Origin of the sequence: Thiobacillus sp. (assembly GCA_024235835.1) — a bacterium.
GTDB lineage: Bacteria > Pseudomonadota > Gammaproteobacteria > Burkholderiales > Thiobacillaceae > PFJX01.
In genome coordinates this window covers 1-111975 of record JACKLQ010000001.1, presented here as the reverse complement: position 1 = coordinate 111975, position 111975 = coordinate 1, and the positions used below count along the sequence as shown (strand labels likewise).

Genomic DNA, 111975 nt, shown 5'->3' with positions numbered 1-111975 from the left:
GATGCCCGCCCCCAGCTCGTGGAAATACTCTCCCGCCAACCCCTGTTCCGGGGCCTCACGGAGGAAGAGTTACACTTCATCGCCCAGGGTTGCCGGGAAATAAGGGCTCAGAAGAACGAGATCCTGTTCCAGAAAGGTGATGTGGCTGAGGGCATGCACGTCCTGGTCATGGGGCAGGTGAAGCTTTCCCTGCCCTCGCCCCAGGGATCGGAGAAGGTAGTGCACATGTTCGAGTCCGCCTCCACCTTCGGCGAAGCGGTGGCGTTCCTGGACAAGCCCTACCCGGTGACAGCCCAGGCCACCCAGGATTCCCTGTTGTTGCTGGTTTCCAAGCGCACACTCCTGGAGACCCTGGATGCCAATCCCCTGCTCTGCCGCAAGATGCTGGCCAGCCTGTCCACGCGCCTGCATGAACTTCTGGACGACATGGAAACCTGCACCCTGCGCACCAGTTCCCAGCGGGTGATCTGCTTTCTTTCCAATCTGGCGCCCCCTACCCAGCCGGACCAGTATGAAATCTTGCTGCCCGCCAGCAAGCAGACCATCGCCTCCCAACTGAACCTGGCACCGGAAACCTTTTCCCGGGTGCTGGGCCACCTAGCGGGGGCCGGGCTGATTCAGGTAAAGGGACGCTCCATCACGGTGCTCGACGCCATCAAGCTGCGCAATTTCACCGGCTGAGGGCCAAGCCCCCGGCCAGGTCGGCCTGCAGATCTTCCACGGCTTCAAGGCCCACGGCGACGCGGATGAGTCCGTCGACTATGCCCGCCTCAGCCCGCTGTTGCGCCGTCATGCGGCTGTGGGTGGTGCTGGCGGGGTGGGTGATGGTGGTGCGGGTATCCCCCAGGTTGGCGGTGATGGACATGAGCCGGCAGGCATCGATGACCCGCCAGGCCGCCTCCCTGCCCCCCGCCACCTCAAAGGCCACTATGCCGCCACCGGTCTTCTGCTGGGCCATGGCCAGGGCGTGCTGGGGGTGTGAGGGCAAGCCGGGGTATAACACCTTGACGACCTGGGGTTGTTGCTCCAGCCATCGCGCCAGGGCCAGGGCGTGGTCGGAATGGGCCCCCATGCGCAAACTCAGGGTTTCCAGCCCCTTCAGCAGCACCCAGGCATTGAAGGCAGACAAAGTAGGCCCCGCCGTGCGCAGGAAGGTGTAGACGCCTTCCATCAGGTCCTTCCTGCCCAGCACTGCCCCTCCCAGCACCCTCCCCTGCCCGTCCAGATACTTGGTGGCGGAATGGATGACGATATCCGCACCCAGTTTCAGGGGCTGCTGCAGGGCGGGGGAGCAAAAGCAGTTGTCCACCGCCAGCCAGGCGCCGTGGCCGTGGGCGATGTCCGCCAGGGCGCGAAGGTCGGACACCTCCGTGAGGGGGTTGGAGGGGGACTCCACGAAGAACAGTCGGGTATTCGGTCGCAGAGCGGCCCGCCAGGCCTCCGGATCCGTGGGCGAGACGAAGGTGGTCTCCACGCCGAACCGGGCCAGGATGTTCTGGAACAACTGCACCGTGGAGCCGAAGATGGAGCGGGAGGCCACGATGTGTTCCCCTGCGCGCATCAGGCCCATGACCGCAGCCAGGATGGCCGCCATGCCGGAGGCGAAGGCCACGCAGCGCTCGGCGCCCTCCAGGGCCGCCAGTCGCTCCTCGAACATGGTGACGGAGGGGTTGGTGAAACGGGCATAGATGGGCCCGGCCTCTGCTCCGGAAAAACGGGCCGCAGCCTCGGCGGCGTTCTTGAACACGAAGCTGGAGGTAAGGAACAAAGCCTCGGAGTGCTCGTTCAGCTCGCTGCGGAAGGTACCCGCACGCACAGCCAGGGTGTCTGGATGCAATGACTTCATGCTCACTGGGCAGCCAGGTTGAGGCCCATCTGCCGGGTAGGCGGCGCGGGGACGATGGGGATGGTGCCGCTGCGCTGGCCTTCCAGGCGGGTGAGATACTCCTCGGAAACATCTCCGGTGATGTAGTCGCCATCGAAGCAGGAGGCATCAAAGCGCGAGATGCCGGGGTTCACCATCTGCACCGCGGCGATGAGGTCGGACAGGTCCTGGTAGATCACCGCATCGGCCCCGATCTCCCGGGCGATCTCCTCATCCGTGCGCCCGTTGGCCAGCAGTTCCGCCCGGGTGGGCATGTCGATGCCGTAGACGTTGGGAAAGCGCACCGGCGGACTGGCCGAGGCGAAATACACCGACGTGGCCCCAGCGTCCCGGGCCATCTGGATGATTTCCCTGCTGGTGGTGCCTCGCACGATGGAATCGTCCACCAGCAGCACCGACTTACCCTTGAATTCCAGGGGCATGGCGTTGAGCTTCTGGCGCACGGACTTCTTGCGCGTGGACTGGCCAGGCATGATGAAGGTGCGGCCGATGTAGCGGTTCTTGATGAAGCCCTCCCGGTAAGGCAAACCCAGCTGGTGGGCCAGCTGCAGGGCGGAGGGCCGGCTGGTGTCGGGAATGGGGACCACCACGTCGATCTTCAGGTGGCTGAATTGGCGCTTGACCTTCTCGGCCAGGAATTCCCCCATCTTGAGGCGGGTTTCATAGATGGAGGTGCCATCCATGACGGAGTCGGGGCGGGCGAAATACACGTACTCGAAGATGCAGGGGGCGAATTCCTGGGGGTTGGCCATGGGGTGGCTGATGAACTGCCCCCCGGCGGTGACCAGCACTGCCTCGCCAGGGGCCAGGTCCCGTACCACCTGGAAACCCAGGGCTTCAACCGCCACGCTTTCCGATGCCACCATCCACTCCACGCCACCACCGTCCGTGTTCTTGCCGATGACCAGGGGACGGATGCCGTGGGGATCCCGGAAGGCCAGCAAGCCGAAACCTGCGACCATGGCCACCACCGCGTAGGCCCCCTTGCAGCGCCGGTGCACACCCGTAACGGCCGTGAACACATCCTCGGGTGTGAGCCAGTGGCCCTCCACCGCCCGCTGCAGTTCGTGGGCCAGGACATTGAGCAGCACCTCAGAATCGGAGCTGGTGTTGATGTGGCGCAGGTCATCCTTGAACAACTGGTCCTGCAGGGCCTCGGTATTGGTCAGGTTGCCGTTGTGGCCCAGGACGATGCCGAAAGGCGAATTCACGTAAAAAGGCTGGGCCTCCGCAGGACTGGCGGCGGAACCGGCGGTGGGATAGCGCACGTGGGCGATGCCCGCGTTGCCCACCAGGTTGCGCATGTCCCGGGTACGGAACACGTCCCGCACCATGCCCAGGCTCTTGTGCATGTGGAACATGCTGCCGTCCATGGTGACGATGCCGGCCGCATCCTGGCCCCGGTGCTGCAGCAGTTGCAGCCCGTCATAGAGCATCTGGTTGACGGGCTGGTGGGAAATGATGCCGAGAATGCCGCACATGGGAATGACCTTTTGCCTTCAGTGCTTTCAGGAATACTTGATGAGGACGGAGACGTCCCTGGGCAACCAGGGCGCCACCTTCTGGGCAGCCACCTCCAGTGGCTTGCGGCTCATGGCCGTCTGCCAAGTGTGGGTCTTGGGCAGGGCCGTCATGCCGGCCAGCAGGGCCAGGGCCACCACTGCCGCCACACCGCGCAGCAAGCCGAACATGACACCAAGCAAGCGGTCATAGCCCCCCAATCCGGCCAGCTTCACCAGCCCGGCCAGGAGGCTGCCAGCCAAACCCGCGCCAAACAGGACGACGATGAATACCAGGACCAGGGCCAGGCCGTGCTGCAGGGCCGGGTTCTCTACCCCGGGCAGCAAGGGCGCCAGGGGAGGGCCGAACAGGCGGGCGCCGATGAAGGCCAGAATCCACGCGGCCAGGGAGAACACCTCCTTCACCAAGCCCCGCATCAGGCCCAGCAGCGTGGACCCCGCGAGGATGGCCAGCACCACCATATCCAGGCTGCTCACCGGACTGACCTCGGGGGTGAAAGATCGCCCTCTTTGGGCTGCCTGGCGTAAGCGCTCATGGCCCGATCATGACGGGGCTGAACCCCTTGCTCTTCAGCTTGGCCAGGGTATCCATGGCCTTGTCCCGATCGGGAATGGGGCCCACCCGCACGCGATATTGGCCATTGCTGTCCGCCATGCCCACCTTGAAGCCCGCCGCCTGCACCTTGGCCAGCAGGGCCTTGGCGTTGGCCTCGCCGCTGAAAGCGCCCAGCTGAAGATAATAGCCCCGGCTGGCAAAGGCCGCGTCCGACTTGGGTTGGGCCGGCTCACCCTTCCGGACATCCCGGGTGGGTTTGGCAGCGGGCTTCTTCGCTTCCTTGGGTGGTTCCGGCGCCACGGCCTTGGGGGGTGGCGGACTGACCGGAGTAGGCTCCGCCGGCTCTGGATTCACCTCGGGGGGGGATGACGGATCCATCCTGGAAGGGCCCGCGTCCACCGGGGACACGGACGTCGGTGACGCTTGCGGCACCACGGCAGGCTTGGGTTCGAAGGGACTTTCCTGGGCGGGGATGCGAATATCCACGTCCGACCCCAGGGGCTTGGGGTCCGGGTCGAACAGCATGGGCACCACCACGATGGCCACCAGGGCGATGGCAATGGCCCCCACCAGCCGGCGCCTGGCCCTGCGGCGAAGCGCCGCCGGATCTTCGTTCATCGCATCCTGGGTACGGAGGGTGTCAGCCATGGGTAGGAGGAATTTCCGTCATCAACTCGGCCACGGTGTAAAAGGAACCGAAGGCAATGATTGTATCAGCGGCAGCAGCCTCCCTGCATGCCGCGAGCCAAGCTTCCGCGGGGCAGCCATGGACCTGGTACCGGGTATCCAGACGCGCCAGCTCCCCGCCCAGGGCCTCGCCGGCCAATCCCCTGGGCCCGGACAGGCCCGCCACATGCCAGCTTTCCACCAGGGGCAGCAAAGGTTCGATGACGCCGCCGACATCCTTGTCCGACAGCATGGCCAGCACAGCGATGATCCGGCCCCCTTCGCCCGTCCGCGCCCCCAGGGTTGCCAGGTTGGCGGCCAGGGCCCGGGCAGCGTGGGGATTGTGGGCCACGTCCAGGATGCGCAAGGGCTGTCGCCCCACCACCTGGAACCGCCCCGGTTGCCGCGCCTGGACCAGCCCATGTCGCAGGGCCTGGCGCGGCACGGGCAGGCGATGCCGCAGGGTTTCCAGGGTGGCAATGGCGCAGGCGGCATTGGCCAGTTGGTGGGCACCGGCCATGGCCGGCCGGGGCAGGGCCGGAAAGACGGCTTCGTTCACCCGCAGGCTCCAGGTTTCGCCCTGCTCCTCGATGCGCATGTCCCGATCCAGTCGCAGCAGGCGCGCACCCAGGTCGCTGGCGTGTTCCAGCAGGCTGGCGGGCGGGACAGGATCGCCGCAGACGGCGGGACGTCCCGGACGGAAAATGCCCGCCTTCTCGAAGCCGATGGCTTCCCGGGTGTCCCCCAGGAAGGCCTGGTGGTCCAGGTCCACGCTGGTGACCACGGCGCAGTCCGGGTCCCAGATGTTCACTGCGTCCAGCCTGCCCCCCAAGCCCACTTCCAGGATGACGGCTTCCGCGTTGGCTTGGCGGAAAAGCCACAAGGCCGCCAGGGTGCCCTGCTCGAAATAGGTCAGGGCTATGTCGCCCCGGACGGATTCCACCGCCGCGAAGGCCCTGCACAAGGCTTCGTCCGTGGCCTCCTGGCCGGCGATGCGCACGCGCTCGTTGTAGCGCAGCAGGTGGGGCGAGGTGTAACAGCCCACCCGGACGCCCGCAGCCAGCAGCATGGCCTCCAGGTAGGCGCACACGGATCCCTTGCCGTTGGTGCCCCCCACGGTGATGACGGGAAAGTCGGGCTCAAGACCCAGGCGGTCCGCCACCGCCCGCACCCGTTCCAGGCCCAGGACGATGGCATCCCGGCTGCGGGACTCCAGGTGGGCCAGCCAGCCCGCGAGGTCGGTGGGTTGGCTCAAGACGGAAAGATCGCGCCGCCTAGATGGGGGCAGGCTTGTGCAGGAACTGGGCGCAGAGGCGAGCCAGAGTTTGCTGCATCTCGCGGCGGTCCACGATCATGTCCACGGCGCCGTGTTCCTGCAGGAACTCCGCCCGCTGAAAGCCCTCCGGCAGCTTCTCCCGCACGGTCTGCTCGATCACCCGGGGGCCGGCAAAACCGATGAGCGCCTTGGGCTCCGCCACGATCACGTCCCCCAGCATGGCGAAACTGGCGGACACGCCGCCCATGGTGGGATCGGTCAACACGGATATGAACGGCAGGCGGTTGGCGGCCAGCTGGGTCAGGGCCGCGCTGGTCTTGGCCATCTGCATCAGGGACATCAGGCCCTCCTGCATGCGGGCGCCGCCACTGGCGGACACGCAGATGAAGGGCTTCTTGCCCTTGATGGCAGCCTCCACGCCGCGCACGAAACGCTCCCCCACCACGGAGCCCATGGAACCCCCCATGAAACGGAACTCGAAGGCGGCTATCACCACGGGCAGGCCCAGCATGCGGCCTTCCATGACCACCAGGGCATCCTCCTCCTGGGTGGCCTTGCAGGCTTCCGCCAGGCGGTCGGTGTACTTCTTGCTGTCCTTGAACTTGAGGGTGTCCATGGGCTTGACGTTGGCGCCCACCTCCTTGCGGCCCTCATCGTCCAGCATGAGGTCAAGGCGCTGGCGCGCACCCACGCGGTGGTGATGGCCACATTGGGGGCACACGTGCTGGTTGTTCTCCAGGTCGGCAGCGTAGAGCACCGCATCGCAGGACGGGCACTTGCTCCACAACCCTTCGGGCACCACCTTCTTGGCCGCGGTGCGCCGCTGGATCTTGGGCGGGATGATCTTCTGGAACCAACTCATCGCAGCTTCCTCACTTGTCCAGGGCAGCGCGCACGCCAGCCACGAAATTCTTCACGTTATCCAGCATGGCCTCGGGGACGGAGTTCTCGATCTCCTGCACGATGCGGGAGCCGATCACCACGGCATCCGCCACCTGGGCCACCTGGCGAGCGGTTTCCGCATCCCGGATGCCGAAACCCACACCCACGGGCAGCCCCGTAGCGGCGTGAATGGCCGGCAGGCGCGCGGCCACTTCACTCATATCCAGAGTCGCCGCCCCGGTGACGCCCTTCAGGGAGACGTAGTAGATGAAGCCCCGGGCTTGCTTGGCCACTGCCTCCACCCGTGCGGCCGGGGTGGTTGGCGCCAGCAGATAGATGTTGTCCAGACCTGCCGCCGCGCACTTGGCGGCGAACTCGGTGGATTCTTCCGGCGGATAGTCCACAGTCAGCACCCCGTCCACCCCGGCCTGGGCGGCGGCGGCACAAAATCCGTCCCAGGACATGGCCTCGATGGGGTTGGCGTAGCCCATGAGCACCACTGGCGTATTGGCATTGGTCTTGCGGAACTCGGCCACCATGGCCAGCACGTCCCGCAAACCAACGCCGTGCTTCAAGGCCCGCTCGGAACTGCGCTGGATGGTGGGGCCGTCCGCCATGGGGTCGGAGAACGGCACGCCCAATTCCAGGATGTCGGCTCCGCCGGACACCAGGGCATGCATGAGGGGCACGGTCCTGTCCGGGGCTGGGTCGCCGGCGGTGACGAAGGGGATGAGGGCCTTGCGGCCCTGGGCTTTCAGGGAGGCGAAAACAGCGGGTATACGTGACATGATCAGAGCTCGATGCCGGCCAGGCGGGCCACGGTGTTGATGTCCTTGTCGCCTCGGCCGGACAGGTTCACCAGCAGCACCTGGTCCTTGTCCATGGAGGGGGCCATCTTGGCGGCGTGGGCCAGGGCGTGGCTGGATTCCAGGGCGGGGATGATGCCCTCGAAGCGGCACAGGTCGTGGAAGGCGCGCAGGGCCTCGTCATCGTTGATGGCCACGTACTCTGCCCGGCCGATGTCCTTGAGCCAGCTGTGTTCCGGACCTACCCCGGGGTAGTCCAGGCCGGCCGAGACGGAATGGGTCTCGATGATCTGGCCGTTGGCATCCTGCATCAGGTAGCTGCGGAATCCGTGCAGCACGCCCGGCGTGCCGGCGGACAGGGGTGCGGCATGGCGACCGGTGGCCACACCATCGCCCCCCGCTTCCACGCCGATGAGGCGCACGCCATCCACGGGGATGTAGGGATGGAAGATGCCGATGGCGTTGGAGCCGCCACCCACGCAGGCGATGACGGCATCCGGCTGGCGGCCCAGCATCTCGCCCATCTGTACCTTGCACTCCTCGCCGATGACGCACTGGAAATCCCGCACAAGCATGGGATAGGGATGGGGGCCGGCGGCGGTGCCCAGGATGTAGAAGGTGGACTCCACGTTGGTGACCCAGTCCCGCATGGCCTCGTTGAGGGCGTCCTTCAGGGTCTTGGAGCCGGACTCCACGCCCACCACGGTGGCGCCCAGCAGCTTCATGCGGAAGACGTTGGGGGACTGGCGCTTGATGTCCTCGGCCCCCATGTACACCACGCATTCCATGCCGTAGCGGGCGGCCACGGTGGCGGAGGCCACGCCGTGCTGGCCGGCGCCGGTCTCGGCGATGACCCGCTTCTTGCCCATGCGGCGGGCCAGCAGGGCCTGGCCGATGGTGTTGTTGATCTTGTGGGCGCCGGTGTGGTTCAGGTCTTCCCGCTTCAGGTAGATCTGGGCGCCCCCCAGTTTTTCCGACCAGCGCCGGGCATGGTAGATGGGACTGGGCCGCCCCACGTAATGGCGCAGTTCATGGCGGAATTCATCCAGGAAATCGGGGTCCTGGCGGGCCGCCTCATATTCCTGGCGCAACTCGTCCAGGGCGGCCATGAGGGTCTCGGCGACAAACACGCCACCATAGGGGCCGAAATGCCCCTTGGCATCCGGTAGGTTAGTAGCCAAATTCGGCATCTGCATCTTTGACTTCCTTCACGAAAGCAGCAATCTTCGCGGCATCCTTGATGCCGGGCGCGGCCTCTACGCCGCTGGACACATCCACCGCCCAGGGTCTGGCGACATGCACGGCCTCGCCCACATTGGCCGGGACCAGCCCCCCCGCCAGCACCACCGGCCTGGGCATGACCGCTGGGATGAGACCCCAGTCGAAACGCTCGCCAGTGCCACCGTGGGCGGCGGGACTGTATGCATCCAGCAACAGGCCCTGGGCCCCCTCGAAGCGGGCCGCGAATTGTAACAAATCCAACCCCGGCCTGACCCTGGCAGCCTTGAGCCAGGGCAGGCCGAAGGCGGAGCAATACTCCGGGGACTCCTCGCCGTGAAATTGCAGGCAATCCGGCCTCACCCGGTGGATTATCCGTTCCACTTCCTCGGGGCCGGCGTTCACGAACAGGGCCACGGTGGAGACGAAGGGGGGCAACGCCACGGCAATGGCCCGGGCCTGGTCCGGGGTGACCCGGCGGGAGCTTTTCTCGGCGAACACCAGGCCGATGGCGTCGGCGCCGGCCCGGGCGGCGGCCAGGCCATCTTCCATGCGGGTGATGCCGCAGATCTTGATGCGGGTGGACATGATGCTCAGGAATCCGGGGGCAGAAAGGGGATGATGCCACCACCGGCCGGCAAGCCCCAGGCCTGGTCGTATTTCACCTCGGCCAGGTAAAGGCCGTCGGGGGCGAAGGTGGCCGCGCCCAAGGTGCGGTCCCCTGAAGCCAGCAGTTCGCCTATCCAGTCCGGGAGGCGGCGTTTCAGGCCCACCCAGACCAGTGCCGCCACCATGTTGCGTACCTGGTGGTGGAGAAATGCGTTGGCCCTGAATTCGAACACCAGGAATGTCCCCCGGCAGTCCACGTTGGCCACGCGCAGTTCCCGCACCGGGCTCCTTGCCTGGCATTCGGCGGCGCGGAAGGCGGAAAAATCGTGGGTTCCCAGAAGATGCTTGGCGCCCTGCGCCATGGCGTCCAGGTCCAGGGCGCCGTGAATCCAGCCCACCTTCCCCGCCAGCAGGGCCGGGCGTACGTCTCGATTCATCAGGATGTAGCGATAGCAGCGCTCCAGGGCCCCGCGCCGGGCGTCGAAGCCCGGGCCCACCGCCTGTGCCCACAACACCGATATGCCCGCCGGCAGGTGGGCATTCACCCCCCGCACCCAGGCGCTCACGGGGCGATGGTTGCGGGCATCGAAATGCACCACCTGGCCCAGGGCGTGGACCCCCGCATCCGTCCGGCCCGCGGTAATGGTGCGCACCGGTCCGCCATGGATGACGGACAAGGCCGCCTCCAGGTAGTCCTGCACGGCGCAGCCCCCAGGCTGGGTCTGCCAGCCACAGAATGTGGCTCCGTCGTACTCCAGCCCCAGGGCAAGGCGTTGTGGATCAGTCATGGGTCACCGCCATGCGCCGGACCACGCCAGCAGGCCGAATCCAGCCAGGAGCAGAAGGGGGATCGCCACATCGCCCACACCCAGCGGTTGGTGGGTGAGCACCACATGCTCGGGCAGCTTCGCGCTGGGCACGGGATCGAACAGGTGACGCAGATTGCCTCGCCCCTTGCCTGCCCCGGCGCCAGTCGCCTGGTCACGCCCCTGCTCCAGGCGCTCGATGGCCTTCAGGGTAAGGGCCAGGCGCAGGGCGATCCGGCCCGCGTTCACCCCCAGGTGGGCCAGGGGAGACATCAAGGCATGGAGTCCTGATAGCAGTTGCTGACTGCTTAGGCTCAACACCAGCACGTCCAGCCAAAGCAACAACACCATTAGATGGAACGCCCGTTCTCCCCCCAGGGCAAGTCCGGGCCACGTAGGCGTCCATGGGCCCAGCAGCGCCAAAACCCCCTCCCCCGGCACACTGAAGCCGTACCCAAGAGCCAGTACCAGCATCAGCCAGCGGGTGCGCCAGATCAGATGCAAAGGTTGGCGTCCCATCAGGACGATGGCTGGCAGGGCGGCGAACATCAGGATCGCCAAGGGGAAAAAAGACAGCCCTGGGATCACCAGGGCTGCTATGACGTAGTTCAGGATTCTGCTGCCGGGGTGCAATCAACCCGCCTCGGAAAGGAGCTTCTCTGCCTCGGACTTCTGGTTGGCATCGCCCTCCTGCGTGACTTCCTGCAGGATTTCCCTGGCGCCTTCCCGGTCCCCCATTTCCAGGTAAGCCCGGGCCAGGTCCAGCTTGGTGTTCACTTCTTCCCACAACGTGGGATCCATTCCAGGCGCGGGGGCGGCCTCGGTCTCTACGGGGGGCTCTTCCTCGACAACGGCCGGCGCTTCCATCACGGATTCGAAATCCAGGCCGACCGCCGCCACTGGCTCCTCCACTGCAGGAGCCGTTTCTGCGGGTGCGGCTTCCATTTCCAGGTCGATGCTGCTGAAGTCCAGATCGGGCATGGCCGGGGCTTGCTCAGCCGTATCCAGATCCATGGCGCCCAGATCTTCCATGGACTCACTGACCAGTTCCTCGGGGGCCTCGGTTTCAATGTGGAACTCCGGCACGGATTCCTCCGCCGCTTCCGCCATGACGGCCTCGGGCTCCAGCTCGCCCAGGTCGACGGCAAATTCCTCGGGCTCTTCCGGAGATACAGGATGCAGATCGATCGCGACTTCTTCCAACTCCGCGGGAACCTCGGCTTCGGGTTCCTGGGCCAGCAGGTCCTCGGGTTCCAGAGCCATTTCCTGGACGGGCACTTCAGACGCGGGCAGATCGAAGGAAGAAGTGAAGTCCAGTCCCTGGTCCTGCGACTCAGCCACGACTTCCGGTTCCGGGGCTTCCTGGGCAGGCGTCTCCAGGGCAGGGGCAGCCTCGGAGGTGACGAACTCCATGCCCATGTCCTCGTCGGCTTGTGCCGCGGCAGCGACGGTGTCCTCGGCAACCGGGGCGGGCATTTCCGGCGCGGAGGCAAAGGACTGCCCCTGGGCCATGCGATACAGGGGGTTCTCCGGGTCGATTGAACGGCCCATATCTGCCGCGCGCTGCCAGATGGGCGTGTCCTGGCCACCCAGGCCGGCATACAACTCGCTGGCGGTGGTTTCGAAGGCCAGGGGGTCCTTGCGGGCGGCGTAGATCTCCAGCAGTTTCAGCGCCACCTCGTGGCGGCTTGAATCCTTCTCCAGGGCTTCCTTGAGGATTTCCTCAGCCTGGGCATCCCGGCCATAGGCCATGTAGACCTCGGCTTCGGCAATGGGATCCACCTCATGGGTATCGATGGCGCCCAACCCCAGGCGGCTGAAATCCGTGAGCAGCATGCTGCCTTCCGTATTGGCCGCCCCAGCAGTGGCTCCCCCGGCCGTGCCACCGGTATTGAACACGGCACCGCTCTTGAACTCGCCGCCGGTCATGATGCTGTCTTCGAACTTGTTCAGTCCCTGGCGACGGCGACTGCCCACCATCATCATCCAAAGCAGGCCGGACAGCAGGCCCGCCGCGACCACGCCACCAATATAGATGGGGTTGTTGATGAACGTTGAAAGCCAACTGCTCTCCTCTTCCTTGGCAGCGGGCGGCAGGGCGGGGACAGGCGCGGGTTTGGCCGGGGAAGCCTCCGTGGCGGCAGGCTCGGCGGCAGGGGCGACCTCGGGCGGCGCCGCCTGCTCCGGAGCCGGCGTCTGGGGTGCGGCCCCAGCCTTTGCGGCCTCCTGGGACTTGAGCTCCAGCAGCTGCTGCATGTCGCGCACGGCCCGTTCCAACTGGCTCACGCGATCCTGGGATTCCTGCAGGGCCCGGGACTTGGCCGCCAGTTCCTCTTCAACGGCCTGGAGGCGCTCCTGGGTCTTGGCATCAGGCCTGCCTGCTGCAGCAGGCTCGCCCTTGGACAGCTTGAGCACATCCTTGGGCGCCGCAGATGGGGGCGTCCTGTCTTCCACCTTGGGCATGATCTTGCCGGCTGCGGCCTGGCTGTCCGCCTTGGCCTCCGGCATCTCGCCAGCCACCTCGGCCACCTTGCTGCGGTAGGCGTGCCACTCCTCCACATGGTTTTGGAGCATGCGCAAGGCCTGTGAAGGAGAAGATTGGAGGAGAACAGCCTCGGAGGCGGGCACATTCAACACGGCCCCCTTCTTCAGCAGGTTCATGTTATTGCTGATGAAGGCACCCTTGTTGGTCAAGTACAGGCCCGCCATCATCTGCTCCAGCGTGACGTCGGGGGCCTTGACCCGGCCGGCGATGGACCTGAGGGTCTCTCCTGGTTTAACCGGTCCGTAGCGGGGCGGCGCCTTGGGAACAGGCTTGGATACGGGTTTTGCTGCATCCGGGGCTGGCTTGGTCGTGTCTGCGGACGTGGATTCCCGGGCGGCGCCCACCGGTGCGACCGGCTTGACGGTGGCGACCTGTACCGGGGCACGGCCATCCGTGGGAGGATCCAGCAGGACCGTGTATTCGCGGATGATGCGGCCGGTACTCCAGTTCAACTCGATCAGCATGTCCAGAAAAGGGTCGGCCATGGGGACCGCGGAACTGATGCGGATCACGGGCTGGCCGTTGGCGCGCTGAGCCACTTCGAACTCGAGGACTGAAAGGGCCCCTGAGCGTTCGATGCGGGCCTGGCGGAACAATTCCATGCTGGCGAGCCTCGCGGACACACCTGGCAGCTCGTCCTTGTTGACCGAAAGCAATTCGATTTCTGCCTTGAGGGGCTGACCCAAGGCGGACTGCACGGAGAGCTTTCCTAGGCCGGCCGCATGGGCACCTCCACATGCGAGCAGCAGCGACAACAACAACCCACTGATTTTGGTGGTTTTATTCATCTCTCCGCCTTTTCCCTCAACCTTGAATCATGATGGTGTGACGCCTCGCCGCGACTACGGAATTTACTAAATATGTCATGGAGTTAGGCGCGCAACCTTAAGCGCGTTTTACGTTAGCATCGAATTTGCGGGTATTTCAATCCAATTTTCCACGGCTGACACCACCTGTTCGGCTTCCATTCGCAACGGGTCGAATACCAGCCACAACCGAACATTGCTCCCTTCGACCCGAACCTGGCCGAGAAATATATCGGCACTTTCGGCGGAATCTGTAGCCGGAGTAGGGTTGCCTGCCGCCAGGGTCGATTCCATAAGGCACAAATTCTCCTGGCGCTTGAGGGCCTGCCTCAATTCTGCCGGGTCCACCGCACGCTCAAGGCGCACATGCAGGGCGGTCATGGCGCCGAAGAACAAGGGTGCCCAGGCCACGGTAAACCCGGCCTCCCCCGCAACACCCTGGTTCTTCACAGCCGCCGCCAGGCTGGCAGGCCCGTAGCGCCCAGGACCCTCGTTCGTCTCGGGCACGATGTTGAAAGCAATCTGCAGGGGAAATATCTCCGGGTCCGGGGATTCCATGTTGAATAGCCCCCGGGTCTGGTTCACCAGTTCGTCCATTCCCGCCTTGCCCGCCAGCGCCACCGGCAGGGTCACGAAGGCTTCCGCCTGCGCCACCCCCCCCAATGCTTCAAGTATCTTCAGCAGCCGGGCCACCGCCAGGGCGGGGGCCGGCAATACATCGTCCCCGGTCAGCACGGGCATGACCGGGTATAGGGCACGCACTTGTTCCGCCCGTCGACGTGCCGCTGGATGGGGGCTGGCCACCACCAGGGCCTGGGCCTGGCCGAAATTGAAGCCTTCGGCCACCAGGCAGGGCCACTCCTCGCCCCGGAAAGCCACAATGCCGTCAGACTCGCCCAGGGTAAGGGGATAGATACGCCCCACCTGGACATCGCTCTCCTCCAGGACCTTGAGAAAGGATTGACCGAGGGGGTCATCCGCTCCCAGCACGGCCAGGTCAAACTGGGAGATCAGATTTTCGGCGGCCAACTCAGCTTTCCAGGAGGATGCGCAGCATGCGGCGCAGGGGCTCGGCCGCACCCCACAGGAGCTGGTCGCCCACGGTGAAGGCGGAGAGGTACTCCTTGCCCATGTTGAGCTTGCGCATGCGGCCCACGGGCACGGTCAGGGTGCCGGTAACGGCGGCGGGGGTGAGCTGCTCCATGGTGATCTGGCGGTCGTTGGGCACCACTTTCACCCACTGGTTGTGCTCGGCGATGATGCCGTGGATCTCGTCCAGGGGCGCGTCCTTGGTCATCTTGATGGTGAGAGCCTGGGAGTGGCAGCGCATGGCCCCCACCCGCACGCAGAGGCCGTCGATGGGGACCGGATTGTCGGAGCGGCCCAGAATTTTGTTGCATTCCACCTGGGCCTTCCACTCCTCCTTGGACTGGCCGGAGGGCAGTTGCACATCGATCCACGGGATGAGGCTGGCGGCCAGGGGAACGGGCCAGGCCTCCAGGGGGTAGACGTCGGAGCGAATGAAGTCGGTGACCTTGCGGTCGATCTCCAGGATGGCGGAGGCGGGGTCGCCGAGCAGGTGGTGCACCTCGCCGTGGACCGCGCCCATCTGCTGGATCAGCTCGCGCATGTTGCGGGCGCCGGCGCCAGAGGCGGCCTGGTAGGTCATGGGGGAGATCCACTCCACCAGGCCCTTGTCGAACAGGCCGCCGATGGCCATGAGCATGAGGGACACGGTGCAGTTGCCGCCCACGTAGGTCTTCACACCCCGGGAGATACCGTCCTGGATGACGGACTTGTTGACCGGGTCCAGGATGATGATGGCCTCGTCGTTCATGCGCAGGGTGGAGGCGGCATCGATCCAGTACCCCTTCCAGCCGCTGGCCATGAGCCGGGGATACACCTCCTTGGTGTAGTCTCCACCCTGGCAGGTGATGATCACGTCCATGGCCTTCAGCTCGTCGACGCTGTTGGCGTCCTTGAGCGGAGGAACATCCTTGCCGATGTCGGGGCCTTTGCCGCCCACGTTGGAGGTGGTGAAGAACACGGGCTCGATGTGGTCGAAATCCCTCTCGTCCCGCATCCGGCCCATGAGGACCGAACCCACCATGCCGCGCCAACCGATCAGACCTACCTTTTTCATTTCACTCACCCAATTAAAGAATGCTTCACATCGCGGCGACGACCGCGTCGCCCATGCCCGAGCAGGATACCTTGGTACAGCCTTCCGTCCAGATGTCCGCCGTGCGCAGGCCCTGGGCGATGACCTTCTTCACGGCGTTATCGATACGGTTATAGGTCGCTTCATCATTGAAGCTGTACTTGAACATCATGGCCACGGACAGGATGGTGGCCAGGGGGTTGGCGATGTCCTTGCCGGCGATGTCCGGAGCAGAACCATGGCTGGGCTCGTACATGCCCTTGTTGTGCTCGTCCAGGGAGGCCGAGGGCAGCATGCCGATGGAACCCGTGAGCATGGAGGCCTCGTCGGACAGGATGTCGCCGAAGATGTTGCCGGTGACCATCACGTCGAACTGCTTGGGGGCCCGCACCAGCTGCATGGCGGCGTTGTCCACGTACATGTGGGACAGCTCCACTTCCGGGTAGTCCCTGGCGATCTCGATCATCACCTGGCGCCACAGCTCTGTGGTTTCCAACACGTTGGCCTTGTCCACGGAGCAGACCTTCCTGCTGCGCTTCATGGCGATGTCGAAGGCGATGCGGCCGATGCGGCGGATTTCCGATTCGCTGTAACGCATGGTGTTGATGCCTTCCCGCTCGCCGTTTTCCAGGGTGGAAATGCCCCGGGGCTGGCCGAAGTAGATGTCACCGGTGAGTTCCCGCACGATCATCAGGTCCAGGCCGGATACCACCTCGGGCTTCAGGGTGGAGGCGGACGCCAGCTCGGCATACAGCAGGGCCGGACGCAGGTTGGCGAACAGGCCCAGGCCCTTGCGGATGCGCAGCAGGCCCCGCTCCGGGCGGGAATCCCGGGGCAGGCTGTCGTATTTCCAGTCGCCCACGGCCCCCAGCAATACCGCATCGGCCTCCTGGGCCAGCTTGAAGGTGGCCTCGGGGAGGGGGTCTCCCGCCGCGTCGTAGCCGGCACCGCCGATGGGCGCCTCTTCCATCTCGAGCTTCAAGCCATCCGACTTCAAAACGTTCAAGACCTTGACCGCCTGGGCGACGATCTCCGGGCCAATGCCGTCACCCGGCAAAACTGCGAGCTTCATTGTTTTCCTTTCGGGCTTGTATTCAGGCGAACAACCAGGGCGCCTGTTCCTTGCGGCGCGCCTCGTAGGCCTTGATCTTGTCGGTGAGTTGCAGGGTCAGACCGATGTCGTCCAGGCCGTTGAGCAGGCGGTGCTTGCGCTCCGGGTCCACATCGAAGGAGATCGTGTCCCCCGTGGGCGTGGTGATGGTCTGGGCCGCCAGGTCCACGGTCAGGGCATAGCCCTCGTTGGCTTCCGTTTCCTTGAACAGACGCTCCACGGTTTCCGCCGGCAAAACGATGGGCAGCAGACCGTTCTTGAAGCAGTTGTTGAAGAAGATGTCGGCGTAGGACGGCGCGATGATGACGCGAAAACCGTAATCCTCCAGGGCCCAGGGGGCGTGTTCCCGGGAAGAGCCACAGCCGAAGTTCTCCCGGGCCAGGAGCACGGAGGCGCCCTGGTAGCGGGGCTTGTTCAGCACGAAATCCGGGTTCAGGGGCCGGTCGTGGTTGGACTGGCCCGGCTCGCCCCGATCCAGGTAGCGCCATTCGTCGAAGGCGTTGGGGCCGAAGCCGGTGCGCTTGATGGACTTGAGGAACTGCTTGGGGATGATGGCGTCCGTGTCCACGTTGGCACGGTCCAGGGGCGCCACCAGGCCTTCAAGCCGGTTGAAAGGCTTCATTTCGTGGACCTCTGGATAGCGTCCCCCGCCTTCTCGATGTCCTGGCCGATGCCTCGCACGGTGTTGCAGCCATAGATGCTGAACACCACGCCCACGGCCACCAGCAGCAGGACCACCTTCACCACGCCAAGGAGGATCCATTTGCGGGGGATGCCGGAGGATTCACGGCTCGCGTCGTTGGTCATGTCGCTCATCATTGCACCTCGCGAATATCCACAAAATGTCCGAATACGGCAGCGGCGGCGGCCATGGCCGGGCTGACCAGATGGGTCCGACCACCCTGCCCCTGGCGGCCCTCGAAATTACGGTTGGAGGTGGAGGCGCAGCGCTCCCCTGGCTCCAGCCGGTCCGCGTTCATGGCCAGGCACATGGAGCAGCCGGGTTCCCGCCACTCGAAGCCCGCCTCGGTGAACACCTTGTCCAGCCCTTCCGCCTCCGCCTGGGCCTTCACCAGGCCGGAACCGGGCACCACCAGGGCCTGCTTCACGTTGCCGGCCACCTTGCGCCCCTTTGCCACGGCTGCCGCCTCGCGCAGGTCCTCGATACGGGAGTTGGTGCAGGAGCCAATGAACACCTTGTCCACGGCGATCTGGCTGATGGGAGTATGGGCCTCCAGCCCCATGTACCGCAGGGCCCGCTCCCAGTCTGATTTCTTCACGGCGTTGGCAGCCTCGGCTGGATCCGGCACCCGGCCGTCCACGGGCACCACCATTTCCGGGGATGTGCCCCAGGTGACCTGGGGACGGATCTGGGCGGCATCGAGTTCCACCACGGCATCGAACCTGGCACCCTCGTCGGACACCAGGGTGCGCCACCAGGCCACGGCCTGGTCCCATTGCTCGCCCTTCGGGGCCTGGGGCTTGCCGCGCAGGTAGTCGATGGTGGTGTCATCCACCGCCACCAGGCCGGCCCGGGCACCCGCCTCGATGGCCATGTTGCACAGGGTCATGCGGCCCTCCATGGACAGGCCGCGGATGGCGGAGCCGCCGAACTCCATGGCGTAGCCCGTGCCACCGGCAGTGCCGATGCGACCGATCACCGCCAGGGCGATATCCTTGGCGGTGACGCCCGGGGGCAGCCGGCCCTCCACTTTGACCAGCATGGCCCTGGATTTCTTCTGCCACAGACACTGGGTGGCCAGCACGTGCTCCACCTCGGAGGTGCCGATGCCGAAGGCCAGGGCGCCGAAGGCACCGTGGGTGCTGGTATGGGAATCGCCGCACACCAGGGTCACCCCGGGCTGGGTGAAGCCCTGCTCCGGGCCGATGACGTGGACGATGCCCTGGCGCGCATCGTTCATGCCGAACTCGTTGAGGCCGAAGTCGCGGCAATTGGCGTCCAGGGTCTCCACCTGGGTGCGGGAAATGGGATCGGTGATGCCGGCCTGGCGGTCGGTGGTGGGCACGTTGTGGTCCGGCGTGGCCAGCACGGAATGGATGCGCCACAGCTTGCGGCCGTGCATGCGCAGGCCCTCGAAGGCCTGGGGGCTGGTCACTTCGTGCACCAGGTGCCGGTCGATGTAGATCAGGGCCGTGCCGTCGGGCTCCACGTGGACCACGTGGTCGTCCCACAATTTGTCGTAAAGGGTTCTTGCGCTCATGGCGAACTGCCAAATACAGGCCGATGGAAAAGGGTTGAATTATTGCATTTTCAAGGGCCTAGCGGCCAGGCTCCGCGACGGAACGATGGCCCTTCAGGGCGAAGACGAAGGCCGCCATCAAGGCGAAGCCGGAGGCCAGGGCGAAGGTGCCGGCGCTGCCCAGGCTGTCCCAGGCCCCCCCGGCATAGAGGCTGCCAAAGGTGCCCCCCACGCCGAAGGCAAGACTGTTGTAGAGGGCCTGCCCCCGGGCCTGGTTCTTGCCGGTGAAGAAGCGGTGCACCAGGGCCATGGCGGAAGCATGGTAGGCGCCGAAGGTCAGGGCGTGGAGCAACTGGGCAAACAGCAACACGGGAAGGTTGCCTGCCAGATAGCCAATGAGCACGAAGCGCAGCGCCGCCGCCAGAAGGGTGACCAGCAGCACCGTTTCCGGGCGCACCCGTGCAAATACCCGGGGCATCACCAGGAACACGCCGATCTCGCACACCACCCCCAGGGCCCAGAGCCAGCCCGCCAGGCTCTTGCTGTAGCCCGTCTCCACCAGGTGGATGGTGAAGAAGGTGTAGTAGGGGCCATGGGAGGCGGCCATGAGCATGGCGGCGACGATGAGGGCCCACACCTCGGGCCGGCGCGCCACCCGCCCCAGGGGGGTGTGCTCCTGCTCGTGGCGCACCATCTCCGCCTCGGGCATGACCCGGGAGGTGAAAACGATGCCGATGAGCAGGCCGAACACCACCCACAGCACCAGGCTTACGGGGAAATGGTCCAGGGCCGCCCCCAGGCCCACCACCACCAGGATGAAGCCCACTGACCCCCACAGCCGGACGCGGCCGTAGCGTTCAGTGCGATCCTTCAGGTGTGACAGGGTGGTGGCCTCCACCAGGGGCAGGGACGCGCTCCAGAAAAAGCTGATGAGGCTCATCACCAGGAACAGGGACCAGAAGGACTTTGCCCAGAACACGCCGACGAAGGCCACCAGGCAGACCAGGGCTGCGACCTGGACGATCGGGACGCGCTTGCCGGTCCGGTCGGCGATGTGCCCCCAGACGTTGGGGGCAAAGATGCGCATGACCTGAAGCAGGGACATGAGTACCCCGATCTGCCAGGCATTGAAATCCAGGGAACGAAGGTAGAGGCCCCAGTAGGGGGCCATGGCGCCGACGAAGGCGAAGTAGAAAAAGTAGAACCCGGACAGCCGCCAGTAGGGAAAGGCGCTCCGAGGGTCGCGGAGGCTGGGCATGGCCGCGAAGGATATTCTAGAAAATGAAATCGGCCCGGGGCCGTGACGCCGGGCCGATGGTCATGGCTGTCGCAGTCAGGCGGCGGCGCCGACAAGCATGTTGTAAAGGCGGTCCTTAAGACGCACGCGCAGGTACTTCAATTCCTCGAAGTAGAGGTCGGTGGCGGGCTCCACCCGCTGTTCGATGCGGGCGATCTTGTGATCGACGTCGTCGTAGTCCTTCACCAGGGCGACGAACTTGTCGTTGCTCAGCATCAGCTTGCGGATGTTTTCCTGATGCTCGGGGAATTCGTGGAACAGATCGTGGCTTTCAATCATGGGTCTCTCCTGGCTTTGAGAAGCGATGGATGGATTCAGGGTGTCTTTCCGGGCACGAGGGGCGTGGCACAAACCACATCCCCGTTCTGGGCCCGGTGCCGCAGGGCATGGTCCATGAGGACGATGGCCAGCATGGCCTCGGCGATGGGGGTGGCGCGGATACCCACGCAGGGGTCGTGGCGGCCATGGGTTACCACCTCTATGGGTTCCCCGGCCAGGTTGATGGAGCGGCCGGGGAGCCGGATGCTGGAGGTGGGCTTGATGGCGATGGAGGCCAAGATGTCCTGGCCCGTGGTGATGCCGCCCAGGATGCCGCCGGCGTGGTTGGAGAGAAACCCCTCCGGTGTCAGTTCGTCCCGGTGCTCCGTGCCCTTCTGGGCCACGCAGGCAAAACCGGCGCCTATCTCCACGCCCTTCACGGCGTTGATGCTCATGAGGGCGTGGGCCAGATCCGCGTCCAGCCGGTCATATACGGGCTCCCCCAGCCCCACGGGCACGTTCTCCGCCACCACGTTGATGCGGGCCCCCACGGAGTTGCCCTCCTTGCGCAGCTCGTCCATGTAGGCCTCCAGGGTTGCCACGGCCTCCGGGTCGGGAGAAAAGAAGGGGTTCTCGTTCACCCCATCCCAGGACTTGAAGCCCACGACGATGGGGCCCAGCTGGGCCAGATAGCCGCGGATGACGGTGCCGTACTTCCCGTTGAGCCACTTCTTGGCGATGGCCCCCGCCGCCACCCGTACGGCCGTTTCCCGGGCCGAGGAACGCCCCCCGCCACGATGGTCGCGAAAACCGTACTTCTGAGTGTAGGTATAGTCCGCGTGGCCGGGGCGGAAGGTCTCGGCGATGTTGCCGTAGTCCTTGCTGCGCTGATCTTCGTTGCGGATCAGCAGGGCGATGGGAGTGCCCGTGGTCCTGCCCTCGAACACCCCGGAAAGGATTTCCACCGTATCCGACTCCCGCCGCTGGGTCACATGGCGGGAAGTGCCGGGCTTGCGCCGGTCCAGGTCCAGCTGGATGTCCGCCTCGCTCAGTTCCAGGCCCGGGGGGCAGCCGTCCACGATGCAACCGATGCCGGGTCCGTGGGATTCGCCGAAGGAGGTGACGGTGAACAGGTGGCCGATGGAGTTGCCTGACATGGTTGGAACGTGGGATGGATTGGCTAAATATTATTGCACGGCTGCCGATAAGCCTCCCTATAACCATTCCATTTGGGGGAGATCGCACATGCGCGCCGTCATTGCATGGTTTCTGCTCTGCATCTGCTGGCCTAGCGCAGCGGGTGCCCCCATGCCGGTCACCATCGCCCTGCCCGGCCCCGGCACACTTCCTTACCTGCCCATAGATCTTATGCCGAAGATTGGTGCGGACAAGTCTGAAGGGGTGCAGGTCACCTTGCGCCATTTCGGGGGCGGACCTCTGGTGATCAAGGACATGATGTCGGGCAACAGCGATTTCGCCGCCCTGGGATTCTCCGCCCTGGCGGAGACGGCGGGCATCGAGGGCAAAGCCTACGCCCTGGCAAGCCTGGTGCAGGTACCCGCCTACACACTCATGGTGAGTTCGCGCATGAAAAGCAAGGTCAAAAGCCCCGCCGACCTGAGAGGCCGCAGCATCGGTGTCCATTCCGGCAGCAAGGGAGGAAAATCCACGGGTCAGCACATCACTGAATTCCTGCTGGGGCGGGCGGGGGTATCCCCCCAGGACGTCAATTTCATTTCCGCGGGCCAGAACTACAAGGCCTACTCGGCCGCCCTCCTGAGCGGCGCCGCGGATGCCATCATCACCAACGAGCCTTCCGCCACCCGGCTGGAGGCTGCAGGCATCGCCTACCGCCTGGTGGACCTGCACGACCCCACTGCCACTCGCAAGTATTTCGGCAGCCTGTTCCAGTACACCCAGCTATGCGCCCGCACGGATGTGATCCAGCACCAGACCGACAAGGTCAACCGCGTGATGGCTGCCCTCATCAGCTCCCTGAAGTGGATACAGAAGCACAACGCCCGGGAAGTGGCGGAACGCATGGGCATCCAGGATCAGGAAGAGCGCGACACCTTCATCCGTGCCCTGGAAAAGCACAGGGCCATGTTCAGTCCGGACGGGGTATTCAGCGCCGAAGCCCTTGCAGGCACGGCCGCCCTCATCAAGGCCGTGCATGAGGGCGAGCACGAAGGCCCGGGGCTGGAGCGCCTCATCAACGACCAATGGGTAGGAAGCCGTCAGTGACCACGGGGATCCAGCAGAAGTCCCTGCGCCACCAGGCCTTCGCTCGCATCGCGGCAGTCTTCCTCATCATCGGCGGCATTTCCGCCGCCCTTTTCTGGGTTGGCTGGAGCCTGGTCAACGACCGGCTGCTGTACGAACAGGCTGAAAGCACGGCCAGGACCGTGGAGGCACGCATGAGCGCCCTGCAATCGGGCTGGCAACGCGAAACCGATGCCCTGGCGGCGCAAATCACCTTCAACCGGATGCTGGACGGTGCAAACGAGGACCGCTGGCTGAAACTGCGCGCCTACATCGTGGCCCTGGGCGAAACTCTGGACCATGGTGGCCTGGTGATCGTGGACAAGCAGGGCAGGCCGGTCTTCGAGTTCGGCAACGCCGGGCCGGAATTCGCCACCGTCATCAAGGCTTCAACCACCACTGCTCCTCACCACGAGTGGTATCTGAGCCAGGACAAGCGCCGCCTCTTCCGTGTACTGCATGCCCCGTTGTGGCTGGGCCTGAATGGTGGCCACGGCAGCCTCATCCTGCTCAAGCATCTCGATAATCTTCAACTGGCGGCCATCACCAGCTCCTCCACGCCCGTGCGCCTGGCCGTAAATAGCCTCATCCTGGCCAGTTCGGCCGGAATCAAGGATGTGGGCAACAGGGCCCACCCCCACCCTGGCCCCATGCATGTGGGCCCGGAAGGCGGCTTGTGCCGCGACATCCCCCTGGGCCTGGCGGACTCCTGGCTCCACGTGAATCACAACCTTCCCCAGACCGTATCCCCCACCCAGTTCGCCCTGGCGGCCGTGGTTCTGGCTGCGGCCCTGGGAATGGGTCTGTACGTGGCACTGGGCGATTGGATACGACGCAACGTCAGGCGGGTGGAAACCCTGTCAGAGATCGCCGACCGCTTCCGCCAGCACCATGCCCTGGACCAGGAGATCCATTCCCGCCTGGAAGACGACAAGCACAGCAATGATGAACTGGTGATCCTGAACCGGGCCCTGCTGGAACTCATGCAAACCAGCCAGGCCCGGGACGAGGAAAGCCGGGCTTACCTGCAAACCCTGGAAATCCTGGAAGAGGCGGTGGTGGAGGTGGACTGGGAAGGCCGGCTGCTGCGCAGTTCACCCGCCTGGGACAAACTCGTGGGTTCGGACATGCCCCGCAGCAACCTCTACGAATGCCTGGACCCGGAAGACCGGGAGAACCTGCGCTACCAACTTTCCGAGCTTTGTACAGGGGTAAAGGGCCAGGTCTCCGCCCGGCTGCGGGTAGCCTCGCCCCAGCGGTCCGGAACCTGGCTGGAATGCCGCTTCGTGCCCGTGGACCAGCCTGTCACCCGCATCCGCGGCGTACTGCGGGACGTGACCCAGACTTACCTGCAGGAAAAACACATCACCCACATGGCCCTGCACGACGCCCTGACCCGCCTGCCCAACCGCATCCTCCTGGAAGACCGCCTGAAGTTCGCCCTGCGCATGGCCACCCGGGAAAAGAACAAGGTGGGCATCGGTTTCATCGACCTGGACCATTTCAAGAACGTCAACGACGTCCTGGGCCACAAGTTCGGCGACAAACTGCTGGTGACCTTCGCCGAGAACCTGCGTGCCACTCTGCGCGGCGTGGACACCCTGGCCCGCTGGGGTGGGGACGAGTTCGTGGTGCTACTGCCCAGCCTGGACACGGTGGAAGACATCCGCCACGTAGCCGAGAAGCTGGTGAAGGCCAGCCGGGATTCGGTGCAGATCGAAGGCCAGTCCTTGCCGGTAACCTTCAGCCTGGGGTTTTCCATCTTTCCGGACGACGGGGAGAACATCGAGATACTGCTGTCCCAGGCCGACCGGGCCATGTTCTACGCCAAGGCCCAGGGCCGCAACATGGTGCAATTCTTCTGCGACATGACCCGCAAGGGCCTGGGCAAGAAGGAGCTCTACATCCAGAGCAGGCTGGGCGCCGCCATCGACCAGCGACAGATTCAGGCCTGGTTCCAACCCCTGGTGGACAGCAAGACCCACCGGGTCATCGGCCTGGAGGCCCTGGCCCGCTGGCAGGACCCGGAACTGGGCTGGATATCCCCTTCCACCTTCATCCCCATGGCCGAAAATCTGGGCCTCATCGCTGAACTGGGAGACCTGGTCCTGGCCCATGCTCTCACCATGGGCCGCCGGCTGCGGGATGCGGGCCACGACCTGCTCCTGTCGGTGAACATATCCAAGCGCCAGCTCTACATGCCCGACTGCGCCGAACGCCTGCTGCGGGACAGCCAGATCGCCGGCATCGATCCCGGCCGGATCATGCTGGAGATCACCGAAAGCGTGGCCATGAGCGAGGTTGATTTCGCCATGGAGCGTCTGCGCAGCCTGCACGAAGCAGGCTTCAAGATGGGGGTGGACGACTTTGGCGTGGGCTACAGCTCCCTCTCCCAACTCCACGAGATGCCCGTGGACGAGATCAAGATCGACATTTCCTTCACCCGCCGGGTGCTGGAGCCCCAGGGCGCCCGCCTCATCCAGGCCATCGTCGGCATGGCCCAGGCCCTGCACATCGAGACCGTGGCCGAGGGCGTGGAGGATGCCGACACCGCCCGCATCCTCACGGAACTGGGCGTGCATCAGCTGCAGGGCTACTACTTCGGAAAACCCATGCCGGAGCAGGAATTCGAGGTCTGGCTGGACGCGCAGCAGGACTGACCAGGGATGGGCCCAACCCGGTTGTTTGCCATCGGCGCGCCAAGCTTTTAGGCTTCTTGTCGTCCCAACAAAACCGGAATGCCCCCCTGGAATAGCCGTGAGAAACCACCTGCACCTTGCCTGGCCCCTGCTCTGCCTGGCCGCACTGCCCGCCCTTGCCGACGACCTTTCCGACCAGATCCGGGCCGGCCGGGAAAAGGCCCGCCCCTGCACCACCTGCCACGGCCTCGACGGCCAGCGCCAAGGCGGCGAGATGCCCGTCATCGGCGGGAGGGATTACTTCGAAGTGCTCTACCAGCTGGGCCGCTTCCGCAGCGCGGACCGCTTCCACCCCGCCATGACCCTTCTGCTGCAGACCTACGACGAGGCCGACATGGCCGACGTGGCCGCCTATTACGCCAGCATGTCCCCACCAAAACTTGCCAGGTCGCCCTATCGGTAGGCCAAGCCGGCCTGGTTGGCCAACCCCGCAATTTCTCCAGGCTTAGCGCGGCCTGGCCAGGCGGGCCAGCATCTCCACCCCCCAGGCCACGCCGAAGCCGGTGATGTCGGAGCCTACCGCCCCCAGGCCGCCCTTGCAGCGGCTGGCGGACAGATCCATGTGCAGCCAGGGGGCATCCCCCACGAAGCGGTTGAGGAAGCGGGCCGCCAGGATGTGGTCAGCCTCGGAATCCAGGGTGCACTGCTTCACGTCCGCCACGGGGCTGTCGAGGGCCTCGTCGTAGTCCTCCGGCATGGGGAAGGCCACCACCCGTTCCCCGCTGATCCGGGCCGCCTCGGCGGCCTTGGCCAGCAAGTCTTCCCGATTGCCGATGACGCCGCTCATGCGTTCCCCCAGGGCCACCGCCATGCTGCCGGTGAGGGTGGCGAAATCCAGGATGGCTGCAGGCTGCTGGCGGGAGGCCAGGGTCAGGGTATCCGCCAGCACCATGCGCCCTTCCGCGTCGGTGTGGACGATCTCGATGGTGGTGCCGTTAAGGGCCGTCACCACCTCGTTCTGGGTGTAGGCTTCGGGGGAGAGGTGGTTCTGGGCGATGGCCAGCCACACCTCCAGGTTCACCGGCAGCTTCATCCGGCTGGCCGCCAGGAGAATTCCCAGGGCCACGGCGGAGCCGTTCATGTCGTCGTGCATGTTGTTCATGTAGCGTGCCGGCTTCAGGTTATGGCCGCCGGTATCGAAGCAGATGCCCTTGCCCACCAGGGCGATTGCCTTCCCACCCTTCCCCTTTATGCCCTTCAGGGTGCTTATCCCTTCCCCCTTCACCGGCGCACGGTACGCGAGCCGCACGATGGCCGCATCCTCGTGGCTGCTGCCCCGGGCCACGGCCAGGAAGGCCCCGGCCTTCAACTTCTTCAGGCGCCGGGTGTCGTACTCCTCCAGGCCCCAGCCTTCGGCCTTGGCCAGGGCTCGCACCTGGGTGCGGTAGCTGGCCGGGGTGAGCAGGTTGGGCGGCAGCACGGTAAGCCGCCTGCACAGGGTGTTACCCTCGGCCAGGGCCCTCTCCCGCTCCAGATTCAGGCCGCTGACGCCATGCAATACCAATCGCTTCAGGGCCTTGGGGGCCTTGCCGGATTTCCAGGTGGGCATGGGAGTGCCGTTGAGCCAGGCCACATAGGCGGCCGCCCGCCCCGCCCGCCGGCAGAATTCCGGGCTGCCATACAGGGCGATCTCGATGCCATCCGGCTGCTCGTCCAGCAGGGCCTTGAGTGCCTGGCGCAGGCGAGTGTGCCAGTCAAAGGCGTCCCTGGCCTCGTCCAGCCGAACCCAGACGGACAGGCAGCCGCCCTCCAGTTCCATCGTCAGGGCCTGCCTGCCCAAATCCCCCGGCTCCTTTTCTCGCCGCTTCAGGGCGGCCTGGGCCGCATCGGCATGCGGCGCCCCGTACCATTCCGCTCCGGCAGGCAGCAGGACCAGCAGGTGGGTAAGCCTGGCACTCCGCACGGCCAAGGGCGCCTTGTGCTGGACCACCCGGGCCAGGTCAGTGGCCAACGCCTCCCTCCTTTCCATCGCCTGTTGCTTCATTAGCATTCCTTTCTATTGAATTACTCAATACTTATTATTGAAAAATTGACCCATCCCGGTCCCGCCTAGATAATTCGCCCGCCTTCAGAGACATTGTTCCACGAAACCCCTATCCATTAGCATCCGCTGATAGATGCCCGTTCCCGACCAATGCACTCGGGCATGACCGAACACCAACGGAGACTTCCATCAATGCCTAACTCCATCCCTGACATCGACCCTCAGGAAACCCGCGAATGGCTGGACGCCCTGGCCGCCGTCATTGAAGAGGAAGGGGTCGAACGCGCCCATTACCTGCTGGAGCGCCTTATCGACAAGGCCCGCCGCTCCGGCGCCTACCTGCCCTACAACGCCACCACCGCCTATGTGAACTCCATCCCGGTGCACCTGCAGGAGAAGCACCCGGGGGACGTGGCCATGGAAGGTCGCATCAAGGCCCTGATCCGCTGGAACGCGGTGGCCTGCGTCATGCGCGCCAACGAGAAGGCCCCTGGCGTGGGCGGCCACATCGCCAGCTTCCAGTCCTCGGCCACCCTGTACGACGTGGGCTTCAACCACTTCTTCCGCGCCCCCGATACCGATCATGAGGGGGACCTGGTGTATTTCCAGGGCCACTCCGCCCCCGGCATTTACGCCCGGGCCTTCCTGGAGGGCCGCATCAGCGAGGAACAGTTCTCGAATTTCCGCCAGGAGACCGGCGGCGACGGCCTGTCCTCCTATCCCCACCCCTGGCTGATGCCCAATTTCTGGCAGTTCCCCACGGTGTCCATGGGCCTGGGTCCCATCACCGCCATCTACCAGGCCCGCTTCCTCAAGTATCTGCATGACCGGGGCATCGCCGACACCTCCGGCCGCCACGTCTGGGCCTTCCTGGGGGACGGCGAGACCGATGAGCCGGAAACTCTGGGTGCCATCACTCTGGCCTCCAGGGAAAAGCTGGACAACCTGATCTTTGTAATCAACTGCAACCTGCAGCGCCTGGACGGCCCGGTGCGGGGCAACGGCAAGATCATCCAGGAACTGGAAGCCGCCTTCCGGGGCGCTGGCTGGAATGTCATCAAGGTGCTGTGGGGCTCCTACTGGGATCCCCTCCTGGCCATGGACAGCAAGGGTCTGCTGCGCCAGCGCATGGAAGAGTGCGTGGACGGCGAGTACCAGAACTTCAAGGCCAAGGGCGGCGCCTATACCCGGGAGCATTTCTTCGGCAAGTATCCCGAATTGAAGGAGATGGTGGCGGCCATGTCCGACGAGGACATCTGGCGCCTGAACCGGGGCGGCCACGACCCCCACAAGGTCTACGCGGCCTATGCGGCGGCGGTGAAGCACACCGGCCAGCCCACCGTGATCCTGGCCAAGACCGTGAAGGGGTATGGCATGGGCGCCTCCGGCGAGGCCCAGAACCCCACCCACCAGGCCAAGAAGATGGCCACGGAGGATCTGAAGGCCTTCCGCAACCGCTTCCAGATCCCCATCGCCGACGACCAGATCGAGGACCTGCCCTTCTACCGCCCGGCGGAGGACAGTCCGGAAATGAAGTACCTCCAGGCCCGCCGCGCCGCCCTGGGGGGCTACCTGCCCACCCGCCGCGAGAAGGCCGAGGCCCTGAAGGTGCCGGACCTGGCCGCTTTCCAGGCCATGTTGGAGGCCACCGGGGAGCGGGAGATCTCCACCACCATGGCCTTCGTGCGCATCCTCACCAGCCTGCTGCGGGACAAGGCCCTGGGCCGCCACGTGGTGCCCATCATCCCGGACGAGGCCCGCACCTTCGGCATGGAAGGCCTGTTCCGCACCGTGGGCATCTACTCCTCCGTGGGCCAGCTCTACGAGCCCGTGGACTCCGACCAGGTGATGTACTACCGGGAGGACAAGGGTGGCCAGATCCTGGAGGAAGGCATCAACGAGGCCGGCGCGTTCAGCTCCTGGCTGGCCGCCGCCACCTCCTACAGCACCAACGGCGTGCAGATGGTGCCCTTCTACATCTACTACTCCATGTTCGGCTTCCAGCGCATCGGCGACCTGGCCTGGGCCGCCGGCGACTCCCGCGCCCGGGGCTTCCTGCTGGGAGGTACCGCCGGCCGCACCACCCTGAACGGCGAGGGCCTGCAGCACGAGGACGGCCACAGCCACCTGCAGGCGGCCATGATCCCCAACTGCGTCTCCTACGATCCCACTTTCCACTACGAACTGGCGGTCATCATCCAGGACGGCCTGCGCCGCATGAACCAGGAGCAGGAGGACGTGTTCTATTACATCACCGTGATGAACGAGAACTACTGCCATCCCGCCCTGCCCAAGGGCGCCGAGAAGGGCATCCTCAAGGGGCTGTACCAACTGAGTGAAGGGGGAAGGGTAAAGGGTAAAGGTAAGAAAGCCCTGCCCCGCGTTCAGCTGCTGGGCTCCGGCACCATCCTGCGGGAGGTCATGGCCGCCGCCGAAATGCTGGAAGCCGACTGGGGCGTGGCCGCCGACGTGTGGAGCGCCACCAGCTTCAACGAGCTCCGGCGCGAGGCCCAGGAAGCCCATCGCTGGAACCTGCTGCATCCCGACAAGAAGGCCAGGAGCTCCTTCGTGGAGCAGTGCCTGGACGGCACCGAGGGCCCCGTCATCGCCTCCACGGACTACATGCGGGCCTTCGCCGACCAGATCCGGCCCTATGTGCACCGCCGCTATGTCACCCTGGGCACCGACGGCTTCGGCCGATCAGACTCCCGGGAGGCCCTGCGCAGCTTCTTCGAGGTGGACCGCCGCTACGTGGTGCTGGCCGCCCTCAAGGCCCTGGCCGACGACGGAGTGCTGCCCGCCAGCAAGGCGGCGGAAGCCATCCAGAAGTACGGCATCGACGCCGACCGGGCCAACCCGGTCAACGTGTAAGGAGACGAGATGAACCACCCCCTAGCTCTCTTTGTTTGCTTCCCCCCGAGGGGGAGCGAGACCTCCTTCGGGGCGGCCCTTCAGGAGATCCGCGCATGAGCATCAAAGAAGTCCTCGTCCCCGACATCGGCAACTTCGAGAACGTCGAGATCATCGAGATCATGGCCCAGGTTGGCGATACCCTGGCCGCCGACGATTCCATCATGACCGTGGAGTCCGACAAGGCCGCCATGGATATCCCCGCCCCCTTCGGCGGCACGGTGAAGGAACTGAAAATCAAGGTGGGTGACAAGGTCTCCGCCGGTTCCCTGGTCCTGCTGCTGGACGCCGCTGGCGCCAGCGAGGAAAAACCAGTTCCAACCGCCGCCGCGCCGGTGGTGAAGTCCTTCACCACGCCCGCCGCCGAGACCGTGGCGGCGGTGCCGGCCCCCACCCACCCCGTGGCCGAGGCCCCGGCCACCATCGCCCCCAGGCACCGCCCCGACCCGGTTGCCGCCCATGTGGAATTCGTGGCGGGCAAGCCGGCCCACGCCAGCCCGGCGGTACGCCGCTTTGCGCGGGAACTGGGTATCGAGGGGGATACCCTGGCACGGGTCAAGGGTAACGGCCCCCGGGGCCGCGTCACCAAGGAAGACGTGCAGGCCTGGGTCAAGGGCGAGCTGGCCAAACCCCGCAGCGAGGGCATGGGCGGCACCTCCGGCATCGCCATCCCGCCGGCCCCGGCCGTGGACTTCACCCAGTTCGGCGATGTGGACACCCAGCCCCTGTCCCGCATCAAGAAGCTGTCCGGCGCCAACCTCCACCGCAACTGGATCACCGCCCCCCACGTGACCCAGTTCGACGAGGCGGACATCACGGACCTGGAGGACTTCCGCAAGTCCATGCTGGACGAGGCCGCCAAGCGGGGCGTCAAGCTCACCCTGCTGGCCTTCCTCATGAAGGCCGTGGTCAACGCCCTGCGGGCCTATCCCAATTTCAACGCTTCCCTGGCCCCCGACGGCGAGAACCTGGTGCTGAAGAAGTATTTCCACGTGGGCTTCGCCTGCGACACGCCGGACGGCCTGGTGGTGCCGGTGATCCGGGACGTGAACAAGAAGGACGTGATGGACATCGCCAAGGAACTGGCGGAACTGTCCGAGCTGGCCCGGGAGCGCAAGCTCAAGGTGGACGCCATGCAGGGCGGCTGCTTCACCATCTCCAGCCTGGGGGGCATCGGCGGCACCGCCTTCACGCCCATCATCAACTGCCCGGAAGTGGCCATCCTGGGGGTATCCCGGGCCGACTACAAACCGGTGTGGAACAAGGCCGCCAAGACCTTCGAACCCCGGCTGATGCTGCCCCTGTCCCTGTCCTACGACCACCGGGTCATCGACGGGGCCGACGGCGCCCGCTTCACCAGCCACCTGCGCGCCATGCTGTCCGACGTGCGCCGGCTGCTGCTCTAGACTCGTGAAACGTGAAAAGTGACTCGGCTCGCAGCCTCAGGTGAAATGTAAAATCCTACTGAGCGTCCCCGCATTTCACGTTTCACTTTTCACATTTCACCATTCAGGCCTCAAACCATGAGCCAAAGCATAGAAATCCAGGTCCCGGACATCGGCAACTTCAAGGATGTGGAAGTCATCGACATCCTGGTGAACGTGGGCGACAGCGTGGCCAAGGACGCCTCCCTCATCACCGTGGAGTCCGACAAGGCCGCCATGGACATCCCATGTTCCCAGGCCGGCGTGGTGGAGAAACTGCTGGTGAAGGTGGGCGACAAGGTCTCCGAGGGGTCGCCCCTGCTGCTGCTGGCAGCAGAGGCGGTGAAGGGGGAAGGGGGAAGGGGGAAGGGTGAAACCAGTAGCCCCACCACCCCTTCTACCACCCCCCTGCCCAATTCCCAGGCCGGCGCAGCCGACCTCCACGCCCAGGTCCTGGTGCTGGGCGCCGGCCCCGGCGGCTACACCGCCGCCTTCCGCGCCGCCGACCTGGGCCAGCAGGTGGTGCTGGTGGAACGCTACCCCAGCCTGGGGGGCGTGTGCCTCAACGTGGGCTGCATCCCCTCCAAGGCCCTGCTGCACACCGCCCGGCTCATCACCGAGGCGGAGGAGATGGCGGAACACGGCGTCACCTTCGCCAAGCCCAAGGTGGATCTGGACAAGCTGCGGGCCTGGAAGGCCGACGATGTGGTGGCCAAGCTCACCGGCGGCCTGGCCCAGCTGGCCAGGCAGCGCAAGGTCACCGTGGTACATGGCCTCGCCAAATTCACCGGACCCAAAACCCTCATGGTGGAAGGCCCGGAGGGCACCAAGACCATCTCCTTCGACAGCGCCATCATCGCCGCCGGCTCCGAGGCCATCAAACTCCCCTTCCAGCCCGACGACCCCCGGGTCATGAGCTCCACCGGCGCCCTGGCCCTGGCGGATGTGCCCAAGCGCTTGCTGGTCATCGGCGGCGGCATCATCGGCCTGGAAATGGGCACGGTGTACGACGCCCTGGGCAGCCAGGTCACCGTGGTCGAGCGCGGCGGCCAGCTCATCCCCGGCTGCGACGCCGACCTGGTGAAGCCCCTGGCCAAGCGCATGGAAAAGCGCTTCGAGAAGATCCTGCTCAACACCGGCGTCACCGGCATGGAAGCCAGGAAGGACGGCATCCTCGTCAGCCTCCAGGCCGGTGACAAGACGGAGACCCAGGCGTTCGACAGGGTGCTGGTGGCCATCGGCCGCCGCCCCAACGGCAAGGCCATCAACGCGGAAGCCGCCGGCGTCGCCGTCAATGAATACGGCTTCATCGATGTGGACAAGCAGATGCGCACCAATGTGCCCCACATCTTCGCCATCGGTGACATCGTCGGCCAGCCCATGCTGGCCCACAAGGCGGTGCACGAAGGCAAGGTGGCGGCGGAAGTCATCGCTGGCCACAAGGTGGAATTCCAGGCCCTGGTGATCCCCTCCGTGGCCTACACGGACCCGGAAGTGGCCTGGGTGGGCGTCACGGAGGCGGAAGCCAAGGCCAAGGGCCTGGAGATCGAGAAAGGCGCCTTCCCCTGGGCCGCCAGCGGCCGGGCCCTGTCCATCGCCCGCACCGAGGGCATGACCAAGCTCATCCTGGACAAGGAAAGCGGCCGGGTCATCGGCGCCGGCCTGGTGGGCATCAACGCCGGCGAACTGCTCGCGGAAGCCGTACTGGCCATCGAGATGGGCGCCACGGCGGAAGATATCGGGCTGACCATCCACGCCCACCCTACCCTGTCAGAAACGATCTGCTTCGCCGCCGAAATGGCGGAGGGCACCATCACCGACCTGCTGCCACCCAGGAAGAAATGAGCACCTGGTAAAGCACGGCTGGGGAACAGTAGCGCAAGAGAAAAGGCCCGCATGAGCGGGCCTTTTTTCCGTTCCGGGCAGGCTTACTTGGCCGGCACGGGCATGGCCGGCATCAGCTTCATCAGCGTGGCCGGGTCCAGCATCTGGCCCCAGGTACCGTAGGTCTGGGGATTCATGCCGGCCCCCATCCATTGCATGTAGGTCTGGGGGTTCATGGGCGCCATCATGGTGTTGACCGCGGCGGGGCTGACAGGCGCCATCATCATGTTGGTGTACATGGAGGGGTTCAGCATCTGCATGGCCGGGGCCCACATCTGGGGATTCATGGGCGCCGCCATCATGTTGGTGTACATGGCCGGGTTCAGGCCCATGCCCATCATGCCGGTAAGGAAGCGGGGGTCCATGCCCGCACCCATCCAGCGCATGGCCACGGAGGGGTCGGCGAACTGCATGTAGTTCTGCAGGGTGGCGGGGTTCATCAGGCCGCTCATCATGCGGATGTAGGTGTTGGGGTCCATGCCCTGGCTGGCCATGGCGGCGCTGGTGGCAGGGTTCATCATGGCGTTGGACCAGGCCATGAAAGCCTGGGGGTCCTTGAACGCGGAGGCATTCTGGGTGGGATCCATCATCTTCTTCGCCCAGGCTTCGGGGGTGGCGGGGGCCTGGTCGGCGGCAAAGGCGGGGGCGGCGGCAAGCAACAACAGGGGCATCAAACGCTTCATGGTGTTTCCTCTCAGGTTTATTGGGCATCGGGGTACGTACGGCCGGGGCCGTGGGACGACAACCACCGCCATGAACTGCCATGGGCGAAGTGATAGCCATCACAGCATAGCAGCCATTACCCCAGGCCGCTTCAGACGAGCCGCCAGGATATCGGCTCGCTGGGAGTCAGCCCCATTCCAGCTGCCCACCCCCGGTGCTTTGGTAACGGATGCCTTCCACCTCATGCAAGTGTTCATGCCCGGCATTCGGGAAGGCTTGATAGGCCCGGCGACTAGGCATATTGTTTTTGGCTTTGGGTGTACCGGACGCTGGTTGCCGGTACGAATGTTCAGCACAGGAGAAGATCCATGCGCAATCAGGAAAAAAACCCCGTGAAATCCCCCTCGAAACCTGTGTCCAAGACCACGCCGCGCGCTCCAGCCAAGGCCGCGGTCAAGCCTCCCCTGAAACCGGCCACGAAATCCGCCGGTAAATCCGCCGCAAAATCCCGCGACAGTGTTGCCGCCCCTGCCCATCCCCGCCGCGCCAAGGCCGGTGATATTCCGCCCAGGCTGAACGCGGCCGGCGTGGAGAAATTCGTGGTGGACGAGTCGGTGAGCGCCGCCCAGGAAGCCAAGGTGGTGGCGATGAAGGACATTCTGGCCCACGCTGGCGGCGCCAGCCATGAACTGATCGAGTCCCTGGAAGCCATCATGAAGGGCGCCTCCCCCGAGGACGCGGAGGTGCTGCGCAATGCCCTGCTGCGCCCCGCCGCACCGGCCATCGTCAAGCAACTGAGCCCGGATGAGGAACTGGCCGAAGGCTGGCGCGATGGCGGCTATCCCTACAAGAACCTCATGTCCCGCAAGAACTACGAGAAGCAGAAGTACAAGCTTCAGGTGGAACTGCTCAAGCTCCAGGCCTGGGTGAAGGAAACCGGCCAGAAGGTGGTGATCCTGTTCGAGGGCCGGGACGCGGCGGGCAAGGGCGGCACCATCAAGCGCATGATGGAACACCTGAACCCCCGGGGCGCCCACGTGGTGGCCCTGGAGAAGCCCACCGAGACGGAGCGGGGCCAGTGGTACTTCCAGCGCTACGTGCAGAACCTGCCCACCTCCGGCGAGATCGCCTTGTTCGACCGTTCCTGGTACAACCGGGCCGGGGTGGAACGGGTGATGGGTTTCTGCACCGACGACGAGTACCTGGAATTCATGCGCCAGGCGCCGGAATTCGAACGCAACCTGGTGCGCAGCGGCGTGCACCTCATCAAATTCTGGTTCTCCGTGAGCCGGGAGGAACAGCGCCGCCGCTTCAAGGAGCGGGAAGTGCACCCCCTGAAACAGTGGAAGCTCTCCCCCATCGACCTGGCCTCCCTGGACAAGTGGGAGGACTACACCAAGGCCAAGGAGGCCATGTTCTTCTACACCGACACCGCCGACGCCCCCTGGACGGTGATCAAGTCCGACGACAAGAAGCGGGCCCGCCTCAACGCCCTGCGCTACGTGCTGCACAAGCTGCCCTACACCAACAAGGATCCGGAGCGCATCGGCCTGCTGGACCCCCTGCTGGTGGGCCGCGCCCACGTGGTGTACGAGCGGGGCGAGCACATGGGCGGCGCCCTGATTTGATCCGCCTCCAGGCCCTCACCCTCATCCGGGGCATCAAGCCCCTGCTGGAAAGCGCCGACCTCACCCTCAACCCGGGGGAGAAGGTGGGCCTCATCGGCGCCAACGGCTCGGGCAAGTCCAGCCTGTTCGCCCTGTTCCGGGGCGAGCTGCACCCGGACGGCGGCGACCTGGATTTCCCCGCCCGCTGGCGCATTGCCCACGTGGCCCAGGAAACCCCGGCCCTGGAGCGCTCCGCCCTGGACTACGCCATCGATGGCGACACCACCCTGCGGCGGCTGGAAAACGAACTGGCGGAAGCCGAGGCCGCCCATGACGGCCACAAAATAGGCGAACTCCATGCCGCCCTCCAGGATGCCGACGCCTACACGGTGAAGGCCCGGGGCGAACAGCTCCTCACCGGTCTGGGCTTCTCCCAGGCCCAGATGTCCATGCCCGTGTCCAGTTTCTCCGGCGGCTGGCGCATGCGCCTCAACCTGGCCCAGGCCCTCATGTGCCCCTCGGACCTGCTGCTGCTGGACGAGCCCACCAACCACCTGGACCTGGACGCCATCCTCTGGCTGGAGGACTGGCTCAAGCGCTACCCGGGCACCTTGATCATCATCTCCCACGACCGGGACTTCCTGGACGGGGTGGTGAACGTCATCGCCCACATCGATCAGAAGAAACTCACCCGCTACGGCGGCAACTACTCCCAATTCGAAAAGCAGCGGGCCATCAACCTGGCCCTGGGCCAAGCCGCCTTCGAGAAGCAGAGCCGGGAGCGGGCCCACCTGCAATCCTTCATCGACCGCTTCAAGGCCAAGGCCACCAAGGCCAAGCAGGCCCAGTCCCGCATGAAGATGCTGGCGAAGATGGAGGAACTGGCCCCCATCCACGCCGCCGCCGCCTTCAGCTTCGAGTTCCGGGAGCCGGAACGGGCGCCGAATCCCCTGCTGGTGCTGGAGGACGTGACGGCGGGCTACCTGATTCGTCATTCCGGCGGAAGCCGGAATCCAGAAACCGCCACAGACTCCTGGACCCCGGCTTCCGCCGGGGTGGCGGCAAAACCCATCCTCTCCCACCTCAACCTCACCCTCCAGGCCGGCCAGCGCATCGGCCTCCTGGGCGTCAACGGCGCCGGCAAATCCACCCTCATCAAGACCCTGGTGGGCGACCTGCCCCCCCTGTCCGGCACGGTGACCCAGGGCAAGGGCCTGGCCATCGGCTACTTCGCCCAACATCAGGTGGAGATGCTTCGGCACGACCAGTCGCCCATGTGGCACCTGGCCAGGATCGCCCCCACGGTGCGGGAGCAGGAACTGCGCAACTTCCTCGGCGGCTTCAACTTCGCCGGCGACATGGCCAGCGCGTCCATCGCCCCCTTCTCCGGCGGCGAGAAGGCGCGGCTGGCCCTGGCGTTGATCGTCTGGCAGCGCCCCAACCTGCTGCTCCTGGACGAACCCACCAACCACCTGGACCTGGAGACCCGGGAGGCCCTCACCGTGGCCCTGGCCCAGTTCGAGGGCACCCTGGTGCTGGTGTCCCACGACCGCCACCTGCTGCGGGCCACCACGGAGGAATTCCTCATCGTCGCCGACGGCGGCCTGAAACCCTTCGACGGCGACCTGGACGACTATCGGGACTGGCTGTTCAAGACGAAGTTGGCAAAACCGGTGGGCAAACCCGCCGGCAACGCCAATGAGCCGACGCCCGCTGCGACCCCGGCCGCACCCCTGCGGGAGGCGGTGGACCGCAAGGATCAGAAACGCCAGGAGGCCGAGGCCCGCCAGCGCCTGTCCAGCCAAAGGAAGCCCATCGAGAGCCGCATCAAGCGCCTGGAGGAACAGATGGACCGGCTAAACGCCCGCAAGACGGAACTGGACGGCGAACTGGCCGCCCCGGACATCTATGCGGAGGTCAACAAGGACCGCCTGAAAGCGTTCTTGTATGAGCAGGCCCAGGTGGCCAAGGAACTGGAACAACTGGAGGCGGAATGGATGGAACAGCAGGAAGCCCTGGAGAGTCTTGCATCGTAGGTTGGGCTGGCGCAGGAAGCCCAACGCAAGCGCACATGGTCGTGTTGGGCTGCGCTTCGCTCAGCCCAACCTACGAGAATCTCCACGCCAATCACGTATATTGAAAACACCTCAACAGGAGCCCGGGATCATGAAACACCTATTCAGCCTGATCATCGCCGCCTGCCTCTCCGTCACCCTGGCCATGCCCGCGTGGGCGGAGAATGCCGAGGCGGCCATGCAGCCTTCCACGATCACGACCACCCGGGCAGACACCGCCTTGCAGGCCTGCCCCGCCCCCGGCCAGGCCATCCACCTGAGCCAGGTCAGCCAGTCGGATTGCTGCAAGGGCCACAAGGGCGTGTGCGGCTGCCGCGCGGGCAAGATCGTGTGCTGTGACGGCACCACCAGCCCCAACTGCACCTGCCACGCCGATTCCGGCATTGAGAACTGACGCGCCAAATCCTACCCAATCCTACGGAGCCAGACGTAGCCTGGAGGAGGCCGACGGCCGAGTCCGGGAACGCAACCCTGGACTCGCCACGCTCCTCCAGGCTACCGGCTTCCGGAGCTTTATTTATTGAAGAGCCGGCCGAACTGCTGTTTCAGGCCTTCCGGCTGCCCGCTCTCCAGGCGCTTGCGTGCCGTCTCCCGCCAGCCCGGGGCCAGCACCTCCAACGCAGCCACTTCCGCCAGCGCCTCCCGGTCGACGGGCGACTGGTTCAGCACCCGCCACAGGCGCGACAAAGGCCAGTCCCGGCAAGGCCGTTCCACCAGGGTGAGGGGCTCCCCCGCCGCCACATCCCCCTCTTCAAGCACCCGGTAGTACCAGCCCGTGCGCCCGGTGTCCTGCACCCGCCGGGCCATGTCGGCCACGCCGAAACGCGTATTGAGCTTCCAGCAGGGCTTGCGCCCCTGGGACACCTGCACCACGGCGCTGCCCAGGGTGAAGATGTCCCCCAGGCACACCGTATCCTCGGTGAGGGCCTGGGTGGAGATGTTCTCGCCGAAACCGCCGGGCGCGAACAAAGCGGCCTGCTCCGGCAGTTCGCCGCGCCAGAGGGCATAGTGTTCCAGGGGATAGTGGTGCAGCGCCTTGTCCGGACCGCCGTGATGCTTGAGGTCCGCCTGGGCGTCCCCCTCCAGGCCGAACACGGTGACCTTCAACAGATCGGTGACCGCATGCTTGCGGATGGCGCTGGGCTCGCCTGCTGGGCCGAAGACCTGGACCTGGCCCACGTACAGGCCATGCAGTTGCACGGAGCAAGGTGAATCCATGATCAATGCCCTGGCCGCACCACCACCACTTCGGGATCCTGGGCATGCTCCACCAGGATGCGCCGTACCCGCTCCTGCCAGAGCTTGGCGAAGGACTCCCGCTCTTCTTCCCCGGCGGTTCCACCCACCACCCGGGCCATGAGGGGCGGCATGTCGGGAGAGGGAGGCACCTTTTCCGGGTGGTACTCAACCAGCACCGATGCGCCGGTATCCAGACGGGTAAAACGCACTTCGCCCGGCAGGTCCACGCCATAGGCCAGCAGGTCCCGGCGCACATGGCGCCCGCCCAGGCCCTTGAAGCCGCCCTCCCCCGCCGCGCCGGTTACCAGGCCCAGCACGCTGCCCACCACCCCGGTGGTACCCGCATCCAGGGCGCCGCGCAATTCCACGCGGATGCGCCCCCGCTCCGGCAACTCCTCCGGGTAAAGGGCGGCCAGGCCATGCCGGGCCATCAGCCAGGCCCCGGCCACGGTGGGGCAGGAATGCCCGGCCAGGCGCACCACATCCTCATAGCGATAAACCATGACACCGCCCAGGGCCGCGCCCAGGGTTTCCGCGAGAGGGTCCCGCAGGGTCATGGGCAGCAGTTGGGCAAAGAACTCCGGAAACAACATATTCACTCCAAATACATTTCGTCATTCGCTACTGGGCCAGCCGCAGGGAGAACCCTTCGACCATCCCCGCCAGGGCGCTTATCCCCGGCGTTTCCAGCTGGGCTGCGCGAATCCCGGACAAGGGACGGGCGCAGCCTTCGGCGCGGTATTCCTGCAAGACCAGGCGCTTGGCGCCCGCGGCCTCCAACTCCAGGCCCAGGCATTCCAGGTCAGCATCCGACAACAGGTCCGGGTGCCAGGTGCAGCGCAACTCGTAATCGACGCCGGCGGCCAGGATCATTTCCAGGCTCTGGAATACCGCCCCGCCGCTGCCGGGTACGCCGGTGATGCGGGGATAGGCGTCCCGGGGCGCTTTCACATCCAGGCCGATCCAGTCCAGCAGGGGCAGCACCCGGGCCAGCCGGTCCGGGTACATGCCGGCGCTATGTAAACCGATCTTGAAACCCATTTCCTTGACTTTGCGCATGGCTGGCGCGAGCCCGCCCTGCAAGGTGGGTTCGCCGCCGGAGAACACCACCGCGTCCAGCAGGCCCCGGCGTTTTTCCAGGAAGGCCAGGATGTCATTCCAGGCATGGCTTTCCGGCCCGTCGGCCGGCAGCAGGTGGGGGTTGTGGCAGTACTCGCAGCGCCAGGGACAGCCCTGGCAGAACACCACGGCGGACAACTGGCCGGGATAATCCGTGGTGGTGAAGGGGATGAAGCCGCCGACGCGGAGGCTGGACCTCTCCCCTAACCCTTTATGCCCTTCAGGGTGCTCCCCCGCTTGCGGGGAAGGGGAACTCAGCCGTTCAGGCCGCATGCCTGTTCGCTGTAGAAGCGCCTCTCGGCGTATTCCCCCTTCTTGCCGGTGTTGAAGCTGGCCACGGGGCGGTGGTAGCCCATCACCCGGGTCCAGACCTCGCAGGGCTGGCGTTCCTCGTCCTTCAGTTCAATCTCGATAACGGTCAGGTCGGTCATGTCGTTCATGGTGTCTCCTAGGTCAGGTGTCGGATGTCAGGGTTTGACGTGATACAACTCGCGCGCCCCGGACTCGGCCTTCGGCCTCCTCCAGGCTACAAGGCTGCCGTAGCCCGGAGGAGCGATAGCGAGTCCGGGGGCACGGGATTGTTCTGGTCTCATCTTTCGGCTTGGCAAGGGCCACAAGCGTCAGTTTCAGGCGACTCGCCGTTTCTTCTCGATCAGCTCCGCGTCGCACTTGGGGCAGAACTTGTGCTCGCCCGACAGGTAGCCGTGCGTTGGGCAGATGGAGAAGGTGGGCGTGATGGTGATGTAGGGCAGGCGGAAGTTGGTCAACGACCGTTTCACCAGGGTCTTGCAGGCCTCCACGCTGGATACCCGCTCGTTCATGTACAGGTGCAGCACGGTGCCGCCGGTGTACTTGGACTGGAGTTCCTCCTGCCGCGCCAGGGCCTCGAAGGGGTCGTCGGTGAAGCCCACGGGCAATTGCGACGAGTTGGTGTAGTAGGGCTGCTCGTCCGTGCCGGCCTGGAGGATGTCGGTCCAGCGCTTGCGGTCCTCCTTGGCGAAGCGGTAGGTGGTGCCTTCCGCCGGCGTGGCCTCCAGGTTGTAGAGGTGGCCCGTCTCCTCCTGGAAAGCGACGATGCGGGCGCGGATGTGGTCCAGCAGGCGGCAGGCGAACTCATGGCCCCAGACCGTGGTGATGTCATGCTCATCCTCGGTGAAGTTGCGCACCATCTCGTTGAGGCCGTTCACCCCCAGGGTGGAGAAGTGGTTGCGCAGGGTGCCGAGATACCGCTTGGTGTACGGGAACAGGCCCTGGTCCATGAGGCCCTGGATCACCTTGCGCTTCACCTCCAGGCTGTTCTTGCCCATTTCCATCAGTTCGTCCAGGCGGGCCAGCAATGCCGTTTCGTCGCCCTTGTACAGGTAGCCCAGGCGGGCGCAGTTGAGGGTCACCACCCCCAGGCTGCCGGTCTGCTCGGCGCTGCCGAACAGGCCATTGCCCCGCTTCAGCAGCTCACGCAGGTCCAGCTGCAGGCGGCAGCACATGGAGCGCACCATGTTGGGCTTCAGCTCGGAGTTCACGAAGTTCTGGAAGTAGGGCAGGCCGTACTTGGCGGTCATGTGAAACAGCCGCTCGGCATTCTCCGACTCCCAGGGGAAGTCCGGGGTGATGTTGTAGGTGGGGATGGGGAAGGTGAAGGCCCGGCCCTTGGCGTCACCCGTGGTCATCACCTCGATGTAGGCCCGGTTGATCATGTCCATCTCGGCCTGCAGGTCGCCGTAGCTGAAGGGCATCTCCTGGCCGCCGATGACGGGGATCTGCTCCCTCAAATCCTCCGGGCAGGTCCAGTCGAAGGTCAGGTTGGTGAAGGGGGTCTGGGTGCCCCAGCGGGAGGGCACGTTGAGGTTGTAGACCAGTTCCTGGATGGACTGACGCACCTCGTCATAGCTCAGGTTGTCCTTGCGGATGAAGGGCGCCATGTAGGTGTCGAAGGACGAGAAGGCCTGGGCGCCGGCCCACTCGTTCTGCAGGGTGCCCAGGAAGTTGACGATCTGGCCCACGGCGCTGGACATGTGCCTGGGCGGCGCCGCCTCCACCTTGCCCGGCACGCCGTTCAGGCCCTCGTGCAACAGGGTGCGCAGGGACCAGCCGGCGCAGTAGCCCGCCAGCATGTCCAGGTCGTGGATGTGCACGTCGCCGTTGCGGTGGGCCTCGCCGATCTCGGGCGCATACACGTGGGACAGCCAGTAGTTGGCCGTCACCTTGCCGGACACGTTGAGGATCAGCCCCCCCAGGCTGTAGCCCTGGTTGGCGTTGGCGTTCACCCGCCAATCCTGGCGGTTCAAGTATTCATTGATGGAGGACTCCACGTCCACCAAAGTCTTGCGGTCCGCCCGCAGCTTGGCGTGCTGCTCCCGATAGACGATGTAGGCCCGGGCCGTCTTCAGGTGGTTGGCGGCGATGAGGGTCTGCTCCACCACGTCCTGGATCTGCTCGATGGTGGGTGGATTGCCATGGAAGCGGTGGATCAGCACCTTGGTCACCTGGGCGGTGAGCAGGTCCGCTTCATCCGCGTCGAACTCGCCGCTGGCCTGGCCGGCCCGGGCGATGGCGGAACGGATTTTCTGGGCATCGAAGGGCACCCGGCGGCCATCGCGTTTCAGGGCTTCGGCGGGCAGTGACAACAACCCCTTCACGGGGGCAACGGGGATTTTCTGTTCCATCATGTCTCCTGTTGGTCTTCTGGTTGCGCGCTACATATAGTGATGCAGAGGCTAAAAAACAGCATAGATAGTGTATGCGCAACATGCCAGGAGAAATTCGACCCACTTGACAGATATCAATGGGTACCCCTTAGTAGGTAGTGGGTCCGCGTATCAGCCGCTCATTTGTGCAGAATGACGTACACTGTTTTGATCAGCACATATTCCACGGAGATCATCATGGGTTTTGCGACAAGGGACGTGATCCCCCTCTCCCAGGCCCGCTCCAACTTCTCGGAGCTGGCCGAGGAGGTCAGGGCGGGGGCCGAGAAAATCATCACCAAGAACGGCGAAAGCTACGTCGCCATGATCGACGCGGAACGGCTGGACTACTACCACCGACTGGAACGGGAGCGCATCCACCTGATCCTGATCGATGAAGCCGGCAAGGGCCTGGCGGACGTGGCTGCGGGCCAAGTCCAGGATGCCCGTGGGGCGCTCTCGAAGATCAAGCGCCACCGCGCCGCCTGACACGCCCGGGCGGACACAGTGCCCAGTAATACGTCAGTCAAGTTCACCAGGAACTTCGAGCGGACCCTCGAAGAGTTCGAACACTTCCTGCTGGAGGTGGAGGCTCCCCAGGCTATTGACCTACTGCTCGACGAACTCGGGGAAAGCGTGATCCCTAATCTGGAACGCTTCCCGGACATGAGCCGTCCATTCCTGGCGCGAAAGCCCCGCTCCGTGGAAGCCGGCAACGCCCTCGAACGGCTGCAAGCACAGCTGGCCGGGCAATTCACGCAACCAGTCACTCTGCGCGAATACCTCCTCGCCAGCTACCTGATCCTCCACGCCAGACTTGAGGACACCGTGTATCTCCTGGCCATCAAGCATCATCGCCAATTGTCTTTCGACTTCGAGTCCCATTGGGGCTCAACTTAACAAGAGCACCGGATCACATGAGCACCAACACCATCCGCGCCTGCCTGGAGGTTTCCTTCAAGGGTGAGACACTCACCTTGGAAACCCATGTCGATCTGGACAAATGCCCGGGAGAGCCGGGGCAGCCCCCTGACTTCCACCGCATGTTGGCAAGGGCGGCGGGCGTCGACCCCTACTCCTACCTGTACGAGGCGCTGGAATCCGAGGATATCGCCTTCTCGGAACCCACCGGCCTGGCGGTGCTGGCCTTCGAGGACGGGGTCTTCGACTGGACCCGCTTCGAGCATGCATCAAGGGCGGCGCAGGACTGGCAAGCTGTGCGGGCCATCGCCGCAAACCACCTGGGCAGCCTGGAGCTGGACGGAGATGCGGACCTCAGGGCCGCCCTGCTGGCGGTCTATCGGGCGGGTAGAGACAGCGCATAGAAAGCTGTGGCTGGGCTCGCACAACCAGACTTTGGGTGCACCAGATCTGCCCGACTTGAAGCCTCGAACGAATGGCCGTGTTGACGCCTCGCCGGAAATCCGGATCTTCCTGTTATCAAACGTCTACACCATCAGCAGCTTCAACCCGATGGCGATGGTAGTGATCTCGAAGGCCCGTTTGATCCAGGTGTTGCCCTTGGTGATGGCCACGTGGCTGCCCAGGTAACCACCGATGATGGAACCGGCCAGCAGGGCGGGCATCCAGCCCCAGGCAACGGTGCCCAGGATCCCCAGCACCACGGCGCCGGTGCCATTCCAGAAGAAGCCGCACAGGATCAGGGTGTAGGCCACGGCCCGCTTGTAGTCCAGGCCGAAGTGGCGGATGAGCCAGATGGTTAGGAACAGGCCCGTGCCGGAGGTGATGGAGCCGTTGAGGAAGCCCACGGTGAACAGGCCGGCCATGCCGACCCACAGGCCCCTGCCCTCCCGGTTGCGGGGTTCGAACTCCATGCCCAGCCTGGGCTTGAACACGGAGTAGAGGCCCAGGCCCATGGTGAGCAGCCCCAGGGCGATGGTGGCGGGGCGCTCCGGCACCTGCAGGATGGTGGAGGCCCCCAGCACCACGCCGGGCAGGCCTGCCCCCAGTATCACCAGGGAAAAGCGGAGCTCCAGGTGGCTTTCCTTCAGGTGCCGCATGGTGGCGCCGATGCCCAGGGCCACGCTGGCCACCTTGTGGGTGGCCAGGGCCACGCCGAAGGGCAGGCCCAGGAAAATGAGCATGGGGAACTGGATCAGCCCCGCGCCGCCGCCGGAAAGGGCGGAGAACCAGTTGGCGACGAAGGAAGCGACGAACAGGATGGCTTGGTCGGCGAGGTCCAGGGACTCAAGATACACCGGGAACCGTCCCATAGGCTGGTGGAAATGTGGGGCCGTCATTCCGGCGGACGCCGGAATCCAGACGGTTCAAAGGCCTGGACCCCGGCCTTCGCCGGGGTGACGAGCGATTGGGCGCAGCTGGGAATTCATGCCCCGGTCACGCCCGCATGGACCGGGTACGTGATGTACAGCAGCTTCAGGCCCGCCTGCCCCACCCGGCTGATCAGGGCGTCAGTGGTCGCGGGCGCGGCGAAGAACTCCACCGCCTCCGGCAGTTTGCCCGCCAGTTCGAAAAAGTGGTCCTCATGCAGGCCATGGCGGCCGAAGCCGGCGGCGGCGCGGAAGGCCGTGCCACCGGGAATACCCACCGCCTTGGCCTGGGCGAAGAGCCAGTCGCCGATGGGCTGATGCTCGTGGCGCATGCCCTCTTGCACGTAAAAACGGACGCACAGCATTTCCATGATCACCCCCGTATGACTGAATAGGTCCATACCCCCAGGCCGGTCATGGCCAGGGAGCCCAACAGATGCAGGCCGGCGGTTCCCAGGGCCCAGCCCATCTGGCCCCGGCTGATGAGGGTGAAGACCTCGGCGGAGAAGGTGGAGAAGGTGGTCAGGCCGCCCAGGAAGCCGGTGATGGCGATGAGGCGCCATTCCGGCGGCAGGCCCGGGTGCTGGGCGAAGAAGGCCACGGCCACGCCGATGAGGTAGCCACCGGACAGGTTGGCGGCCAAGGTGCCCAGGGGCACCGTGGAGAACAGGGGGTTGAGCCACAGGCCCAGGCCCCAGCGCAGCCAGGCGCCAAAGGCGGCGCCGATACCGATGGCGAAAAAAGCAGTCATATCCTGAGTAAAGGGTGAAGGGTGAAGGGGGAAGGGTATTCATCCATCCTACCCTTTACCCTTCTCCCTTCCCCCTTCACTGCTTTCATCACAGCCAGACCATCAGACCCGTTTCAAACGGATGGGTCAGCAGTTCATGGTGGGGATAGACCCGCACCCGGTACATTAGGCGGCCGCACAGCTCGGGCATGAGTTCCAGCTTGAACAGGCACTCCTTCTTGTCCCAACCGGCCGACGTCATGGGAATCGCCTCCAGTTCACTGTCCTGGCCCGCATGGGAGGCGCGGCCGATGAGGAGTTCCACGCACACGTCCTCCGGTGCCAGGCCGTTGAGGTTGACGGCCACCTGGACTTCCATGGCCTCGCCGAAGGTCATCTGCTTCAGGGGGTCGTCCACCCGCCGCACGGACACGCCGCCCCAGCCATGACGCACCTTGGACTTCCACGCCGCCAGGGACTGGGCGGCAGCGAATTCCCCCTCGGAATAACGACGCCACTGGCGGGAAGCCGGGCCGTAGAACTTGTTGGCGTACTCCATGACCATGCGGGTGGAGTTGAAGCGGGGCAACAGGGTGGCGATGGAACGCTTGGCCATCCTAACCCACTCGGGGGAAAAGCCCAGTTCGTTGCGACGATAGTACATGGGGATGACCTGGTCCTGCAGCAGTTCGTAAAGAGTCTGACTGTCTTCCCGGTTTCGGCGGGCGTCGTCGTAATACTCGGGAGCGGGCTTGATGTCCCAGCCATTGGTGCCGTCGTAGCCCTCGTCCCACCAGCCGTCGGTGACGGACAGGTTGATGACCCCGTTCAGGCCCGCCTTCATGCCCGAGGTGCCGGAAGCCTCCAGGGGATAGATGGGGTTGTTGAGCCACACGTCGCAGCCGGACACCAGCCTGCGGGAAAGGCCCAGGTCGTAGCCCTCCACCATCAACAACTTGCCCTCGAACTCGGGCCAGCGGGAGATCTCGTGCACACGGCGTATCAGTTCCTGGCCCGGCTTGTCCGCCGGGTGGGCCTTGCCGGCGAAGATGAACAGCACGGGCCGGTCCGCGTCGTTGATGATCTGGCGCAACCAGTCCATGTTCTCGAACATCAGGGTGGCCCGCTTGTAGGTGGCGAAGCGGCGGGCGAAGCCGATGGTGAGCACGTTGGGGTCCAGGGGATTGGCGTACTTGAGCATGCGCTCCAGGTGGGCTGGAGAGCCATGGTTGCGCAGGTGCTGCCGGGTCACGCGGTAGCGCACGGAATGCAGCATCTGGGTCTTGATGGCCTGGTGCACGGCCCAGAAATGATGATCCGGGATGCTCCCCACCCGTTCCCAGAAGTCCACGTCCGTGAGGCGACGGCGCCATTCGTAGCCCAGCTTGCCGTCGAACAGGTCCTGCCATTCCTGGGACAGGAAGGTGGCCACGTGGACGCCATTGGTGATGAAGTCCATGGGGGACTCGTGGGGCGATACCTGGGGCCACATGTCCGAAAGGATGTGGGAGGACACGCCACCGTGGATGCGGGACACGCCGTTGTGATGGCGGGAGCCGTTCAGGGCCAGCTTGGTCATGTTGAAGTCCTGGCCCTGGCCAGCGCCCCCCAGGTGCATGAATTCCTCCCGGCTGATGCCCAGGTCCGTGCAGCAGCGATGGAAGTAATCCCAGATCATGTCCTCGGCGAAGTGGTCGTGGCCCGCCGGCACCGGGGTGTGGGTGGTGAACACCGTGGAGGCGGCCACCGCCTCCAGGGCACCGTGGTAGGACAAGCCCTGCTTCACCTTGCGACGCACCCGCTCCAGCACCAGGAAGGCTGCGTGGCCCTCGTTGATGTGGTAGCAGGTGGGCTTGATGCCCATCTGCTCCAGGGCCCGCATGCCGCCGATACCCAGCACCATTTCCTGCTGGATGCGGGTGTGCTTGTCGCCGCCGTAGAGCTGGTGGGTGATGTAGCGGTCCTCCGGGCTGTTGCCGGGCAGATCCGTGTCCAGGAGGCACAGGCGCACGTGGCCGATGCGGGTCTCCCAAACCTTCACCTCCACCAGGCGGCCCGGCAGTTCCATCTGGATGTGGACCTCGCTGCCGTCCTCCCGCAGGGCCGGATGCATGGGCAGGTCGCCGAACTCGGAGTCGGTGTAGGTGGCGATCTGGTTGCCGTCGTTGTCGATGCGCTGGGAAAAGTAGCCCTGGCGGTAGAGCAGGCCCACGGCCACGAAGGGCAGGCGCATGTCCGAGGCGGCCTTGCAGTGGTCCCCCGCCAGGATGCCCAGGCCGCCGGAATAGACCGGGAAGCTCTCGTGGAAGCCGAACTCGGCGCAGAAATAGGCCACCAGGTCACCGGGTTTCAGGTCAATGGGCATGTCCCGGCGCAGGGGCTCGCTCATGTAGGTGTCGAAGGCGGACAGCACCCGGTTGTAGCTGCCCAGGAAGATGTGGTCTTCCGCCGCCTCGGTCAGACGCTCCTCGTCCACCCGCTTGAGGAAGGCCTTGGGGTTATGGTTCACCGCGTCCCACAGGCCCGGGTGCAGGCGGGCGAACAGGGTGCGGGTGGGCCGGTCCCAGGCGTACCAGAGGTTCTCGGCCAGTTCAGACAGGCGGGCTAGACGGCGGGGAATGCGGGGATTGACTTCAACGACGAAGGGCGTGCCGGGCTTCATGGGTTCTTCTTCCTTTTCGCGTTACCGGAGACGATGTACGTACCTGATCCAACATCGGCGAGCAAACATCAGGCCAGGCGCATGAAATGGTCCCGGTAGTACTTCAGTTCCTCTATGGATTCCTGTATGTCAGCCAGGGCGGTGTGGCTGTTGGCCTTCTTGAATCCGTCCTTCAGCTCGGGGCGCCAGCGGGCCGCCAGTTCCTTCAGGGTGGACACGTCCAGGTTGCGGTAGTGGAAATACGCCTCCAATTGGGGCATGTGGCGCGCCAAAAAGCGGCGGTCCTGGCATATGGAATTGCCGCACATGGGAGAGGTGCGCTTGGGCACGTGCTTCTCCATGAAGGCCAGTACCTGCAGTTCCACCTCTGCTTCGGATAGGGGGGAGGCCTTCACCTTGTCGATGAGGCCAGACTTGCCGTGGGTGCCCTTGTTCCAACTGTCCATGGCATCCAGCACGGCGTCTGGCTGATGCACCACCAGCACGGGCCCCTCCTCCACCAGGTTTAGGTCCTTGTCGGTGACGATGAGGGCGATTTCCAGCACTTTGTCGTTGTCCGGATCCAGGCCGGACATTTCCATATCCACCCAGACCAGGTGGGTATCCACTTGGGGCATAAATAACCTTCTTTGTGACCTGTAATTGCGGGCGGTTCATTGTGGCACAATCGTCCAGGCCTCGCGTCCGGCCGTACTAAGACCTTAATTTATGGAGGTTTTTTTACATTTCTGCGAATGCCAGCCGCCGGGCACAAAATCAAACATTCCACGTCGAACCGTCCATGCCTTCCTTTACCAACCTTTTCCTGGCCGCCGTGATCCTCACCTTCGGCCTCAAGCTGTGGCTGCTGCTGCGCCAGATGCGCCACGTCTGGACCCACCGGGATGCCACGCCGCCCGCCTTCGCTGAAGCCATCCCCCTGGAGGAACACCGCAAGGCCGCAGCCTATACCCTGGCCAAGACCCGCCTGGGACTGTTGCACCTGGCCGTGGAAGCGGGCCTGCTGCTGGCCTTTACCCTGGGTGGCGGCATCCAGGCCCTTTACGAAGGCTTGAGCGGCGCCATCGCGTCACCCCTGCTGGCGGGCACCGCCCTGCTGCTGGGCATGGCCTTCATCAGCGGCGCGGTGGAATTGCCCCTGGGGCTGTGGCGCCAGTTCCGCATCGAGGCCCGCTTCGGCTTCAACCGCCAGACCCTTGGCGGCTACGTGGGCGACCTCATCAAGCAGGTAATGATCAGCCTGGCCATCGGCGCCCCCCTGCTGCTGCTGGTGCTGTGGCTCATGGGCATCATGGGCGATGCCTGGTGGCTGTGGGTGTGGGGCGTGTGGATGGGATTCAACCTGCTGGTGCTGGCCCTGTATCCCAGCGTCATCGCGCCTCTGTTCAACAAGTTCACCCCCCTGCCGGACCAGACCCTGCGGGCCCGCATCGAGGCCCTCCTGCAACGGGCCGGTTTCAAGTCCAGCGGCGTATTCGTCATGGACGGCTCCAAGCGTTCCAGCCACGGCAACGCCTACTTCACCGGCCTGGGCCAGTCCAAGCGCATCGTCTTCTACGACACCTTGCTGAACCAGCTCTCCCACGACCAGATCGAGGCGGTGCTGGCCCACGAGCTGGGCCACTTCCACCACCGCCACATCGTCAAGCGCATCGCCCTCATGTTCGTGCTGTCCCTGGGCCTGCTGGCGGTGCTGGCCTGGCTCAAGGGCGCGCCCTGGTTCTACGCAGGCCTGGGGGTGGAGTACGCAACGGCCGCCACGGATGCCACCGCCCTGGCCCTGTTCTTCCTGGCCATGCCGGTGTTCCTCTTCCCCCTGACGCCGCTGATGAGCCTGTATTCCCGCAAGCACGAGTTCCAGGCTGACGCGTTTGCAGCCCGCCACAGCCTGCCAGCCCATCTCATCAGTGCCCTGGTGCGGCTTTACCGCGACAACGCCGCCACCCTGACGCCGGATCCGGTGTATTCGCTTTTCTACGACAGCCACCCCAAGGCCGTGGAGCGCATCGAGAAGCTGGAAAGCTATAACGAGGGTTCACTACAGCCGGCCTGACCGGCACTTGACGAGGAGAAACACATGAAGCGCTTGATGTTCGTTCTGGCATTTCTCTCCACCCCTGCCCTGGCCACCCCCTTCGCCAGTGGCAATGCCGCTACCGGCAAGGCCCTGCACGAAAAGAAATGCGCCGGTTGCCATGCGGGCCGTTTCGGCGGCGACGGCAGCAAGATCTACACCCGCGCCGACCGGCGCATCAAGAACGCTTCCGGACTGGCCCAGCAGATCACCACCTGCAATTCCATGCTGGGCAACGAGTTGTTCCCCGAGGACGAGGCCAACCTGGGGGCATTCCTCAACCAGACCTACTACAAGTTCCGATAGTGGGGAGTGGGATCGCCGTTCTCCCTCCCTCCTCCACTACCGACCACCCACTACCCACTACCCACTACCCACTACCCACTACCCACTACCCACTACCCACTACCCACTACCCACTACCCACTACCCCATCATGACCGACACCTTCTGCGACCTATCCAAAGGCAAGTGCAAACCCTGTGAGGGTGGCATTCCGCCCCTCACCGCCGACGAGATCGCCAGCCTGATGCCCAAGCTGGCCAAGGACTGGAGCGTGGCCGAAGGCAAGCTGCGGCGGGACTTCAAATTTCCCGATCACTACGTCACCATGACCTTCGTCAACGCCGTGGCCTGGGTGTCCCACCAGCAGGGCCATCACCCGGACCTGGCCGTGGGCTACAACACCTGCCGGGTGGAATACATCACCCACGCCATCAACGGCCTGTCCGAGTCCGACTTCATATGCGCGGCCAAGGTGGACGCCCTGTTCGAGCTTTGATCCGGCCTTGAACCGCCTCGTTGCCGGATGCCTGGATACTTCCCCCTTTGCAAAAGGGGGAATGAGGGGGATTCCTGGGGCAGTGGCACTCCCATCCGGGTGGGAATCCCCCCTGCCCCACTTTTCCAAAGGGGGGAAGCACAGTTTCCTCTCCACCCATGCCGGCTGAGCGGCTAAGCGGCCGGGTGGTCGCCGCCCACGGCCGCCACTTTCTGGTGGACGATGGAACGACCATCACCGAGTGCGTCATGCGCGGCAAGAAAGGCGGCGTGGCCTGTGGCGACCGGGTGCGCTTCAGCCTCACCCATCCCGGCAGCGGCGTCATCGAGGAGATCGAACCCCGGGACAACCTGCTTTACCGCTCCGACGAATTCCGATCGAAACTCATCGCCGCCAACGTGGGCCAGGCCCTGGTGGTGGTGGCCGCCGTGCCCCTGTTCCGCGAGGAATTGCTGATCCGCTGCCTGGTGGCCTGCGAATCGGCGGACATCCCTGCCCACATCGTCCTCAACAAGACCGACCTGCCGGAAACCGCTGCCCTGGCCGATTTTCTGAAGGCCTACGAGGCCCTGGGCTACAAGGTGGTCCCGGTCTCTGCCCTGGGCGACATCAGCAGCCTGGAAGCGGACCTGAAGGACAAGACCAGCGTGCTGGTTGGAGCCTCCGGCATGGGCAAGAGCAGCCTGCTGAATCGCCTGGTGCCCGGGGCCGATGCCACCGTGGGGGAGATCTCCCAGGCCCTGGATGCGGGGCGCCACACCACCACCCACGCCCGCCTCTATCTCCTGAGCGGGGGCAACGCCGCCAGTGGCGCCCTCATCGACTCCCCCGGCATGCAGGAATTCGGCCTCAAGCATTTGAACCAACAAGAGCTCATGGCCGCCTTCCCGGAGATCCGCCGCCGCCTGGGCCAGTGCCGATTTCACAACTGCCGGCATCTCAAGGAGCCCGGCTGTGCCGTGCTGGCGGCGGCGGCAGCGGGCGACATCCTGGCCAGCCGGTTGAAGGCCTACCACTCGCTGCTGAAGGGGCAGAAGGCGGACTACGCCACCTGAGTTGTGTAGCCCGGAGGAGTGCAGCGAGTCCGGGAGAAAGGACCATCCAAGAAATTACCTGGATTCGCTACGCTCCTCCTACTCCGAGGCGACGCTGGTTGACCTCCATCAATGCCCAGATGCACCAGAGCGCTAGCATGGTCCTCCGCCATCACCCACAACTCGCCATGTCCCGCCTCTGGTCCACCCTCACCGCTGCCGCCCACCGCATCACCTTCCTGCCCGGCGCCTTCATGACCGTATTGGGCATGCTGTGGTGGATGCTGGACATGGAAAGCCGCCGCGCCGGTGGCCCCGGCATGGCGCCGGCTGCCCTGCCCGGCCCCGTGCTTCATGCCTGGCTCATGCTCTACGGCCTTTTCCCGTTCTTTATCTTCGGCTTCCTGTTCACCGCCATGCCCAACTGGCTCAACGGCGGCAAGATCTCCCTGCCCGCCTACTCGGCCACAGGCCTGCTCATGGCCGCCGGCGCGGGGCTGACTTTCTTCCTGCCCGCCCCGGGCCTGGCGCTGCACCTGGCGGGCTGGGCCGTGGGGCTGGCCGCCCTGCTGAAGACCCTGGCCGGCGCCAAGCCCCAGGACAAGCGCCACAGCTGGATCGCCTGGGGTGGACTGGCCCTGGGCTGGCTGGGCAACGCCCTGTTGCTGGCCTGGCTGCTGGGGGACGTGCCCGACCTGCTGGCCTGGGCAGAGGCCCTGGCGGTGTGGGGCTGCCTGGTGCCAATCTTTCTGGCCGTGTGCCATCGCATGGTGCCCTGGTTCACCAGCCGCGTGGTGGCCAACTACGTGCTCATCCGGCCCTACGGCCCCCTTTACGCCATGCTGGCGGCCGGCCTGGCCCATGGGGTGCTGGATGCCTCCGGCCTGGCGCATTTCACCTGGCTGGCAGACCTGCCCCTGGCAGGCATCGCCTTCTGGTTCATTACCCGCTGGGGCATCGCCCGCAGCTTCGGCGTGCGGCTGCTGGCCATGCTGCACATCGCCTTCGTGTGGGCCGGGGTTTCATTCCTGCTGTTTGCGGCTGACAGCCTGGCCCGTTTCATGGGGCTGGACTGGACCGCCGGCCTGGCGCCCCTGCATGCCCTGGGCATCGGCTTCTTCTCCACCATGCTGGTGGGCATGGCCTCCCGGGTGACCCTGGGCCACTCCGGCCGCCCCCTGGAGGCCGACGGCACCACCTGGCGGCTGTTCTGGCTGGTGCAGGGGATAGCCGTGATACGTATGTTGCCGGACCTGCTGCCCCTGCCCGGTTTCCTTGTTTCCCTGGCGGGCCTGCTCTGGCTCCTGGCCTTCGGCCTCTGGGCCTGGAAATACGCCCCCTTCTACTGGCGTCCCCGGGCGGACGGCAAGCCGGGCTGAGCCCTATCACTTCGGCTATGCTGGGCACATCACATCGTCCAGGAGCCGCTCATGCGCACCGTCTTCGCCCTCATCGCAGGACTGATCCTCATCAACACCGCCCGGGCCGAAGCCACCTTCGTGCAAACGCCCTATGCGCCGCCCAAGGTAGTGTTCGATTTCTACCTGGACGACCCCGCCAAGATGGGGGCCGCCCTGTACTGGGTGCGCTCCCTGGCCATCCCCCTCTCCACCCCGCCCTATGAGTTCAACCCGGAGACCATCAAGGTGGTGATCCACGGCACCGAGCTGGTGACGGTGGCGAAGAAGAACGAGGAGAAGTACAAGGAGTTCGTGGAACGCATGCGCTACTACGCGGACCTGGGGGTGGAATTCAAGGTCTGCCTGTTGGCCATGGGGGACTATGGCTACAGCCTCAAGGACCTGCAGGACTTCGTCCAGGCCGTGCCTTCCGCCCCGGCGGAACTGGTGCACTGGCAGCACCAGGGGTATGCGGTGCTCACGCCCCAGATCATGGACAAGAAATACAGCATCGAATCCATCCGCTGAGGTGGCCGGATATGCAAGATTCACGGGCAGAACTGATTGCTGAAGGAGCCGGATCATGAGGAGCCTGTCTTCTCTTGTCATGTTGGCCATGCTGCTGGCGGGTTGTGCCAGCTCCCGGGACGTGCGCCTGGCGGACGGCTGGATGGCCCATGTGGTGAGTTGCGGCGGCCCCCTGCTCAACATGGGGCATTGCGTGGAGAAGGCCGGGGCCGTCTGCGGCGGCCGGGGCTACAGGATACTCAATGCCACTGGGGGGGAACTGCCCGCCACCCCCAACGCCATCCCCACGGGGGGCCTGCCCCACATGCCCACGTCCGGGCTGAGCGACTTCGCCGAGCGCAAGCTCTTCATCATGTGCAACTGACCCCGCTGGGGGCGCCCTTGCCAGTGCCTGGGAGGATCACTCCGGCCAGTGCTTGATGTAGCGCTTGAGCAGGGAGTTCTGGAAGTTGGCGTCCTTGAGGCAGGCCTTGGCCACGTCGTGGAAGGAGATGACGCCCGTGAGCCGGTCCTGGTCCATGACGATGAGATGGCTGATGCGGTGCTTGGTCATCACGTCCCGGGCATAGTCCACGGTGTCGTCGGAGGCGGCGACGATGGGCTCCTTCTCCATCAGGTCGGACACCTTCACGCCTTCCACCCTGCAGTCCCTGGTCTGCATGCCCCGCAGGATATCCCGCTCCGTGATGAAGCCAACCATGGTCTCGCCCCGCATCACCACCAGGGAGCCGATGTCGTGGGCCACCAGTTGGGCCACCGCGTCGGCCACGGGGGCGTCCGGGGCGATGCCCAGGGTCTGGAGGTCGCCTTTGATGGTGAGCACGTCGCGAATGTACATCTCGTTCTCCTGATGGTTGTTGTCGTCTTGACGTTAAGGGCGCACCAGCCCGGCTTCCACCTGGTCCCGCTTGCCTCGCCCGGCCAGCAGTTCCACCAGGGTGAGGGCGAAATCCATGGCGGTGCCGGGGCCCCGGGAAGTGACCACCTTGCCGTCCACCACGACCGGGTCCGCCAGGTAGGTGGCCCCCGGCGGCTTGAGCTTGTCGATGAACCCCGGATAGCTGGTGGCGCGGCGGTTGTCCAGCAGGCCCGCCTGGGCCAGGGCGATGGGCGCGGCGCAGATGGCGGTGGTGTACTTGCCCGCCGCGGCCATGCGTTTCAGGAGGGCCTGGATGCGGCTGTCATTTTTCAGGTTCTCGGCCCCGGGCATGCCCCCTGGCAGGGCGATCATGTCGAAGTCCCGTTCCAGCACGTCGTCCAGCTGTGCGTCGGGCTGCACCCGCATGCCCCGGGCGCCCTGCACCAGGCCCGGCGCCAGGCTCGCGGTGATGACTTCGATGTCCGCCCGACGCAGGATGTCGACAATGGAGGTGGCCTCCAGGTCCTCGAAACCCGGGGCCAGGGGAACCAGTACGCTGGGCATGATGATCTCCTTATGCCTTGAGCAGTCTGTCCGTCTCCAGGGCGGCGCGTTCCGCGCAATCGCCGATGGACAGTCCGTTCAGGTAGTTGCCCACCAGGGCCAGGGGCTCCCGCGCCAGCAGGGCATCCACCTCAGCGGCCCGGCGGGGGTGCTCCACCCACGGCGCCGGCAGGCGGTTTACGGTTTCGGCCACGTGGACGAAGGCGGCCCTGGGCACTCCCAGCACGGTGGCGGCCCGCTCGATCTTTTCTTCCCGGTTCAGGCGACCGGGGCGGAAATGGAAGGTGAATCCCCGCAAGCTGGCATGGGGCACCGGGTCCCGGGTCACCACGGACCAGAAATCATCATCGTCACCGATGAGGCCCGCGACCTTGTCTATCCGGGTGGCCTCGGCGGCCAGCACCACCCCCAGGGCCTCGCTGCTGGACATGGGGAAGCTTTGCAGTATGCGGGACACCTCGGGATAGGCCTCGTCCAGCAGCGCGGCGGCGGTATCCACGGGCACGGCCAGTATCAGCTGGCGGCAGGCCAGTTCACCGTCCGCCGTCCGCAGGCGGAACCCCTGGAGGTCCCGAGAGATGCCTTGCACCAAGACGTTGGCGCGCAGCTGGAATGGGGCATCCTTGGCGATGGCTTCCAGCAGGCCCTGGAGGCCGCCTGCGAAGGTGAACTTGCGCGGTGCCTCCTTCATGCGGGGCTTGCGCCGGAACAGCCATTCGGCGGGAAAACTGTCGGCCGGCTGGGACAGGACGGCGGCAAAGGCAGGAGCCAGCAGGCGGCGGTAGTTGCGCTTGCCCAGCAGGCCGCCGAACCATTCCGCCACCGTGCGCCCGGCCTTGGAGCCACCCAGACCCCGGCCCAGGCCCAGGGGCAGGCGCAGAGCCGCTTCCAGGAAACTCAGGCGCCTGATGGGGGACTGGAGGTGCCCATCCGGCAGGAAGAAGCTGTAGCCGAGCTTTTCCCGCTGCAGCAGTTCCCCCAGGCGGCCCCGGTCCGCCAGGGCCTCCAGCAGGGGGCCATAGGAGTTGTAGGCGGTGTGGGCGCCAAGTTCCAGCCAGAAATCCTCATGGGGCCGCCAGGAGTGGATGCAGCCACCCACCCGCTGGGCCGCTTCCAGCACCAGGACCTGGCGCCCTGCCCTGGCCATGCGGGCCGCAGCCACCAGACCACTGGCGCCCGCGCCGACAACGATGCAATCAAAGGTATCCATAGGCAGAAATTAACCGTCCTGGGGTGATGGTGGCAATGAGGATGCCAAGGCCTGCTTGAGGGCTTCCAGATCATAGGGCTGCATCAGGCAATCCCGAAAGCCCGCCTGGAGGCACTGGGCCCGCTCTTCCGCATTGCTGGCCAGGGCGATGAGGGGAGGTGGCGACGCGCCCCACCCCCGGGTGGATGGCGCCCTGCCGTCCAGCCCCGGCTGGTGGATGTCCACCAGCACGGCTGCGTAGCTCCCCTGGTCCAGGCGCCGGACCGCGTCCGGCTTGGACGATGCGGCCACCATGTTCCAGCCCGCCTTGCGCAGCAGGCTTTGCAGCAACCTGCCCGTCAGCACGTTGGCGGTCACCAGCAACACTTGGTCGGGAGCTTGGACAGCAACCCGCTCAGGCAACTGGAAACGCAGCTTGAGGTGAAAGCGGCTGCCCACCCCCAGCGTGGACTCTGCCCAGATACGTCCGCCCATGAGATCCGCCATGCGGCTGCACAGGGCCAGTCCCAGGCCGATACCGCCGTGCCGCCGCGTAATGCTGCCGTCGGCCTGATGGAAGGGCTGGAACAAGTTGGCCAGGGTACCGCCGGCCATGCCCATGCCCGTGTCTTCCACCACGAGGTGAAGGCAGGCCCCATCATCGCCGCAATGGTTCCGGTCCAGCCGGACGGTGATGCCGCCCGCGTCGGTGAACTTGATGGCGTTGTCCAACAGATGCAACAGTATCTGGCGCAGGCGCAGGGGATCCAGCAGGGCACGATGGGCCGGCGCCTGGCCGCCATGGGCCACCTCCAGGGACAGGGCAAGACCCTTTGCCGAAGCGGCAGCCTGGCGCGCCGCCAGCGCGTCTCCCACCACGTCCACGGGACTCACTTCCTGGACCAGCAACTGCATGCGCCCCGTCTCGATGCTGGAGTAGTCCAGGAGATTGCCGATCACTTCCATGAGGCGCTGGGCGGAGCGCTTCACCGTATCCAGGTAGTCCCGCTGTTCCGCATCCAGGTCCGATTCCAGGGCCAGCTCGGTCATGCCCAGAATGCCGTTCATGGGCGTGCGGATTTCATGGCTCATGTTGGCCAGGAATTCGCTCTTGGCCCGATTGGCGGATTCGGCCACCTGTTTGGCTTCCTTGAGGTCCTGCTCCACCCGGGCACGCTGCATGATCTCGGATTGCAGGCGGCGGTTGGTCTCCTCCATTTCCCCGTGGGCTCTGGCAAGGGCCTGGTAGGCCAGGTCCCGGGCATGGGTCTGGCGCAGGGCCTGGTGCAGGTGGTCGTTCATGATGCGGGCGCTGCGGATCAGGACGATGAGAAACAACAGGCTGGCGATGCTCAGGCCCTTGTAAAGACCTTCAGGCAGCAAGGCCGTGACCAGGGCCACGGGCAGCAGGATCAGGGAAGCATAGACCAGGTACACGGGTAGGCGAGCTGACTGGACCGGCACGGCCCCCGCCGCCACGCCGATGAAGATCAGGCAGGCGAAGGTCTGGCTGCCCAGGTCCGCCCCCGGGAGCATCAGGGGCGAAGCGGTGGCCCAACCCAGGCCGGTCAGCCAGGTTCCCGCCGTGAATGCGCGTCGCCAGACCGCGGCGGCGGATGCATCCTCGTCCTCTCGCCAGAACATGCGGTCCGCCAGGAACCGTATGAAGAGCACCGCCAGCATGTAGCCAAACCACCAGACGGAAGCCCCGTGATCGAAAAACACCACGGCCAGCAGGGCAGAAAGGCCCAGCACGGACCCGAAGGCCAGGGGCATGTTCTGGTGCAGGATGCGGTCCTGCTCCCTGTTGAGGATGCCTTCGAGCTCCCGCTCCCCCTCAACGGGCAACAGTGCGGTGGAGAGGTGGCTCATGGTGGCCAGACCGATGCTTCGCGCTCAGAGGGATTCATTGAAACGGTGCAGCAGGCGCCGGTCCCGCTTGGTGGGGCGGCCGCGGATCTGGCCGCCGGGCTCCGCCAGCCTCTTCCGCTCTTCCATGGCCCGCTCTCGCTTTTCCCGGCTTTGGACATCCTCCTCGTAGAGTTGCCGCGCAACGGGAGCAGGGCCCCGCTGCAGGGTAAGGCCCCGCACCGTTACCACCCATTCCTGAACATCGATACGAATTTCGAGGCGATCCCCGGGGCGCAGTTCCCGGCTGCACTTGCATCGTTCCCCGTTGAGTCGCACCTTGCCCCCTTCCACGGCCTGCTGCGCCAGGGCGCGTGTCTTGAAGAAACGGGCGGCCCACAACCACTTGTCCACGCGTACGCCGCTGGCGGCGTTCTGATCCTGGCTTACTCTCATGGTCGGATCATAGCGCCATTCAAACTTTTACCGGTTTCCCTACTCATACGGACACTCCGGACGGACTCCAGCAATGCTGCAGCCCTGGAGCACCCTGAATTGCCCATCCATCTTGGGAGAAGACCATGATGCATTTCCTGATAACACTGCTGCTGATTTCTTCCTTTTCAGCCTTCGCCAGCGGTCCGCCACCAGAACAGCCCCTGGGCCGGCTCAAACTGGAGGTGCCGCTCAGCATACCGCCCGGCGCAGCCACCTTGCGCCTGCAACAGGGGCGAGTTACTGCCTTCAACGCCGTGCAGGAGCAGGATCCGTTCTGCATCTTCGAACTGGATACCGTCAGCGAAGGCGCCCAACCCGTGGCACCGGCGGAATTCTCCATCACCCGCATCGACCGCAGCATCGAGACTTTTGCCGGCATGCCCGTCCTTACGATGCGCGTAGCCTTGGGACAGGGTGACAGCAGCCCTTCCCATATCTACTACAAGACCACTTACCGCCTGGCATCAAACCCCCAGGGAGCCAGGTCGCTGGCCTGCATGAGCAACCAGTACGTTCCGGGTATCGCCATCATGCGACACCTGTCCCTGGGGGAAATCCGCGACGCTTTGGGCGGTTATTTCACGCTGGACCTGGGTGGCAAACATTAATTCCCGGCCCTGGCTGCATGTCCACGAAACCCTGCTGGGGGCCCTCGGCCCCCAGCACTGGTGGCCTGGGGATTCGCCCTTCGAGGTCATGGTGGGGGCCGTGCTCACCCAGAACACGGCTTGGGTCAACGTGGAGCGCGCCATCACCAACCTGAAGTCTGCCAATGCCCTTTCCTGCCCGACCATCCTGGCCATGGATGACCTTGCACTGGCCGAAATCATCCGCCCTGCCGGTTTTTTCAACGTCAAGGCCAGGCGTCTTCTTGCCCTGTGCGGCTTTCTGAGGGATGAAGGCGTCGCCGATGCGCCCGAGCGCCTGGGAGGCACTGCTCCCCTGCCCGCCCTGCGCCAGAAGCTCCTGGCCGTCCACGGTGTGGGAGAAGAAACGGCGGATTCCATCCTGCTGTATGCCATAAAGCTGCCCAGTTTCGTGGTGGATGCATACACACGCCGAATCTTCAAGCGCCTGGGTCTGCTGGCGGGAGACGAGGCCTATGGCCGCATCCAGGCGGAATTCCAGCGCCATCTGCCCCGGGACCTGCAGCTATACAACGAATACCACGCCCTCATCGTGGCCTTGGGCAAGGAGTGGTGTCGTCCCAAACCACGATGCGGGCTGTGCCCCCTGGCGGGTTTTTGCACGTATGCTACCGCCACGAAAAACTGAGCCCACTTCCGCAGGCATGCGTCCATTGCGGCAATGGGTGCCTGAAGAGGAGTTCATCATGAAGCAACTACTTGTAACCCTGATCACCTTCCTGCTCGCTTCCGCAGCCCAGGCCGCCGTCCAGGGCAAGGAAGTCACCTACACCGCGGACGGCGTCACCATGAAGGGCTACTTGGCCTGGGACGATGCCGTGCAGGGCAAGCGTCCCGGCGTGCTGGTGGTGCACGAGTGGTGGGGCCACAACGACTACGCCCGCAAGCGGGCCCGCATGCTGGCGGAACTGGGCTATACCGCCCTGGCCGTGGACATGTATGGGGAAGGCAAGACCGCCAGCCATCCCAAGGAGGCAGGGGCCTTTGCCGGTGAGGTGCGCAAGAATGCCGCCGGCGCCAAGGCCCGTTTCCTGGCCGCTGAGGCCCTCCTGAAGCATGAACCCGGCGTGGACGGCGATCGTATCGGCGCCCTGGGTTACTGCTTCGGCGGCAGCGTGGTGCTGGAGATGGCGCGCCAGGGCGTGGACCTGAAGGCCGTGGCCAGCTACCACGGCGGCCTCGCCCCCCAGACCCCGGCCCAGCCCGGCGTGGTGAAGGCCCGGGTGGCCTCCTTCACCGGCGCGGCGGACCCCATGATCCCCGATGCCCAGGTGGAATCCTTCAAGCGGGAGATGACCCAGGCCGGCGTGGACTTCACCACCGTGGTCTACCCGGGCGTGAAACATAGTTTCACCAACCCGGACGCGGATGAATACGCCAGGAAGTTCAACATGCCCGTGGGTTATGACGCGGCTGCGGATGAGGACTCCTGGACCAAGACCCGCATCCTTCTGCGGGAAACCCTGGGCACGGCGAAATAGCCCGGTGGCTTACAATGCCGGTTTTGCCCCAACCGAACTGAACGCCAAATGAGCACTATCGACTATCTGGCCATCACCGCCTCCGGCGAAGACCAGGTGGGGCTGGTGGAACGATTCACCAGCCGCATCCTGGACGCAGGCTGCAACATCGAGGAATCCCGCATGGCGGTGCTGGGCGGACAGTTCGCCATCCTCATGCTGGTGTCCGGGCCCTGGCATGCCCTCACCAAGCTGGAGGACAAGGCCACCGCCATGGGCGAGGAACTGGGCCTCACCATCATCAGCAAGCGCACCCGCCGCCAGGAACGGGCCAAGCCCCTGGTGCCCTACCGGGTCAACGTGGTGGCCATGGACCACCCGGGCATCGTGCACAAGCTGGCGGAGTTCTTCTCCCGCCAGGGCATCAACATCGAGGAACTGGCCACCGAGACCTATCCGGCCCCCCATACCGGCACCCCCATGTTCTCGGTGAACATCACCATCGGCGTGCCCGCCGACATGCACCTGCCCACCCTGCGGGGCGACTTCTTCGACTACTGCGACAACCTGAACCTGGACGCGGTGATGGAGCCGGCCCGGGGCTGAATTCCGGCGCTTTCCACCTCACAGGGGAAGCCGGCCTGGCGACTCACCCTTATTGGCGGATAGATATGGCAGCACATCCTGGGAAGTTAAACGCATGACCCCGGAGGCCTGGCTGACAGCTGCGGTTGTACTGTTGTGCATTGGTTTGTTGGCAACCAACAGGCATCCTCCCGACGTGGTGATGCTGGCAGGATTGACCCTGCTGCTGCTGGCCGGAGTGATCACCCCCGCTGAAGCCCTGGGTGGCCTGGCAAATGAAGGCATGGTCACCGTGGCGGTACTTTACGTGGTGGTCTCCGGCCTGGAGGACACCGGCGCCACGGGCTGGTTTTCCCAGCGTCTGTTGGGCCGGCCCCGTAGCCTGGCGGATGCCCAGGTGCGGCTCATGGCGCCGGTGGCGGGCCTGAGCGCCTTCCTCAACAACACCCCGGTGGTAGCCATGTTCATCCCGGCGGTGCAGGACTGGGCCCGGCGCAACAACCTGTCCGTTTCACACCTCATGCTGCCCCTGTCCTACGCGGCCATAGCCGGCGGCACCTGCACCCTCATCGGCACCAGCACCAACCTGGTGGTGAATGGGCTGCTCAAGAACCACACCCAGGCAACCGGCCTGGGCATGTTCGACCTGGCCTGGGTGGGCGTACCCGTCCTGTTGCTGACACTGGCCTTCACCGCCCTGCTGGGCCGGCGCCTGTTGCCGGAACGGCGTTCCATGCTCAGCCAGTTGGCCGACGCCCGCCAGTACACCCTGGAAATGCTGGTGGAACCCGGCAGCCCCCTGGACGGCCGCGGCATCGAGGACGCGGGCCTGCGTCAACTGCCCGGCATGTTCCTGGTGGAAGTGAACCGGGACGGACTGCTGTTGCCGGCGGTGTCTCCCAAGACCCTGCTGCGAGGGGGAGACCGGCTGCTGTTCGCCGGGGCGGTGGAATCGGTGGCGGACCTGAACAAGATTCGCGGCCTGAAGCCGGCCACGGACCAGGTTTTCAAGCTGGACTCGCCCCGGCACCAGCGCTGCCTGGTGGAGGCCGTGGTTTCTGAGAGCTTTCCGTTGCTGGGCCGCAGCATCCGCGAGGGGCGCTTCCGCACCCTCTACCAGGCGGCCATCATCGCCGTGTCCCGCAACGGCCAACGCATGGCAGGCAGAATCGGTGACATCGTGCCCCGGCCGGGGGACAGCCTGCTCCTGGAAGCCAATCCCGCCTTCGTGGAGCGCTGGCGCCACGCCCGTGATTTCCTCCTGGTGAGCCGCCTGGACAATTCCACCCCGCCCCGCCACGAAAGGGCCGGCATGGCCCTGGGCATCATGGTCCTCATGGTGGTGCTGGTTACCGTTGGCTGGTTGTCCATGCTGGAATCCGCCATGCTGGCCGCGGGCCTGATGCTGCTGGTCCGCTGCACCAGTGCCTCGGTGGCGCGCCGCTCGGTGGATTGGCAGGTGCTGCTGGTCATCGCCGCCGCCTTCGGCCTGGGCACCGCCCTGCAGAAAAGCGGCGCCGCGGCGGCTCTGGCTGGCTGGTTCCTGGGGCTGGCGGGCGACAACCCCTATGCTGCCCTGGCCCTGGTCTATCTGGCGACCGCCGTCTTCACCAACCTCATCACCAACAACGCCGCCGCCGTGCTCATGTTCCCCATCGCCCTGGCCACCGCCGAACGGCTGGACGTGAACATCATGCCCTTCGCCGTGGCCATCATGATGGCCGCCTCGGCCAGCTTCGCCACCCCCATCGGCTACCAGACAAATCTCATGGTGCAGGGCCCCGGGGGCTACACCTTCGCCGACTACCTGCGCATGGGCCTGCCCCTGACCCTGCTGGCCGGAATCGTGACCGTGGTGATCACGCCTTTGGTTTGGGGATTTTGAAGACCTCTTGACTTGACCGACCGGTCTATTATGATGAAGCCCATGAGCACCGACACCGACACCCGCAGTCGCATCCTGGCCACCGCCCGGGACATGTTCCATGGCCGCAGCTATGCGGACGTTGGAATCCAGGAGATCTGCGAGGGTGCCAGGGTGCAGAAGGGCAGTTTTTACCACTTCTTCCCATCCAAGCGGGATCTGGCCCTGGCGGTCATCGACGACATGGCCGACGACTGGGCCCATGGCTTCGTGGCCGAGGCATTCGACCTGGCCCTGCCGCCAGTGGAACGTCTGGATTACATGATCGACGCCGCCTACTACTGGCAGAAGGCTTCTTCTGACCTGGAAGGCCGCATGCCAGGCTGCCTGTTTGGCAACCTGGCCCTGGAGATGAGCACACGGGACGACGTAATGCGGGCCCGGCTCAACGCCGTGTTCGACAAAGCCCGGGACAGGTTCCGCGCCACCCTGGACGAAGCCGTTGCCACGGGCGCCGTGGCCGCCATGAACACCGAGGCCACTGCCTCTGCAATGTTGGCCTATCTGGAAGGCATCATCCTGCTGGCCAAGACACGCAACGACCCGGAAGTCATCTTGCTGTTGGGGCCCGCCATCAAGACACTGCGCATCGAATCGAGCCACTGATATGCGCAACCTGCCCCCTGCCCACCCGGGCTTTTTTTTGACCCGTCAATTGACCGACCGGTCTATTTTTGCGGCGCTGCCGCACCCACCTGAAAGGAGAAACACCATGGAATCCGAGCAAACCCTGGACGCCCGCGGCCTCAACTGCCCGCTGCCCATCCTGCGCACCAAGAAGACCCTGAATGCCATGTCTTCCGGCAACACCCTGAAGGTGGTGGCGACGGACCCGGGCTCCCTCAAGGACATGGCCGCCTTCTGTACCCAGACGGGGAATACCCTGCTGTCTTCGGCCCAGGCCGGCAGCGACTACGAGTTCTACATCCGCAAGGCCTGAGGAGAACGCCATGAACGTCGCCAAACTGCAAACCGTGAACAATCAATCCATGCCCACCGACCTGGCCAGCCTGGAGGCCTGGTTCGACCAGCGCCTGGACGAAAAGCTGGTGGAAAAGGAAGCCAGCAAGGTGCCTTCCCTGGCCATCATCGCCACCAAGGGTACCCTGGACATGGCCTACCCACCCTTCATCCTGGCCTCCACCGCCGCTGCCCTGGGCTGGGAATCCTCCATCTTTTTCACCTTCTACGGCCTGGAACTGCTGAAGAAGGACCTGCACCTGAAGGTCTCTCCCATGGGCAACCCGGCCATGCCCATGAAGATGCCCTTCGGCCCGGACTGGCTTAAGCGCATCAACATGCCCATCCCCAACCTGGTGGCCGGCAATCTGCCGGGCTTCGAGGACTTCGCCACGGCCATGATGGAACAGACCGTCAAGTCCAAGGGCGTGGCCAGCATCAAGGAACTGCGCGACCTCTGTATCGAGGCGGAAGTGAAGATGGTGGCATGTCAGATGACCGTGGACCTGTTCAACTACCGCCAGGACGAGTTCATCCCCGAGATCGCGGATTGGATCGGCGCCACCAGCTACCTGGGCGAAGCCCGGAAAGCGGACGTCTGCCTGTTCGTATGAGCCCTCCCTCCCATTCCTGGAGGGGAGATTAACGGGTGGGCGGAGGCAAATTCCGCCGCGCCTGTCTCAGTGCAATGGGTAGATCACACCAGTCCGTGGGCGTGGAAATGCAGATAAAGCTCCCGGCAGGCCCAGGCATCCGTGGCAGCGTAATTGATCTGGGCCGCCGACAAATGCGGTGCCGCCCAGTTGGACGTGCGCGTGCCCTTGGGAATGCGGAAACCCAGGAACAGGCCGGCCAGGTTGCGCAGCCCCGTCTGGCCCATGCCGTGGCGCCTGGCGATGGCGCCCAGATCCCGCACGGCGGCGGCCTCGAAGGGAAACAGCAGCTTGAGCTGGCGCAGATCGTGGGCCGGGGCCACGCCCGCCTTGACGATGCCCGGCGCGGCCAGAAGCTCGGCCAGGGCGTCGGCGCAATCCACCTGCCGCAACTGGAACAGGTAGACCGCCCGGGCCGTGGCCATCTGCACCAGGCAAGGCAGGTGGCTTTCGCCCTTGCGGAAGGCCGGCCGGGTCTCGGTGTCGAAGCCCACCACCCGTTCCTGGCGGAGGTCGTCCAGGGCCATGGACAGGGCCTCCGGCGTGGCCACCAGGTGAACCTGGCCTTCGTATCGCCGGATGGAAAGTTCAGCCAGGTCCTCCCGGGAAATGGTTTCCGCGTGTTCGCCGGGCAATCCGCTCAAGGTTTGGGCCGCCGCTTGATGGCCGCATTGGCGCGGGAAGGCCGGGCCGGTTCATCCTCGCCGGGAATGCCCAGGATGCGGACTTTCACCGCCCTGCCCTTCAGCTTGCCCGCCTCCAGCCGGCGCACGGCTTCAGATGCGATCTGGCGGGCCACCGCCACGTAGGTATTGAACTCGCCCACGCTGATCTTGCCCACCTGGTCGGCCTTGAAACCCGCCTCGCCGGTGAGGGCGCCCAGCACGTCGCCGGGACGGATCTTGTCCTTGCGCCCGCCCAGGATCTGCATGGTGGCCATGGGCGGCAGCAGGGGTTTGGGGCTGGGTTTGTCACCACTCGGCGCCAGTTCGGCGATGGAATGCCATTCCACCCCGGTGCCCAGCTCCTTGGCGATGTTGTCCACCCGGCGCATCTGGTTGGGGCTGGCCAGGCTCAGGGCCCAGCCGTCCTGGTCGGCGCGGCCGGTGCGGCCGATGCGGTGGATGTAGACCTCCGGGTCCGGCGTCACGTCCACGTTGATGACGGCTTCCAACTGGGCGATGTCCAGGCCCCGGGCCGCCACGTCGGTGGCCACCAGCACGGAACAACTGCGGTTGGCGAACTGGATCAGCACCTGGTCCCGTTCCCGCTGTTCCAGCTCGCCGTGCAAGGCCAGAGCATGGAAGCCCTTGGCGCGTAGCACCTTGAGCAGGTCGCGGCATTGCTGGCGGGTATTGCAGAAGGCCAGGGTGCTGACCGGGCGGTAGTGGTTGAGCAGCATCGCCACGGCCTCCAGGCGCTGCCCGTTCTCCACCTCGTAGAAGCGCTGGCGGATCTTGTCGGCCTCGTGGCGCTCCGTCAGCTTCACTTCCTTGGGGTGGCGCAGGAACTGGTGCGCCAGCCGTTCGATGCCCTGGGGGTAGGTGGCGGAGAACAACAGGGTCTGGCGCTTCCTGGGACACTGCCTGGCCACGTACACCATATCGTCATAGAAACCCATGTCCAGCATGCGGTCGGCCTCGTCGAACACCAGGGTGTTGAGGGCGTCCAGGTTCAGGCTGCCCCGCTGCAGGTGGTCCATGATGCGGCCCGGTGTGCCCACGACGATGTGGGCGCCATGCTCCAGGCTGGCCATCTGGGGGCGCATGGTGCTGCCGCCCACCAGGGAAAGGATCTTGATGTTGTCCTCGGCCCGGGCCAGGCGGCGGATTTCCTGGGTGACCTGGTCGGCCAGTTCCCGGGTGGGGCACAGCACCAGGGCCTGCACGGCGAAACGGCGCGGGTTCAGATTGGCCAGCAGGGTCAGGGCGAAGGCCGCCGTCTTGCCGCTGCCGGTCTTGGCCTGGGCGATCAGGTCCTGGCCCGCCAGGGTGAGGGGCAGGCTGGCCGCCTGGATGGGCGTCATGGTCAGGTAGCCAAGCCGGCGCAGGTTCTCCAGCACGGCGGGCGCCAGGGGCAAGCGGTCAAAGGACGGTGTTGCCTCAGGAACCGGTGTCTCTGCAGACGGGGTCCGGGCGGCGGGAGCGGGTGTGGAGCGGTTGGGCATGCCGGATTGTACCGGCTGGGGCCCGGGTTCTTCCCGGTCAGTGCAACGGAATCGATGCCGTTGGCTCAAGGTGCCGCCGTGACTCGAACACGCCATCGGCAATCGCCTTGCCCTGCCAGCGCAGCCGGCGCTTGAGGGCGATATCGAACAGCAGGGGATTGTGGCGGCGCACGGCGATGAGCAGCGGGATGTCGCCTTCCGCCAGGTAGCCGTCCGCCGCCAGCTTGTGCAGGGAGAACAGGGGCATGACGCCGGGCAGCGGGTAGTCGGTGCCGTTGAGCAGGCGGTGGTGCCAGTCGTCCCGCTCAATGACGGTACGCAGGGGGACACCGGCCCGGTTGATCTGGGTGATGGCGGAGATGTCCGCCAGCAGCAGGCCTTCATGGGCCCGTTCGTCCATCATGCGCGCGAACAGTTCGAAGGACGTGCGTGTAGGCCCATTCGCGCCCTGATCGGTATCCGTGTAGCGGCCCATGGAAGCGCAGTGGGCGACGATGACCCGCACGCACCGCTCCAGAGCCCGGCGCAGGCGCAGCGGATTGCCGTAGTCCGGCCGGTTGCTGCCGTGCACGGCCCGTTCGCCCCCGGCATGGCTCAGCAGGGGCAGGCCGTGGCGGGCCAGGGCGTCATAGAAGCGGTCGCATTGGGGCGAGGCCGGGTCCATGCCCTGGGCCGGGGGCAGCCACTTGATGGCCCGGGCGCCGCCGGCCACGGCCTCCTCCAGGGCCTCCACGCAATCCTCCCGGTAGGGGTGGATGGAGGCGATCCACTCCAGGCGATGGGGATAGTCCCGAGCCAGGCGCTGGGCATAAGCGTTGGGGGTGACGAAGGCGGACAGGTCGCCGCGACGGCGGCCCTGTTCGTCGTGGCTGTCGTCGAAGGCCAGGAGCACGGTCTTGTAGCCCCGGGGCAGGCTGTCGTGGAGGGCCAGCAGGCGGGCCACGAAACGATCATCCACGCCCTCCCCTTCTTGTTCCCCCTCGTTGCTGCAACTGGCGTTGAGGAAAAAGACCCGCTGCAAGTAGGTCAGGGGCTTGAGGGGATTGGTCATGTCCCGGTGCAGTCTTATGCCCGAGTTGCTGTCCCCCACGCCGGTGAGGTGAGCGTGGCTGTCCCAGACCTGCTCCGCATCCAACCCATCCCAGATGCATTGCAGGCGCTCGTCCCGGGCCAGCGCGTCCGGCAAGGGCCCCAGGCAAGGATTCACGACGCCCGACTCGGGCCACAGGCCCCGGCGCAGCAGGGCCTTGTGCAGGACCTTGTGCACGCGGCCTATCATGCGGATTCCTTCAGGGCCTCGGGCAGGGGTTCCGGCCCCTTGGGCAGGTGCCAGGCCACCACGGCGGTGGCGATGATCACCAGCACCCCCAGGACAAGGACGCCCTGCACCGGATCGATGTGCCGGGTGAGTGCCAGGGAATAAATGCCGGTGCCCACCAGCATGGCCAGGTTCTCGAAGAAGTTCTGGATGGCCACCGCCCCGCCGGCGCCGATGCTGCGGTGGCCGATGTCCTGGAGGGTGGCGTTGATGGGCACCACGAAGATGCCCCCGGCCACGCCGATGCCCAGCAACACGAACTTGGCCAGCAGGGCATCGGTGGTGATGCCCAGGGCCAGGATGCCCAAGCCCATCAGATACGCCGCCAGGCGGGCCCGGCGCAGCTTCTCCATGGACACGATGCGGGGCGCCAGCACCGCCCCCACGGCGATGCCGATGGCGATGAACACGGTGAGATCGGCGATGTCGGCGGTGTTGTGGGTCATGAGCACCACCGGGGCCCAGGCCACCATCATCACCCGCAGCACCACCGCCGCCGACCAGAACACGGCAGAGCCCAGCATGGCAAAGCGGGCCCGGGCGGTGGTGAAGAAGCCTTCCATCATGGCCACGAAATGGCCCACCACGGGGCGCTCGTCCTTGGGCTTGGTGGGCGTCCGGGGCAGAAACAGGGCGGCGGCCAGGGAAGCCAGGTAGGCGGCCCCCACCAGGGCCAGGGCCATGCCGATGCTGTGGTCCGCCAGGTGGGCGCCGATGACAGCCCCCAGGACGATGGCCAGGATGGTGGAGCCCTCCACCAGGCCGTTGGCCTTCACCAGCAGGCCATGGCCCACCAGGTCCGGCAGGATGCCGTACTTGGCCGGGCCGTACACCGCCGCGCCGATGCCCACCACGCCGTAGGACAGCAACGGATCGACCCCCGCCAGCAACAGGGCCACCCCCGCCGCCTTGACGCCGTTGCCCCAGGCCAGCACCCGGTTCTTGGGGTGCTGGTCGGCGAAGCGTCCCACCCAGGGGGCCAGCACCACGAAGGCCACCAGGAAGGAGGCCTGGAGGGCGGAGCGGTACCAGTCATCGTAGCCCCCCGCCTGGGCGATCATGGCGAAGGCCGTGAACAGGATGGCGTTGTCGGCGAAGGCCGTGAGGAACTGGGCCAGCAGCAGGACGTAGACGGCGCGGTTCATACGGGCATCCTCGGCATGAATTCGGAATCAAAGGGACTGGCGGGGCATGGACCTGCTGTCCGCTCCCCCCTTTGGAAAAGGGGGGCTGGGGGGGATTTGTGGCGGGCTGCCGGGATCGGCAAGGCTCGAATCCCCCTCGATCCCCCTTTTGCAAAGGGGGAAGTGGGGCCGCTGATCGGGATGGCGAGGAAGCTCATGCAGGCGATGGGTGTGATGGCCAGGATGTTCATCCCGGATTATCCATTTGGGGGTAGGAGGCCCGCTCGCGGGCCGAACCCACGTTTCGCGCCGCAAGCGGCGCTCCTGCCTGGACCGCGAGGATGCTCATTGGATACTCCGGGTTCATTCTTCCTCCTCCGCCATCACTTCGCTCGCCATGTCCCCCACCTCTGCCACCACCGCCTCGGCCAGGGCCTTCACCCCCGTGTAGTCGATCTTGCCCGTGCCCAGCAGGGGCACCTGGCGCACCACCAGTATCCGCTTGGGCACGTTGAGCTCCGCCATGCCCGCCTGCCTGGCCTGCTGCTGGAGCATGGCCCGCCGGGCATCGGGCTGGTCCGTCACCAGCACCAGTTGTTCCCCCTTGGCCGGGTCCGGCAGGGACACCACGGCATGGAGCCGGTCCGGCCAGGCCTTGGCCGCCAACTCCTCCACGGCGGCCAGGGACACCATCTCGCCGCCGATCTTGGCGAAGCGCTTGGCCCGGCCCCGGATGCGGATGAAGCCCTCTTCGTCCATGCTGACGATGTCCCCCGTGTCGTACCAGCCCTTACCCATCTCCGATTCCGCCGGCACCAGCACGCCGGGGTTGGCGTGGAGCAGGTAACCCAGCATCACGTTGGGCCCCTGCACGAACAGGCGGCCCCCCTCCTCCACCCCGGGCACGGGCTGCAACTGGTGGCGTATGCCAGGCATGAGCCGGCCCACGCTGCCCACCACATGCTCCATGGGGGTGTTGGCGGACAGCACCGGCGCCGTCTCCGTGGCGCCGTAGCCTTCGAAGACGCGGATGCCGAACTTCTCCGCCCACACCCGGCGGGTCTCCTCCTGCAACTTCTCCGCCCCGGCGAACACGTAACGCACGGAGTAGAAGTCGTAGGGATGGGCGAAGCGGGCATAGCCCGCCAGGAAGGTGTTGGTGCCGAACAGCACCGTGGCGTTCACGTCGTAGGCCATCTCCGGCACGATGCGGTAGTGCAGGGGCGACGGGTAGAAGAAGGTCTTCATGCCGGAGAACAGGGGCAGCAGGGTGCCGGCGGTGAGGCCGAAGGAATGGAACAACGGCAGGGCGTTGAGGATGATGTCCTGGGCCGAGAAGGCCACCCGGGCCGCCAGTTGCTCCCGGTTGGCCAGCAGGTTGGCGTGGGACAGCACCACCCCCTTGGGCGTGCCTTCCGAGCCGGAGGTGAACAGCACCACCGCCGGACTGTCCGGGTCCAGGCTGCCGCCGTTGGCGCGGTGGAAATGGGCGGCAAAGCGGGCCTGGAGCCAGCCTTGCAACTTGTCCCCCAGGGTGATGCCTTCCGCCAGGTCTTCCAGGTACACCAGCTTCACCCGCTCCCCCAAGAGCTTGGCCGCGTCGCTGAGCTTGGCCGCCTCGAGGAAGCGGCGGGAGGTGATGACGGTGCTGATGCGGGCCGTCTCGCAGGCGGACACCATGCCGCCGGCCCCCACGGTGTAATTGAGCATGGCCGGGATGCGGCCGTGGGCGTGGAGCCCCAGGAAGGCCGCCACGGTGCTGACCATGCTGGGCAGCAGCAGGCCCACGTATTCCCCCTGCTTCGCATGCTTTGAGAGGGCCGTGCCCAACACGAAGGCGGCGGCGATGAGCTTGTCGTAGCTCAGGGGCCGGCGCTGGATGTCCTCCACCACCTTATGGCCGCCGCCGTGGACCTGGCGGGCATCCAGCAAAGCCTGGAACAGGGTGCGGCGGTAGTTGCCCGTGGCGAACATCATCTCCGTCATGATGTCCGCCAGGGCCCGGCCCGCGGCCTTGCGCCGGGCCCGGCCCCGCACCTCAGCATTCGGGGTGATGCGGCGGGGCGCCAGCACCGTCAGGGTGATGGGGGGGAACCAGCGCAGGCGCACCCGGCCCCGCAGCTTGGAGAAGGGCGTGTACTGGGCGCCGTCGATGCGCACCGGCACAATCACCGCCTCCGACTTGTCCGCCACCAGGCCGGTGCCGTCGTAGATCTTCATCAGGGCGCCGGTGACGGTGATGCGGCCTTCCGGAAAGATCACCGCCCGGTTGTCCTGTTGCAGGTAGCGGATCAGGGACTTGGCCGACAGGGGGTTGGTGGGGTCCATGGGGAAGATTTGCGCCAGGGCCAGGAAGGGCTTGAACAGGGGGCTCTGGGCGATGAAGGTGTTCACCGCGAAGGTGAGCCTGCCCGGCAGGAAGGCCAGCAGCAGCACCGCGTCCAGGAAGGAGGTGTGGTTGGCGACGATGAGCACCCGCTTGCCCGCCCCCTCCAGGTTTTCCAGGCCTTTCACCTCCACCTTGTACAAGGCCTTCAATACCCAGCGCAGCATCCCTTTCAGCAGTTCCATGCGTGTTCTCCGATTGCTTGTTTATGTGGTTTCTTGTCTGGCTGCTCAGGCCTGGAAGCCCTGCAGGAAATTGTCGATGAGCATCCGGGCCATCTCCCCGGCGCTCTGCCCCCCCACCAGGTCCATGCGGTGGCGGATCTTCAGGGTGCAGATGCCGTGCACCGCCGCCCACAGCACCCGGGCCGCCTGCTGGATTTCCAGTTCCGTGCGGTGGTCGGCCAGAGGCTTCAGGGCCGCCTCCGCCAGGCCGAACACCCGGCTCAGCTTCACCAGATACCAGTCCGGTAGCTCGTTGCCCTGCTCCGCCACGTACTCGAACAGCATGTTCCAGCGGGGCGTCTCCGTCTCCGCGTAGGCGATGTAGGCATCGGCGATGGCCAGGAGGCTGTCCCGGGCATCGGCCTCCTTCGCTCCCCTTACCTGCCTAGCCCGCAGCCATTCATAAAGGGCATCCAGGGTGCGGCCGTTCACCTGCAGCACCAGGTCGTCCAGGTTCTCGAACACCAGGTACAGGGTGCCCACGGTGTAGTCGATGGCCGTGGCCACCTTGCGGGCCGACAGGCCCTTGTAGCCCTCCGCCGCGACGATGGCCTCGGCGGCGTTGAGGGCCATCTGGCGGATTTCCTCCCGGCTGTGGTCGCTGCGTCGGGCCATGGTGGTCTCCTGCAATACGTTTCGAATTGGAGGCCAGTGTAAATAAATATTGAACATTGTTCAATTGCTTGCTATAAATTTATTGAACGTTGTTCAGTTAATCCACGAAAGCAACCGGACAACGCTCCCACCCGCCTCTCGCGGGTTTTTTCGGAACATTAATTGAACACTGTTTTATAAAGGAGAAGCCCATGAAACCGACCCGAGACGAATGGACACGAAACCTATGGACCCACCAACCCATGGCCTGGTGGCTGCGAGCCAGCTTGAAGGCTGGCATCTGGCTGAGCGCCCTGATGACCGTGGCCTATGGCCTGCTGGTGGGCGGCATGGCCCAGGCGGCGGGCCTGCTCACCCCCAGCGACGGCAGCCTGCCGCCTCTGCAACTGAAAGAGCAGCACGTGAAGGTGGTCATTGAGGACGGCTATGCCGTCACCACCGTGGAGCAGGTGTTCCACAACCCCCACCCCCGGGACCTGGAAGCCATCTACGCCTTCCCCGTGCCGGAACATGGCGCCGTGGGCGAGTTCACCCTGTGGATCGACGGCAAGCCGGTGACCGGCGAGGTGCTGGAAAAACAGGAAGCCCGCAAGGTCTATGAGGAGGAGAAAAAGGCCGGCCGGGATGCTGGTCTAACCGAGAAGGACAGCCACAAGACCTTCAACATCAGCGTCTCCCCCGTGCGGGCCGGCCAGGACACCCGCACCCGCCTGGTGTACTACCAGACCGCCGGCGTGGACACGGGCATCGGCCGCTACGTCTATCCCCTGGAGGAAGGCGGCGTGGATGAACAGAAGCTGGCCTTCTGGACCGCCGACACCCGGGTCATGTCCCATTTCACTTTCGACCTGCACCTGAAGTCCGGTTATCCGGTGGACGCCATCCGCCTGCCCAACAACCTCCAGGCCCAGGTGAGCCAGGCGGGTCACGGCGAGTGGAAGGTGCATATCGACAACCGGGGCAACAACCAAGGCGCCGGCACGCAGATTCAGGAAGAAGGCACCACGACACCCGCCTTCAATCCTCAACTGCCCGCCAACGCCGCCTTCAGCCTGGACAAGGACGTGGTGGTGTACTGGCGCCTCCAGCCCGGCCTGCCCGGCAGCGTGGACCTGGTGGCCTACAAGCCCGACGCGGCAAAGCGCGGCACCTTCCTGCTCACGGTGACCCCGGGCGACGACCTGAAGCCCATCACCGAAGGCAGCGACTGGGTGTTCGTGCTGGATGTATCCGGTTCCATGCAGGGCAAGTACGCCACCCTGGCGGACGGCGTGCAGCGGGCACTGGGCAAGCTGCGCCCCAACGACCGCTTCCGCATCGTGCTGTTCAACGACCGCTCCCGGGAACTCACCAACGGCTACGTGAACGCCACCGCCGAAGCGGTGAAGCAGTACAGCAATGAGGTGGCGAACATCCAGCCCGACAACGGCACCAACCTGTACGCCGGCCTGGAACTGGGCATGGACAGCCTGGAAGCCGACCGCACCAGCGCCATCGTGCTGGTGACCGACGGCGTGGCCAACGTGGGCGAGACGGCCCAGCGCAAGTTCATCGACCTCATCAAGCGCAAGGACACCCGCCTGTTCACCTTCATCATGGGCAACAGTGCCAACCGGCCCCTGCTGGAAGCCATGACCAAGGCCTCCGGCGGCTTCGCCGTGGGCATCTCCAACAGTGACGACATCGTCGGCCAGTTGCTCACCACCGTCAGCAAGGTGAGCCACCAGGCCCTGCACGGGGTGGAGGTGAAGATCGGCGGCGTGAAGGTGGCGGACCTGACGTCCCGGCAGATCGGCAGCCTCTATCGCGGCCAGCAACTGGTGCTCCTGGGCCACTACTGGGGCAACGGCATGGCCCAGGTGGAACTCACCGGCCGCATCTCCGGCCAGCCCAAGACCTACCGCACGAGTTTCCCTTTCCCCGCCCAGACGAAGGCCAACCCGGAGCTGGAACGCCTGTGGGCCTATGCCAGCATCGAGGACATGCAGGCGGAGATGGCGGACTTCGGTGAGCAAGCCGATTTGAAGCGCGCCGCCACGGACCTGGCCCTGGAGTACGGCCTGGTCACCGACCACACCTCCATGATCGTGCTGCGGGAAGAGCAGTTCGCCGCCCGGGGCATCAAGCGCAGCAACCGGGACCGGGTGGCCCTGGAAGAGGCCGCCAGGCAGCAGCGCGCCCAGAGCGGCCCCGTCTCCCGCCGGGTGGATGCCCAGCAGCCCATGTACACCAGCAGCCAGGCCAGCCACAGCGGCAGCGGCGCCCTGGACGGCTGGACCCTGTTGCTGTTGCTGCCCCTGGTGTGGCTGATGCGGCGACCCCGCGTGGCGGCATGAGCCTCAGCCAATGTGCTGAAAGCCGGGGCGTCTACGGATTGCCCTGGCTCACCGGGCTGCTGGTGCTGACGGCGGTGGGGTTGTCGCTGGCTTTCGGCCCGGCTCCCCCGGCCCTGGTGTTCGACCGCGCCGCCATCGCCCAGGGTGAATGGTGGCGCCTGGTTACCGGCCATCTGCTGCACAGCGACGGCGAACACGCCCTGTGGGACATCACCGCCCTGGCCCTCATCGGCTGGGTCATGGAACGGCATGGCCGGTGGCCCATGATTCTCGCGGCAGCGGCGGGCATGGCCGCCGTGGATGCGGGCCTGTGGTGGTGGCTGCCCGGGCTGGAGCGCTACTGCGGCCTGTCGGGCATGCTGAACACCTTGTTCATCATCGCCCTCGCAAATCTGTGGGAGGAACACCGGCATCCCGTCATCCCTTTGGTCGTGCTGGGACTGGCCGCCAAACTGGCCATTGAAATCACTGTCCGGCAATCCCTGTTCGTCCACACCCCATGGTCCAGCGTGCCGGAAGCCCATGTCGCCGGATGCATTGGGGCGATCATCTTCCTTGGCGTGGAGCGGCTTTTCCTCCGACCCAGAAATATTGGAGGCCATGAAGCCCAAACCACCCAACCGGCCAATTATTGAAATATCCAATACTTTGCATTCGATGACTTGCTAATAACCAACACTTCTCCCAGGCGATAATCGGACGCGCTTATCTCTTGAATGCCACCAACCAACCGTTGGCTTCACCACACAACAGGATTGAGCCATGTCCCAAACACCCGACATCACCAACACCTTCCAGGCCACCGTCGCCTCCTCCACCCGCATCACGCCAGACTCCACCGCCGAGGTGCGCCAGATCGTCCTGCGGCTGGGCGAGCCGGCCTACTACTTTCCGGAAGGCCAGAACATCGGCGTGCTGGTGCCCGGTCCCCACGAATTCGGCAACAAGGCCCACCACCGCTACTACACCATCGCCGCCTCCCGGGAGACGGATGGGGGCTGCGAACTGGAAATCCTGGTGCGGCGCTGCTTCTACATCGACGAGGTGTCCGGCGAGGAATACCCGGGTGCCGCCTCCAACTACCTGTGCGACGCCCTGCCGGACCAGGAGATCACCCTCACCGGACCCTACCGCGGCACCTTCACCGTGCCGGCGGACAAGACCAGCAACCTGCTCATGCTGGGCACCGGCACGGGCATCGCCCCCTTCCGCGCCTTCCTGCGCCGGGTCTACGAGACTGAAAAGGACTGGCAGGGCAAGGTGCGCCTGTTCTACGGCGCCCGTACCGGCACCGACCTGCTCTACATGAACGACCAGAACAACGACCTGGCCAACTACTACGACCAGGCCACCTTCCAGGCGGTGCAGTCCGTCAGCAAGGGCCTCCTCAGTGACGAAGGCGACGCCCTGGGCCAGGGTGTGGAAGCCCATGCCGCCGAAATCTGGCAACTGGTTCAGGACCCCAAGACCCATGTCTACCTGGCGGGCATGGAGAAGATCGTGGACAAGTTCGACGCCACCATGGCCAAGGCCGCCGGCTCGGCGGACGCCTGGGAAGCCGCCAAACAGCAGCTACAGACAGAGAAACGCTGGTCCCAGCTGATCTACCAGTGAGCCTCACGGGCTGTGAGCCGTGCCAGTGTTTCCCACTGGTGCAGGGTCAGGCCTAGGGCAATCAGCGCCGCTCCCAGCCACACCCGCACCGGTACCACCTCGCCATTCAGCACGATGCCCAGCACCAGGGCCAGCACCGGCGTGACCAGGGTGATGAGGGCCACCCGTCCCGTGTCCATGTGCTTGATGATGTAGTAGTAAAGGGCGAAGCCCAGCACCGAGCCGAACACCCCCAGGTAGACGATGGCCGCCCCGGCCCGTACCGGCACGGTCTCGGGCACGCCGCCATCCGCCAAGGCCCACACCAGCAGGAACAGGGGCATGGACACGGCCAGTGCCCCGGTGGTGATGGCCAGGGGCGGGCTGTCGTCGCCGATGCGCTTGATCCACACCAGGCTGGCGGAATAGATGAACACCGCCAGCAGCAGGGCCGCCATGCCATTCAAGGCCTCAGGCCCGCCCAGGCCGCTCTCCGCCAGGAAGACGATGGCCAGCCCGGCCAGGCCCAGCACCATGCCCGCCACCTTGGCCGGAACCAGGGCCCGCTCCTTCAACACCAGCGCTGCCATAAGGCTGGTCATGAGGGGCGCCAGGCCGAACAGCACGGACACCAGGCCGGAGGTGATGAACTGGGACCCCCAGTAGGTGAGGCTCATGGCGCCGAACAGGCCCAGGCCGCCGGCCAGGTAGGTCTGGCGGGCCTTGCCGTGCATGGGGAAGCCCACGCGCCAGATCGTCACGATCAGCGCGGCCAGCACCACGCCGATGGCCATGCGGGCCAGGACGGCGAAGGCGAAGCCGGTCCCCAGGGCGCTCCATTTGATGGCCAGGGGCGTGGTGGACCAGATGGCGATGACGGTGAGATAGGCGATGGGCACGGACATGATGGTTCCTTGTTCAGGGTGCTCCGCCGGCTAGGCGGATGGGATGTGGGGGCAACAGGGTGGGTACGCCACAATTGCGTAGGCCGGGGACAGGGGCATGGGTCGGTACAGGGTAGGGTTCATGTCGGGCTCCTGGGTACGAAACGAAGGTTGAAAACAAAAAGGCCGCGGACTTTACGGGTCCGCGGCCTTCGAGGTGTTGCTGACTTTCGGTCAGTTCATCGCTTGCTCATCCAACACACTTCCGCCACGGGCCCACAGGCCATACGCTCAGCGCACGGCAGAGGACTTTCTTGGGTAGGGGCATAGGGTGAAGTTTCATGGAACAGATTCTTGAAGGGGTTACGAGCGCCTGTCAATGAGCAAAAGGAAATCAGCGTCCCATTTTGGCCAGCCACTCCTTGCCGAACTCTTTTGCCTGGGCGATCTGATCAGCTTGCAGTTCCTTGTCCAGGCTGTTGAGCATGTCCCCGGCCAGGTTGTGGCCGCCCTGCTTGGCCAGGTCGAACCAGGCATAGGCCCGGATTGGGTCCTTCTGCACGCTGATACCCCGCTTGTACATGTCGGCCAGGGCGAAATAGGCGTCGGTGATGCCCTGCTTTGCAGCATTCATGTACCAGTCGTAGGCCGCGTCCACGTCGGGTGTGACGCCCTGGCCCTGCTCGGTCATGATGCCCATCATGTACTGAGACAAGCCATGGCCCTGTTCTGCATAGGTCTTGAACAGGCCAATGGCTTTGGGATAGTCCACGCAACTGTAGGCCTGGAGGGCCTTGTCGTAGCCTTCATGGGCCAGTGTGGGGAAGGATGCGAACAAGGGGGCGGACAGGAACAAGGCGACAGCCGTGGCGCGTATGGTGTTATTCATGGTCTTCCTCCATTTGGAACTGGTAATTCTGTACTGTGAAGATTTATCGAGCAAGTCACACCATGTCGGATTCGTCGGGGTTGAGCTCGATGTAGCCGGTGGAAAGAACCTCCTCCCGGGTAGGGCTCATGGCCTGGCTGCGCTTCAACAGGGCCTCCACCCGGCAGGCATGGATCAAGCGCTCATCCACGGCATCCGGGTAAAGATGGAACAGTTGCTCCACCGTTTCCGCCTGCTGCCGGGCTTGTGCTTCCAGTCGGTAGCGAACCTCGACGGGCCAACCGGGCAATAGCAGCAGACAAGGGGCCTGCCAGGCATGAAAGTCTGCGATCAATTGCCGGTGCTCTGTGTCGTGACCGCCGTCCCTGAGGAAAAAGGCCGGAAACTCCGCGGCACCCCAGGTCCGCTCCGCCCACGAAGCAGGCAGGTTGACACCTGCCACAGCCCGGCCGGCACCATCGGGGTCACGCTGAAGCCAGGCTGCTGCGGGTTCACGCCCTGCCAGCCGGTTGACATAGCGGCCGAGGTACTCGGCAGGTTCGTCGTGACCGGAGATTGGGAAAACAGACTTCGTTGCGTGCCCAGGACGCCACACCAGGGGCAGGTTCCTTTCGATTTCTTCCGGCAACAGCACGCTGGCCAGCAAGGCCAACAAGGCACCATCCGGGTCCAGCAGCCACAATTCGTAGCAATCCCGGAAGGGAAACACCGGCTGGTCGTGGACTTGGGTCAGAGCCTCGTAGACCACTGCGCCCAAGCGCTCCATGCGGCGGAAATCCTCTGAGGGGTACAAGGGGCCTCGCTTGAGGCCCTTTTCGGCCGACCAGCGTCCGAAGCGGATATCGGAGACCAGCACCGGGTGGCTACGGTCCAGGCCTTCCAGCAACTCGTCGTTACGGACGTAAAGGTCCCAATGGGCGCCGTCGGTGGTCACCGCCTCGGCGGGGCCGTAGCGGATGACCCGCTGCACGCCGCGGAAGGGGTTGAGCAGGCGTTGGGAATAGCACTCGAGTTCCATGGGGTTCAGTGTAGCCAATGGCACTGCCATCCCATCTGGCTACCTGTTAGCAGCATGGATTATCGGTAATTCGTCGTCCCCATCAGACAACCACTAAGTCAGTGTCCGGCTCATCTAGCCAACCAGATGTTTTTGTACGAATATGTACTTCATAAACCCATCAACAACAGGAGCCGGCCATGAAAGCCCCCGCATGGATTGCCGTCGCAGCTGTTCCCGCTCTTCTCCTCGCATTGGCGGTTCCGTCCATTGCGGGAGATCCAGACGCGATTCGAAGATCCATATTCGGGGATGAAAACCAGTCCCGTCTGGAAAATGAACGACTGCAGCGCGAGCACAACGAACGATTGAACCGGGCCATGCGACAAATGGAGCAGATGGACAGGGGTTCTTCCGGTAAGACGTATTACTTGGGAGGTTGCGACGTCAAACCCAACGACCCTTCCTGCATGCTCGACAAGGAAAGGGCCGACGAGGGTCGCAGCCCGCCACCTCAGCAGCGTCCCACTTACGACCCTTATGCCTCCAAGCCCTACCCTCCGGCTAGAAGCAGGGGCGATTGCGAGCCCAGTGGCCTGTTTGGCGCCCCTCCCCAGGACTGCATCAATCCCAACAACCGTCCGGTGCCGAAGCCGGCGCGGTGGGTGGGCGAGGGACCATGCCGACGGGATGCATCCATAAGCTCGCAGCATGTTGACAGCGAGATCAACTGGGGGGCGTGTGGATCTTATTCCACCCGGGTTGCCGACAAGGAATGTGGCGACCCACGTTCCGTGCCCTGGCGCCAACAAGCTCAGGTTGAGGACTGTCGGATGCGGGTCATTAGTCGGGTAAGGGGTTGGAAGAAATGATTAAGAATGGGATATTCAAGGACATGTCCTCGGACCAGGCCGGTATTCAGGCTATGAGAAAGCTCATGCCAGCCTTGCGACACGTGCTCGTCGCGACATGCCTGTTGCTGGGGGTGCCCGTTGCATGCGCCGCGCCTCCCGCCAACGCCACGGAATATGTCACCCAGGTTCTGCGCAATGTGGAGGACCTGGAAAGGGCGTGGCGCTTTGCGTCCCTGATGGCCGAGATGGAATCCATCGACCGGTCGATTCAGCAAGGGGCATGCAAACATTCGCTGGACGCCCTCAGTGCCGCACGCAATCCCGCGGACAAGCGCATGGCATTCCAGGGTTTCGAGCGCTGCTTCGATGCCGCCCTGCAACGCAAACCCGCAAGTGTAGCCTTGCGTGAAATGGGGGCCACAAGCTACAGAGGCCTGGACGCGGCTTACCGGAAGGTCCTCAAGGAGGAATTCAACGGCAAGCGCATCGATTTCACCGCCAAGGGCGCCGACCTGGAACGAGAGATCAATCACTACCTGGGCCACCAGGGGGGCTACGCCGCCATCCTGGTCAGCGTGTTCAAGGATGTCCAGGTAAAGAAAGGCGGAAGCGGCGAGTGGTTGAGCGCCAGGCAGGGCGATCTGCTCAATGCGACCGACCTGGCCAGGACCGGAGACTCAAGCCGTGCCCGCATCGAATTCATGGATCGCTTCCAGTCCATCAATTCCGGCCCGACGGTGATAAATGTCGGCATCAACTCGACCATCAATCTGGCTGAATTCAAGATCGACCTGAGAAACCAGCAACGACACAAGGGCCTCGTGGATTTGCTCAAGGGGGCGATCCGCGTGTTCTCAAAAGGCTGGGGCGGCCGGGCCGCCTTCTCGGTCAGGACCGGCACCTCTCTGTGCGGCATCCGTGGCACCGACATCGAGATCCACTACGACCCGGATGAGGACCGCACCTACTACAAGCTCTACGAGGGGGTGGTGGAAATCAGTACGCCCTACGAGAGATTCACCCTGCGGGCAGGCTCGTCCGTGACGGTCACGCGCGGCGTGCGCAGCGAGATCATGCCCATCGCGCCGCCGAGTTGATCGCCGTACCGGCTTCGCCATCCAGGCACGCTCCCTGTCCGGGTGGATTCCGGCCGTTTGGGCCATGCTCGCCATCCCTTTCTGGCGGTGGCTGAGTAAGCAAGACGACGCCAAGCGCATCGAGGCCCTGATGGCCCACGGGGCCGCCTCCATGGTGCTCGGTCTGGCCCTGTTTTTCATCTATGGGCTGGCGGGCATCCTTCCCATCCTGAAAATCGGGTCCACCCTGGGCTGAGCCCGTATTACTCAGGCAGGGAACCACTTTAATCCGGGTTGAGGCACTAATGCCCGCGTGAACCTGCGGGCTCGACGCAGTCTATGGCCAGGGGCTCGATCTGCCTGAGCAGGTGACGTGCCGCCGCCTCGCGTTCAAACATGTCCAGTGGGTCGGAAAAGTTGTTGCCACCCTCGAAACGCCGGCCGATCTGGACCCTTACGTCCTTCTTGCGGCTTTCGAAGACGTAGTTCCAGCCCATCATGTCATACGAGTTCCAGTCCCTGGAGCAATACGGTACGGGACTCAGCGTGGCTGGGTCGGCAGCGGCCCCTGTCCACAATACATGGATGTCAAATATCTGCTTGCCCACCCGACCATAACGGCACCATGTCTTGAAGGCGGGCTGCCTGCCCTGTTCCCGCAGGATCTTGCCGGGTGAATAATCAGCACCATCCTGGTCCGCGAAGGGGTGCCGCTTCACTTGATGCGCCGGCATGAGCGGGTATTGTGTTTCCGGACAGGTGACGAAGCCCTCCTGCGGCGACCCACTCACGGGGGACGAGGGCGCTGGCCCCGGCTTCAGCGCCACCCATTCGGGCACGCATGCGGCCTGCGTCTTGATGAAGATCTCGTCGATACGCTTCTTCTCCGGCTCGTACCCGCCCTCCTTTTGAAACGCGCGGAAGTATTTCCCGCCGTGCTCCGCCGCGTAGGCAGTCAGGGCCTGTCCGCCACCCCCCACGGCATCCAGGGTGTAAAGCGCGAAGATGTGGTACCACGGCCCCATCTTGTCAGGAATGCGCGTTGGGTCCCCACGCAGGCTCTTCAGGGGACGGACGACGCGGTTGTGGTGCTCAAGGCTGCGCACGGCATTCTCGAAGTCCTTTCTGTATTCCCGGTACGCCCTGCGCGTGGAAGGCCTGTCTGGATTGATCGTCTTCAGGCGCAGATATTCCTTGCGCGACTGCTGGCTGATCTCAACGGCTTCCCTGCCCAGCTTGGTCGTCTCCTTCAGGACCGAATGTGCTGTCAGCACCGCGAGGCGGTAGTCGTTTCCCGTGATCTCCAAGGCAAATCGCAGGATGTCTTCCGGCTCGAGACTGTGCGGCGTCGACGCAGCGATGCGATTGAACAGACGGTCCTCGTAAGGCTGCGAGACACGTGCGTAAACGTTCGTGCGGCTACGTGCGGGCACCAGATCCGTGGCCACCAGGAGGAACAACTGGGAACCGGGATAGGCCAGCAACCGGTCCTTCAGCCCCTCTCCCGGAAAGGCCCTTTCGGACCAGGGCCTGGCCTGATCCGCCTGCCAGCTCTGGTGCCGGGCGTCCGCCGACGCCTGGCAGGCATTGTCCGCCCAACGTTGCAGACGCTCCTCCCATGCGGCTGGCGCGGACAGGGGATCGAGCGTGCCACGGAAGGTCCTCGCCTCTTCCGTATCCAGAATGGAAGTTCCCGCCGAGGCAATCCCGGCCAACGAGCACAACACGCAGCCAACCAGGAGGCGTTTCATTTGCATGGCAGGCTCTCGCGTCGGATCTGGACTTGCTCAGGCCAGGAACAGCTTGTACGCCGGGTTGCGGCTTTCGTTCCAGTAGCGGTAGCCCAGGCCGTCAAGGAATTGCTGGAACTCCGCCTTGTCCTTGGGCGGCACCTGGATGCCCACCAGCACCCGGCCGTAGTCGGCGCCGTGGTTGCGGTAGTGGAACAGGCTGATGTTCCAGGCGTGGCTCATGCTATTGAGGAAGCGCATGAGGGCACCGGGGCGCTCAGGGAACTCGAAGCGATACAGTACTTCGTGCTCCGCCTGGGGCGCACGGCCGCCCACCAGGTGGCGGATGTGCAGCTTGGCCATCTCGTTGTCGGACAGGTCCAGCACCGGCAGTTCGTGCTTTTTCAGGGCCTCGATGAGCTTGTCCACCTCGGGCCGGTTCTGCACCTGGATGCCCACGTAGACATGGGCCAGGGCGGGATCGTCGAAACGGTAGTTGAACTCGGTGATGACCCGGCCGCCGATGAGGGAGCAGAACTTCTTGAAGCTGCCCGGCTTCTCCGGGATGGAGACGGCCAGCACTGCCTCCCGCTTCTCGCCCAGTTCCGCCCTTTCCGCCACGAAGCGTAGCCGGTCGAAGTTCATGTTGGCGCCGGAGGCGATGGCCACTAGGTTCTTGTTCTTCGCTTTCTCCCGGGCAGCCCACACCTTTAGTCCCGCCACGCCCAGGGCGCCGGCGGGCTCCAGGATGGAGCGGGTGTCCTCGAACACGTCCTTGATGGCGGCGCAGATGGCGTCATTGCTGACACGGATCACCTCGTCCACGTACTGCTGGCAAAGGCGGAAGGTCTCCTCCCCCACCTGCTTCACGGCCACGCCGTCGGCGAAGATGCCCACCTGGGGCAGGACGATGCGTTCCTTCTTGCACAGGGAGCGGGCCATGGCGTCCGCGTCCTCCGGCTCCACGCCGATGATCCTGATCTCCGGCCGCAGGCGCTTGAGATAGACGGCAATGCCGGCGATTAGGCCGCCGCCGCCCACGGGCACGAATACGGCATCGATAGGGGCCCGGGACTGGCGCATGAGTTCCATGCCGATGGTGCCCTGGCCGGCGATGACCTCCGGGTCGTCGTACGGGTGCACGAAGACCATCTTCGCTTTCTTGGCTATGCCCTTCGCATGGTGGTAGGCATCGTCGTAGGAGTCGCCGAACAGCACCACGTCGGCGCCCCGCTTGGCCACTGCGTCCACCTTGATCTGGGGCGTGGTGGCGGGCATCACGATGATGGCCTGGCAGCCCAGCACCTGGGCGGCGAGAGCCACGCCCTGGGCGTGGTTGCCGGCGCTGGCTGCCACCACGCCCCGCTTGAGCTGGGTCTTGGTAAGGCCGGCCATTTTGTTGTAGGCGCCACGGAGCTTGAAAGAGAACACTGGCTGCATGTCCTCCCGCTTGAGCAGGACCCGGTTGCCCACGCGACGGGACAGGTTGGAGGCCTCGTCCAGGGGGGTTTCGTGGGCCACGTCGTAGACGCGGGCCAGGAGGATGCGCTCAAGATAGTCGGTCATCGCGGTGCGGTTTGAACAGGCAAGAGAAGGCCGTTATTCTCACGGGGTTAACCCCAAACGACCAAGAGAAAACCATCATGATGAGCCAAGACGAAATGAAGCAAGCCACGGCCCGTGCCGCCCTCGAATACGTTCCCGCCGGCATCATCGGCGTGGGCACCGGCTCCACCGCCAACTTCTTCATCGACGCCCTGGCGGACATCAAGGGCAGGATCGACGGCGCCGTGGCCTCTTCCGTGGCCACCGCCGAGCGGCTGAAGAAGCACGGCATCAACGTCATTGACCTGAACGAGGCGGGCGAGATGGAAGTCTACGTGGACGGCGCCGACGAAATCACCCGCCACATGGCCATGATCAAGGGCGGTGGCGGCGCCCTGACCCGGGAGAAGATCGTGGCCGCCTGCGCCAAGAAGTTCGTCTGCATCGCCGACCAGAGCAAGCTGGTGGACGTGCTGGGCAAGTTTCCCCTGCCGGTGGAGGTCATCCACATGGCCCGTTCCTATGTGGCCCGGCAACTGGTGAAGATGGGCGGCAACCCGGTATTGCGCGCCGGCTTCACCACCGACAACGGCAACGTCATCCTGGACGTGCACGGCATGAGCATCCTGGACCCGGTGGCCATGGAGGCCGAGATCAACCAGCTCGTGGGTGTTGTCACCGTGGGCCTGTTCGCCCGCCGGGGCGCCGACGTGTTCCTGATGGGCACGCCGGACGGAGTCCAGACCCTCGCCCGCTGAAGCTTTAGAACGCCTCCCTGACCCGCAGGAAGGTGGCGAAACGCGGCAGACCCGTGGAGCTGAAGCCCCGGTAACGGTAGGTGACGGTAGCCCCCACGGGCGGCGGGTTTGCCCGCTGGGCATCGCTGAAACCGGAGCCGAGTCGCAGGCGCCGGCCATCCGGCAACCGCACCAGCAGCGAACCCAGTTTCCCCTTGTATTTGCCCTGGCCCGGCAGGTGGGCGAGCACGACGGCCTCCGCATCCTCTAAGGGCTTGAGCTTGAGCATGTCGTCGCTGCGACCCGAGCGGTAAAGGGCATCGGCCCGGTGCAGCATGAGGCCCTCGCCATCCGCCTTCACCACGGCATCCAGCTTGCGTTGCAGTGCGGCGGCGTCGGCAACACGGAACTGCTCCACCATGCGCAGGTGGGGCAGCCCCGCCCGGGCCACCAATTGCGCCATGGCCTCGATGCGTTCACTGAAAGTACCCGGTGCGTCAGGCAGTTCGAACATCATGTACTTCACTTCCCGCCATTCCATGTCATCCGGCTCGACCTTGCGCACAATGCCGGACAGGCGGTCGAACCGGCCCCGACCGATCCACAGTTCGCCATCCAGCTTTTGCGCCGGCAGCCCATGGGTAAACCAGGCAGGCGCGTGGATGGGGTTGCCGCTACGGAAACGCAACTGCGCGCCATCCCACATGGCGCGCACGCCATCCAGTTTTTCGCTGACCCAGTATGGGGTGGGATCGATGCCCTGGCGGTAGGACTCCGCATGGGCCAGGGCCGGGGGCTCGTCCGCCCACGCCAGCGGGGCGGCAAGCAGCAGCCCCAGCAGGAACAGGCTACTGGCCCAGGGTTTCGTCCGGGCCATCCACTTCATGCACGGGCACCTTGTATTTCTCGGTCGCCCATTCGCCCAGATCGATGAGCTTGCAGCGTTCGCTGCAAAAGGGTTTCCACTTGTTCTCGGGCAACCAGGCCACGTCTTTCCCGCAGGTAGGGCAGACAACTACGGTCGGCTTCTTGGACATCAAATTACTCCATGCTCCAAACGAAAAAGGCGGCTTGCGCCGCCTTCGACTGTCTTCGCCGGGTTCAGACGGAGAAGGAGGAGCCGCAGCCGCAGGTGGACTGGGCGTTGGGGTTCTTGATGACGAACTGGGCGCCTTCCAGGCCCTCGGTGTAATCGATCTCGGCACCCATCATGTACTGCATGCTCATGGGGTCGATGAGCAGGGTCACACCGTTCTTCTGCATGACCATGTCGTCTTCGTTGGTCACTTCGTCAAAGGTGAAACCGTACTGGAAGCCAGAGCAGCCGCCGCCGGTGACAAACACGCGCAACTTCAGTTCGGGATTGCCTTCCTCCTCGATCAGGGCCTTCACTTTGTTGGCAGCGCTGTCGGTGAAGTTGAAAGGGGACATTTCGGTGGTGGCGTTCATAAGGATGCTCCTGTGTATGGGGATATGCGACTTCAAGCCGTTCGCTGTACCGCCCCCAAGAACGGCTTGGCCCCCGAGGGGGGGCGGCCGGGAGGTATTTCCCGGGACCGGGGTTCAGCATGCTTTGCGCATAAGTAAGGCCATTTTCCGGATGGACAAGCCTCTCGTCAATCAAAGACCCAAGTCTTATCAAGGGGATACGGGTACCTGGGTAAGCCCCAGGTTCTCGGAGAAGCCGAACAGGATGTTCATGTTCTGCACCGCCTGTCCCGCCGCGCCCTTCACCAGGTTATCGATCACCGACAGCACCACCACGGTGTCGCCGCCCTGGGGCCGGTGCACGGCGATGCGGCACAGGTTGGAGGCCCGCACGGAACGGGTCTCCGGATGGGACTTGGCGGGCAGCACGTCGACGAAGTACTCGTCGGCGTAGCGCTGCTCGAACAGGGCCTGCAGGTCCACGTCCTGGGTGAGCCGGGCATACAGGGTGGCGTGGATGCCCCGGATCAGGGGGGTGAGGTGGGGCACGAAGGTCAGGCCCACGTCATGGCCTGCCATGCGCGCCAGGCCCTGGCGGATCTCCGGCTGATGCCGATGGCCCGGCACGGCGTAGGCCTTGAAGTTGTCGCTGGCCTCGGGAAACAGGGTATGCACCTCCGCCTTGCGCCCGGCACCGGACACGCCGGACTTGCAGTCCGCCACCATCCACGAGGTGTCGATCACACCGGCCTCCACCAGGGGCAGGAAACCCAACTGCGCGGCGGTGGGGTAGCAGCCGGGGTTGGCGATGATACGGGCGCCTTTGATCTTGTCCCGGTTGATCTCCGGCAGGCCGTACACCGCCTCGGCCACCAGGTCCGGGCAGGCGTGCTCCATGCCGTACCACTTGGACCAAACGTCGATGTCCTGGATGCGGAAGTCGGCGGCCAGGTCGATGACCTTGACGCCGGCGTCCAGCAATTCGCGGGTCTGCTGCATGGCCACGCCGTTTGGGGTGGCGAAGAACACCACATCACAATCCTTCAGGGCGGCATCTTCGGGGGTTGAGAAGGCCAGGCCCACGCGGCCACGCAGGGAGGGGAACATGTCCGTCACGGGCATGCCCGCTTCCTTGCGGGAGGTGATGGCAGTGAGTTCCGCTTCCGGGTGCTGACACAGCAGACGCAACAGTTCCACGCCCGTGTAGCCGGTACCGCCGACGATGCCTACCTTGATCATGCTGTCACTCCTTTGAAATGTGGTGCTTGAAAAGAAAAAGCCGCCCGGAGGCGGCTCTTTCGCTGCGTTGCTTACATCCAAGGCATGGATTAGCGCTTGGAGAACTGCTTGCGACGGCGCGCCTTGTGCAAACCGACCTTCTTGCGCTCGACTTCGCGGGCGTCGCGAGTCACCAGGCCGGCGCGCTTCAGGTCAGGCTTCAGGGCAGCGTCGTACTCGATCAGGGCGCGGGTGATGCCATGGCGCACGGCGCCGGCCTGGCCGGATTCGCCACCGCCGCTCACGTTCACCATGATGTCGAAGGTATCCTTACGCTCGGTCAGCACCAGGGGCTGGCGCACGATCATGCGGCCGGTTTCCCGGGCAAAGTACTCGTCCACGGGCTTGCCGTTGACGACGATGTTGCCGGAGCCGGCCTTGAGGAAAACGCGGGCCACGGAGCTCTTGCGGCGGCCGGTTCCATAATAGTAGTTGCCGATCATGCTTGTTCCTTAGATTTCCAGGGTCTGGGGCTGCTGGGCGGTGTGAGGATGCTCGGCACCGGCATAGACCTTCAGCTTCTTGATCATGGCGTAGCCAAGGGGGCCCTTGGGCAGCATGCCTTTGACAGCCTTCTCCAGGGCGCGGCCCGGGAAGCGTGCCTGCATCTTGTCGAAGTTGGTCTCATAGATGCCGCCGGGGTAGCCGGAGTGGCGGAAATACTTCTTGTCTTCGCCCTTGTTGCCGGTCACTTTCAGCTTCTCAACGTTCACCACGACGATGTAGTCGCCGGTGTCCACGTGGGGGGTATAGATGGCCTTGTGCTTGCCGCGCAGACGGCGGGCGATCTCGGAGGCCAGACGGCCCAGCACCTTGTCGGTGCCGTCCACCACGTACCAGCCGTGCTGGACCTCGTGGGGCTTGGCGGAAAAGGTTTTCATGTCGTGTTCCAAATAGGGGGACTACGGAAAGCGCGTGATTTTATGGTTTTGTTCGGGCTTGTGTCAAACCGGACTTTCCCCTGGATGGGTGTGGCCGTGATAATCCCGCCATGGATGCGTCCTGGCTGATCACCAACCTCTTTGCCGCCTTCCTGCTGCCGCCCCTGAACCTGGCCATCTCGGGCGTGGCGGGCCTGATGCTGCTGAAACGCAAGCCCCGCTGGGGCAAGGGTCTCCTTTTTGTCAGCCTGGGGGGAATCTGGCTGCTGTCCACTCCCATCGTCGCGGGCAAATTCCTGGACAGCCTGGCCCCCGACCCGGTCAAGCTGACGGGCCGGGAAGCGGATGCCATCGTCATCCTGGGGGGCGGCCGCATCAGGAACTCCGTGGAATACGGCGGCGACACGGTCAAGTCCTACACGCTGGAGCGATTGCGCTATGGCGCCCGCCTGGCACGGCAATTCCACAAACCCGTCCTGGTGACGGGGGGCGCGCCTGAAGGGATTGGCGCGGCCGAAGGGCGGATCATGCGCTCAGTGCTGGCAGAGGAATTCCGAACCCCCGTTCGCTGGGTGGAGGACCGCTCCCGGAATACCCGGGAAAACGCCCGCTTCTCCGCGGCCATCCTGCACGAGGCCGGCATCCGTCGCATCTACCTGGTGACCCACGGCTGGCACCTGGCCCGGGCCATGCCGGAATTCCGCCAGGCCGGCTTCCAGGTTGTCCCCGCCGGCATCGGCTACAAGCTGGACGGCAATGTGGAATTATTCGACTTCATCCCCAATGCCCAGGCATTGCTGAACAGCCACCTGGCCAGCCATGAATGGATCGGCCGGGCTTGGTATCAACTGCGAAAATGAAAGGAATACTGCAATGAAGACCCGCGTGAAATGGGTGGAAGGCGTTTGTTTCATGGCCGAATCCGGCAGCGGCCATGCCGTGGTCATGGACGGCGCCCCGGACATCGGCGGCAAGAACCTGGGCCCCCGGCCCATGGAAATGCTACTCATGGGGGCCGGCGGTTGCACCTCGGTGGACGTGATCATGATCCTGCAGAAGAGCCGCCAGGACGTGGTGGACTGCCAGGTGGAAATCGAGGCGGACCGGGCCGAAGACCACCCCAAGGTGTTCACCAGTATCCACATGCACTTCACGGTGAAAGGCCGGGGCCTGAAGCCCGAGGTTGTGGACCGGGCCATCAAGCTTTCGGCGGAGAAATACTGCTCCGCCAGCATCATCCTGGGCAAGACGGCCCGGATGACCCACGACTTCGAGATCGTGGAAGTCTGATTACCCCTCGGCCTGGAGCCACTCCATGGCCAGGCCGGGGTCGTCGAACACCCGCACCTCGCCGTCCACGATGAGGCGGTTGAGCCAGGCGATCCACACCATCCACTCGTCATTGGTCACCACGGCGATCCTGCGGAAGTCGTAGCGGTGATCCCGGGTGAATTTCAACTCCTCCCAGGCCACGTCCAGGGTGTAACCAATCATGTCGCGCAGGTCCAGGAGCAGGTTCACGCCTCCCTGGAACTGCAGGTTGTAGAGCACGGACTGTTCAAAGTCCTTGTAGTCCGCCAGGGTGAACTCCCCCATGACAGAGACGCTGACCAGATTGCCTTGCACCGCGGTGGTGATCATTTCCTGTCCCCCAAGCTGAGTTGCGCCGCCCAGATGCCGGCCGCCACGATCACGGCCATGCCGAACCAGGCATTGATGGGCATATTCTCTTCGAAAAACCAGGTCTCCAGTAAGGCGCTGAACACCACAGTGCTGAACGCGAAACTGGCCACCAGAGCCGTATGGCCGGTACGGTAGGCACGGGTCATGGCCAGTTGGCCCATGGTGGCCAGCAGGCCCAGCAGCATCAGCCAGGGCAGATTCTCCACATGCAGGTCATGCCAGCCCGTGGCCGTGGCCAGGGCCCCCGCCCCAACCACGCAGACGGCGGAGAACCAGAACACGGTACGCCACTCGGGCTCGTGCAGGCGGCCCAGCTTGCGCACATGGATGTAGGCAAAAGCCGCCATCACTCCGGAGAACAGGCCGACGAGCCCCGCCTCCAGGTCCCCTGCCGGCGCATCCCAGGGGTGCAGCAGCAGGGACACCCCCAGGAACCCCAGGGCCACGGAGACATACTGCAGCAGGCTGGGCTGCTCCTTGAGCTGCCAGGGCATGAGCAGGGCGAGAAACAGGGGCGAGGCGTAGTTGAGGGTCACGGCCATGGACATGGGCAGGTGCACCAGGGCATGGAAGAAGGTGGCCAGGGCCAGGAAGCCCACCAGGCCTCGGCGCAGATGCAGTCCCAGATGCTCGCCCGTGAGCACGCCCACTCCCGCAAGGTGGTGGCGCCCCAGCATGGGCACGGCGATGAGCAGAAAGGCGAACACCGATCGGTAAAACACCAGTTCCACGCCGGTGAACCAGTGGGCGGACTGCTTCACCACCCCGCTCATGAGGGCGAAGCACAGGCCGGCCACCAGCATCCAGGCGGAACCCAAGGTCGCTATTCCCTGGACGGCGCTCAGTCAGGGGTCTCGGCGGGCAGGCGGGGCACGGCCTCCACCAGGGGCGGCTGGCTCAGCTCCTTGTCCGCGTCGGCCGCCTGGAGGTCCCGGAACTTGCGGGCGGAGACCAGCACCCTGGATTCCAGGGACGCCACGGCCTTGTTGTAGGACTCGGTGGCCTGGCCCAGGTTCTTGCCCACGCTGGTCCAGTGCGCTGCCAGCACCGCCAGGCGGTCGTGGAGTTCCTTGCCCAGGGCCGAGATCTGACGGGCGTTGTCCGCCAGGGCCTCCTGGCGCCAGCCGTAGTACACCGCCTTGAGCAGGGCCAGCAGGGTGGTGGGGGTGGCCAGGATCACCTTCCTGTCGCTGGCGAATTCGATGAGCTCCGGGTCTTCCTGGAGGGCGGCGCTGAAGAAGGCCTCTCCGGGCAGGAACAGCACCACGAACTCCGGGGCAGGCTGGAACTGGTCCCAATAGGTCTTGGCCGCCAGCTGCTGCACATGGTTGCGCACATGCTGGGTGAAGCGCGCCAGGGCCTTGTGGCGGGCCTCCTCGTGGTCCGCCTCCACCGCCTCCAGGTAGGCGGACACCGGGGCCTTGGAATCCAGCACCACCGTCTTGCCGCCGGGCAGGCGCACCACCATGTCGGGCCGGCGCCGGTCCTCCGTGGCCTCCTGCTCGAAGAAGTCGCAGTGGTCCTGCATGCCCGCCATCTCCACCACCCGGCGCAACTGAACCTCGCCCCAGCGGCCCCGCACCTCGGGACGGCGCAGTGCGGAGACCAGGCGGCCAGTCTCGCTGCGCAAATCCTGCTGGGCTGTGAGCAGGCCCTTCACCTGCTCGGTCAAAGTGGCGTAGGCCCCTGTCCGGCTCTTCTCCATCTCCTGCTGCTGGGCCGTGAGCTTCTCCAGTGACTCGGCCAGGGGCTTTACCAGGCCTTCCACCGCCTGCTGGCGCGCGGCCAGTTCCCCCTTGGCGTTTTCCTGGAAGGCGGCCAGGTTCTGCTTGGCCAGGTCCAGGAAGGCCTGGTTGTTGCTCCTCAGGGCCTGGGCGGACAGGGCGTTGAAGGCGTCCGCCAGCTTCTGCTCCGCCTTCTCCAGCAGGGCCAACTTCTCCGCCTCGGCCCGCTCGGTTTGCGCCAATTGCGTGGCCACCCCCGACAGTTCCGCCTCCAGGCCGGCCACCCGGGCCAGCCAGCGGCCCCGCTGCCAGAACAGGATCAACAACCCCACCACCAAGCCCGCCAGGGCAGCCAACGCCAGTTCCATGCACTCTCTCCCAAGGACGGACGCATGATACCGCCTGGCCGGACCACCGGATTGACCCCGAACCGCTCACTGAAATGCCCATGGCCATCCGCCAAGGCGTGCCTTCCCTGGCCCGGCGTGACGGGGGCGATGCGGTACGAGAGGGGTTGTTGCGTGGAGATGGCGGAAGAGAGCAGGAGTCGAACCTACCAGGGACCGCCTGGCGGCCCCTCCCGGTTTTGAAGACCGGGCGCCCCACCGGGGAACGATCTCTTCCAATATAGGGGGGGATTTCAGGAGGGCGTCCATTGTTTCGTGTCGGCTCCGCCGCGCGGTACATGCTCATCCCGGACCCGACGAGTGTAGCCGACCCGGTCGAAGAACTCGAGGATGTGGGTGGCAATCTTGCGGCCGCCCCCCGCCTCCCCCAGTACATCCCGCAGGTTGGCAATACGCGCCCCGCCATCGGCCTGAAAAAGCTGTTCCACCCTGGCGGCCAGGTCTGCCACCGCCCGGGCGGTGTAGTAGTGGTCGTGGGCCACGGGATAGAGCTCGCCGGCCCGGGCCAGGCGCTTGAACAGGCGACGCACCCCCTCCTCCGGCGTGCCCGTGGCCCGGGCCACATCCCGCACCCGGGGCGGGTTGAAGGGCCGGGCATCCAGCAGGGGCTTGAGCACGCTGAACAGGTCCCGGTCGGCGTCGGACACCGTGGCCTGATGTGCCGGCAGGTGCAGCCAGGCCCGGGTCTGGGCCAGGGTGCCCGCCGCCAGCTGTTCCGTCACCAGGGCGGCGAACACGGCGGCGGGCAACTGGGCCGAGGTCATGCGCCGCAGGCGTTCCCGCTCCACGCCGATCATGTCCGGGGCCCGCTCGTGCTCCCGGGCCAGGGCATCCAGCAGCCTGGCCGTCAGGGCCTCCCAGGCGGCCTGGGCAATGCCCACAACCGCCGCGCCGTCCCGGATCACCCGCAGGCCGGCCCGTTGCCAGAGGGTCTCGGCATCGGCCTCCGCCAGGTTCCAGCTCAGGGCAAAACGGCTAAGGTCGATGCCGGCGGGGGACTGGGCGGCCAGCAGGGCAAGGCTTTCGGCCGGGTCGTCCCGGCCCAGGCTTCGCAACAGGGCCAGGCGCTGGGGCGTGCGCTTGTGCCGGGTGGGGGGGAAGATGTCCAGCACCCGCCCGCCCGCCACGGTGCGCCGGGCCCCCGCGTCCCGCAGGATGAAGCGGTCGCCGCGCAGGGCCAGGGTCTCCCGCTCCAGCAGGATTTCCACCAGGGCGATGGTGCCGGGGGCGGCCTCCGGGCAGTCCAGCAGGGCCACCCGGCCGGGAATGTCCTCGGCGCCCAGATGCACGTGCACGGCCTGCATGGGGGTCAGGGGCTTCTGGCTGGCGGGCACCCGCAACTCGGCCTGAAAACGGGTCAGAGAGATCGCCAGGGCCGGTTCCACCAGCCACATGCCCCGGGCGATGTCCTGCTTCTCGAAGTCGCCCTTCAGGGCCAGGGCGCAGCGCTCCCCGGCCTGCCCCCCTTCGGCGGGCCGGTCCTGGACGTGGAGGCCCCGTACCCGTGCCTTGAAGCCGGGCGGGGCGATTACCAGCATGTCGTCCACCGCCACCCGGCCGGCGTGGGCGGTGCCGGTGACCACGGTGCCCACCCCCTTGATGGAAAAAGCCCGGTCGATGGCCAGGCGGAAGCGGCCTGCCGTGGGGCGGGGCGGCAGGGCGGCCGCCATGGCATCCAGATACGCGCGCAGTTCGGCCACTCCCGCCCCCGTCCGGCCCGAGACCGGGAACACCGGGCTGCCGGCCAGCCCCGTGCCCGCCAGCAAAGCCTCGATCTCCGCCCGGGCCGCGTCCAGCCTTTCCGGCGCCACGGCGTCGATCTTGGTCAGGGCCACCGCGCCCCGGGTCAGGCCGAGCAGGTCCAGCAGCTCCAGGTGCTCCCGGGTCTGGGGCATGGGGCCGTCGTCGGCGGCGATGACCAGGAGCACGAAATCGATGCCGGTGGCCCCGGCCAGCATGTTGTGGATCAGCTTCTCGTGGCCGGGCACGTCCACGAAGCCCAACACCCCGCCATCGGCCAGGGGCGTGTAGGCATAGCCCAGGTCCAGGGTGATGCCCCGGGTCTTTTCCTCCGGCACCCGGTCGGCATCCACCCCGGTGAGGGCCTTCACCAGGGTGGTCTTGCCGTGGTCGATGTGGCCGGCAGTGCCTACGAGCACGACAGCCTGCCCAGGTTGGCCGCGAAGGCCGCCTCTTCGCCGGGCGTCAGACAGCGTAGATCCAGCAGCAGGGCACCGTCCTCGATGCGGCCGATCACCGGCCTGGGCAGGCCCCGCAGGGCGGCCTCGATACGGTGCAATACGCCCCCCTTCCGGCCCTGGGGGCGGATGGCCAGGCCCGCCGAGGGCAGCCGGTCCACGGGCAGGGAGCCGGAGCCGATCTGGGAATTCAGGGGCACGATCGACACCATCACCGGCAGGCCGGCCAGGCTGGTTTGCAGGCCGGGCAGCAGGCGCTGGGCGGCGGCCTCGATATTGGCCTGGGGGCGGGTGAGCAGATGGAGGGCGGTGAGGCGTTCATGCAGCCGGTCCGGGTCCCGGTACAGGCGCAGCACCGCCTCCAGGGCCGCCAGGGTGAGCTTGCCCACCCGCAGGGCCCGCTTGAGCGGGTTCTTCTTGATGCGGGCGATCAAGGCCCTGCCGCCCACCAGCACCCCGGCCTGGGGGCCGCCCAGCAGCTTGTCGCCGGAGAAGGTGACCAGGTCCGCCCCGGCGGCGAGGCTCTCCCGGGGCGTGGGTTCGTGGGGCAGGCCCCAGCGCTCCAGGTCGGTGAGCGTGCCCGAGCCCAGGTCCACCACGAAGGGCAGGCCGTGCTCGTGGGCCAGGGCCGCCAGCTCCGCCTCGGGCACCGTGTGGGTGAAGCCCTGGATGGCGTAGTTGCTGGTGTGCACCTTCATGAGCATGGCGGTGTGGGGCGCGCTTTGGTCCAGGGCTTCTTTGAAATCCTTGAGATGGGTGCGGTTGGTGGTGCCCACCTCCACCAGCCTGGCGCCGGCCCGCTGCATGATGTCCGGCACCCGGAAGGCGCCGCCGATCTCCACCAGCTCCCCCCGGGACACCACCACCGCCTTGCGCGGGGCCAGGGTGTTGAGCAGCAGGAACACGGCGGCGGCGTTGTTGTTCACCACCGTGGCGGCCTCGGCCCCGGTGAGCTCGCACAGCAGGCCTTCCACCACGTCGTCCCGGTCGCCCCGGCCGCCGGCGTCGATGTTGTATTCCAGGGCGCAGGGATTGCGGGCGGCCTCGACCAGGGCAGCCACGGCTTCCTCGGGCAGGGGCGCGCGGCCCAGGTTGGTGTGCAGCACCGTGCCGGTGAGGTTGTACACCGGCCGCAGGCGGGGCCGGGCCTGGGCCTGGGCGGCGGCGGCGATGCCGGCAGTCAGGGTGGACATGTCGGGGATGGCCGCGCCGGCCCGGGCCGCAGTCCGGGCATCGTCCAGGGCGGACCGCGCCAGTTGGGTGATCACCGCCCGGCCATGGGCGTCGATGAGGGGCAGGACAACCGGATCGGCCAGCAGTCGATCCACGGAGGGAAGCTGGGAGAGAGGATTCAAGGCATCACCCGACCGGGCAGAAGTGGGAAAAACAGGGGGATTCTATCCTTCGTAAGCGATCCATTTGCTGAAGGTTTCCCTGGGGTCGGGCCTACTATATAAGCATCGATAAAGGGATATCCGGAGCAAAAACCATGACATCGCTAAGTGAAAAGGGCGGCGGCACCTTCACGGGCATCAAGCTGCTGTTATGCGAAAACCCCCTGCCCCCCATCGAGGAGGCCGTGGCCGCCGCCCAGGCCGAGGTGCCCCACAGCAACTATTACACCGAGCCCCATTCGGCCCCCCTGCGCAGCCTGCTCAGCCAGCGGCTCGGGGTGCCGGAAAGGCTCATCCACATCAATGCCGGCTCGGAGCTGATCCTGCGCCAGTTGTTCGACCGCTTCGGCCAGCAGGTGCATCTGCTGAGCCCCACCTACGTCCTCTTTCCCGAGGTGGCCAGGCGCTACACGGAGCAACGCCTGTTGCCGGAAGCCGATTTCGCCTTCGACCTCGAGGACCTGGCCATTCCCCCCGGCACCACCCTGGTGGTCATCGTGAATCCCAACAACCCCAACGGTGGCGTGTTCGACATGGCCCCGTTGCCCGATCTGCTGCGCCGCCACCCCGCCACCCTGTTCCTGGTGGACGAGGCCTTCATCGGCCTGGCGGGGCAGTCGGTGGTCCGGCTGGTGCCCGAATTCCCCAATCTGCTGGTGACCCGCACCCTGTCCAAGGCCCACAGCCTGGCGGGTTTCCGCGTCGGCTACGGCGTGTTCCCCGAGGCCATCGCCGACGACCTGAACAGCCACAACGACGCCTATCCCCTGGCCCGGCCCAGCGAGGCGGCGGCCCTGGCCACCCTGCTGCACGAGGACAGGATCCGCGCCCGCAACGTGCAGCTGCGGCAATGGACCGAGGCCCTGGCGGCCGAGCTGCGCGCCCTGGGGGTGCGCACCTTTCCCACCCAGACCTATTTCTTCCTGGCCGATTTCGCGCCCCACGACGCCGGGGCCTTGGCGGTCGAACTCAAGGCCCGGGGCATCCTGGTCAAGCCCATGAACGATGCCCGGCTTGGCCCTGGCTACATGCGGGTGACCACGGCCCTGCCCGAGGACAACCTGCGTTTCGTCGCCGCCCTGCGAGAACTGCTGGGCCATGCCTAGAACCGCACCCTTCGAGGCCCACCACGGGCGCTACGAGGCGTGGTTCGAGGTGGAACGGCTGTTGCATGAGGCCGACTTCATCGTCGAGGCCTGGGGCCAGACCCTGGCCCACCCCCTGCCGGAGACGCGGGAGATCGAAGCCCCGCGGCCGGGGCGCGGCCAATGCGCCTTCGTGGTTGTGGCGGCCCGCAAGCCGGAAGACGGCCTTGCATAAGGATTGACCGGGCATGGAAAACACCTTCTGGACAGCCCTGGCCACCAGCAGCGTTGCCGCCCTGGTCACCTCCCTGGGCATCTACACCATCCGCCGCTTCGCCGGCTGGGGGCATCGCAACACCACCTACTTCATGTGCTTCGCGGCCGGGGTGCTGATCTCCGCCTCCTTCCTCCACATCGTGCCGAAATCCTTCGCCATGAACCCCCAGGCGCCGGTCTGGCTGCTGGTGGGCTTTCTCGGGCTGCACCTGTTCAACCGCTTCGTGACGGCCTTCGTCTGCGAGCGGGATCCGGAGAAGAAGGAATACGCCATGGGCATCGTGCCCATGCTGGGCATCGGCTTCCACTCCTTCATCGACGGCTTCATCTATTCCATCGCCTTCACCGTCAGCATCCTCACCGGCTACCTGGCCACCCTGGGCATGGTGCTGCACGAATTCCCCGAGGGCATCATCACCTACCTGCTGCTGGTGCGGGGTGGCGTGGGCGAGCGCCGGGCGATGGTCATGGCCTTCCTGGCCGCGGCGGTCACCACGCCGCTGGGCATGCTGGTGTCCTATCCCCTCGTCAGCGCCATCGACCGGCAGACCCTGGGCGCCCTGCTCGCCCTGTCGGCCGGCGCCCTCGTCTACGTGGGCGCCACCCACCTGCTGCCCAGGGCGGAACAGGAACGGAAGCGGTTCAGCCTGGTGGCCCTGGCCGGCGGCGTGCTGGTGGCCGTCATCATCGTGGCCTCCAAACCCTGAAATCCGGACCGGTGCCCAACATGACCCAGGAAGAACGGGTTACGCCCCCATGAGCACGACCCACGCAGCCGTCCTGCTGTTGTCCCTGCTGTCGCTGTTCACCACCTGGCTCGGGGTGATGCTGGCCATCTGGCTGCGCGAGAACGCCCGGGCCATCGCCGCCGGCATCGGTTTCTCCACCGGCATCATGCTGCTGATCTCGCTCCTGGAACTCGTCCCGGAAGCCCTCGCCACCCTGGGCGCGCCGCCCACCCTCCTGAGCTTCGCCCTGGGTGCCGGCCTGGTCTGGACGGCCCATCTCATCGTGCCCCATACCCATCTGGTGGAGGAGCGGGGGATAACCGACCGGGTGCTGATCCGGACGGCCTACCTGGTGGCCTTCGGCCTGATCCTGCATGACGTCCCGGAAGGCTTCGCCATGGCGAATGCCTACATCGCCTCGCCGGAGCTGGGGGTGCTGGTGGCCATCGCCATCGCCCTGCACAACGTGCCGGAGGAGTTCGCCATGGCGGTGCCCGCCGTGGTGGCCCGCGGCCGGCGTTTCCTCTATGGCGCGGCCCTGCTCTCGGCCCTGGCGGAGCCCCTGGGGGCGGTCATCGGGCTGGTGGCGGTCGGCATCGCCCCCGCCCTCAATGCCCATTTCATGGCCTTCGCCGCCGGGGCCATGACCTTCGTCTCCCTGCATGAGCTGCTACCCATGGCCCGGCGCTACCGGCACATGGGCCTGTTCACGGCCGGCATGGTTTTGAGCGTGGCGGTGTATGGGCTGCTCATCCTCCTGAGCGGTGCCGCAGAGGCGTGAACCGGGACAAGCCCGGGCTTCAGCCCAGGCCCATCCCGTCGATCCTGACCCCCGCGGGGGGCGCCCGGTCGCTGCCGGGCGGACGAAAAAAACCCCGCCACGGGGGCGGGGTTGGCCTGGGCAGGCGGGCGGGGATCACTCCATGGAGGGATTCCACACCTTCCACACATTGCCCACCAGGTCCGGCCCGGGCTTGAGGGTCGGCTTACCCGGCTCCCAGCCGGCGGGCATGGCTTCCTTGCCGCCCGTGGCGCGCACGTGCTGGAAGGCCAGCACCTGGCGCACCGTTTCGGCCACCTTGCGGCCCACCGGCGGGGTGAGCACCTCCATGGCCTGGATGACGCCGTCCGGATCGATGATGAACCGGCCGCGCATCTCGATGCCCTGGCTCTCATCCCAGCAGCCGTAGGCCCGGCCCACGTTGCCGGCCTGGTCCGAGGCCATGTGGAAGGGAATGCCGCCTTCCACCATCTTGGTCAGTTCATTGTCGTTCCACATCTTGTGGACGAAGTGGCTGTCCACGCTGACGGAAATGACTTCCACGCCCATCTTCTGCAGAGCCTCATACTGTGCCGCGACCGCGGACACTTCAGTGGCTCAGACAAAAGTGAAATCCCCGGGGTAGAAGCAGACCAGCACCCACTTCCCGAGGAAATCGGACAATTTGACGTTGGTGAAGCCGCCCTTGTAGTAGGCGGGAGCGGCGAAATCCGGCGCTTTCTGGCCGACTCTTGCGGTCATCTTGCTGGCCTCCTTCGTAATAGTGGTTTCAGGGGCCCGGCTGGCCTCGGAGGGTGAGTCCTCGGCCACCGAACTGGTGGTACGCGCACAGCTAACAGATTCTTCTGTCATACCTTCTCCTTTCCGCGTGGCAGGTATCACGCCACACCTCACCTTAAGCAGAAACCCGGTGGGCGTCCAATCGGAATTTCCCGGGGCCGGCGCGGACTCCGCGATATCAACGCCCGCGCAGGGCCGCCATGGCCCCGGGATGGTCGAAGGGCGCCCGGGCCGCCGTCGGCAGCAACATGGCCCGGGCCCGGTCCTGATCGCCGGCCCCCGGGTGTCGGGAGCGATCGCGCGGCAATGCCCGGGTCACGGCCATCAACAGGGCCGAGGGGGACGGCAGGGCGCCGTCGGCCAGGGCCGGTTCGGGGCCCAGGGTGGCCAGCAGGGGCTGCTCCTCCCGACGCCAGCCCCGGGGGGTGAAGAAGCGTTGCCAGGCCTGGGCCGCCAGGTCCCGGGCCAGGGCCCCGGCGGCGGGGTCCTTGAACACCCGGGCGTAATCCGCCAGGCCGGCGGCGGCGAAGGCGTAGTCCTCCAGTTCCGCGTCGACGAACACCCGCTTGCCGGCCCGGGTCTTGAGGAGGCGGCCCTGGCTTACCATCCGCGTCGCCAGATAGTCCCGCAGCTCACGGGCCGCACGCTCGAAGCGGGGCACGCCACGACCCGCCTCCGCCAGGGCGGAGAGGGCCAGGCCGTTGAGGCCGGCGTTGATCTTGGTGTCCACGGGCACCTGCCTGTTGCGCCCCGCCTGGCGCAGTTTGGCCAGGGCGCCGGCGAGGACGGGGCCTTCCCCGGCGGCGGGCCGCGCCTTTTCCATGGGCAGGTAGCCCAGTTCGAAGGGCGCGGCGGCCTCCAGGCCCCATGTCCGCTTCACCAGGGCGAATTCCGCCGGGCTCAGGCGCTGGCGCAAGGCCTCCGCCGTCCACAGGTAGGCGCCCCCTTCCCGACCCTGGCGATCCAGGGCGGACAACGCGGTGTAATAGCCGCCGCCGGGGGCAGCCAGGTCCGCGAGCATGAAATCCAGGGTGTCGTGGGCCACGAGGCGGTAGTCCGGACGCTTGAACACCGCCGCCGCCCGGGCGTAGAGCCGGGCCAGCTGGGCGTTGTCGTAGAGCATCTTCTCAAAGTGGGGCGTGGTCCAGTCCGGGTCCACGGTGTAGCGGAAGAAGCCGCCGTGCACGTGGTCCCGCAACCCCTTGCGCGCCATCTGGTCCAGGGTGAGTGTGAGGAATTCCCCCAGGCGGGGGTCCCGCTCCCGGACGTAGGCGTCCAGCAGGGCTTCCAGGTGGGGGGCCATGGGAAACTTGCTGACCCGCTCGAAGCCGCCCTGGAGGGTGTCCGCCTGGCGCCAGGCCTCGTCCAGGAACTGCCTGTGCAGCCGGGCCACTGCGTCCTGGGTGACGGCGGCGGTGGCGGGAGGCTCCCTGGGCGCCGAGCCCGCCTCCCGGGCGGCGGCGCGGAACGCGGCGCCCTTCTCGCGCCAGGTCTCCACCATGCGCGCCAGCAGTTGCCGGAATTCGGCGGGGGGTTCGTAGAGCACCGCGTAGGCGGGGTAGCCCTCCGGCGTGACGAAGGCGTTGAGAGGCCAGCCCGCCACGCCCTTGAGCCGTTCCGCGAAGTCGATTAGGCCCGCGTCGAGGGCGCCGTTGAGTTCCCGGTCCACCTTCACGGGAATGAAATGCTCGTTGAGCAATCGGGCGATGGCCGGGTCCCGGTAGCTTTGCTGCTGCATGACGTGGCACCAGTGGCAGGAGAAGTAGCCCACGGAGACGAACAGCAGCTTGTTCTCCCGCTTCGCCCGGGCCAGGGTGTCGGCGTTCCATTCCTGCCAGGCCACCGGGTCCTGGCCGTGGAGGGCCAGGTAGGGAGAGGCGTGGCCAGCGAGCGTGTTCCCGAAGGGTGCGGCGATGGCCACGCTCGAGCCTGGCGCAACCCATCCAATATAAAGTGACAGGCACATAAGCAACCATGCATGCAAGCGCTTGAAATCGGTATTCAGACAAGACAAACACAACGCTTTGGTCAGGCCATCACCCATCAGACTCTCCTTTCTCCAGGCCCGCGTACAGTGGCACTGAACATTGGTCAAGATGCAACGCAGGACGGCCCCATGGCCTGACGAACCGTCTAAACCAACTCTTCTCGGGGGCCGGTCTTCCCGCCAACTGAACGGCTTCTTGACCCTGGGCAATTTCAGCCGGCCGGATTCCTGGCTTCATAGGCAAACGTCCCCGGAATGCGCCCTGCGAAAGGCCGATGATGGAAGCACCGAAACGACCCAGCCCATGAAACCGAACACCAACAGAAAAAGCCCCTTCGACGTGGACCTGCCGCACCGCCTGTTCCTGCGGCGCCAACGAGCTGCGCTGCCGCCGACGGGCCAGCCTGGCCGTGAGGAACTCATCGAACGCCTGCGGAAATTCGGAATGTTCGCTGATCTGCCCAAGGACATCCTGCACAAGTTGGCAGCTTCGGCTCATGTGGGCACATTCCGCGCGGGTGAATACCTGTGGAGACAGGGGGAAGCCAACAGCCGGGTGCTGTTCATCAACCAGGGCCTGGCGAAGACAACCCGCCAGGTGAGGGGAGGCGCAAGCCGCACCTACGGCCTGTACGGACCCGGGGATTCCATGGGCATCTATGCCATGTGGGCCGGCATGACATATCCCACCGATGCCGTGGCCATGACCGACGGCATGACGGCAATTGTTCTGAGTTCCGCTGCCCTGCTGAAATGCGCCCACCGTCAGCCCCGGCTGGCGGCCCCCATGATGACGGAGATCGGGCGCTTCACAGAATCCTTCATGCGCAAGATCGAGATCGTAAGCGCCGGCTCGGTGCCCCAGCGGTTGGCGGTTCTGATGGACATGCTGGTTGAACGCTACGGCAACACCTCGGAGGCCCATGCCGCCCACCTGCCCATCCACCTGACCCTGGAGCAGATTGGCGAAATCGTGGATGCCCGGCTGGAAACGGTGGCCCGGGTGCTGAGCCGCTGGAAGCGCCAGGACTGGCTTAGGGTCAACAAGGACGGCTTTCACTTCACCCGCATGGACAAGGTGAGGTCCCTGCTCCCGGGCCCGGATAGCGAATAGGCAGGCAGCGGCATCTCCTCGCTTCAGTTCCGGGGCAGGTGACGCAGCAGCTGTTCCACGAGCCCGTCGTGGTCGAACTCCCTGCCACCGACAGCCCGGTAAACCACCCGTCCCTGGGGATCCACAACGAAGGTGGTGGGCAGGCCCTTCACCTTCCAGGCCTGCATGGCCTTTGAATCCCGGTCCAGCAGCAATGGGAAGGCGGGGGCCGGCTCCAACTGGCCGGTGAAGGAAAACACCGTGTCCGCGTCCTCCCCCACGTCGACGGCGATTACCGCAAGTCCCTTCTCGGCCAGCCGCTGGCGCAGGCGTTCCAGGGAGGGCATCTCCCGCCTGCAGGGGGGGCACCAGGTGGCCCAGAAGTTGATAAGCACCACCCTTCCTTTCAGGTCTGCCAGATCGTGGGCCTTGCCGTCCAGGTCCTGCAGCTTCAGGGCCGGGGCCGCATAGGGCTTGGAGATGGGGGTGAGGGCGTGGGTGAGGGGCGGCAGGTCTTCGGCCTGGGCAGGCAACGCAAGGCAGGCCCAGAGCAGGGGAAGCACCCATGGCAAGCTTCGCCAAATCCCGACGCCATCGTTCCCGCTCAGAGCCTGCCCCCGCGAAGTCCTGGGGCGGGAACCCAGGAGTTCCAACTGCATGGATCCCCGCCTGCGCGGGAATGACAGCACCACCTTTAACAAATTAATGAGCTGGGCAACGCACATCGGTCAGCACTCCTTCAAAGATCTTGTCTTCAACCTGCCAGCGGGCCACCAGATCGAAGGCCGTGCCGGGGGGCAGGCCGGTGGCCAGCATGCCCTGGTTCCACTCCCCCACTTCGTACTCCTGCTCCACCGGAAACTGGGCCCAGCGGAAGGCGATGCGAGGGGGCTCCGGCAGGCCCCGGGTAGCCCATAAGCCCATCCAGTGCTCCATGGACGGGGGTGAACGCAGTTCGCCCGCCACCCGCACCCGCCAGTCCTCCAACCGAAAGCCAAGGGCGCCCGGGGCGGCATCGTTGCGCAGCACGGTCATGAACACGCAGGCGGTGGCATAGGGCTCCACGTCCTTGGCGCTGAAGCCCCTATTGATGTAGAAGGCCCGGGCCTGATCCGGCAGGATTTGCGTCAACCGCAGGGTGGCCCCGTGGGCCCGGGTTTCCCAGGTAGCCGCGCCGGTGTCAGGGTCAGTGCGCTGCTCCTGGGCGGCGTGAGCCAAGGCAGGCGCCAGGGAAGTTACCCACAAGGTCAGAATCAGAAATAGTCCATGCATGTTCACTGATCTCCGGAAGGCAGCAAAGATCGGGCGACAAAGTCTAACAGCGCTGTTCATCAGGTTCCCCAGCGGTTGCGCTCGATCTGGCGTTGCAATTCGCTTTCCTCTTCTTCCCAACTGGCATCCACATCGCTGGGGTGGCAGTCCTCGGCCCGCTCTTCCCGCTGAGGCGTGGGTGGGGTGGGAGGCGGTGCCCCGGTGCCGTTCCAGGCAAAGGGATTTTTGAACTGGGGCGGGTCCGGCAGGCAATCGTACCGGTAAGACGGCGGCCATCCTGTCTCGTAGGGCAGGAAGGAAATGGTCTTTTCGAATACCAGGGGCTTGCCGTTGGGGGTGGGAGGCAGGCGCGGCATCTCACGGATGGCCTTCCTGGCCAGTTCCGAGGCCTTGGCGGAGGTGGACCACAATTCCTCCATATGGGCCAGGGTGCCGTCCGGGTTGATGGTGATGCGGAAGCGTACCTGGCCCTGGTCCGGGCCTTCCACGGCGCTGCCCATCATGCTGCGCACCTGCTGGCCCCAGGCGTTGCGATAGCGCTTGGCGTTCTTGAGGCTGTAGGTGGAGGCGAGTTGCCATTCCTCGGCGGAGGGCGCGGGGGGGGCAGCGAGGGAAACCGGCGGTTTGACGGGTTCGGGCTCAGGCGCGGGTTCGGGTTCGGGTTCCGTCTTGGGCTTTAGCTGCTTCTTTTCCTTGGGCGGTGGCGGCGGGGGCGGCAGCTCGATCACCTGCGTCTCCAGGGTGATCTTTTCCGGTGGCGCGGGCTCGGCGGAATTGCCGGGCATCAGCCAGGCCGTGCTCCACAGGCTGAACAGGCCGACCAGCAACGCGCCTGGCAGCGTCCAGGGCAGACGCTGCCAGGGCGTTTCCAGTGAATCGTTACTGGCCACGCTGCACGGCAAAGAGGAAGTGCTTGGCCCCGGCCTCGCGCGCCTTGAGCATGGCCTGGACGATGACGCCGTTGGGCGCGGCGTTGTCGGCGGCGACCATCACGCCGGGGTCGGCGGGGTTGATCCGGGGTTTCAGCGCGGCGGCCAGGGTGTCCAGCGTCACCGGCGCCTTGTCGAGGAACAACTCGCCTTGGGGCGTGACCGAAAGCGTGACCGGGTCCGGCTTGTTGAGCGGTTCGGCCGCGCCCTGGGGCAGGTTGACCTGCACGTTGTTGATGGGCTGCAGGGTGAGCGAGGCCAGCATGAAGGTGGCGAGCAGAAAGAACATCACATCGATCATCGGGATGATCTCGATGCGGCCCCGCTTGGGCTGGCGGCTTCTGCGGAGTTTCATGGCCTTGCAACCTCAACCCCGGCTTCCTGGGCATCCAGGCGGATGTGGTCGAGCAGGCGCGTGCCCAGCCGCTCCATTTCATCCAGCGTCTGCGCCTGCAAACGGGTCAGGTAGTTGAAGGCGAACAGCGCCACCAGGGCGATGAGCAGGCCGGCGGCGGTGGCAATGAGCGCCTCGGCCACGCCCGCCGTCACCCCGCCAGGGTTCACCAGCCCACCGGGGCCGATGAGCTTGAACGACTGCATCATGCCCAGGATGGTGCCGAGCAGGCCCAGCAGCGGCGCGGCGGTAATCACCGTATCCAGCGCCCACATGCCGCGCCCCAGCGCCTTTTCGATCTGCTGGGCCTCGTCCCCGGCGCGCGACTCCACCCACCACGTCGGCTTGTCGCGGTTGTCCATGATGACGCGGAAGAAACGGCCGAAATAATGCTGCGGCCCCAGCGCCACGAGCTGGCGGTCAAGCTCGGCCCAGTCGAAGCCGTAGGTTTCCACCAGGTCGCGCAGCGGTTCCGGCAGGTAGGCATGGCGGCGATAGACCAGCACCTTGTCCAGCAGAACCACCAGCGCCGCCAGCGCCAGCAGCAACAGCGGCCACATGATGACGCCGCCGTGCTTGAGGGTTTCGATCGCGGTGCTCAAGTCTTCCATAGAGGCTCCGGGTAAGGGATGTGTCAGTGCCCGGCTGGCTTGCTGGCCAGTTCATTGGCCTTGAAGCCGCCCTTCCGCTTCCAGCCTTCGATGCCATCCTGCAGCACCTTGACGTTGTCCCAACCCAGCAGGCGCATGGCGAAGACCGATTGCGCCGAGAGCGAACCGGTATTGCAGTAGATCAACACCATGCGGTCCTTGGGGATGTCGTGACGCTGGCCGGGAATCTTGCGCCAGTCGATGTTGATGGCACCCGGGATGTGGAATTTTTCATATTGATCGGCACTGCGTGCGTCAATCACCTGGATTTTTTTCCACTCCGACTCGGGGATCTGTTCCGGCCAGATGATGCTGCTGCCGTACTCGGTGAAGTCCATGTATTCCTCGATGGCCGCAGCGACGGGTGATTCCTCGGCGCGGGCAGGCGAAGTCAGCTGAAGCAGGGCCAGACAAGCCATCAAGGCGAACAAAATGCGGGGCATGGCAATCTCCTTTATCACTCAAGTCATTTGCCGGGCCGCCCCAAGAACGATTTAGCCCCCACGAGGGGGCGGCTCGGGCACTTTTTCCAGACCGGGGGCTCAGCAACCAGGCTGCAGTCTAGGCGCAGCCTTCCCCCGTGTCATGAGCCATGTCAACCAGCAGATGGCCCCATGAACTACCATCTAGGCTGGTTTTCGGCCCATTGCCCACCCCCATTTCGCCATGCTCGACACCCTGCCCCTGCTCATCCCCACTGATTTCCCGCCGCTCAGGCGCGGCCGTCTGACGACGCTGCAGGTCAACCTGGGCTACCGCTGCAACCAGACCTGCCTGCATTGCCACGTCAACGCGGGACCGAACCGCACGGAAATGATGGACGATGCCCTGATCCACCTGATTCCCCAGGTACTGGCTGCGCGTGGGCTCACCACCCTGGACCTCACCGGCGGCGCGCCGGAACTGCATCCGCGCTTCCGCTGGCTGGTGACCGAGGCCCGTGCCCTGGGGGTGAAGGTCATCGACCGCTGCAACCTCACTATCCTGTCCGAGCCGGGCATGGACGACCTGGCGGATTTCCTGGCCGCGCAGGCGGTGGAGGTGGTAGCTTCCCTGCCCTGTTACCTGGAAGACAACGTGGATACCCAGCGCGGCAAGGGGGTATACGCCCGCAGCATTGCCGGGTTAAAGCGTCTCAACGCCCTGGGCTACGGCCAGCCCGGCAGCGGCTTGGCTAGTCGTTCGCCGGGCAACCCCAAGAACGACTTGGCCCCCTCAGTGGGCGGCTCGGGTAGTTTTCACAAGCCGGAGGCACAACTAACCGTTAACCTGGTCTACAACCCCGGCGGCACCCATCTGCCGCCTGCCCAGGCCGGTCTGGAAGCGGCCTACAAGCGGGAATTGCTGGAACGCCACGGCATCGTCTTCAACCGCCTGCTCACCCTCGCCAACATGCCCATCCTGCGCTTCGGCAGCACACTCCTCTCGAAAGGCACATTCGCCGACTACATGGCCCTGCTCAAGACCAGTCACACCCCCGCCAACCTGGCCGGCGTGATGTGCCGGGAACTGGTCAGCGTGGACTGGCGGGGCCACCTGTATGACTGCGACTTCAACCAGATGCTGGGGCTGGGCATTGAGGGCTTGGCAACCGCCGGCCCCGCCACCCTGGCCGACCTGCTGCATACCGACCCGGCCGGCACCGCCATCCGTGTCGCGGAACACTGCTACGGCTGCACCGCCGGCCAGGGCAGCAGTTGCGGCGGAGCGCTGGAAGGCGGGGAGTGCGGCGCGTGAATACCTTCCGGAAACCCCGCCGCTTCGACCGCAACCTGATCGTCATCGGCGCTGGGGCTGGCGGCCTGGTGACGGCCTACATCGCCGCCGCCGTGAAGGCGAAGGTGACCCTGATCGAAGGCCAGCGCATGGGCGGCGACTGCCTCAACACCGGCTGCGTGCCCTCCAAGGCCCTGATCCGCGCCGCCCGCATGCTGGCGGACCTGCGCCGGGCGGGGGAATTTGGCATTCATACAGAGCCGCCACGGGTGGATTTCGCCGCTGTCATGACGCGGGTGCGGGGGGTGATCAGCCAGGTGGAGCCCCACGATTCGGTGGAACGCTACACCGCCCTGGGCGTAGAGGTGATCCAGGGCCACGCCCGGCTGACCTCCCCCTGGACGGTGGAGATCGACAGCAATGGGGAAAAACGCGCCCTCTCCGCCCGCGCCATCGTCCTGGCCACCGGCGCCGCGCCAGTGATTCCGGCTATTCCCGGCATCGAAAACGTGCGCCACGTCACCTCGGACACGGTCTGGTCCCTGGACGTCCTGCCCGAGCGCCTGGCGGTGCTGGGCGGCGGCCCCATCGGCTGCGAGCTGGCCCAGGCCTTCGCGGGGCTGGGCAGCCGGGTCACCCTGGTGGCCCGTTCCGCCCTGCTGGGCAGGGAAGACGCCGAGGTCGTCGCCCGGGTGGAACAGGGCCTGGCCGGCGACGGCGTGCGCCTGCTCAAGGGGGCCGATCCCCTGCGCTGCGAGGTGGTGGACGGGAAGCAGCACCTGGTGGTGGGTGGCAAGGAGGGCGAGGAGGCGATCCCCTTCGACGTCCTGCTCTGCGCCACCGGCCGCAAGGCCCGGGTGGAAGGCTTCGGCCTGGAGGAACTGGGTATTCCCCTCACCCGCTCCGGCACCATCGAGGTGAACGAAACCCTGCAAACCCGCCACCCCAGCGTCTACGCCTGCGGCGACGCCGCCGGCCCTTACCAGTTCACCCACGCCGCCGCCCATCAGGCCTGGTACGCGGCGGTCAACGCCCTGTTCTCCGGAATGCTCGGCCCCATCGGGCGTTTCAAGGTGGATTACCGGGTCATGCCCCGGGTCACCTTCACCCGCCCCGAGGTGGCGCGGGTGGGCCTCAACGCAACCGAGGCGAAGGCCCGGGGCATTGCCCATGAAATCACCCGCTACGACCTGGCCGACCTGGACCGGGCCATCACCGACGGCGCCGCCCACGGCTTCGTCCAGGTCATCACCCCCCCCGGCCGGGACCGCATCCTGGGCGTCACCATCGTCGGCGAGCACGCCGGCGAGCTGCTGGCGGAATTCACCCTGGCCATGAAGCACGGCCTGGGTCTCAACAAGATTATGGGCACCGTCCACCCCTATCCCACCTGGAGCGAAGCGGCCAAGTACGCCGCCGGGGAATGGAAACGCGCCCACGCCCCCCGGGGTTTGCTGGCCTGGCTGGAACGCTTCCACGCCTGGCGGCGGGGATAACTCTAGGAGCGACCATGCGATTCATCGACGACATCCCTCTGCCCCTGCTGATCGCCGTGGCGCTGCTCATGCTGGGCGCCCCCTTCGCGCCCGAGCCCCACCTGGTGGAAAAGGCCCGCATGCTGGCCGCGGGCACCCTCACCCGACCCATCGACATCTTCGACGTGTTCTGGCACCTGCTGCCGGCGGCGCTGCTGGCGGTGCGGCTGGCGAGGATGCGTGGCCGCACACCGCCACGCTGACTACGACGACCCGCCACCCCCGCGCCGCAGCCGCCAGGCCACCAGGGCCAGTGCGAGATAGTTGAGCGCCAGGAACCAGGGCGTGTTCCAGGCCAGGCCGTCGAAACCTTCCCGGGTGATGGGGTACAGCACCGGCGCCGGGTAGAACTCGGTGGAGTGGGTAAACACGTCGATGACGATGTGCAGCCACCAGCCCGCCAGGACCAGGCCGACGCGCCGGCGCCAGGGCCACAGCAGCAGGGTGGCGGCGCCGGCGATGAGGGCGCTGTGCAGGATGCAGTGCAGATGGTGGGCCGCCTCTCCCACCCAGAAGGGCATGGCCGGCTCTCCGCCCGGCTGGGCGATGGCGTAGTCCAGCAGGGCCTGGGCGGAGCCGTCGCCGAAAGCCGCCCAGGCCAGCACCGGCGCCAGGTGGACCACGTCCGGCAGCACCGACAGGCTCACCGCGGCCACCGCCTGGGGGCGGGTCACCGGGTGACGTCGGGCCAGCCAGCGAATACCAAGGCCGGCCCAGAGACCGTGGGCGAGGATGTCCATACCTGCATTGTTGGACGCCGGCGGGAAAAATCCATCTTTCCGCCCGTATTTTTCGCCATCATCCGCCTTGCCCCATCGCTCACCCCGCCATGCGCCTGTCCATCATCCTGCCCACCCTGAACGAAGCCCAGGGCATCGCCGCCGCCCTGGCGCCCCTGCAAGCCTTGCGCCGGGCGGGCCACGAGGTGATCGTGGCCGACGGCGGCAGCGCCGACGGCACACCTTCCCTGGCCACGCCCCTGGCGGACCGGGTGATCGCCGCGCCCCGGGGCCGGGCCCGGCAGATGAACGCAGGGGCGGTGGTGGCGACCGGCGATACGCTGCTCTTCCTGCACGCCGACACCCACCTGCCCGAGGGCGCGGCGGAGCGCATCGCCGGGGCCCTGGCCGACCACACCTGGGGCCGTTTCGACGTCACCATCACGGGCCGGCCCGCCCTGCTGGCCGTGGTGGCGACCCTGATGAACCTGCGTTCCCGCCTCACCGGCATCGCCACCGGCGACCAGGCCCTCTTCGTCACCCGCGCCGCCTTCGAGGCCGTGGGCGGCTACCCGGACCAGCCGCTGATGGAGGACATCGAACTGTCGAAACGCCTCAAGCGCCTCGGCCCGCCGGCCTGCCTGCGTGAACGGGCGACCACCTCCGGCCGACGCTGGGAGCGCCACGGTGTCTGGCGCACCATCCTGCTCATGTGGCGCCTG

The 111975-nt window shown here is 65.5% G+C and carries 116 protein-coding genes and 1 tRNA gene (1 of these 117 only partly in view); 46 read left to right on the top strand and 71 right to left on the bottom strand.

From position 1 onward, the window contains the following. Positions 1–681 carry the 3' portion of a Crp/Fnr family transcriptional regulator gene (locus tag H6935_00585; GenBank protein ID MCP5276846.1) on the top strand. Its footprint begins 9 nt before the window's first position, so the window shows 681 of its 690 coding nt (coding positions 10–690); the start codon falls outside the window, past its left edge; it ends in the stop codon at positions 679–681. Here H6935_00585 and H6935_00580 read toward each other — a convergent pair. The 21 genes from H6935_00580 to aroC form a co-directional block, all read right to left on the bottom strand. After that, positions 671–1846, bottom strand: a complete 1176-nt coding sequence (locus H6935_00580; GenBank protein ID MCP5276845.1) for an O-succinylhomoserine sulfhydrylase — start codon at positions 1844–1846, stop codon at positions 671–673. The genes H6935_00585 and H6935_00580 overlap by 11 nt on opposite strands. Before the next feature lie 2 nt (positions 1847–1848). Beyond that, on the bottom strand, positions 1849–3366 hold the full coding sequence (gene purF, locus H6935_00575) for an amidophosphoribosyltransferase (protein MCP5276844.1): 1518 nt from the start codon (positions 3364–3366) through the stop codon (positions 1849–1851). 27 nt (positions 3367–3393) lie between these two features. Next, positions 3394–3882 (bottom strand): CvpA family protein, encoded by a 489-nt coding sequence (locus H6935_00570; protein ID MCP5276843.1) that lies wholly within the window; start codon positions 3880–3882, stop codon positions 3394–3396. 55 nt (positions 3883–3937) lie between these two features. Beyond that, complete coding sequence (locus H6935_00565; protein ID MCP5276842.1) at positions 3938–4609, bottom strand: SPOR domain-containing protein; 672 nt, start codon at positions 4607–4609, stop codon at positions 3938–3940. Then, positions 4602–5882: a bifunctional tetrahydrofolate synthase/dihydrofolate synthase gene (gene folC, locus H6935_00560; protein MCP5276841.1), complete on the bottom strand. Its 1281-nt coding sequence runs from the start codon at positions 5880–5882 to the stop codon at positions 4602–4604. Before folC ends, H6935_00565 begins: the two co-directional genes overlap by 8 nt. Before the next feature lie 19 nt (positions 5883–5901). Next, entirely contained in the window at positions 5902–6765 is an 864-nt protein-coding gene (locus tag H6935_00555; GenBank protein MCP5276840.1) for an acetyl-CoA carboxylase carboxyltransferase subunit beta, read from the bottom strand. Between the two features lie 10 nt (positions 6766–6775). Further along, entirely contained in the window at positions 6776–7573 is a 798-nt protein-coding gene (locus H6935_00550) for a tryptophan synthase subunit alpha (GenBank protein MCP5276839.1), read from the bottom strand. 2 nt (positions 7574–7575) lie between these two features. Further along, positions 7576–8787, bottom strand: coding sequence for a tryptophan synthase subunit beta (trpB, locus tag H6935_00545; protein MCP5276838.1), 1212 nt, complete (start codon positions 8785–8787; stop codon positions 7576–7578). Then, positions 8762–9397, bottom strand: a complete 636-nt coding sequence (locus H6935_00540; GenBank protein MCP5276837.1) for a phosphoribosylanthranilate isomerase — start codon at positions 9395–9397, stop codon at positions 8762–8764. The genes trpB and H6935_00540 overlap by 26 nt, the downstream gene beginning before the upstream one ends. Before the next feature lie 5 nt (positions 9398–9402). Beyond that, a complete protein-coding gene (truA, locus tag H6935_00535) occupies positions 9403–10206 on the bottom strand; it encodes a tRNA pseudouridine(38-40) synthase TruA (protein MCP5276836.1) in 804 nt (267 codons plus the stop codon). A 3-nt stretch (positions 10207–10209) separates the two neighbouring features. Next, the gene (locus H6935_00530) at positions 10210–10773 is read right to left on the bottom strand and encodes a hypothetical protein (protein MCP5276835.1); all 564 of its coding nucleotides are present in this window, start codon (positions 10771–10773) and stop codon (positions 10210–10212) included. Positions 10774–10857: 84 nt separating this feature from the next. Next, positions 10858–13467 (bottom strand): FimV family protein, encoded by a 2610-nt coding sequence (locus H6935_00525; protein MCP5276834.1) that lies wholly within the window; start codon positions 13465–13467, stop codon positions 10858–10860. A gap of 198 nt (positions 13468–13665) precedes the next feature. Further along, a complete protein-coding gene (locus H6935_00520) occupies positions 13666–14604 on the bottom strand; it encodes a hypothetical protein (GenBank protein ID MCP5276833.1) in 939 nt (312 codons plus the stop codon). Between the two features lies 1 nt (position 14605). Continuing rightward, positions 14606–15718 carry an aspartate-semialdehyde dehydrogenase gene (gene asd, locus H6935_00515; GenBank protein MCP5276832.1) on the bottom strand — a complete coding sequence of 371 codons (1113 nt, stop codon included), beginning with the start codon at positions 15716–15718 and terminating at the stop codon, positions 14606–14608. A gap of 25 nt (positions 15719–15743) precedes the next feature. Next, the gene (gene leuB / locus H6935_00510) at positions 15744–16808 is read right to left on the bottom strand and encodes a 3-isopropylmalate dehydrogenase (GenBank protein MCP5276831.1); all 1065 of its coding nucleotides are present in this window, start codon (positions 16806–16808) and stop codon (positions 15744–15746) included. 22 nt (positions 16809–16830) lie between these two features. Next, the gene (leuD, locus tag H6935_00505; protein ID MCP5276830.1) at positions 16831–17469 is read right to left on the bottom strand and encodes a 3-isopropylmalate dehydratase small subunit; all 639 of its coding nucleotides are present in this window, start codon (positions 17467–17469) and stop codon (positions 16831–16833) included. Next, positions 17466–17654: an entericidin A/B family lipoprotein gene (locus H6935_00500; GenBank protein ID MCP5276829.1), complete on the bottom strand. Its 189-nt coding sequence runs from the start codon at positions 17652–17654 to the stop codon at positions 17466–17468. Before H6935_00500 ends, leuD begins: the two co-directional genes overlap by 4 nt. A gap of 8 nt (positions 17655–17662) precedes the next feature. Beyond that, positions 17663–19069: a 3-isopropylmalate dehydratase large subunit gene (gene leuC / locus H6935_00495; protein MCP5276828.1), complete on the bottom strand. Its 1407-nt coding sequence runs from the start codon at positions 19067–19069 to the stop codon at positions 17663–17665. A 58-nt stretch (positions 19070–19127) separates the two neighbouring features. Next, positions 19128–20306: an MFS transporter gene (locus tag H6935_00490; GenBank protein ID MCP5276827.1), complete on the bottom strand. Its 1179-nt coding sequence runs from the start codon at positions 20304–20306 to the stop codon at positions 19128–19130. A gap of 75 nt (positions 20307–20381) precedes the next feature. Then, positions 20382–20624 carry a DUF465 domain-containing protein gene (locus tag H6935_00485; GenBank protein ID MCP5276826.1) on the bottom strand — a complete coding sequence of 81 codons (243 nt, stop codon included), beginning with the start codon at positions 20622–20624 and terminating at the stop codon, positions 20382–20384. Positions 20625–20659: 35 nt separating this feature from the next. Beyond that, a complete protein-coding gene (aroC, locus tag H6935_00480; GenBank protein ID MCP5276825.1) occupies positions 20660–21760 on the bottom strand; it encodes a chorismate synthase in 1101 nt (366 codons plus the stop codon). Positions 21761–21848: 88 nt separating this feature from the next. Here aroC and H6935_00475 point away from each other — a divergent pair, with 88 nt between their 5' ends. The 3 genes from H6935_00475 to H6935_00465 all read left to right on the top strand — a co-directional run bounded on the left by H6935_00475 (position 21849) and on the right by H6935_00465 (position 25967). Continuing rightward, positions 21849–22847, top strand: coding sequence for an ABC transporter substrate-binding protein (locus H6935_00475; protein ID MCP5276824.1), 999 nt, complete (start codon positions 21849–21851; stop codon positions 22845–22847). Continuing rightward, on the top strand, positions 22844–25525 hold the full coding sequence (locus tag H6935_00470; protein ID MCP5276823.1) for a bifunctional diguanylate cyclase/phosphodiesterase: 2682 nt from the start codon (positions 22844–22846) through the stop codon (positions 25523–25525). The genes H6935_00475 and H6935_00470 overlap by 4 nt, the downstream gene beginning before the upstream one ends. Positions 25526–25622: 97 nt before the next feature. Beyond that, positions 25623–25967, top strand: coding sequence for a cytochrome c (locus tag H6935_00465; GenBank protein ID MCP5276822.1), 345 nt, complete (start codon positions 25623–25625; stop codon positions 25965–25967). Between the two features lie 42 nt (positions 25968–26009). On the opposite strand, the gene H6935_00460 is transcribed toward H6935_00465, so the two are convergent. Continuing rightward, positions 26010–27533: a leucyl aminopeptidase family protein gene (locus H6935_00460; GenBank protein ID MCP5276821.1), complete on the bottom strand. Its 1524-nt coding sequence runs from the start codon at positions 27531–27533 to the stop codon at positions 26010–26012. Positions 27534–27740: 207 nt separating this feature from the next. Here H6935_00460 and aceE point away from each other — a divergent pair, with 207 nt between their 5' ends. The 3 genes from aceE (at position 27741) to lpdA (ending at position 33727) form a co-directional block, all read left to right on the top strand. Further along, entirely contained in the window at positions 27741–30419 is a 2679-nt protein-coding gene (gene aceE / locus H6935_00455) for a pyruvate dehydrogenase (acetyl-transferring), homodimeric type (GenBank protein MCP5276820.1), read from the top strand. 95 nt (positions 30420–30514) lie between these two features. Then, entirely contained in the window at positions 30515–31864 is a 1350-nt protein-coding gene (aceF, locus tag H6935_00450; protein MCP5276819.1) for a dihydrolipoyllysine-residue acetyltransferase, read from the top strand. Positions 31865–31981: 117 nt separating this feature from the next. Continuing rightward, a complete protein-coding gene (gene lpdA, locus H6935_00445; protein MCP5276818.1) occupies positions 31982–33727 on the top strand; it encodes a dihydrolipoyl dehydrogenase in 1746 nt (581 codons plus the stop codon). Positions 33728–33810: 83 nt separating this feature from the next. On the opposite strand, the gene H6935_00440 is transcribed toward lpdA, so the two are convergent. Then, positions 33811–34449: a hypothetical protein gene (locus tag H6935_00440; protein ID MCP5276817.1), complete on the bottom strand. Its 639-nt coding sequence runs from the start codon at positions 34447–34449 to the stop codon at positions 33811–33813. Positions 34450–34797: 348 nt separating this feature from the next. Between H6935_00440 and ppk2 the strand changes: the two genes are divergently transcribed. From ppk2 to H6935_00425, 3 genes are all read left to right on the top strand, one after another. After that, entirely contained in the window at positions 34798–36057 is a 1260-nt protein-coding gene (ppk2, locus tag H6935_00435) for a polyphosphate kinase 2 (GenBank protein MCP5276816.1), read from the top strand. After that, positions 36054–38072, top strand: coding sequence for an ATP-binding cassette domain-containing protein (locus tag H6935_00430; GenBank protein ID MCP5276815.1), 2019 nt, complete (start codon positions 36054–36056; stop codon positions 38070–38072). Before ppk2 ends, H6935_00430 begins: the two co-directional genes overlap by 4 nt. Positions 38073–38202: 130 nt before the next feature. Then, the gene (locus H6935_00425) at positions 38203–38505 is read left to right on the top strand and encodes a hypothetical protein (protein MCP5276814.1); all 303 of its coding nucleotides are present in this window, start codon (positions 38203–38205) and stop codon (positions 38503–38505) included. A gap of 119 nt (positions 38506–38624) precedes the next feature. On the opposite strand, the gene H6935_00420 is transcribed toward H6935_00425, so the two are convergent. The 5 genes from H6935_00420 to H6935_00400 all read right to left on the bottom strand — a co-directional run bounded on the left by H6935_00420 (position 38625) and on the right by H6935_00400 (position 43132). Beyond that, on the bottom strand, positions 38625–39329 hold the full coding sequence (locus H6935_00420; protein ID MCP5276813.1) for an MOSC domain-containing protein: 705 nt from the start codon (positions 39327–39329) through the stop codon (positions 38625–38627). Between the two features lie 2 nt (positions 39330–39331). Further along, positions 39332–39943, bottom strand: coding sequence for a hypothetical protein (locus tag H6935_00415; GenBank protein MCP5276812.1), 612 nt, complete (start codon positions 39941–39943; stop codon positions 39332–39334). 28 nt (positions 39944–39971) lie between these two features. Further along, positions 39972–40742: an anaerobic ribonucleoside-triphosphate reductase activating protein gene (locus H6935_00410; GenBank protein MCP5276811.1), complete on the bottom strand. Its 771-nt coding sequence runs from the start codon at positions 40740–40742 to the stop codon at positions 39972–39974. Beyond that, positions 40724–40900 carry a hypothetical protein gene (locus tag H6935_00405; GenBank protein ID MCP5276810.1) on the bottom strand — a complete coding sequence of 59 codons (177 nt, stop codon included), beginning with the start codon at positions 40898–40900 and terminating at the stop codon, positions 40724–40726. Before H6935_00405 ends, H6935_00410 begins: the two co-directional genes overlap by 19 nt. Before the next feature lie 195 nt (positions 40901–41095). Beyond that, the gene (locus H6935_00400; protein MCP5276809.1) at positions 41096–43132 is read right to left on the bottom strand and encodes a ribonucleoside triphosphate reductase; all 2037 of its coding nucleotides are present in this window, start codon (positions 43130–43132) and stop codon (positions 41096–41098) included. A 219-nt stretch (positions 43133–43351) separates the two neighbouring features. Between H6935_00400 and H6935_00395 the strand changes: the two genes are divergently transcribed. The 3 genes from H6935_00395 to H6935_00385 are packed head-to-tail and all read left to right on the top strand — an operon-like array spanning position 43352 to position 44478. Next, on the top strand, positions 43352–43642 hold the full coding sequence (locus H6935_00395; protein MCP5276808.1) for a type II toxin-antitoxin system Phd/YefM family antitoxin: 291 nt from the start codon (positions 43352–43354) through the stop codon (positions 43640–43642). A gap of 18 nt (positions 43643–43660) precedes the next feature. Further along, positions 43661–44053 carry a type II toxin-antitoxin system RelE/ParE family toxin gene (locus tag H6935_00390; GenBank protein ID MCP5276807.1) on the top strand — a complete coding sequence of 131 codons (393 nt, stop codon included), beginning with the start codon at positions 43661–43663 and terminating at the stop codon, positions 44051–44053. Positions 44054–44070: 17 nt separating this feature from the next. Further along, positions 44071–44478: a hypothetical protein gene (locus H6935_00385; GenBank protein MCP5276806.1), complete on the top strand. Its 408-nt coding sequence runs from the start codon at positions 44071–44073 to the stop codon at positions 44476–44478. Between the two features lie 123 nt (positions 44479–44601). Here the strand turns inward: H6935_00385 and H6935_00380 are convergent, their stop codons facing one another. The 5 genes from H6935_00380 to orn all read right to left on the bottom strand — a co-directional run bounded on the left by H6935_00380 (position 44602) and on the right by orn (position 49453). After that, positions 44602–45387: a sulfite exporter TauE/SafE family protein gene (locus H6935_00380; protein ID MCP5276805.1), complete on the bottom strand. Its 786-nt coding sequence runs from the start codon at positions 45385–45387 to the stop codon at positions 44602–44604. Positions 45388–45500: 113 nt separating this feature from the next. Further along, positions 45501–45815 (bottom strand): DUF190 domain-containing protein, encoded by a 315-nt coding sequence (locus H6935_00375; GenBank protein ID MCP5276804.1) that lies wholly within the window; start codon positions 45813–45815, stop codon positions 45501–45503. A 2-nt stretch (positions 45816–45817) separates the two neighbouring features. Continuing rightward, positions 45818–46195 (bottom strand): fluoride efflux transporter CrcB, encoded by a 378-nt coding sequence (crcB, locus tag H6935_00370; protein MCP5276803.1) that lies wholly within the window; start codon positions 46193–46195, stop codon positions 45818–45820. An 88-nt stretch (positions 46196–46283) separates the two neighbouring features. Then, positions 46284–48836: an alpha-glucan family phosphorylase gene (glgP, locus tag H6935_00365; GenBank protein MCP5276802.1), complete on the bottom strand. Its 2553-nt coding sequence runs from the start codon at positions 48834–48836 to the stop codon at positions 46284–46286. A 68-nt stretch (positions 48837–48904) separates the two neighbouring features. Next, positions 48905–49453 carry an oligoribonuclease gene (gene orn, locus H6935_00360; protein ID MCP5276801.1) on the bottom strand — a complete coding sequence of 183 codons (549 nt, stop codon included), beginning with the start codon at positions 49451–49453 and terminating at the stop codon, positions 48905–48907. A gap of 164 nt (positions 49454–49617) precedes the next feature. On the opposite strand from orn, the gene H6935_00355 reads away from it, so the two are divergent. The 7 genes from H6935_00355 (at position 49618) to H6935_00325 (ending at position 55017) form a co-directional block, all read left to right on the top strand. Beyond that, complete coding sequence (locus H6935_00355) at positions 49618–50889, top strand: M48 family metallopeptidase (GenBank protein MCP5276800.1); 1272 nt, start codon at positions 49618–49620, stop codon at positions 50887–50889. A 24-nt stretch (positions 50890–50913) separates the two neighbouring features. Then, positions 50914–51216: a cytochrome c gene (locus H6935_00350; GenBank protein ID MCP5276799.1), complete on the top strand. Its 303-nt coding sequence runs from the start codon at positions 50914–50916 to the stop codon at positions 51214–51216. 130 nt (positions 51217–51346) lie between these two features. Beyond that, positions 51347–51691 (top strand): 4a-hydroxytetrahydrobiopterin dehydratase, encoded by a 345-nt coding sequence (locus H6935_00345; GenBank protein MCP5276798.1) that lies wholly within the window; start codon positions 51347–51349, stop codon positions 51689–51691. A 158-nt stretch (positions 51692–51849) separates the two neighbouring features. After that, entirely contained in the window at positions 51850–52746 is an 897-nt protein-coding gene (gene rsgA, locus H6935_00340; GenBank protein MCP5276797.1) for a ribosome small subunit-dependent GTPase A, read from the top strand. Positions 52747–52913: 167 nt separating this feature from the next. Beyond that, positions 52914–54104 (top strand): NnrS family protein, encoded by a 1191-nt coding sequence (locus H6935_00335; GenBank protein ID MCP5276796.1) that lies wholly within the window; start codon positions 52914–52916, stop codon positions 54102–54104. Between the two features lie 51 nt (positions 54105–54155). After that, positions 54156–54653: a DsrE family protein gene (locus tag H6935_00330; GenBank protein ID MCP5276795.1), complete on the top strand. Its 498-nt coding sequence runs from the start codon at positions 54156–54158 to the stop codon at positions 54651–54653. Positions 54654–54708: 55 nt separating this feature from the next. Next, positions 54709–55017 (top strand): hypothetical protein, encoded by a 309-nt coding sequence (locus tag H6935_00325; protein ID MCP5276794.1) that lies wholly within the window; start codon positions 54709–54711, stop codon positions 55015–55017. A gap of 36 nt (positions 55018–55053) precedes the next feature. Here the strand turns inward: H6935_00325 and H6935_00320 are convergent, their stop codons facing one another. From H6935_00320 to H6935_00300, 5 genes are read right to left on the bottom strand one after another with little or no spacing between them, the layout of a single operon-like run. Next, the gene (locus H6935_00320) at positions 55054–55491 is read right to left on the bottom strand and encodes a CBS domain-containing protein (GenBank protein MCP5276793.1); all 438 of its coding nucleotides are present in this window, start codon (positions 55489–55491) and stop codon (positions 55054–55056) included. A gap of 33 nt (positions 55492–55524) precedes the next feature. Next, positions 55525–56076, bottom strand: coding sequence for a DJ-1/PfpI family protein (locus H6935_00315; protein ID MCP5276792.1), 552 nt, complete (start codon positions 56074–56076; stop codon positions 55525–55527). A 10-nt stretch (positions 56077–56086) separates the two neighbouring features. Then, on the bottom strand, positions 56087–57286 hold the full coding sequence (locus H6935_00310) for an FAD-dependent oxidoreductase (protein MCP5276791.1): 1200 nt from the start codon (positions 57284–57286) through the stop codon (positions 56087–56089). 9 nt (positions 57287–57295) lie between these two features. Continuing rightward, on the bottom strand, positions 57296–59137 hold the full coding sequence (locus H6935_00305) for a hypothetical protein (GenBank protein ID MCP5276790.1): 1842 nt from the start codon (positions 59135–59137) through the stop codon (positions 57296–57298). 24 nt (positions 59138–59161) lie between these two features. Then, positions 59162–59569: an RNA-binding S4 domain-containing protein gene (locus tag H6935_00300; GenBank protein MCP5276789.1), complete on the bottom strand. Its 408-nt coding sequence runs from the start codon at positions 59567–59569 to the stop codon at positions 59162–59164. 125 nt (positions 59570–59694) lie between these two features. Here H6935_00300 and H6935_00295 point away from each other — a divergent pair, with 125 nt between their 5' ends. The 8 genes from H6935_00295 (at position 59695) to H6935_00260 (ending at position 65801) form a co-directional block, all read left to right on the top strand. Then, complete coding sequence (locus H6935_00295; protein MCP5276788.1) at positions 59695–60219, top strand: hypothetical protein; 525 nt, start codon at positions 59695–59697, stop codon at positions 60217–60219. An 88-nt stretch (positions 60220–60307) separates the two neighbouring features. Then, positions 60308–60886 carry an endonuclease gene (locus H6935_00290; protein MCP5276787.1) on the top strand — a complete coding sequence of 193 codons (579 nt, stop codon included), beginning with the start codon at positions 60308–60310 and terminating at the stop codon, positions 60884–60886. A 58-nt stretch (positions 60887–60944) separates the two neighbouring features. Continuing rightward, on the top strand, positions 60945–61739 hold the full coding sequence (locus tag H6935_00285) for a dienelactone hydrolase family protein (GenBank protein MCP5276786.1): 795 nt from the start codon (positions 60945–60947) through the stop codon (positions 61737–61739). A gap of 48 nt (positions 61740–61787) precedes the next feature. Next, complete coding sequence (locus tag H6935_00280; protein ID MCP5276785.1) at positions 61788–62324, top strand: glycine cleavage system protein R; 537 nt, start codon at positions 61788–61790, stop codon at positions 62322–62324. 94 nt (positions 62325–62418) lie between these two features. After that, the gene (locus H6935_00275) at positions 62419–64188 is read left to right on the top strand and encodes an SLC13 family permease (protein MCP5276784.1); all 1770 of its coding nucleotides are present in this window, start codon (positions 62419–62421) and stop codon (positions 64186–64188) included. A gap of 42 nt (positions 64189–64230) precedes the next feature. After that, positions 64231–64833 carry a TetR/AcrR family transcriptional regulator gene (locus H6935_00270; protein ID MCP5276783.1) on the top strand — a complete coding sequence of 201 codons (603 nt, stop codon included), beginning with the start codon at positions 64231–64233 and terminating at the stop codon, positions 64831–64833. A gap of 106 nt (positions 64834–64939) precedes the next feature. Further along, a complete protein-coding gene (locus tag H6935_00265) occupies positions 64940–65167 on the top strand; it encodes a sulfurtransferase TusA family protein (protein MCP5276782.1) in 228 nt (75 codons plus the stop codon). Positions 65168–65216: 49 nt separating this feature from the next. Beyond that, positions 65217–65801, top strand: a complete 585-nt coding sequence (locus H6935_00260; protein MCP5276781.1) for a DsrE/DsrF/DrsH-like family protein — start codon at positions 65217–65219, stop codon at positions 65799–65801. 83 nt (positions 65802–65884) lie between these two features. On the opposite strand, the gene H6935_00255 is transcribed toward H6935_00260, so the two are convergent. The 6 genes from H6935_00255 to H6935_00230 form a co-directional block, all read right to left on the bottom strand. Beyond that, entirely contained in the window at positions 65885–66367 is a 483-nt protein-coding gene (locus H6935_00255; protein MCP5276780.1) for a 3'-5' exonuclease domain-containing protein 2, read from the bottom strand. 113 nt (positions 66368–66480) lie between these two features. Next, a complete protein-coding gene (gene dbpA, locus H6935_00250) occupies positions 66481–68007 on the bottom strand; it encodes an ATP-dependent RNA helicase DbpA (protein MCP5276779.1) in 1527 nt (508 codons plus the stop codon). 37 nt (positions 68008–68044) lie between these two features. Then, positions 68045–69286 carry an amidohydrolase family protein gene (locus H6935_00245; GenBank protein MCP5276778.1) on the bottom strand — a complete coding sequence of 414 codons (1242 nt, stop codon included), beginning with the start codon at positions 69284–69286 and terminating at the stop codon, positions 68045–68047. After that, the gene (gene lplT, locus H6935_00240; protein MCP5276777.1) at positions 69283–70470 is read right to left on the bottom strand and encodes a lysophospholipid transporter LplT; all 1188 of its coding nucleotides are present in this window, start codon (positions 70468–70470) and stop codon (positions 69283–69285) included. The genes H6935_00245 and lplT overlap by 4 nt, the downstream gene beginning before the upstream one ends. 342 nt (positions 70471–70812) lie before the next feature. Then, the gene (locus H6935_00235; protein ID MCP5276776.1) at positions 70813–73014 is read right to left on the bottom strand and encodes an AMP-binding protein; all 2202 of its coding nucleotides are present in this window, start codon (positions 73012–73014) and stop codon (positions 70813–70815) included. Between the two features lie 51 nt (positions 73015–73065). Beyond that, positions 73066–73674, bottom strand: a complete 609-nt coding sequence (locus H6935_00230; protein ID MCP5276775.1) for a TetR/AcrR family transcriptional regulator — start codon at positions 73672–73674, stop codon at positions 73066–73068. A 296-nt stretch (positions 73675–73970) separates the two neighbouring features. Here H6935_00230 and H6935_00225 point away from each other — a divergent pair, with 296 nt between their 5' ends. From H6935_00225 to H6935_00215, 3 genes are all read left to right on the top strand, one after another. After that, complete coding sequence (locus H6935_00225; GenBank protein ID MCP5276774.1) at positions 73971–76010, top strand: VWA domain-containing protein; 2040 nt, start codon at positions 73971–73973, stop codon at positions 76008–76010. Beyond that, the gene (rrtA, locus tag H6935_00220; protein MCP5276773.1) at positions 76007–76645 is read left to right on the top strand and encodes a rhombosortase; all 639 of its coding nucleotides are present in this window, start codon (positions 76007–76009) and stop codon (positions 76643–76645) included. Before H6935_00225 ends, rrtA begins: the two co-directional genes overlap by 4 nt. Positions 76646–76772: 127 nt before the next feature. After that, positions 76773–77624, top strand: coding sequence for an oxidoreductase (locus H6935_00215; protein ID MCP5276772.1), 852 nt, complete (start codon positions 76773–76775; stop codon positions 77622–77624). Here the strand turns inward: H6935_00215 and H6935_00210 are convergent. The 3 genes from H6935_00210 to H6935_00200 form a co-directional block, all read right to left on the bottom strand. Further along, a complete protein-coding gene (locus H6935_00210; GenBank protein ID MCP5276771.1) occupies positions 77615–78508 on the bottom strand; it encodes a DMT family transporter in 894 nt (297 codons plus the stop codon). The two genes, H6935_00215 and H6935_00210, sit on opposite strands and share 10 nt — an antisense overlap. Positions 78509–78881: 373 nt before the next feature. Continuing rightward, positions 78882–79376: a sel1 repeat family protein gene (locus H6935_00205; protein ID MCP5276770.1), complete on the bottom strand. Its 495-nt coding sequence runs from the start codon at positions 79374–79376 to the stop codon at positions 78882–78884. 55 nt (positions 79377–79431) lie between these two features. Further along, the gene (locus tag H6935_00200; protein ID MCP5276769.1) at positions 79432–80412 is read right to left on the bottom strand and encodes a hypothetical protein; all 981 of its coding nucleotides are present in this window, start codon (positions 80410–80412) and stop codon (positions 79432–79434) included. An 898-nt stretch (positions 80413–81310) separates the two neighbouring features. On the opposite strand from H6935_00200, the gene H6935_00195 reads away from it, so the two are divergent. Together H6935_00195 and H6935_00190 are read left to right on the top strand one after the other, a co-directional pair. Further along, entirely contained in the window at positions 81311–82324 is a 1014-nt protein-coding gene (locus tag H6935_00195; protein MCP5276768.1) for a FecR domain-containing protein, read from the top strand. Between the two features lie 64 nt (positions 82325–82388). Next, on the top strand, positions 82389–82559 hold the full coding sequence (locus H6935_00190; GenBank protein ID MCP5276767.1) for a hypothetical protein: 171 nt from the start codon (positions 82389–82391) through the stop codon (positions 82557–82559). 46 nt (positions 82560–82605) lie between these two features. Here the strand turns inward: H6935_00190 and H6935_00185 are convergent, their stop codons facing one another. Together H6935_00185 and ilvA are read right to left on the bottom strand one after the other, a co-directional pair. Beyond that, entirely contained in the window at positions 82606–84054 is a 1449-nt protein-coding gene (locus H6935_00185; protein ID MCP5276766.1) for a hypothetical protein, read from the bottom strand. 36 nt (positions 84055–84090) lie between these two features. After that, positions 84091–85599: a threonine ammonia-lyase, biosynthetic gene (gene ilvA / locus H6935_00180; GenBank protein ID MCP5276765.1), complete on the bottom strand. Its 1509-nt coding sequence runs from the start codon at positions 85597–85599 to the stop codon at positions 84091–84093. 80 nt (positions 85600–85679) lie between these two features. On the opposite strand from ilvA, the gene rpiA reads away from it, so the two are divergent. After that, entirely contained in the window at positions 85680–86336 is a 657-nt protein-coding gene (gene rpiA / locus H6935_00175) for a ribose-5-phosphate isomerase RpiA (GenBank protein MCP5276764.1), read from the top strand. 4 nt (positions 86337–86340) lie between these two features. On the opposite strand, the gene H6935_00170 is transcribed toward rpiA, so the two are convergent. The 6 genes from H6935_00170 to rplM form a co-directional block, all read right to left on the bottom strand. Further along, positions 86341–87192 carry a DNA ligase gene (locus H6935_00170; protein MCP5276763.1) on the bottom strand — a complete coding sequence of 284 codons (852 nt, stop codon included), beginning with the start codon at positions 87190–87192 and terminating at the stop codon, positions 86341–86343. Continuing rightward, positions 87164–87352, bottom strand: a complete 189-nt coding sequence (locus tag H6935_00165; protein MCP5276762.1) for a DNA gyrase inhibitor YacG — start codon at positions 87350–87352, stop codon at positions 87164–87166. Before H6935_00165 ends, H6935_00170 begins: the two co-directional genes overlap by 29 nt. A 64-nt stretch (positions 87353–87416) precedes the next feature. After that, positions 87417–87764, bottom strand: coding sequence for an iron-sulfur cluster insertion protein ErpA (gene erpA, locus H6935_00160; GenBank protein ID MCP5276761.1), 348 nt, complete (start codon positions 87762–87764; stop codon positions 87417–87419). Between the two features lie 189 nt (positions 87765–87953). Further along, the gene (locus tag H6935_00155) at positions 87954–88982 is read right to left on the bottom strand and encodes an N-acetyl-gamma-glutamyl-phosphate reductase (protein ID MCP5276760.1); all 1029 of its coding nucleotides are present in this window, start codon (positions 88980–88982) and stop codon (positions 87954–87956) included. 89 nt (positions 88983–89071) lie between these two features. Beyond that, positions 89072–89464: a 30S ribosomal protein S9 gene (gene rpsI, locus H6935_00150; GenBank protein ID MCP5276759.1), complete on the bottom strand. Its 393-nt coding sequence runs from the start codon at positions 89462–89464 to the stop codon at positions 89072–89074. Positions 89465–89473: 9 nt separating this feature from the next. Next, positions 89474–89902: a 50S ribosomal protein L13 gene (gene rplM, locus H6935_00145; GenBank protein ID MCP5276758.1), complete on the bottom strand. Its 429-nt coding sequence runs from the start codon at positions 89900–89902 to the stop codon at positions 89474–89476. Positions 89903–90012: 110 nt separating this feature from the next. On the opposite strand from rplM, the gene H6935_00140 reads away from it, so the two are divergent. Together H6935_00140 and H6935_00135 are read left to right on the top strand one after the other, a co-directional pair. Next, complete coding sequence (locus H6935_00140; GenBank protein ID MCP5276757.1) at positions 90013–90762, top strand: YdcF family protein; 750 nt, start codon at positions 90013–90015, stop codon at positions 90760–90762. A 13-nt stretch (positions 90763–90775) separates the two neighbouring features. Next, on the top strand, positions 90776–91192 hold the full coding sequence (locus H6935_00135) for an OsmC family protein (protein ID MCP5276756.1): 417 nt from the start codon (positions 90776–90778) through the stop codon (positions 91190–91192). On the opposite strand, the gene H6935_00130 is transcribed toward H6935_00135, so the two are convergent. The 6 genes from H6935_00130 to H6935_00105 form a co-directional block, all read right to left on the bottom strand. Then, positions 91193–91543 (bottom strand): STAS/SEC14 domain-containing protein, encoded by a 351-nt coding sequence (locus H6935_00130; protein MCP5276755.1) that lies wholly within the window; start codon positions 91541–91543, stop codon positions 91193–91195. Next, positions 91540–92388 carry a DMT family transporter gene (locus tag H6935_00125; GenBank protein ID MCP5276754.1) on the bottom strand — a complete coding sequence of 283 codons (849 nt, stop codon included), beginning with the start codon at positions 92386–92388 and terminating at the stop codon, positions 91540–91542. The genes H6935_00130 and H6935_00125 overlap by 4 nt, the downstream gene beginning before the upstream one ends. A 38-nt stretch (positions 92389–92426) precedes the next feature. Continuing rightward, positions 92427–93677 carry a DNA recombination protein RmuC gene (rmuC, locus tag H6935_00120; protein ID MCP5276753.1) on the bottom strand — a complete coding sequence of 417 codons (1251 nt, stop codon included), beginning with the start codon at positions 93675–93677 and terminating at the stop codon, positions 92427–92429. A 160-nt stretch (positions 93678–93837) separates the two neighbouring features. After that, positions 93838–93933: transfer RNA gene (locus tag H6935_00115), tRNA-Sec, on the bottom strand. 16 nt (positions 93934–93949) lie between these two features. After that, the gene (gene selB, locus H6935_00110; GenBank protein MCP5276752.1) at positions 93950–95875 is read right to left on the bottom strand and encodes a selenocysteine-specific translation elongation factor; all 1926 of its coding nucleotides are present in this window, start codon (positions 95873–95875) and stop codon (positions 93950–93952) included. Further along, positions 95866–97269 (bottom strand): L-seryl-tRNA(Sec) selenium transferase, encoded by a 1404-nt coding sequence (locus tag H6935_00105; protein MCP5276751.1) that lies wholly within the window; start codon positions 97267–97269, stop codon positions 95866–95868. The genes selB and H6935_00105 overlap by 10 nt, the downstream gene beginning before the upstream one ends. A 134-nt stretch (positions 97270–97403) precedes the next feature. On the opposite strand from H6935_00105, the gene H6935_00100 reads away from it, so the two are divergent. The 4 genes from H6935_00100 to H6935_00085 are packed head-to-tail and all read left to right on the top strand — an operon-like array spanning position 97404 to position 100178. Then, positions 97404–98414, top strand: coding sequence for a histidinol-phosphate aminotransferase family protein (locus tag H6935_00100; GenBank protein MCP5276750.1), 1011 nt, complete (start codon positions 97404–97406; stop codon positions 98412–98414). Beyond that, positions 98407–98628, top strand: coding sequence for a hypothetical protein (locus H6935_00095; GenBank protein ID MCP5276749.1), 222 nt, complete (start codon positions 98407–98409; stop codon positions 98626–98628). The genes H6935_00100 and H6935_00095 overlap by 8 nt, the downstream gene beginning before the upstream one ends. A 13-nt stretch (positions 98629–98641) precedes the next feature. Then, a complete protein-coding gene (locus H6935_00090; protein MCP5276748.1) occupies positions 98642–99376 on the top strand; it encodes a ZIP family metal transporter in 735 nt (244 codons plus the stop codon). A gap of 49 nt (positions 99377–99425) precedes the next feature. Next, entirely contained in the window at positions 99426–100178 is a 753-nt protein-coding gene (locus tag H6935_00085) for a ZIP family metal transporter (protein ID MCP5276747.1), read from the top strand. A gap of 135 nt (positions 100179–100313) precedes the next feature. On the opposite strand, the gene H6935_00080 is transcribed toward H6935_00085, so the two are convergent. The 3 genes from H6935_00080 to H6935_00070 form a co-directional block, all read right to left on the bottom strand. Then, complete coding sequence (locus tag H6935_00080) at positions 100314–100766, bottom strand: redoxin domain-containing protein (protein MCP5276746.1); 453 nt, start codon at positions 100764–100766, stop codon at positions 100314–100316. 9 nt (positions 100767–100775) lie between these two features. Then, positions 100776–101030: a redoxin domain-containing protein gene (locus H6935_00075; protein MCP5276745.1), complete on the bottom strand. Its 255-nt coding sequence runs from the start codon at positions 101028–101030 to the stop codon at positions 100776–100778. Between the two features lie 106 nt (positions 101031–101136). Next, the gene (locus tag H6935_00070; GenBank protein MCP5276744.1) at positions 101137–102879 is read right to left on the bottom strand and encodes a thioredoxin domain-containing protein; all 1743 of its coding nucleotides are present in this window, start codon (positions 102877–102879) and stop codon (positions 101137–101139) included. A gap of 57 nt (positions 102880–102936) precedes the next feature. Here H6935_00070 and H6935_00065 point away from each other — a divergent pair, with 57 nt between their 5' ends. Continuing rightward, positions 102937–103083 carry a hypothetical protein gene (locus H6935_00065; protein ID MCP5276743.1) on the top strand — a complete coding sequence of 49 codons (147 nt, stop codon included), beginning with the start codon at positions 102937–102939 and terminating at the stop codon, positions 103081–103083. Positions 103084–103249: 166 nt separating this feature from the next. Beyond that, on the top strand, positions 103250–104059 hold the full coding sequence (locus H6935_00060; GenBank protein ID MCP5276742.1) for a Crp/Fnr family transcriptional regulator: 810 nt from the start codon (positions 103250–103252) through the stop codon (positions 104057–104059). Between the two features lie 23 nt (positions 104060–104082). Here the strand turns inward: H6935_00060 and H6935_00055 are convergent, their stop codons facing one another. From H6935_00055 to H6935_00030, 6 genes are read right to left on the bottom strand one after another with little or no spacing between them, the layout of a single operon-like run. Beyond that, entirely contained in the window at positions 104083–104697 is a 615-nt protein-coding gene (locus H6935_00055) for a TlpA family protein disulfide reductase (GenBank protein ID MCP5276741.1), read from the bottom strand. Positions 104698–104740: 43 nt separating this feature from the next. Continuing rightward, positions 104741–105310: a hypothetical protein gene (locus tag H6935_00050; protein MCP5276740.1), complete on the bottom strand. Its 570-nt coding sequence runs from the start codon at positions 105308–105310 to the stop codon at positions 104741–104743. A 59-nt stretch (positions 105311–105369) separates the two neighbouring features. Beyond that, a complete protein-coding gene (locus H6935_00045) occupies positions 105370–106200 on the bottom strand; it encodes an energy transducer TonB (protein ID MCP5276739.1) in 831 nt (276 codons plus the stop codon). Continuing rightward, positions 106190–106594, bottom strand: coding sequence for a biopolymer transporter ExbD (locus H6935_00040; GenBank protein ID MCP5276738.1), 405 nt, complete (start codon positions 106592–106594; stop codon positions 106190–106192). The genes H6935_00045 and H6935_00040 overlap by 11 nt, the downstream gene beginning before the upstream one ends. Further along, on the bottom strand, positions 106591–107244 hold the full coding sequence (locus H6935_00035; protein ID MCP5276737.1) for a MotA/TolQ/ExbB proton channel family protein: 654 nt from the start codon (positions 107242–107244) through the stop codon (positions 106591–106593). The genes H6935_00040 and H6935_00035 overlap by 4 nt, the downstream gene beginning before the upstream one ends. A 23-nt stretch (positions 107245–107267) precedes the next feature. Continuing rightward, entirely contained in the window at positions 107268–107726 is a 459-nt protein-coding gene (locus H6935_00030) for a rhodanese-like domain-containing protein (GenBank protein ID MCP5276736.1), read from the bottom strand. Between the two features lie 223 nt (positions 107727–107949). Between H6935_00030 and H6935_00025 the strand changes: the two genes are divergently transcribed. From H6935_00025 to H6935_00015, 3 genes are read left to right on the top strand one after another with little or no spacing between them, the layout of a single operon-like run. After that, on the top strand, positions 107950–109020 hold the full coding sequence (locus H6935_00025) for a radical SAM/Cys-rich domain protein (protein MCP5276735.1): 1071 nt from the start codon (positions 107950–107952) through the stop codon (positions 109018–109020). Continuing rightward, positions 108948–110495, top strand: coding sequence for an FAD-dependent oxidoreductase (locus H6935_00020; GenBank protein ID MCP5276734.1), 1548 nt, complete (start codon positions 108948–108950; stop codon positions 110493–110495). The genes H6935_00025 and H6935_00020 overlap by 73 nt, the downstream gene beginning before the upstream one ends. Positions 110496–110509: 14 nt before the next feature. Beyond that, a complete protein-coding gene (locus tag H6935_00015) occupies positions 110510–110737 on the top strand; it encodes an RND transporter (GenBank protein MCP5276733.1) in 228 nt (75 codons plus the stop codon). On the opposite strand, the gene H6935_00010 is transcribed toward H6935_00015, so the two are convergent. Further along, positions 110738–111190 (bottom strand): hypothetical protein, encoded by a 453-nt coding sequence (locus H6935_00010; GenBank protein MCP5276732.1) that lies wholly within the window; start codon positions 111188–111190, stop codon positions 110738–110740. Positions 111191–111363: 173 nt separating this feature from the next. Between H6935_00010 and H6935_00005 the strand changes: the two genes are divergently transcribed. Then, a partial coding sequence (locus tag H6935_00005; GenBank protein MCP5276731.1) for a TIGR04283 family arsenosugar biosynthesis glycosyltransferase occupies positions 111364–111975 on the top strand: 612 nt, incomplete at its 3' end.

Coding starts and splice junctions, on each gene's coding strand:
- H6935_00580 (MCP5276845.1), bottom strand. CDS start 1,846: ATGAAGTCATTGCATCCAGACACCCTGGCTGTGCGTGCGGGTACCTTC.
- purF (MCP5276844.1), bottom strand. CDS start 3,366: ATGTGCGGCATTCTCGGCATCATTTCCCACCAGCCCGTCAACCAGATG.
- H6935_00565 (MCP5276842.1), bottom strand. CDS start 4,609: ATGGCTGACACCCTCCGTACCCAGGATGCGATGAACGAAGATCCGGCG.
- H6935_00555 (MCP5276840.1), bottom strand. CDS start 6,765: ATGAGTTGGTTCCAGAAGATCATCCCGCCCAAGATCCAGCGGCGCACC.
- H6935_00550 (MCP5276839.1), bottom strand. CDS start 7,573: ATGTCACGTATACCCGCTGTTTTCGCCTCCCTGAAAGCCCAGGGCCGC.
- trpB (MCP5276838.1), bottom strand. CDS start 8,787: ATGCAGATGCCGAATTTGGCTACTAACCTACCGGATGCCAAGGGGCAT.
- H6935_00540 (MCP5276837.1), bottom strand. CDS start 9,397: ATGTCCACCCGCATCAAGATCTGCGGCATCACCCGCATGGAAGATGGC.
- truA (MCP5276836.1), bottom strand. CDS start 10,206: ATGACTGATCCACAACGCCTTGCCCTGGGGCTGGAGTACGACGGAGCC.
- H6935_00530 (MCP5276835.1), bottom strand. CDS start 10,773: ATGTTCGCCGCCCTGCCAGCCATCGTCCTGATGGGACGCCAACCTTTG.
- asd (MCP5276832.1), bottom strand. CDS start 15,718: ATGAAAAAGGTAGGTCTGATCGGTTGGCGCGGCATGGTGGGTTCGGTC.
- leuB (MCP5276831.1), bottom strand. CDS start 16,808: ATGAAGCTCGCAGTTTTGCCGGGTGACGGCATTGGCCCGGAGATCGTC.
- leuD (MCP5276830.1), bottom strand. CDS start 17,469: ATGAAGCCTTTCAACCGGCTTGAAGGCCTGGTGGCGCCCCTGGACCGT.
- H6935_00500 (MCP5276829.1), bottom strand. CDS start 17,654: ATGACCAACGACGCGAGCCGTGAATCCTCCGGCATCCCCCGCAAATGG.
- leuC (MCP5276828.1), bottom strand. CDS start 19,069: ATGAGCGCAAGAACCCTTTACGACAAATTGTGGGACGACCACGTGGTC.
- H6935_00490 (MCP5276827.1), bottom strand. CDS start 20,306: ATGCCCAGCCTCCGCGACCCTCGGAGCGCCTTTCCCTACTGGCGGCTG.
- H6935_00485 (MCP5276826.1), bottom strand. CDS start 20,624: ATGATTGAAAGCCACGATCTGTTCCACGAATTCCCCGAGCATCAGGAA.
- aroC (MCP5276825.1), bottom strand. CDS start 21,760: ATGTCAGGCAACTCCATCGGCCACCTGTTCACCGTCACCTCCTTCGGC.
- H6935_00475 (MCP5276824.1), top strand. CDS start 21,849: ATGCGCGCCGTCATTGCATGGTTTCTGCTCTGCATCTGCTGGCCTAGC.
- H6935_00460 (MCP5276821.1), bottom strand. CDS start 27,533: ATGGAAAGGAGGGAGGCGTTGGCCACTGACCTGGCCCGGGTGGTCCAG.
- aceE (MCP5276820.1), top strand. CDS start 27,741: ATGCCTAACTCCATCCCTGACATCGACCCTCAGGAAACCCGCGAATGG.
- aceF (MCP5276819.1), top strand. CDS start 30,515: ATGAGCATCAAAGAAGTCCTCGTCCCCGACATCGGCAACTTCGAGAAC.
- lpdA (MCP5276818.1), top strand. CDS start 31,982: ATGAGCCAAAGCATAGAAATCCAGGTCCCGGACATCGGCAACTTCAAG.
- H6935_00440 (MCP5276817.1), bottom strand. CDS start 34,449: ATGAAGCGTTTGATGCCCCTGTTGTTGCTTGCCGCCGCCCCCGCCTTT.
- ppk2 (MCP5276816.1), top strand. CDS start 34,798: ATGCGCAATCAGGAAAAAAACCCCGTGAAATCCCCCTCGAAACCTGTG.
- H6935_00425 (MCP5276814.1), top strand. CDS start 38,203: ATGAAACACCTATTCAGCCTGATCATCGCCGCCTGCCTCTCCGTCACC.
- H6935_00420 (MCP5276813.1), bottom strand. CDS start 39,329: ATGGATTCACCTTGCTCCGTGCAACTGCATGGCCTGTACGTGGGCCAG.
- H6935_00415 (MCP5276812.1), bottom strand. CDS start 39,943: ATGTTGTTTCCGGAGTTCTTTGCCCAACTGCTGCCCATGACCCTGCGG.
- H6935_00410 (MCP5276811.1), bottom strand. CDS start 40,742: ATGCGGCCTGAACGGCTGAGTTCCCCTTCCCCGCAAGCGGGGGAGCAC.
- H6935_00405 (MCP5276810.1), bottom strand. CDS start 40,900: ATGACCGACCTGACCGTTATCGAGATTGAACTGAAGGACGAGGAACGC.
- H6935_00400 (MCP5276809.1), bottom strand. CDS start 43,132: ATGGAACAGAAAATCCCCGTTGCCCCCGTGAAGGGGTTGTTGTCACTG.
- H6935_00395 (MCP5276808.1), top strand. CDS start 43,352: ATGGGTTTTGCGACAAGGGACGTGATCCCCCTCTCCCAGGCCCGCTCC.
- H6935_00385 (MCP5276806.1), top strand. CDS start 44,071: ATGAGCACCAACACCATCCGCGCCTGCCTGGAGGTTTCCTTCAAGGGT.
- H6935_00380 (MCP5276805.1), bottom strand. CDS start 45,387: ATGGGACGGTTCCCGGTGTATCTTGAGTCCCTGGACCTCGCCGACCAA.
- H6935_00375 (MCP5276804.1), bottom strand. CDS start 45,815: ATGGAAATGCTGTGCGTCCGTTTTTACGTGCAAGAGGGCATGCGCCAC.
- crcB (MCP5276803.1), bottom strand. CDS start 46,195: ATGACTGCTTTTTTCGCCATCGGTATCGGCGCCGCCTTTGGCGCCTGG.
- glgP (MCP5276802.1), bottom strand. CDS start 48,836: ATGAAGCCCGGCACGCCCTTCGTCGTTGAAGTCAATCCCCGCATTCCC.
- orn (MCP5276801.1), bottom strand. CDS start 49,453: ATGCCCCAAGTGGATACCCACCTGGTCTGGGTGGATATGGAAATGTCC.
- H6935_00355 (MCP5276800.1), top strand. CDS start 49,618: ATGCCTTCCTTTACCAACCTTTTCCTGGCCGCCGTGATCCTCACCTTC.
- H6935_00350 (MCP5276799.1), top strand. CDS start 50,914: ATGAAGCGCTTGATGTTCGTTCTGGCATTTCTCTCCACCCCTGCCCTG.
- H6935_00345 (MCP5276798.1), top strand. CDS start 51,347: ATGACCGACACCTTCTGCGACCTATCCAAAGGCAAGTGCAAACCCTGT.
- rsgA (MCP5276797.1), top strand. CDS start 51,850: ATGCCGGCTGAGCGGCTAAGCGGCCGGGTGGTCGCCGCCCACGGCCGC.
- H6935_00335 (MCP5276796.1), top strand. CDS start 52,914: ATGTCCCGCCTCTGGTCCACCCTCACCGCTGCCGCCCACCGCATCACC.
- H6935_00330 (MCP5276795.1), top strand. CDS start 54,156: ATGCGCACCGTCTTCGCCCTCATCGCAGGACTGATCCTCATCAACACC.
- H6935_00325 (MCP5276794.1), top strand. CDS start 54,709: ATGAGGAGCCTGTCTTCTCTTGTCATGTTGGCCATGCTGCTGGCGGGT.
- H6935_00320 (MCP5276793.1), bottom strand. CDS start 55,491: ATGTACATTCGCGACGTGCTCACCATCAAAGGCGACCTCCAGACCCTG.
- H6935_00315 (MCP5276792.1), bottom strand. CDS start 56,076: ATGCCCAGCGTACTGGTTCCCCTGGCCCCGGGTTTCGAGGACCTGGAG.
- H6935_00310 (MCP5276791.1), bottom strand. CDS start 57,286: ATGGATACCTTTGATTGCATCGTTGTCGGCGCGGGCGCCAGTGGTCTG.
- H6935_00305 (MCP5276790.1), bottom strand. CDS start 59,137: ATGAGCCACCTCTCCACCGCACTGTTGCCCGTTGAGGGGGAGCGGGAG.
- H6935_00300 (MCP5276789.1), bottom strand. CDS start 59,569: ATGAGAGTAAGCCAGGATCAGAACGCCGCCAGCGGCGTACGCGTGGAC.
- H6935_00295 (MCP5276788.1), top strand. CDS start 59,695: ATGATGCATTTCCTGATAACACTGCTGCTGATTTCTTCCTTTTCAGCC.
- H6935_00290 (MCP5276787.1), top strand. CDS start 60,308: ATGGTGGGGGCCGTGCTCACCCAGAACACGGCTTGGGTCAACGTGGAG.
- H6935_00285 (MCP5276786.1), top strand. CDS start 60,945: ATGAAGCAACTACTTGTAACCCTGATCACCTTCCTGCTCGCTTCCGCA.
- H6935_00280 (MCP5276785.1), top strand. CDS start 61,788: ATGAGCACTATCGACTATCTGGCCATCACCGCCTCCGGCGAAGACCAG.
- H6935_00275 (MCP5276784.1), top strand. CDS start 62,419: ATGACCCCGGAGGCCTGGCTGACAGCTGCGGTTGTACTGTTGTGCATT.
- H6935_00270 (MCP5276783.1), top strand. CDS start 64,231: ATGAGCACCGACACCGACACCCGCAGTCGCATCCTGGCCACCGCCCGG.
- H6935_00265 (MCP5276782.1), top strand. CDS start 64,940: ATGGAATCCGAGCAAACCCTGGACGCCCGCGGCCTCAACTGCCCGCTG.
- H6935_00260 (MCP5276781.1), top strand. CDS start 65,217: ATGCCCACCGACCTGGCCAGCCTGGAGGCCTGGTTCGACCAGCGCCTG.
- H6935_00255 (MCP5276780.1), bottom strand. CDS start 66,367: ATGGCCCTGGACGACCTCCGCCAGGAACGGGTGGTGGGCTTCGACACC.
- dbpA (MCP5276779.1), bottom strand. CDS start 68,007: ATGCCCAACCGCTCCACACCCGCTCCCGCCGCCCGGACCCCGTCTGCA.
- H6935_00245 (MCP5276778.1), bottom strand. CDS start 69,286: ATGATAGGCCGCGTGCACAAGGTCCTGCACAAGGCCCTGCTGCGCCGG.
- lplT (MCP5276777.1), bottom strand. CDS start 70,470: ATGAACCGCGCCGTCTACGTCCTGCTGCTGGCCCAGTTCCTCACGGCC.
- H6935_00230 (MCP5276775.1), bottom strand. CDS start 73,674: ATGGCCCGACGCAGCGACCACAGCCGGGAGGAAATCCGCCAGATGGCC.
- H6935_00225 (MCP5276774.1), top strand. CDS start 73,971: ATGACCGTGGCCTATGGCCTGCTGGTGGGCGGCATGGCCCAGGCGGCG.
- rrtA (MCP5276773.1), top strand. CDS start 76,007: ATGAGCCTCAGCCAATGTGCTGAAAGCCGGGGCGTCTACGGATTGCCC.
- H6935_00215 (MCP5276772.1), top strand. CDS start 76,773: ATGTCCCAAACACCCGACATCACCAACACCTTCCAGGCCACCGTCGCC.
- H6935_00210 (MCP5276771.1), bottom strand. CDS start 78,508: ATGTCCGTGCCCATCGCCTATCTCACCGTCATCGCCATCTGGTCCACC.
- H6935_00205 (MCP5276770.1), bottom strand. CDS start 79,376: ATGAATAACACCATACGCGCCACGGCTGTCGCCTTGTTCCTGTCCGCC.
- H6935_00195 (MCP5276768.1), top strand. CDS start 81,311: ATGCCAGCCTTGCGACACGTGCTCGTCGCGACATGCCTGTTGCTGGGG.
- H6935_00190 (MCP5276767.1), top strand. CDS start 82,389: ATGCTCGCCATCCCTTTCTGGCGGTGGCTGAGTAAGCAAGACGACGCC.
- H6935_00185 (MCP5276766.1), bottom strand. CDS start 84,054: ATGAAACGCCTCCTGGTTGGCTGCGTGTTGTGCTCGTTGGCCGGGATT.
- ilvA (MCP5276765.1), bottom strand. CDS start 85,599: ATGACCGACTATCTTGAGCGCATCCTCCTGGCCCGCGTCTACGACGTG.
- rpiA (MCP5276764.1), top strand. CDS start 85,680: ATGAGCCAAGACGAAATGAAGCAAGCCACGGCCCGTGCCGCCCTCGAA.
- H6935_00170 (MCP5276763.1), bottom strand. CDS start 87,192: ATGGCCCGGACGAAACCCTGGGCCAGTAGCCTGTTCCTGCTGGGGCTG.
- H6935_00165 (MCP5276762.1), bottom strand. CDS start 87,352: ATGTCCAAGAAGCCGACCGTAGTTGTCTGCCCTACCTGCGGGAAAGAC.
- erpA (MCP5276761.1), bottom strand. CDS start 87,764: ATGAACGCCACCACCGAAATGTCCCCTTTCAACTTCACCGACAGCGCT.
- H6935_00155 (MCP5276760.1), bottom strand. CDS start 88,982: ATGATCAAGGTAGGCATCGTCGGCGGTACCGGCTACACGGGCGTGGAA.
- rpsI (MCP5276759.1), bottom strand. CDS start 89,464: ATGATCGGCAACTACTATTATGGAACCGGCCGCCGCAAGAGCTCCGTG.
- rplM (MCP5276758.1), bottom strand. CDS start 89,902: ATGAAAACCTTTTCCGCCAAGCCCCACGAGGTCCAGCACGGCTGGTAC.
- H6935_00140 (MCP5276757.1), top strand. CDS start 90,013: ATGGATGCGTCCTGGCTGATCACCAACCTCTTTGCCGCCTTCCTGCTG.
- H6935_00135 (MCP5276756.1), top strand. CDS start 90,776: ATGAAGACCCGCGTGAAATGGGTGGAAGGCGTTTGTTTCATGGCCGAA.
- H6935_00130 (MCP5276755.1), bottom strand. CDS start 91,543: ATGATCACCACCGCGGTGCAAGGCAATCTGGTCAGCGTCTCTGTCATG.
- H6935_00125 (MCP5276754.1), bottom strand. CDS start 92,388: ATGCTGGTGGCCGGCCTGTGCTTCGCCCTCATGAGCGGGGTGGTGAAG.
- rmuC (MCP5276753.1), bottom strand. CDS start 93,677: ATGGAACTGGCGTTGGCTGCCCTGGCGGGCTTGGTGGTGGGGTTGTTG.
- H6935_00100 (MCP5276750.1), top strand. CDS start 97,404: ATGACATCGCTAAGTGAAAAGGGCGGCGGCACCTTCACGGGCATCAAG.
- H6935_00095 (MCP5276749.1), top strand. CDS start 98,407: ATGCCTAGAACCGCACCCTTCGAGGCCCACCACGGGCGCTACGAGGCG.
- H6935_00090 (MCP5276748.1), top strand. CDS start 98,642: ATGGAAAACACCTTCTGGACAGCCCTGGCCACCAGCAGCGTTGCCGCC.
- H6935_00085 (MCP5276747.1), top strand. CDS start 99,426: ATGAGCACGACCCACGCAGCCGTCCTGCTGTTGTCCCTGCTGTCGCTG.
- H6935_00075 (MCP5276745.1), bottom strand. CDS start 101,030: ATGACAGAAGAATCTGTTAGCTGTGCGCGTACCACCAGTTCGGTGGCC.
- H6935_00065 (MCP5276743.1), top strand. CDS start 102,937: ATGCAAGCGCTTGAAATCGGTATTCAGACAAGACAAACACAACGCTTT.
- H6935_00060 (MCP5276742.1), top strand. CDS start 103,250: ATGAAACCGAACACCAACAGAAAAAGCCCCTTCGACGTGGACCTGCCG.
- H6935_00055 (MCP5276741.1), bottom strand. CDS start 104,697: ATGCAGTTGGAACTCCTGGGTTCCCGCCCCAGGACTTCGCGGGGGCAG.
- H6935_00050 (MCP5276740.1), bottom strand. CDS start 105,310: ATGCATGGACTATTTCTGATTCTGACCTTGTGGGTAACTTCCCTGGCG.
- H6935_00040 (MCP5276738.1), bottom strand. CDS start 106,594: ATGAAACTCCGCAGAAGCCGCCAGCCCAAGCGGGGCCGCATCGAGATC.
- H6935_00035 (MCP5276737.1), bottom strand. CDS start 107,244: ATGGAAGACTTGAGCACCGCGATCGAAACCCTCAAGCACGGCGGCGTC.
- H6935_00030 (MCP5276736.1), bottom strand. CDS start 107,726: ATGCCCCGCATTTTGTTCGCCTTGATGGCTTGTCTGGCCCTGCTTCAG.
- H6935_00025 (MCP5276735.1), top strand. CDS start 107,950: ATGCTCGACACCCTGCCCCTGCTCATCCCCACTGATTTCCCGCCGCTC.
- H6935_00015 (MCP5276733.1), top strand. CDS start 110,510: ATGCGATTCATCGACGACATCCCTCTGCCCCTGCTGATCGCCGTGGCG.